Annotated in this window: 84 protein-coding genes, 15 tRNA genes, 2 pseudogenes and 1 riboswitch; of the genes and pseudogenes, 76 read left to right on the top strand and 25 right to left on the bottom strand. The window is 36.0% G+C overall.

All coding sequences use genetic code 11. The features are described from left to right. The first annotated feature begins 31 nt into the window (after positions 1-31). The 15 genes from DN408_RS27855 to DN408_RS27785 all read left to right on the top strand — a co-directional run bounded on the left by DN408_RS27855 (position 32) and on the right by DN408_RS27785 (position 1,353). Positions 32-105: transfer RNA gene (locus DN408_RS27855), tRNA-Pro, on the top strand. 14 nt (positions 106-119) lie between these two features. Next, a tRNA-Ala gene (locus DN408_RS27850) sits at positions 120-192 on the top strand. A gap of 20 nt (positions 193-212) precedes the next feature. Further along, positions 213-289 (top strand) — tRNA-Met (locus DN408_RS27845). A gap of 4 nt (positions 290-293) precedes the next feature. Continuing rightward, positions 294-370: transfer RNA gene (locus tag DN408_RS27840), tRNA-Ile, on the top strand. Between the two features lie 17 nt (positions 371-387). Beyond that, a tRNA-Ser gene (locus DN408_RS27835) sits at positions 388-480 on the top strand. Positions 481-507: 27 nt separating this feature from the next. Then, positions 508-584 (top strand) — tRNA-Met (locus DN408_RS27830). 3 nt (positions 585-587) lie between these two features. Beyond that, positions 588-663 (top strand) — tRNA-Asp (locus tag DN408_RS27825). Positions 664-677: 14 nt separating this feature from the next. Then, a tRNA-Phe gene (locus DN408_RS27820) sits at positions 678-753 on the top strand. Between the two features lie 14 nt (positions 754-767). Further along, positions 768-843, top strand: a tRNA-Thr gene (locus DN408_RS27815). Positions 844-853: 10 nt separating this feature from the next. After that, positions 854-929, top strand: a tRNA-Lys gene (locus DN408_RS27810). Between the two features lie 13 nt (positions 930-942). Continuing rightward, positions 943-1,013 (top strand) — tRNA-Gly (locus tag DN408_RS27805). Between the two features lie 6 nt (positions 1,014-1,019). Then, a tRNA-Ile gene (locus DN408_RS27800) sits at positions 1,020-1,096 on the top strand. Between the two features lie 7 nt (positions 1,097-1,103). Beyond that, positions 1,104-1,178 (top strand) — tRNA-Asn (locus tag DN408_RS27795). A 6-nt stretch (positions 1,179-1,184) separates the two neighbouring features. Then, a tRNA-Ser gene (locus DN408_RS27790) sits at positions 1,185-1,275 on the top strand. Positions 1,276-1,281: 6 nt separating this feature from the next. Further along, a tRNA-Glu gene (locus tag DN408_RS27785) sits at positions 1,282-1,353 on the top strand. 180 nt (positions 1,354-1,533) lie between these two features. Here DN408_RS27785 and DN408_RS27780 read toward each other — a convergent pair. Beyond that, positions 1,534-2,580: an FUSC family protein gene (locus DN408_RS27780; protein ID WP_078178334.1), complete on the bottom strand. Its 1,047-nt coding sequence runs from the start codon at positions 2,578-2,580 to the stop codon at positions 1,534-1,536. A 684-nt stretch (positions 2,581-3,264) separates the two neighbouring features. Here DN408_RS27780 and DN408_RS27770 point away from each other — a divergent pair. Further along, positions 3,265-4,209 (top strand): L-lactate dehydrogenase, encoded by a 945-nt coding sequence (locus DN408_RS27770; protein ID WP_002129674.1) that lies wholly within the window; start codon positions 3,265-3,267, stop codon positions 4,207-4,209. A 173-nt stretch (positions 4,210-4,382) separates the two neighbouring features. On the opposite strand, the pseudogene DN408_RS27760 reads toward DN408_RS27770, so the two are convergent. After that, positions 4,383-4,736: pseudogene (locus tag DN408_RS27760) on the bottom strand (dockerin type I domain-containing protein); the annotation flags it as partial. Next, positions 4,730-4,849: pseudogene (locus DN408_RS27755) on the bottom strand (TasA family protein); the annotation flags it as partial. The pseudogenes DN408_RS27755 and DN408_RS27760, both read right to left, overlap by 7 nt. Positions 4,850-5,319: 470 nt before the next feature. Between DN408_RS27755 and glgB the strand changes: the two are divergent. The 6 genes from glgB (at position 5,320) to DN408_RS32260 (ending at position 13,560) form a co-directional block, all read left to right on the top strand. Next, a complete protein-coding gene (glgB, locus tag DN408_RS27750; RefSeq protein ID WP_078178332.1) occupies positions 5,320-7,257 on the top strand; it encodes a 1,4-alpha-glucan branching protein GlgB in 1,938 nt (645 codons plus the stop codon). Beyond that, on the top strand, positions 7,205-8,335 hold the full coding sequence (gene glgC, locus DN408_RS27745) for a glucose-1-phosphate adenylyltransferase (protein WP_050000918.1): 1,131 nt from the start codon (positions 7,205-7,207) through the stop codon (positions 8,333-8,335). The genes glgB and glgC overlap by 53 nt, the downstream gene beginning before the upstream one ends. An 18-nt stretch (positions 8,336-8,353) precedes the next feature. Next, positions 8,354-9,388: a glucose-1-phosphate adenylyltransferase subunit GlgD gene (gene glgD, locus DN408_RS27740; protein WP_078178331.1), complete on the top strand. Its 1,035-nt coding sequence runs from the start codon at positions 8,354-8,356 to the stop codon at positions 9,386-9,388. Between the two features lie 137 nt (positions 9,389-9,525). Continuing rightward, positions 9,526-10,956, top strand: coding sequence for a glycogen synthase GlgA (glgA, locus tag DN408_RS27735; protein WP_002167471.1), 1,431 nt, complete (start codon positions 9,526-9,528; stop codon positions 10,954-10,956). Between the two features lie 18 nt (positions 10,957-10,974). Beyond that, positions 10,975-13,383 carry a glycogen phosphorylase gene (gene glgP, locus DN408_RS27730; RefSeq protein ID WP_016095894.1) on the top strand — a complete coding sequence of 803 codons (2,409 nt, stop codon included), beginning with the start codon at positions 10,975-10,977 and terminating at the stop codon, positions 13,381-13,383. Between the two features lie 54 nt (positions 13,384-13,437). Continuing rightward, a complete protein-coding gene (locus tag DN408_RS32260) occupies positions 13,438-13,560 on the top strand; it encodes a hypothetical protein (RefSeq protein WP_003192091.1) in 123 nt (40 codons plus the stop codon). 72 nt (positions 13,561-13,632) lie between these two features. On the opposite strand, the gene DN408_RS27725 is transcribed toward DN408_RS32260, so the two are convergent. After that, entirely contained in the window at positions 13,633-14,355 is a 723-nt protein-coding gene (locus DN408_RS27725; protein WP_002089241.1) for a lipase family protein, read from the bottom strand. A gap of 141 nt (positions 14,356-14,496) precedes the next feature. On the opposite strand from DN408_RS27725, the gene DN408_RS27720 reads away from it, so the two are divergent. Then, complete coding sequence (locus DN408_RS27720) at positions 14,497-15,267, top strand: MerR family transcriptional regulator (protein WP_078178330.1); 771 nt, start codon at positions 14,497-14,499, stop codon at positions 15,265-15,267. 23 nt (positions 15,268-15,290) lie between these two features. Here the strand turns inward: DN408_RS27720 and DN408_RS27715 are convergent, their stop codons facing one another. Beyond that, complete coding sequence (locus DN408_RS27715) at positions 15,291-16,073, bottom strand: TIGR00266 family protein (protein ID WP_002015806.1); 783 nt, start codon at positions 16,071-16,073, stop codon at positions 15,291-15,293. Positions 16,074-16,394: 321 nt separating this feature from the next. Here DN408_RS27715 and cspD point away from each other — a divergent pair, with 321 nt between their 5' ends. Further along, positions 16,395-16,595 (top strand): cold-shock protein CspD, encoded by a 201-nt coding sequence (cspD, locus tag DN408_RS27710; RefSeq protein WP_001193051.1) that lies wholly within the window; start codon positions 16,395-16,397, stop codon positions 16,593-16,595. Positions 16,596-16,638: 43 nt separating this feature from the next. Here cspD and DN408_RS27705 read toward each other — a convergent pair whose 3' ends face one another. Then, complete coding sequence (locus DN408_RS27705) at positions 16,639-17,370, bottom strand: yteA family sporulation protein (RefSeq protein ID WP_078178329.1); 732 nt, start codon at positions 17,368-17,370, stop codon at positions 16,639-16,641. A 124-nt stretch (positions 17,371-17,494) separates the two neighbouring features. Next, the gene (locus tag DN408_RS27700; protein ID WP_002015811.1) at positions 17,495-18,448 is read right to left on the bottom strand and encodes a 1,4-dihydroxy-2-naphthoate polyprenyltransferase; all 954 of its coding nucleotides are present in this window, start codon (positions 18,446-18,448) and stop codon (positions 17,495-17,497) included. Positions 18,449-18,641: 193 nt separating this feature from the next. Between DN408_RS27700 and DN408_RS27695 the strand changes: the two genes are divergently transcribed. From DN408_RS27695 to DN408_RS32585, 17 genes are all read left to right on the top strand, one after another. Next, entirely contained in the window at positions 18,642-20,036 is a 1,395-nt protein-coding gene (locus tag DN408_RS27695) for an isochorismate synthase (RefSeq protein ID WP_002015812.1), read from the top strand. Continuing rightward, positions 20,033-21,787, top strand: a complete 1,755-nt coding sequence (menD, locus tag DN408_RS27690; protein WP_002129652.1) for a 2-succinyl-5-enolpyruvyl-6-hydroxy-3-cyclohexene-1-carboxylic-acid synthase — start codon at positions 20,033-20,035, stop codon at positions 21,785-21,787. Before DN408_RS27695 ends, menD begins: the two co-directional genes overlap by 4 nt. Beyond that, positions 21,784-22,596: a 2-succinyl-6-hydroxy-2,4-cyclohexadiene-1-carboxylate synthase gene (gene menH, locus DN408_RS27685; RefSeq protein ID WP_002129651.1), complete on the top strand. Its 813-nt coding sequence runs from the start codon at positions 21,784-21,786 to the stop codon at positions 22,594-22,596. Before menD ends, menH begins: the two co-directional genes overlap by 4 nt. Positions 22,597-22,664: 68 nt before the next feature. Next, on the top strand, positions 22,665-23,483 hold the full coding sequence (gene menB, locus DN408_RS27680) for a 1,4-dihydroxy-2-naphthoyl-CoA synthase (protein ID WP_002089233.1): 819 nt from the start codon (positions 22,665-22,667) through the stop codon (positions 23,481-23,483). 121 nt (positions 23,484-23,604) lie between these two features. Then, positions 23,605-23,763, top strand: a complete 159-nt coding sequence (locus DN408_RS31660) for a hypothetical protein (RefSeq protein ID WP_179957917.1) — start codon at positions 23,605-23,607, stop codon at positions 23,761-23,763. Between the two features lie 212 nt (positions 23,764-23,975). Next, the gene (locus tag DN408_RS27675) at positions 23,976-25,421 is read left to right on the top strand and encodes an o-succinylbenzoate--CoA ligase (protein ID WP_063226033.1); all 1,446 of its coding nucleotides are present in this window, start codon (positions 23,976-23,978) and stop codon (positions 25,419-25,421) included. Further along, the gene (menC, locus tag DN408_RS27670) at positions 25,422-26,528 is read left to right on the top strand and encodes an o-succinylbenzoate synthase (protein WP_147740467.1); all 1,107 of its coding nucleotides are present in this window, start codon (positions 25,422-25,424) and stop codon (positions 26,526-26,528) included. A gap of 246 nt (positions 26,529-26,774) precedes the next feature. Continuing rightward, complete coding sequence (locus DN408_RS27660; RefSeq protein WP_002015820.1) at positions 26,775-27,473, top strand: response regulator transcription factor; 699 nt, start codon at positions 26,775-26,777, stop codon at positions 27,471-27,473. Then, on the top strand, positions 27,466-28,572 hold the full coding sequence (locus DN408_RS27655) for a HAMP domain-containing sensor histidine kinase (RefSeq protein ID WP_002164874.1): 1,107 nt from the start codon (positions 27,466-27,468) through the stop codon (positions 28,570-28,572). The genes DN408_RS27660 and DN408_RS27655 overlap by 8 nt, the downstream gene beginning before the upstream one ends. Positions 28,573-28,654: 82 nt before the next feature. Beyond that, entirely contained in the window at positions 28,655-29,515 is an 861-nt protein-coding gene (locus DN408_RS27650) for a M15 family metallopeptidase (RefSeq protein ID WP_016120966.1), read from the top strand. Between the two features lie 275 nt (positions 29,516-29,790). After that, entirely contained in the window at positions 29,791-30,891 is a 1,101-nt protein-coding gene (locus DN408_RS27645) for an amidohydrolase/deacetylase family metallohydrolase (protein ID WP_016120965.1), read from the top strand. Continuing rightward, the gene (locus tag DN408_RS27640; RefSeq protein WP_016120964.1) at positions 30,869-31,972 is read left to right on the top strand and encodes a DgaE family pyridoxal phosphate-dependent ammonia lyase; all 1,104 of its coding nucleotides are present in this window, start codon (positions 30,869-30,871) and stop codon (positions 31,970-31,972) included. The genes DN408_RS27645 and DN408_RS27640 overlap by 23 nt, the downstream gene beginning before the upstream one ends. Before the next feature lies 1 nt (position 31,973). Next, positions 31,974-32,729, top strand: a complete 756-nt coding sequence (gene dagF / locus DN408_RS27635; protein ID WP_002129639.1) for a 2-dehydro-3-deoxy-phosphogluconate aldolase — start codon at positions 31,974-31,976, stop codon at positions 32,727-32,729. After that, positions 32,722-33,738, top strand: coding sequence for a sugar kinase (locus DN408_RS27630; protein ID WP_078178325.1), 1,017 nt, complete (start codon positions 32,722-32,724; stop codon positions 33,736-33,738). The genes dagF and DN408_RS27630 overlap by 8 nt, the downstream gene beginning before the upstream one ends. Beyond that, complete coding sequence (locus tag DN408_RS27625; protein WP_002015828.1) at positions 33,738-34,463, top strand: GntR family transcriptional regulator; 726 nt, start codon at positions 33,738-33,740, stop codon at positions 34,461-34,463. The genes DN408_RS27630 and DN408_RS27625 overlap by 1 nt, the downstream gene beginning before the upstream one ends. A gap of 65 nt (positions 34,464-34,528) precedes the next feature. Continuing rightward, a complete protein-coding gene (gntP, locus tag DN408_RS27620; protein ID WP_147740466.1) occupies positions 34,529-35,854 on the top strand; it encodes a gluconate permease GntP in 1,326 nt (441 codons plus the stop codon). A gap of 167 nt (positions 35,855-36,021) precedes the next feature. After that, a complete protein-coding gene (locus tag DN408_RS32585) occupies positions 36,022-36,243 on the top strand; it encodes a YjcZ family sporulation protein (RefSeq protein WP_002164881.1) in 222 nt (73 codons plus the stop codon). 54 nt (positions 36,244-36,297) lie between these two features. Here the strand turns inward: DN408_RS32585 and DN408_RS27610 are convergent, their stop codons facing one another. From DN408_RS27610 to DN408_RS27585, 6 genes are all read right to left on the bottom strand, one after another. Continuing rightward, positions 36,298-38,286, bottom strand: a complete 1,989-nt coding sequence (locus tag DN408_RS27610; RefSeq protein ID WP_078178323.1) for an FtsX-like permease family protein — start codon at positions 38,284-38,286, stop codon at positions 36,298-36,300. Beyond that, positions 38,283-39,035 carry an ABC transporter ATP-binding protein gene (locus tag DN408_RS27605; RefSeq protein ID WP_002164884.1) on the bottom strand — a complete coding sequence of 251 codons (753 nt, stop codon included), beginning with the start codon at positions 39,033-39,035 and terminating at the stop codon, positions 38,283-38,285. Before DN408_RS27605 ends, DN408_RS27610 begins: the two co-directional genes overlap by 4 nt. 19 nt (positions 39,036-39,054) lie before the next feature. Further along, entirely contained in the window at positions 39,055-41,013 is a 1,959-nt protein-coding gene (locus DN408_RS27600; protein ID WP_098632316.1) for an FtsX-like permease family protein, read from the bottom strand. Between the two features lie 79 nt (positions 41,014-41,092). Continuing rightward, positions 41,093-43,063, bottom strand: a complete 1,971-nt coding sequence (locus DN408_RS27595; RefSeq protein WP_078178321.1) for an FtsX-like permease family protein — start codon at positions 43,061-43,063, stop codon at positions 41,093-41,095. A gap of 94 nt (positions 43,064-43,157) precedes the next feature. Continuing rightward, entirely contained in the window at positions 43,158-44,180 is a 1,023-nt protein-coding gene (locus DN408_RS27590; protein ID WP_002167488.1) for a sensor histidine kinase, read from the bottom strand. Positions 44,181-44,182: 2 nt separating this feature from the next. Beyond that, complete coding sequence (locus DN408_RS27585) at positions 44,183-44,878, bottom strand: response regulator transcription factor (protein ID WP_000276730.1); 696 nt, start codon at positions 44,876-44,878, stop codon at positions 44,183-44,185. A gap of 414 nt (positions 44,879-45,292) precedes the next feature. Here DN408_RS27585 and DN408_RS27580 point away from each other — a divergent pair, with 414 nt between their 5' ends. From DN408_RS27580 to DN408_RS27565, 4 genes are all read left to right on the top strand, one after another. Next, positions 45,293-45,565 carry an autorepressor SdpR family transcription factor gene (locus tag DN408_RS27580; RefSeq protein WP_001070538.1) on the top strand — a complete coding sequence of 91 codons (273 nt, stop codon included), beginning with the start codon at positions 45,293-45,295 and terminating at the stop codon, positions 45,563-45,565. After that, entirely contained in the window at positions 45,562-46,197 is a 636-nt protein-coding gene (locus DN408_RS27575; RefSeq protein WP_000716338.1) for an SdpI family protein, read from the top strand. The genes DN408_RS27580 and DN408_RS27575 overlap by 4 nt, the downstream gene beginning before the upstream one ends. Positions 46,198-46,357: 160 nt before the next feature. Beyond that, on the top strand, positions 46,358-47,074 hold the full coding sequence (locus DN408_RS27570) for an ABC transporter ATP-binding protein (RefSeq protein ID WP_002167491.1): 717 nt from the start codon (positions 46,358-46,360) through the stop codon (positions 47,072-47,074). Beyond that, positions 47,064-48,638: a permease gene (locus tag DN408_RS27565; protein WP_147740465.1), complete on the top strand. Its 1,575-nt coding sequence runs from the start codon at positions 47,064-47,066 to the stop codon at positions 48,636-48,638. Before DN408_RS27570 ends, DN408_RS27565 begins: the two co-directional genes overlap by 11 nt. A 65-nt stretch (positions 48,639-48,703) precedes the next feature. Here DN408_RS27565 and DN408_RS27560 read toward each other — a convergent pair whose 3' ends face one another. Continuing rightward, positions 48,704-49,576, bottom strand: a complete 873-nt coding sequence (locus tag DN408_RS27560) for an AraC family transcriptional regulator (RefSeq protein ID WP_002191023.1) — start codon at positions 49,574-49,576, stop codon at positions 48,704-48,706. Positions 49,577-49,881: 305 nt separating this feature from the next. On the opposite strand from DN408_RS27560, the gene DN408_RS27555 reads away from it, so the two are divergent. Together DN408_RS27555 and DN408_RS27550 are read left to right on the top strand one after the other, a co-directional pair. Beyond that, complete coding sequence (locus DN408_RS27555; RefSeq protein ID WP_000859658.1) at positions 49,882-50,652, top strand: ABC transporter ATP-binding protein; 771 nt, start codon at positions 49,882-49,884, stop codon at positions 50,650-50,652. Beyond that, a complete protein-coding gene (locus DN408_RS27550; protein WP_000176129.1) occupies positions 50,639-52,588 on the top strand; it encodes an ABC transporter permease in 1,950 nt (649 codons plus the stop codon). The genes DN408_RS27555 and DN408_RS27550 overlap by 14 nt, the downstream gene beginning before the upstream one ends. A gap of 65 nt (positions 52,589-52,653) precedes the next feature. Here the strand turns inward: DN408_RS27550 and DN408_RS27545 are convergent, their stop codons facing one another. After that, positions 52,654-53,112, bottom strand: a complete 459-nt coding sequence (locus DN408_RS27545; RefSeq protein ID WP_001064712.1) for a hypothetical protein — start codon at positions 53,110-53,112, stop codon at positions 52,654-52,656. Positions 53,113-53,420: 308 nt separating this feature from the next. On the opposite strand from DN408_RS27545, the gene DN408_RS27540 reads away from it, so the two are divergent. The 11 genes from DN408_RS27540 to DN408_RS27490 all read left to right on the top strand — a co-directional run bounded on the left by DN408_RS27540 (position 53,421) and on the right by DN408_RS27490 (position 65,220). After that, the gene (locus tag DN408_RS27540; protein WP_002129619.1) at positions 53,421-53,999 is read left to right on the top strand and encodes a class I SAM-dependent methyltransferase; all 579 of its coding nucleotides are present in this window, start codon (positions 53,421-53,423) and stop codon (positions 53,997-53,999) included. Further along, entirely contained in the window at positions 53,999-54,613 is a 615-nt protein-coding gene (locus DN408_RS27535; protein WP_000418950.1) for a DedA family protein, read from the top strand. The genes DN408_RS27540 and DN408_RS27535 overlap by 1 nt, the downstream gene beginning before the upstream one ends. Before the next feature lie 28 nt (positions 54,614-54,641). Further along, complete coding sequence (locus tag DN408_RS27530) at positions 54,642-55,343, top strand: response regulator transcription factor (RefSeq protein ID WP_000033680.1); 702 nt, start codon at positions 54,642-54,644, stop codon at positions 55,341-55,343. Continuing rightward, entirely contained in the window at positions 55,327-56,835 is a 1,509-nt protein-coding gene (locus DN408_RS27525) for a sensor histidine kinase (RefSeq protein WP_147740464.1), read from the top strand. Before DN408_RS27530 ends, DN408_RS27525 begins: the two co-directional genes overlap by 17 nt. Positions 56,836-56,947: 112 nt before the next feature. Continuing rightward, on the top strand, positions 56,948-57,313 hold the full coding sequence (locus DN408_RS27520; protein ID WP_003192005.1) for a YxeA family protein: 366 nt from the start codon (positions 56,948-56,950) through the stop codon (positions 57,311-57,313). Between the two features lie 200 nt (positions 57,314-57,513). Continuing rightward, positions 57,514-58,275 (top strand): rod shape-determining protein MreC, encoded by a 762-nt coding sequence (gene mreC, locus DN408_RS27515; RefSeq protein WP_003192006.1) that lies wholly within the window; start codon positions 57,514-57,516, stop codon positions 58,273-58,275. Between the two features lie 674 nt (positions 58,276-58,949). After that, positions 58,950-60,812 carry an FtsX-like permease family protein gene (locus tag DN408_RS27510; RefSeq protein WP_147740463.1) on the top strand — a complete coding sequence of 621 codons (1,863 nt, stop codon included), beginning with the start codon at positions 58,950-58,952 and terminating at the stop codon, positions 60,810-60,812. Between the two features lie 77 nt (positions 60,813-60,889). Continuing rightward, the gene (locus DN408_RS27505) at positions 60,890-61,711 is read left to right on the top strand and encodes a peptidoglycan-N-acetylglucosamine deacetylase (RefSeq protein ID WP_033731516.1); all 822 of its coding nucleotides are present in this window, start codon (positions 60,890-60,892) and stop codon (positions 61,709-61,711) included. Between the two features lie 17 nt (positions 61,712-61,728). Beyond that, a complete protein-coding gene (locus tag DN408_RS27500; protein WP_033731514.1) occupies positions 61,729-62,385 on the top strand; it encodes a YkyA family protein in 657 nt (218 codons plus the stop codon). A gap of 210 nt (positions 62,386-62,595) precedes the next feature. After that, positions 62,596-63,357, top strand: a complete 762-nt coding sequence (locus DN408_RS27495) for an ABC transporter ATP-binding protein (protein WP_098632319.1) — start codon at positions 62,596-62,598, stop codon at positions 63,355-63,357. Between the two features lie 15 nt (positions 63,358-63,372). Then, complete coding sequence (locus DN408_RS27490) at positions 63,373-65,220, top strand: FtsX-like permease family protein (RefSeq protein ID WP_147740462.1); 1,848 nt, start codon at positions 63,373-63,375, stop codon at positions 65,218-65,220. A gap of 168 nt (positions 65,221-65,388) precedes the next feature. Here DN408_RS27490 and DN408_RS27485 read toward each other — a convergent pair whose 3' ends face one another. The 3 genes from DN408_RS27485 to hpt all read right to left on the bottom strand — a co-directional run bounded on the left by DN408_RS27485 (position 65,389) and on the right by hpt (position 67,298). After that, positions 65,389-65,568, bottom strand: coding sequence for a cold-inducible protein YdjO-related protein (locus DN408_RS27485; RefSeq protein ID WP_002015777.1), 180 nt, complete (start codon positions 65,566-65,568; stop codon positions 65,389-65,391). A 149-nt stretch (positions 65,569-65,717) separates the two neighbouring features. Beyond that, positions 65,718-66,620, bottom strand: a complete 903-nt coding sequence (locus DN408_RS27480) for a diacylglycerol/lipid kinase family protein (RefSeq protein WP_078178540.1) — start codon at positions 66,618-66,620, stop codon at positions 65,718-65,720. Positions 66,621-66,770: 150 nt separating this feature from the next. Beyond that, on the bottom strand, positions 66,771-67,298 hold the full coding sequence (gene hpt / locus DN408_RS27475) for a hypoxanthine phosphoribosyltransferase (protein ID WP_000687586.1): 528 nt from the start codon (positions 67,296-67,298) through the stop codon (positions 66,771-66,773). Between the two features lie 161 nt (positions 67,299-67,459). On the opposite strand from hpt, the gene DN408_RS27470 reads away from it, so the two are divergent. The 6 genes from DN408_RS27470 (at position 67,460) to DN408_RS27445 (ending at position 72,288) form a co-directional block, all read left to right on the top strand. Continuing rightward, positions 67,460-67,675, top strand: a complete 216-nt coding sequence (locus DN408_RS27470) for a hypothetical protein (protein ID WP_002129607.1) — start codon at positions 67,460-67,462, stop codon at positions 67,673-67,675. A 185-nt stretch (positions 67,676-67,860) separates the two neighbouring features. Continuing rightward, positions 67,861-68,193 carry a hypothetical protein gene (locus DN408_RS27465; protein WP_000410949.1) on the top strand — a complete coding sequence of 111 codons (333 nt, stop codon included), beginning with the start codon at positions 67,861-67,863 and terminating at the stop codon, positions 68,191-68,193. Between the two features lie 186 nt (positions 68,194-68,379). After that, a complete protein-coding gene (locus DN408_RS27460) occupies positions 68,380-68,961 on the top strand; it encodes an LPXTG cell wall anchor domain-containing protein (RefSeq protein WP_078178541.1) in 582 nt (193 codons plus the stop codon). Positions 68,962-69,050: 89 nt separating this feature from the next. Continuing rightward, complete coding sequence (locus tag DN408_RS27455) at positions 69,051-69,671, top strand: class D sortase (RefSeq protein ID WP_002129602.1); 621 nt, start codon at positions 69,051-69,053, stop codon at positions 69,669-69,671. 53 nt (positions 69,672-69,724) lie between these two features. Next, the gene (locus DN408_RS27450) at positions 69,725-70,414 is read left to right on the top strand and encodes a response regulator transcription factor (protein WP_000041840.1); all 690 of its coding nucleotides are present in this window, start codon (positions 69,725-69,727) and stop codon (positions 70,412-70,414) included. Next, positions 70,411-72,288, top strand: coding sequence for a sensor histidine kinase (locus DN408_RS27445; RefSeq protein ID WP_147740461.1), 1,878 nt, complete (start codon positions 70,411-70,413; stop codon positions 72,286-72,288). Before DN408_RS27450 ends, DN408_RS27445 begins: the two co-directional genes overlap by 4 nt. Positions 72,289-72,496: 208 nt before the next feature. On the opposite strand, the gene thiT is transcribed toward DN408_RS27445, so the two are convergent. Beyond that, positions 72,497-73,168, bottom strand: a complete 672-nt coding sequence (gene thiT / locus DN408_RS27440) for an energy-coupled thiamine transporter ThiT (RefSeq protein WP_078178543.1) — start codon at positions 73,166-73,168, stop codon at positions 72,497-72,499. A gap of 86 nt (positions 73,169-73,254) precedes the next feature. Then, a riboswitch (TPP riboswitch) is annotated at positions 73,255-73,356 on the bottom strand. A gap of 194 nt (positions 73,357-73,550) precedes the next feature. Here thiT and DN408_RS27435 point away from each other — a divergent pair. Genes DN408_RS27435 through DN408_RS27425 form a run of 3 tightly spaced genes read left to right on the top strand, consistent with a single transcriptional unit; the run spans position 73,551 to position 75,947 of the window. Beyond that, a complete protein-coding gene (locus tag DN408_RS27435; protein ID WP_000060512.1) occupies positions 73,551-73,778 on the top strand; it encodes a FeoA family protein in 228 nt (75 codons plus the stop codon). After that, positions 73,775-75,763, top strand: coding sequence for a ferrous iron transport protein B (feoB, locus tag DN408_RS27430; protein ID WP_002167503.1), 1,989 nt, complete (start codon positions 73,775-73,777; stop codon positions 75,761-75,763). The genes DN408_RS27435 and feoB overlap by 4 nt, the downstream gene beginning before the upstream one ends. 16 nt (positions 75,764-75,779) lie before the next feature. Next, on the top strand, positions 75,780-75,947 hold the full coding sequence (locus DN408_RS27425) for a FeoB-associated Cys-rich membrane protein (protein ID WP_000989601.1): 168 nt from the start codon (positions 75,780-75,782) through the stop codon (positions 75,945-75,947). Positions 75,948-75,982: 35 nt separating this feature from the next. Here DN408_RS27425 and DN408_RS27420 read toward each other — a convergent pair whose 3' ends face one another. Beyond that, entirely contained in the window at positions 75,983-76,561 is a 579-nt protein-coding gene (locus DN408_RS27420; protein ID WP_002184778.1) for a lipoprotein BA_5634 family protein, read from the bottom strand. Positions 76,562-76,964: 403 nt separating this feature from the next. Between DN408_RS27420 and DN408_RS27415 the strand changes: the two genes are divergently transcribed. The 4 genes from DN408_RS27415 (at position 76,965) to DN408_RS27400 (ending at position 79,475) form a co-directional block, all read left to right on the top strand. After that, a complete protein-coding gene (locus tag DN408_RS27415; RefSeq protein WP_002015754.1) occupies positions 76,965-77,630 on the top strand; it encodes a PspA/IM30 family protein in 666 nt (221 codons plus the stop codon). A gap of 80 nt (positions 77,631-77,710) precedes the next feature. Further along, complete coding sequence (locus DN408_RS27410; RefSeq protein ID WP_002015753.1) at positions 77,711-78,115, top strand: DUF350 domain-containing protein; 405 nt, start codon at positions 77,711-77,713, stop codon at positions 78,113-78,115. A gap of 21 nt (positions 78,116-78,136) precedes the next feature. Further along, the gene (locus DN408_RS27405) at positions 78,137-78,643 is read left to right on the top strand and encodes a DUF4178 domain-containing protein (protein WP_002129592.1); all 507 of its coding nucleotides are present in this window, start codon (positions 78,137-78,139) and stop codon (positions 78,641-78,643) included. Positions 78,644-78,656: 13 nt separating this feature from the next. After that, entirely contained in the window at positions 78,657-79,475 is an 819-nt protein-coding gene (locus tag DN408_RS27400; protein ID WP_002129590.1) for a DUF4247 domain-containing protein, read from the top strand. 366 nt (positions 79,476-79,841) lie between these two features. Here the strand turns inward: DN408_RS27400 and DN408_RS27395 are convergent, their stop codons facing one another. Next, positions 79,842-80,714 (bottom strand): YitT family protein, encoded by an 873-nt coding sequence (locus DN408_RS27395; protein WP_000738210.1) that lies wholly within the window; start codon positions 80,712-80,714, stop codon positions 79,842-79,844. 202 nt (positions 80,715-80,916) lie between these two features. Continuing rightward, positions 80,917-81,951: a YdcF family protein gene (locus DN408_RS27390; RefSeq protein WP_002129589.1), complete on the bottom strand. Its 1,035-nt coding sequence runs from the start codon at positions 81,949-81,951 to the stop codon at positions 80,917-80,919. Between the two features lie 745 nt (positions 81,952-82,696). Between DN408_RS27390 and DN408_RS27385 the strand changes: the two genes are divergently transcribed. Together DN408_RS27385 and DN408_RS27380 are read left to right on the top strand one after the other, a co-directional pair. After that, the gene (locus tag DN408_RS27385) at positions 82,697-83,509 is read left to right on the top strand and encodes an S-layer homology domain-containing protein (RefSeq protein ID WP_002089166.1); all 813 of its coding nucleotides are present in this window, start codon (positions 82,697-82,699) and stop codon (positions 83,507-83,509) included. An 84-nt stretch (positions 83,510-83,593) separates the two neighbouring features. Then, positions 83,594-83,827, top strand: coding sequence for a spore germination protein (locus tag DN408_RS27380; RefSeq protein WP_002129587.1), 234 nt, complete (start codon positions 83,594-83,596; stop codon positions 83,825-83,827). 169 nt (positions 83,828-83,996) lie between these two features. Here DN408_RS27380 and cydB read toward each other — a convergent pair whose 3' ends face one another. Continuing rightward, the gene (gene cydB, locus DN408_RS27375) at positions 83,997-85,025 is read right to left on the bottom strand and encodes a cytochrome d ubiquinol oxidase subunit II (protein ID WP_002129586.1); all 1,029 of its coding nucleotides are present in this window, start codon (positions 85,023-85,025) and stop codon (positions 83,997-83,999) included. Next, a complete protein-coding gene (gene cydA, locus DN408_RS27370) occupies positions 85,015-86,364 on the bottom strand; it encodes a cytochrome ubiquinol oxidase subunit I (protein WP_002129584.1) in 1,350 nt (449 codons plus the stop codon). Before cydA ends, cydB begins: the two co-directional genes overlap by 11 nt. A gap of 224 nt (positions 86,365-86,588) precedes the next feature. Between cydA and DN408_RS27365 the strand changes: the two genes are divergently transcribed. Beyond that, positions 86,589-87,152: a beta-class carbonic anhydrase gene (locus tag DN408_RS27365; RefSeq protein WP_002015742.1), complete on the top strand. Its 564-nt coding sequence runs from the start codon at positions 86,589-86,591 to the stop codon at positions 87,150-87,152. On the opposite strand, the gene yidD is transcribed toward DN408_RS27365, so the two are convergent. Further along, positions 87,149-87,385: a membrane protein insertion efficiency factor YidD gene (gene yidD, locus DN408_RS27360; RefSeq protein ID WP_002112460.1), complete on the bottom strand. Its 237-nt coding sequence runs from the start codon at positions 87,383-87,385 to the stop codon at positions 87,149-87,151. The genes DN408_RS27365 and yidD overlap by 4 nt on opposite strands. 128 nt (positions 87,386-87,513) lie before the next feature. Between yidD and luxS the strand changes: the two genes are divergently transcribed. Together luxS and DN408_RS27350 are read left to right on the top strand one after the other, a co-directional pair. After that, entirely contained in the window at positions 87,514-87,987 is a 474-nt protein-coding gene (gene luxS / locus DN408_RS27355; protein ID WP_001141371.1) for an S-ribosylhomocysteine lyase LuxS, read from the top strand. Positions 87,988-88,205: 218 nt separating this feature from the next. Then, positions 88,206-88,967, top strand: a complete 762-nt coding sequence (locus DN408_RS27350) for a MerR family transcriptional regulator (protein ID WP_002034457.1) — start codon at positions 88,206-88,208, stop codon at positions 88,965-88,967. The last annotated feature ends 143 nt before the right edge of the window (positions 88,968-89,110 follow it).

Here is an 89,110-nt window from a genome sequence, read left to right as displayed (position 1 = left end):
TTCGACTCCTCTCGGGCGCGTTTTTTATTAACGGGAAGTGGCTCAGCTTGGTAGAGCACCTGGTTTGGGACCAGGGGGTCGCAGGTTCAAATCCTGTCTTCCCGATATTTTCAAAATATGGGGCCTTAGCTCAGCTGGGAGAGCGCCTGCCTTGCACGCAGGAGGTCAGCGGTTCGATCCCGCTAGGCTCCACTTATTTGAATATAATTTATGGCGGTGTAGCTCAGCTGGCTAGAGCGTACGGTTCATACCCGTGAGGTCGGGGGTTCGATCCCCTCCGCCGCTACCATAAAGGACCTTTAGCTCAGCTGGTTAGAGCAGACGGCTCATAACCGTCCGGTCGTAGGTTCGAGTCCTACAAGGTCCACCACTCAAAGTTCATTTCTCGGAGGTATACCCAAGTTCGGCTGAAGGGATCGGTCTTGAAAACCGACAGGCGGCGAGAGTCGCGCGGGGGTTCGAATCCCTCTACCTCCTCCATTTTTTCTAAATTAAATATTATATCATCGCGGGGTGGAGCAGTACGGTAGCTCGTCGGGCTCATAACCCGAAGGTCGCAGGTTCAAATCCTGTCCCCGCAACCAAATGGTCCCGTGGTGTAGTGGTTAACATGCCTGCCTGTCACGCAGGAGATCGCCGGTTCGACCCCGGTCGGGACCGCCATTTTTTTACATAAAGGCTCGGTAGCTCAGTCGGTAGAGCAGAGGACTGAAAATCCTCGTGTCGGCGGTTCGATTCCGTCCCGAGCCACCATTTTGAAATCGCAAGCCGGCTTAGCTCAATTGGTAGAGCAACTGACTTGTAATCAGTAGGTTGGGGGTTCAAGTCCTCTAGCCGGCACCACTTTCAAAATGAGCCATTAGCTCAGTTGGTAGAGCATCTGACTTTTAATCAGAGGGTCGAAGGTTCGAATCCTTCATGGCTCACCATTTTTAATTTAATGCGGGTGTAGTTTAGTGGTAAAACAAGAGCCTTCCAAGCTCTGGTCGAGAGTTCGATTCTCTTCACCCGCTTTTTATGGGCCTATAGCTCAGCTGGTTAGAGCGCACGCCTGATAAGCGTGAGGTCGATGGTTCGAGTCCATTTAGGCCCACCATAATTATTCCGCAGTAGCTCAGTGGTAGAGCTATCGGCTGTTAACCGATCGGTCGTAGGTTCGAGTCCTACCTGCGGAGCCATATTATAGAGAAGTACCCAAGTGGCTCAAGGGGCTCCCCTGCTAAGGGAGTAGATCGCGAACGCGGTGCGAGGGTTCGAATCCCTTCTTCTCTGCCAGATTTTGGCCCGTTGGTCAAGTGGTTAAGACACCGCCCTTTCACGGCGGTAACACGGGTTCGAATCCCGTACGGGTCATACTAAAAGAGATAGCATAATCTGCTATCTCTTTTTTGTTGTATATATGTTATCTAAAGCGAACTTTTAGTAGTCTGCTTTTTTTATAAAAGATGGAGTATGAAAAGGTCATTATAGGGGGGGGGGTCTACTGGAAAAGATACCTAAAATGTTAAAGCATCTTTCGCTAGATAACCACCTTTACACTGATTTCGCCATCGCTCTACTGAATATCAAGTTCACTGCAATCACGATGACTGCACCGATAAGGGTTGCAAATACACGGTCGAACAGAATGATAAACTGGAACGGCTTGCCGGCTTCCATGATCAAAATAATGAGCGGGATCATGGTTGCAGAGTATACAAGATAATTTCGAACCTTTAGAAGAGGTCGAACACCTGCGAATAGCCCGATACTTATAACTAACCCCCAAATTGGTAGACTAGTTGCGAGAAGCAAGCTCGCAACAATCACGCCGATTACTGTACCAAGCACTCGTTGTGTTGTTTTGATTGGAAAGAGTTCTATTTTCCGCTGAGTAAGGATTGCTACGGTAATTGCAATCCAATAGAAGTGGTGCTCGGGCCAAAGTATTCGCAATCCCTCAGCTATACCTAGACATAATGCGAGCCTGATTGGGAATTGCCAACTGGATAGGTGTGCAAGAGAGTTCCACCATAGAATGATTTTTTTCGATGTTGGCCCTTTCACAGCTCCATCCAGCGATGATTTAAAACAACGGTGTACCCAGATGCCTAGCACCAAGCTGATACTGACGGTCCAAATCGCCCCTGCTAAGATTGAAAAAATTAGTTCCATCCGGTACTCCGTCTGGTCGACCATATTGAGGATGATAATCAGGAATACGACAAAGCGTGTTGTTGCCACCGCCAAGGCACGACTATATCCGCCAATTAACGCAGCAAGGCTTACCAGCAGGATCAAGACTCCAAATGTCAGATAGCCATGTCCGAAAGAGAGAACAGCAGCAATCGCAGCGAGCACTACTGATATCAGCGCTGATGCCAACCTTTTCCCGTGATTTATAAAACTCGAACCGACTTTCACGCTACTGACTGCCAAACTGCCGACCGATGCAGCAAAACCAAGAGCGGGATAGCCTAGAACTGTGGCGAACAGAACGGGTCCGGCTATACCTATGCCGGCGGAAATGAGTTCTACTATTTCTACCTTGGCCTCCTTAGACCAAGAAAACACTTGAGCCCTATATGTCTTTACATTCATCTATAGCACCTCTTCCGACCCAAAGAGTAGGGTACAGTTTAATAATAGGCTCTTTCTTTAATCCATGGACATGTGGTGATACCTATGTCCATCAGGCTAATATTTTGAAGTATCCCCAAAATGAAAATTTTATCTTTCCAGAGTTATTTATAATAATTCAGCTCATTTTTTTCGATATGGGGAAATACCAATTTCTTAAGTTGATGGCAATGTATGGTGACCCCTTATAAAAACCTCTAAAAGTATTGCTGCGGATTTACAAAAGTTAAATGATGAGAATTATTTGAAGGCTAACTTCTTCGCTCCAGCCAAATTTTGAGGTGGGAGTCTTACTACCCACAAATAGCGGGATAAATAATATAGATAGAAGAAGCTATTCTTGTCGAAACGTCGATATAACCAAAGTTGTGTTCGATATAATTTCACTTACCAAGAAAACTTTAAGAAAAAACCTTTCACAATCTAAAGAAAACGCCTCCATTGAGATGGATTTCACCCGCATTCTAACAACTTTACACTCTATGTGAAAAAGTTCACAAATAGGTCATAATTTGTGAACTTTTTCACAATAATCCGTGCTACAATATGTATGTAAAGAAGTTAAACAACATTAAATTAGTATTTTAATTAATTACTTAAACAATAATAAAAAATAGATATAAACAATTGAAAGGGGAAATTAACATGAAAAAAGGTATCAATCGCGTAGTATTAGTAGGAACAGGAGCTGTAGGTTGTAGTTACGCTTACTCAATGATCAACCAAGGTGTAGCTGAAGAATTCGTACTAGTAGATGTTAATGAAGCAAAAGCAGAAGGAGAAGCAATGGACTTAAGCCATGCGGTACCATTCTCTCCAGCACCAACAAAAGTTTGGAGCGGTAGCTATGCAGATTGTAAAGATGCAGATTTAGTAGTTATCACTGCTGGATTACCACAAAAGCCAGGCGAAACTCGTTTAGACTTAGTTGAGAAAAATACAAAGATCTTTAAACAAATTGTTCGTGGTATTATGGATAGCGGATTCGATGGAATCTTCTTAATCGCAACTAACCCAGTTGATATTTTAACTTACGTAACTTGGAAAGAATCCGGTTTACCGAAAGAGCGCGTAATCGGTTCTGGTACTACTTTAGACTCTGCTCGTTTCCGTTACATGTTAGGTGACTACTTAGATGTAGATCCACGTAACGTTCATGCTTACATCGTTGGTGAGCACGGTGACACTGAACTTCCAGTATGGAGCCACGCTACTGTAGGTGTACAAAAACTAGAAACAATCTTAGCGAACAACGAACAGTATAACCAAGAAGATTTAGATAAAATCTTTGAAAATGTACGCGATGCAGCTTACCACATTATTGAGCGTAAAGGCGCAACTTACTACGGAATCGGTATGTCACTACTTCGTGTAACTAAAGCAATCTTAAGCAACGAGAACAGCGTATTAACTGTATCGGCATACCTTGAAGGTCAATATGGTGAGAAAGATGCTTTCGTAGGTGTTCCAGCTGTTATTAACCGCGAAGGTGTACGTGAAATCGTAGAACTTGAGCTAAATGAAGAAGAAAAAGCGAAATTCGCTCATTCTGTAAAAGTATTAAAAGAAACAATGGCACCAGTACTATAATAATTGCTAAATAATTCAGAGGCGGGAAACTGCTTCCTACCTCTGAGTTTTTATATAATTTAATATAAATTCCTTTTCCGGTTTCCCTTGTATATCCCCAATATACCCCTTTTGCTGGATAAGGGTCGTTTATAGAAAAGAGCACTCTACTTTATATAGAGTGCTCTTTATTATTATTTTTTAGGTGTTAATCCTAATTTCTTTAAAATATCTGCCAGTGTACCGCTTTTTGATTTTTCTACAGGTGTTTGTGATTTTGCTGCATCTGGTCCTTTTTTCAAGAATTTCTTTTCTACGAAGCGAATGTCTTTTTCGTCGACGATGCCGTCATTATTAAGATCGCCATCTTTTACAGATACTCCTTTTTTACCATAGTTATTAGCGATAATTTCAGCATCTTTAATATCAATTATTTTATCGCCATTTACGTCGCTTGCAAGGTTTTCATCTGGACGAGCATATTAATATTGACCGAGTAGCTTACCATCTTTTTCAGTACCTAATTTCGTTGTTAGACGGTTTGAAATGAATTACTCGATGTTTCAGAATCACTGAAATAGGCGAATACACCGCCGAATGTAAGGGATAAGCCAAGTGAAGCTGTGACAACTCCCATTCCAACCTTTTGTTTTAATGACATAAGAAAGCCCCCTAATTTAATTTTTATCAGACTTTCGCCTGGAGCATCGATAGAGTAAACATAGTGTTTCAGTATGAATTATATTTGCGAAGGTTCAATGTTCTTTATTGAGAATGAGTATATGCTTATGAATTTTCCATTTCAATAAAATTGTGACAAAAAATATTGAGAAACATTTTTTTATGACAGATTATTTTGTTACGATTTTAAGTGATAAATAGCGAGTAAAATAGGATAAATCTTATGAAATAAAGGTTGAGAAATAAATAATAGGATGAAAGGATAGTAGGAAATGAAGCGTTTGCAATGAATATTCGTCAAAATTCGATAATTTACACGGAAAATGTGAAAATTTTAAGTGAAATTTAAGAAAAAAACGAATATTTTTTAAAAAATAACAAGGATATTTCAGTTTTTCGCAGAAATGATAAAGAGTAAAAAATTTCTGTCATCTTAGTGAGGTGAACATATTGGATGTAATAAATTGTGAAGAAGTGAAACGAGATGAGTTTCATACAGAAAAGTACTATGACAGTTATAACATCTTTGGCGCACATATTGTGACGGAAGATGGGATGCGAGGTGTACGATTCACAGTATGGGCTCCTCATGCGAAAGCAATGAGTGTTGTTGGGGATTTTAATGAATGGGATTATGAGCAACATAAGATGCTACAAGTGACAGAAGAGGGGATTTGGTCCTTGTTTGTACCGCATATTGAAGAGAATGATATATATAAGTATGCGATTGAAACGATGGATGGTGACGTTATTTTAAAAGCGGATCCTTATGCAGTATATGCAGAAGTAAGACCAAATACGGCATCTGTAGTTTTTGATATAGAGGGATATGAATGGAATGATAAAAACTGGATTCGTAAGAGAAAGAAAAAATCGATTTATAAAGAAGCGATGACAGTTTATGAATTACATTTCGGTTCTTGGAAAAAGAAAGAAGATGGCGCTCTGTATTCTTACAGAGAAATGGCCGAGGAGCTCATTCCGTATGTGGTGGAACATCAATTTACACATATTGAAATTATGCCGCTTGTTGAGCATCCATATGATCGTTCTTGGGGATATCAAGGAACAGGATATTATGCAGCGACAAGTAGATTCGGCACGCCACATGATTTGATGTATTTTGTCGATGAATGTCATAAATATGGAATCGGTGTCATTTTAGATTGGGTACCGGGGCATTTTTGTAAAGATGCTCACGGTTTATATTTGTTTGATGGGACACCGACTTATGAATATAAAGATAGAGACGTACAAGAAAACCTTGTATGGGGAACTGTTAATTTTGATTTAGGGAAGAGAGAAGTACGTAATTTCTTAATTTCAAATGCGTTATTTTGGATGAAGTATTTCCATATTGATGGTTTCAGGGTAGATGCAGTTGCGAATATGCTGTACTGGAATAAAGAAGGAAAAGAGCAAAGCAATGAACACGCCGTTTCTTTCTTACGAGAGTTAAATGAAGCCGTGTTTGCAGAAGATGAAGAGTTTCTTATGACAGCGGAAGATTCAACAGCTTGGCCACTTGTAACAGCTCCAACATACGAGGGTGGACTTGGATTCAATTATAAATGGAATATGGGTTGGATGAATGATGTGCTGAAATATATGGAATGTGCGCCAGAGTACCGGAAATACATTCATGAGAAAATGACATTCTCTTTAATATATGCTCACTCTGAAAACTTCATATTGCCGCTTTCTCATGATGAAGTCGTTCATGGGAAAAAGTCGTTATTAAATAAAATGCCGGGAGATTACTGGGATAAGTTTGCTCAGCTTCGTTTATTATATGGATATTTCTTTACTCATCCAGGTAAGAAATTACTCTTTATGGGTGGAGAATTCGGGCAATTTGATGAGTGGAAAGACCTTGAAGATTTAGATTGGAATTTACATGATTTTGAAATGCATCGTAATATGCATGATTACTTTAAAGAGCTCATAGCATTGTATAAGCGCTCAAAACCACTTTGGCAGTTAGATCACTCGCCTGAAGGATTTCAGTGGATTGATGCTAATAATAATGAGCAAAGTATTTTCTCGTTTATCCGCCAAGGGGATAAGCAGGAAGATGCGTTAGTTGTCGTATGTAATTTTACGAAAGCTACATATGAAAACTATAAAGTAGGTGTAACAGATTTCGAGTACTATAACGAAATTTTAAACAGTGACTCGGCGCAATATGGCGGATCGGGGCAAGTTAATAAGAAACGTCTCAAGACGATTCTAGAGCCATATCATAATCAAGCGGCACATGTAGAAATTACAATTCCACCATTTGGCGTATCCATATTACGACCAGTGAAGACGAGAAAGGGGAGCAAAAAACAAGATGGCTCAAAAACAAAAGTGCGTAGCAATGTTACTAGCAGGGGGAAAAGGTAGTCGTTTAAGTGCATTAACAAAAAATTTAGCCAAGCCAGCTGTTCCATTTGGTGGTAAATATCGCATTATTGATTTTACGTTAAGTAATTGTGCAAACTCCGGTATTGAAACGGTTGGGATTTTGACGCAATATCAACCACTCGAACTTCATAATTATATCGGAATCGGCAATGCTTGGGATTTAGACCGAGTAAACGGTGGAGTCACAGTATTACCTCCTTATGCGGAGTCTTCAGGTGTGAAGTGGTATACAGGTACGGCAAGTGCCATTTATCAAAACTTAAACTATTTAAGTCAGTATGAACCAGAGTATGTCCTTATTTTATCAGGAGATCATATTTATAAAATGGATTACAGTAAAATGCTAGATTACCATGTTGAGAAAGAAGCGGACGTTTCGATTTCTGTTATTGAAGTGCCTTGGGATGAAGCGAGTCGCTTTGGCATTATGAATACAAATGAAGAGATGGAGATTGTTGAGTTTGAAGAGAAACCGCAATTTCCAAGAAGTAATCTTGCATCAATGGGAATTTATATTTTTAACTGGGCAATTTTGAAAGAGTATTTAGAAATGGATGCAAGAAATCCTGAATCTAGTAATGATTTCGGAAAAGATGTACTTCCGCTTTTATTAGATGAAGGGAAGAAGCTAATGGCGTATCCGTTTGAAGGGTATTGGAAAGATGTTGGAACAGTGAAAAGCTTATGGGAGGCGAATATGGATTTACTTCGCGATGAAACATCGTTGAATTTAAACGACCGTAACTGGCGTATTTATTCTGTCAATCCAAATGAGCCACCTCAATATATTGCGGAACAGGCGAAAGTAGAAGAATCGCTTATTAATGAAGGATGCATCATTGAAGGGGACGTGAAGCATTCTGTGTTATTCCAAGGGGTAACGGTGGAAGAAGGTAGTATGGTTATTGATTCCGTTGTTATGCCAGGGGCAAAGATTGGAAAAAATGTTGTGATTGAAAGAGCGATCGTTGGATCGGAAATGGTTATTGAAGATGGAACAATCATTCGTCCAGAAAAAAATGTTGACGATGTAGTATTAATTGCTGAAGGGAAATAGAAAAGGGGGATGAAATGAATGGGAGAAAAAATGTTAGGAATTATTAATGCAACGGGAAGTTTTCCTTCCTTAAAGAAAGTAACAGGGCATCGTTCATTAGCGGCGTTACCGTTTGGGGGCCGTTACCGACTCATTGATTTCATGCTTTCAAATATGGTGAATTCTAATATTCATAGCGTAGCGGTTTTTACAAGTCATAAAAATCGTTCTTTAATGGATCATGTAGGTTCAGGGAAACAGTGGGATTTAGATAGAAAACGAGACGGACTGTTTTTATTCCCACCAAATTGCCAATGTGACCAAGATGAGTTTGGGTCTTTTGCACATTTTAGAAGGCATATTGATTATTTTCTAAGAAGCAGAGAAGAATACGTTGTTATTACGAATAGCCATCTCGTAACGGCATTAGATTTTCAAGCAGTGTTAGAGCGACATATACATACGTCAGCTGATATTACCGAGGTTTGTCATGAAGGCATTTCGCTTCAAACATACGTGTTAAAGAAACAATTGTTGTTAGATTTATTTGAGACATATAAAGATGTGGAGCAATACAGTTTATTTGATGTAGTGAGAGAAAAGCGCGGAAAATCACTACATATTGCTACGTACGAGCATACAGGATATGTAGCTATTATTGATTCGATTGAAAATTACTATAAACATAGCTTAGAAATTTTGCAACCTTCTATTTGGAAGCAATTATTTAAGAAAGAAGCACCAATCTTTACGAAAGTAAAAGATGAGCCACCAACTCGTTATATGAAGGGTGCAGTCGTGAAAAATACGATGATTGCAAACGGCAGTATTATTGAGGGTGAAGTAGAAAATAGTGTTGTCTCCCGTTCTGTTAAAATTGGAAAAGGTTCAATTGTTCGTAATAGTATTATTATGCAAAAGAGCCAAATTGGAGATAATTGCATAATAGACGGTGTTATTATCGATAAAGATGTGAAAATTGGCGACGGCGTAGTGTTAAAAGGAAATGCCGATGAGCCATATGTTGTAGAAAAAGGTAGTGTACAAAATAGTACAATCAACAGTTATTCGTAAATAGCAGGTGCATAATTAGTGGGGGATTTAGAAAACCCCCACTAATTAAGGTTTTACTCTATATGAAAACTTGAAGGGAGGAAGCTGTAAGAAGAGCGATTTATGATGTATACGCTTTTCGTGCAGTGGAACAACAGGTGAATATTTTATTTGCAGTATCAGAATGTGTACCGTTTATTAAATCCGGAGGTCTAGCTGATGTAGCAGGAGCGCTTCCAAAAGAATTAAAAAAATTAGGAGTGAATGTTCGCATTATACTTCCAAACTACAGTCTTATCCCGAAAGAGTTAAGAGAAGGATGTACGCTTCATAAAGTAATTAGCGTTCCCCTTGGATGGAGAAATCAATATTGCGGGATTTTAAAAGGTGAGCAGGACGGGATTACGTATTACTTAATAGATAATGAATATTATTTTAAGAGAGATTCTCTATATGGCCATTATGATGATGGGGAGCGTTTTTCTTATTTTTCAAAAGCAGTTTTAGAGTGTATTCCGCATCTTGATTTCGAAGTAGATGTTCTTCATAGCCATGATTGGCATACAGCTATGGTTAATTTCTTACTTCGTGAAAAGTATCAAGATAACCCGTTATATGAGCATATTAAAACGGTATATACGATTCATAACTTGCAGTTCCAAGGTGTATTTCCTCCTGAAGTGATGTACGACTTACTGGAGCTTGGTCATGAATATTTTCATAGTGAACAGCTTGAGTTTTATGGAAACGTGAACTTTATGAAAGGCGGTATTATCGCATCTGACCAAATTACAGCGGTTAGCCCGACATATAAAGAAGAGATTCAATATGAGTTTTTCGGTGAGAAGTTAGATGGATTGCTACGAAAATATAATGATAAGCTTAGTGGCATTGTAAATGGAATTGATACGAGCGTATATAATCCAGAAACAGATCCATATATTACGGCTCAGTATAGTGCAGAATCGCTAGATGAAAAGAATGAAAATAAACGCGCATTGCAGCGTTATTTTGGTTTACCAGAAAAAGAAGATACACCAGTTATTTCGATGGTAACACGATTAACGAAACAAAAGGGGCTTGATCTAGTACGTACTGTATTCCGTGAAATAATGGAAGAAGATGTACAATGTATTATTTTGGGGTCAGGCGATTCTGAATACGAGCAGTTCTTTGAATGGATGGCATACGAGTATCCAGAAAAGGTAAAAGTATATATTGGGTTTAATGAAGCGTTAGCGCACCAAGTGTACGCGGGAAGCGATTTGTTTTTAATGCCATCGCTGTTTGAACCGTGTGGACTTGGACAACTTATTGCGTTAGCATATGGCACGATTCCAATTGTAAGAGAAACAGGCGGATTAAATGATACTGTACATTCTTACGATGAGGACACTGGAATTGGGAATGGCTTTAGCTTTACGAATTTTAATGCGCATGACATGTTACATACGATTCTTCGTGCAATTGAGTTTTATCAAGATAAACCGGTATGGGATAAGCTTGTAAAGCAAGCGATGACTGAAGATTATAGCTGGGGGAAATCTGCTCTTGCATACAAGAAATTGTATAAAAGTCTCATGGAATAACATTGAGGTGGTGAAAAAATGTTTACTCATGTTGAAAGCTTCAAATCCGCTTTTCTAGAAAAATTAGAAACGATGTATGGGAAAAGTTTCAAAGATTCTACAACTCGTGATCAGTATAATACGCTCGGTCATATGGTACGTGAGTATATGAATAGTCAATGGATTGCAACGAATGAAAGTTATCGTTCTGGAGATCAAAAACAAATGTATTATTTATCCATTGAATTTTTACTTGGGCGTTTACTAGGCAGTAACATATTGAATTTAGGCATTCGAGATGTATGTGAAAAAGGACTTTTTGAACTTGGAATTTCTTTGCACGAGTTAGAAGAGATTGAAGCAGATGCTGGCCTTGGTAACGGCGGACTTGGACGTTTAGCAGCCTGTTTCCTCGATTCACTCGCTTCTTTAAACTTACCAGGACATGGCTGTGGTATTCGTTATAAGCATGGTCTGTTTGATCAAAAAATTGTTGATGGCTATCAAGTAGAATTTCCAGAACAGTGGCTTCTTCATGAAAACGTTTGGGAAGTAAGAAGGTATGACCAAGCTGTAGAAGTAAGTTATTTTGGAAACGTTGAACCACTAGAAATTGATGGACGTTTAGAGTTCAGGCATACAAATGCAGAAGTTATTATGGCAGTACCATATGACGTTCCAGTTGTAGGGTATGAAACGAGTACTGTAAATACGCTTCGGCTTTGGAATGCGGAGCCAGTTCCTTTCCCGCAAAATTGTAAAGATATTTTGAAATATAAGCGTGAAACAGAGGCCGTATCGGAGTTTTTATATCCAGATGATACGCATGATGAGGGGAAAATACTTCGTTTAAAACAACAGTATTTCCTCGTATCAGCAAGTTTGCAAAATATCGTTCGTATGCATAGGGAGAGACACGGTAGTCTTCGTCAGTTACATGAAAAAATCGCGATTCATATAAACGATACACATCCGGTTCTAGCAATTCCAGAACTTATGCGTATTTTATTAGACGAAGAAAAATTGACATGGGAAGAAGCTTGGCACATAACAACGCAGACGATTTCCTATACGAATCATACGACGTTATCAGAAGCGCTTGAGAAATGGCCAATTCGCATTTTTAAACCGTTATTACCGAGAATTTATATGATTATTGAAGAAATTAATGAACGTTTCTGTCATGAGCTTTGGGACCGTTATTCGTACGATTGGAAGCGTATTGAGGACATGGCCATTATTGCGCATGACCTTGTGAAAATGGCTCATTTAGCGATTGTTGGTAGCCATAGCGTTAACGGTGTGGCTAAAATTCATACAGAAATTTTAAAGCAGCGTGAAATGCGATTGTTCTATGAATTTTATCCAGATAAGTTTAATAATAAAACGAATGGAATTGCTCATAGGCGCTGGTTAATGAAGGCGAATCCACAGCTGACGAATCTTATTTCGGAAGCGATTGGAGAAGAATGGAAGAAAGAGCCAATTAAGCTGCAAGCACTGCAAAACTTCATACATGATACTAGTTTTCAAGAAAAGCTTGCAGGGGTAAAACAAGAGCGTAAGATTATTTTAGCGGAGAGCATTCATAATAAAATGGGGATCACTATTGATCCAAATTCTATTTTTGATGTGCAAGTGAAAAGGTTACATGCCTATAAACGACAGTTATTAAATGTTCTTCATATTTTGTACTTGTATAACCGTTTAAAAGAGGATACTAGTTTTTCATTTTACCCGCGTACTTTTATTTTTGGAGCGAAAGCATCACCTGGCTATTATTATGCGAAGAAAATTATTAAATTAATAAATGAGCTTGCAAGAAAAGTGAATACCGATCCGTACGTAAGTCAATTTATGAAAGTTATCTTTCTAGAAAACTACCGAGTTTCTTTAGCTGAAGATATATTCCCGGCGGCAGATGTAAGTGAACAAATTTCAACTGCGAGTAAAGAAGCATCGGGAACAGGTAACATGAAATTCATGATGAATGGTGCAATTACACTCGGAACGTTAGATGGAGCTAATATTGAAATAAAAGACCGGGTCGGTGATGATGCCTGCTTCATTTTCGGCTTAACAGCGGATGAGGTTCTTCATTACTACCAAAACGGTGGATATCGTGCAAGTGACTATTATCACCACAATATGCACATTAAAAAAGTAGTAGATCAGTTAACGAATGGTTTCTTTGCACAGTCGGGAGCTGAATTTGAAGCGATTTATGATTCTCTCGTTATTCAAAATGATGAATACTTCGTTCTTCGAGATTTTAGCCCATATGCTGAAAGACAAGAAGCTGTCGGAAGGGCCTACGAAAATAGGGAGAAATGGCTGGAAATGTCGATTTTGAACATTGCACAATCGGGGCATTTTGCGAGTGATCGAACAATTTTGCAGTACAGTAATGAAATTTGGGGTATTGGTAATACTGTTAAACTTTTTTAGATGAAGGCCCCTTTTGAAGGGGCTTTTATTTATTTTGCTTAAGAAAGGTAAGGCATGAACGTATATATTATACCTGTTCCGCCATATTCGCCTGTCGCAAAGTATGAAAATGTAAAGAAACCTGTAAACGAAAAAATTATTATAAGAAAAAGTGCAAAGAAAAATTTTAGCATGTAAGGTCCCCTCATCCGAAAGTAATTTCATAGATTATTATAGTATACAAATATTAAATTTCCAATTGTTTACTGGTTAAAAATGAGAGGTCAGACATGTTTTGTATGTTGTAATGGAATGGTTATTCGTAATGGATTTTGTATTTTTCGTAAATGTCATGTTGTGATGGACGTGTGCATATTCCCAGTCTTTATCATTAAAATGGACATTTCTTGGAGGGAGAAGAGGAACGACATCGAATAAATTGACAAAACGAAAGCTACTAGCTACTTGCAGTTTATAATAATTTCGAAAGGCGATATCTCCAACTTTTGGAGAGGCAAAGGTATAAAGACCGTACTGTGCGAAGGCAGTATTTATACGTGCATCTAGTATGTGTAGTGTAGCGAGTGCACCGCCTAAGCTATGGCCTGTTGCAAGAAGTTTCTTATGGGCTGGTAATGACACGAGCATATCCATAATGGAATCCCGGCAAGATTCATAAATTGAAAGAAAGCCATTATGGACATTTCCACTATTTAAAGCATATGGGTATGGCTTTTGGTTAACGAGTGAATCGATAATCCAATCTGTATCTGTTTGTGTGCCCCTAAAAGCTACAATAATTGTATCCTCAGATTCTAATATGAATCCGAACCATTCTGTCTTTTGAATGGCCTTTCCTTGAAACCCTTGTACATATTGGAACCCATCGGGTATTTCGAAAATGCCATTTTGTTTATATTGTTCATACGTTAGATCGCAGCAAGATGCTAACAATATGGCAGTGTCTTTATCAAAGGATAAAGGAGTACGCATCAAGAAAGCCCTCCTTAAGAAAAGGTATAGTTCAATATATGCAGTGAGGGACTTGATTCATTCTTTTTGAAAAAAGGCTTGAACCTACAGTTACGTGAGGGAGTATGATTTTTGTAAACATATTGTTAGGAGGAGTGTAGGATGAGCAAAAAGGAAGGCTATTCAATTGGTGAGTTTTCAAAGAGAACAGGTATATCAATACGAACACTACAGTATTACGATGAACTTGGCCTGCTTAAACCTGAAAAAAATATAAATTCAGGACACCGTGTATATAAAGATAGAGATATATTAGCGCTCCAAAAAATAGTGAGTCTTAAAGTATTAGGATATAGTTTAGAAGAAATTCGTGTCATGCTCAATGTGAAAAGTTTGAATATAAGCTTAAAAGAAACATTACAAAATCAAAGAGTAGCCTTTGAAGAAAAGAAAAAACAACTTGAAGTTTCGATAAAGGCGATTGAACGAACAATGGTATACCTTGAGGAAGATGAAGAGGTAGATAGTAACATATTAATGAGCTTAATTAATAGTATCCAAAAAGAAAACGAACAACGTTTATGGCTTGAAGAATATGTATCAAAAGAAGTGGCTGATGGATTATATAATAAGCCGGAAGAAGAGGACATAGCACTTGATAAAGAGTTTATGCGTTTAGCAAAAGAAGTGAAAAGGTTATTTGGAAGACAAATTGAGGATTCAGAAGTGCAAAAATTGGTTGATGAACATATGAAAGTGACTCTTAAGTATGTCGGTGAAGAGACAATGTATTCTCTAGGTAAATTAGAGAATGTAGAAGAACAATATAATAATATGATGCCTTTTCCTTATACGGAAGATGAAGGGGCGTGGCTTAATGAAGCGATGAAATACTTTATGATCCAAAATGGTTTGTATAGTCCACCTAAATAAAAAGTGCCCTATAAGGGCACTTCTTACTCTTTTCCATCTAATAAACGACCAAGTCCGCCTAAAACGCTACCTTCACCGCTGTTTTGAGCTGCTGGGCTTGTAAGGCGTGCTGCTAAGCGGCTAAGTGTTAAGGACTGAATCCAAACCGTTCCAGGACCTTCTAGCGTTGCGAAGAATAAACCTTCACCGCCAAATAGAGCTGTTTTTACTTTTCCAACGAATTGAACATCGTAGTTAACGTCTTTTGTCATTGCAACGAGACAACCTGTATCAATGCGAAGTTTCTCACCAGGTTTTAATTCACGCTTATATACAGTTCCGCCTGCATGCATGAAAGCTAGACCATCACCTTCAAGTTTCTGCATGATGAAACCTTCACCACCGAAGAAGCCAGTTCCTATTTTTTTAGTAAACTCAATTCCGATAGAAACACCTTTTGCGGCACAAAGAAATGCATCTTTTTGGCAGACTACTTTTCCTTGATATTCTGTTAAATCAACAGGAATAATTTTTCCAGGATAAGGAGCGGCGAATGATACGTGTCGTTTGCCATGACCTGTATTTGTAAATACAGTCATAAACATACTTTCACCTGTAACGAGACGTTTACCTGCGCCCATTAATTTACCGAATAGACCATTAGATGGTCCAGAACCATCACCGAAAATCGTTTCCATTTCGATATGATCTTCCATCATCATCATTGCGCCAGCCTCTGCGACAACGCTTTCTTCTGGATCCAATTCAATTTCAACAAACTGCATATCATCGCCATATAATTTATACTCGATTTCATGTGCTTGCATTTTTTCACCTCATCATATGTAGTAATTATATTGTACAGAAATCAAAGGAATTAGAATACTGTAGTTTTATTAATTTTTGAATAAAAATAGAATGAAAATTTAAGGTTATACTAGAATTATAAAAAACGATGGGACGAAAGTGTTCTCATTTGACGTTTTTGATATAGCATGATATAGTGAAAACACTATTGAGCTACATAATGTGGTACGGAAATAAAGCACGTTGTATTAAAGGCTGTAAGCTTGTTATACATTCATGTCCTTTATATCCACCTTTTCATGTGGATTCATAGTTTCATTTTTATTTAGGAGGTACATGACATGCAAACAGGTAAAGTTAAATGGTTTAACGGCGAAAAAGGTTTTGGCTTCATCGAAGTTGAAGGCGGAGAAGACGTATTCGTACATTTCTCAGCTATTCAAGGCGACGGCTTCAAAACTTTAGAAGAAGGTCAAGAAGTTTCTTTCGAAATCGTTGATGGAAACCGCGGACCACAAGCAGCTAACGTTACAAAAAACTAATTAGCTAGCGAAAAGAAGCATTCCGAATTTCGGAATGCTTTTTTTATGCTTTAGAACCAGACTCATCTGAAGATAATTCACCTTTAAAGGTGCGTTCTTCAAAGTCATCAAGCAATTGTTCATATTCTTCATGTTCTTCTGTTGCGAAAACTTGTGGGTTTTTTCCATACATATCTGTTCCAATAAAGTTTTCGAAATCCTCTACATACCCAACATTTTCTTCACTATTTACGTACATGCCATTATAGTTTTTTGAATCCTGTCTTTCTAAATCGGATGGTGTTTCTGATGTTCCGTAATTTGCGACGTCTTGCCAAGCATCTTCAGCATCGTACTCTACAGAATGATCTTCGTCGTGCTTATGAAACGAAGGATCTAGCACCTCTTCTTCAACTGGGCGCGTCTGCATATCTAATTTATTTGTAGTGTGCTGAATACACGTTGTAGCAGTTGGCATTGCTTCTAATCTTTCAAATGGAATTTCCTCACCAGACACTTCGCAAATTCCGTACGTACCAGCTTCAATTTTTTGCAGAGCATGTTTCGTATCTTCTAACTGTTTATGCCAAAATTCGATGAGTCCGAAATCTTTCTCACGTTCGTACAATTCTGTAGCCATATCACCTGGATGGTTGTCATAGCTAGACAATTCTCCTACTGAATCACGTTCAGATGCACGGTTTTTATCTTCATGAGTTTGTATCGTTTGTTCAACTTCTTGCTGTTGTTTTTCTAGAATAGATTTAAATTGATTTATTTGTTGTGGAGTTAACATAGTCGTCCACCTTCCTACAATTCAGTTTCTTTACATAGTATGAGCGTTGAGAGTAGGAATTATGAGATGAATTTCAGCCGGGAAGTCGGTATATGAAAAAAGGAGCCGCATAAGCAGCTCCTTTCTATAGGAAATATCCAAGCAATAATCCGATTCCCATTAGGAGACCGAAAATTGTATTTGTTTTTGCTGTTGAAATCATCGCAGGTACCATTTCCATTGGAATGCTTTTGCCGATAAAGCCTTTCGTCGCTTTAAATGCTTTCGGTACACTTAAGAATACGATAAGCATCCATGGTGATACGATGTTAACGATGATTAAAGCGATTGTCCAAATGTAGGCAACGATAAACATAGAAGCAAGTACACCAACGGCTCTTTCGCGTCCAACGAGAATTGCTAACGTTTTACGACCATTTTCTTTATCACCATCTAAATCACGAATATTGTTAGATAGTAAAATTGCACCAATTAAAATGGAGCTTGGAATAGATAATAAAATCACTTCTGATGTTACTGCGCCTGTTTGGATAAAGAATGAAATACCAATAATAATGACACCCATAAATAATCCTGCTGTTAGCTCTCCAAATGGTGTGTACGCAATTGGAATAGGGCCACCAGTGTAAAGGTAAGCAACGGCCATACAAACAAGACCGATTGCAGCAAGCCACCAGCTAGAGTTCATACAAATATAAACACCTAATAGCGTTGCGATGCCTAAAAATCCGAATGCTAAGTTAAGAACGGTTTTTGGTTTAATGCCATCGCGGACGATAGCACCGCCTATTCCAACTGAACCTTCATGATCGAGTCCTCTTTTATAATCAAAGTATTCATTAAACATGTTCGTTGCTGCTTGAATGAGAAGGCAAGCAAGAAGCATCATAAAGAAAAGAGGAAGATGTATTTGATTTATACCTCCGACCTGCATTGCAAAAGCTGTTCCGATGAAAACAGGAACGAAAGCTGCTGTTAATGTATGGGGACGTAATAAACTCCACCAAATTCGCCAGCCTGTTTGTTTACTTGGCTTTGGCGCCGTAGGAGAGGAATTCGTTTCGACGTTCATTTCCATGTTGAATCCTCCTTGGTCACATATTGTACACAATTAAGTGTAGAAAAAGCATCATTTAGTGTCAACGTTTATTTTCTAGGAAGAGAAGGTGAATTTCTCAGAAATGCTAAACGTTGACAGGCCTTTCCTTTGAGGTGTATCTTAAAATCAAGCGTAATTATGACTATTTTTCGCCCATAGGGGGGAGACAATTGTGATTCAAACGAAACGAAAAGGCTTACAAGAAGTTCTTGTTACAGCTATTAAGCGTGCGACTGATGAAAAAACATTAGTTAGTTTTGTAAAACAAATAGATTGGGTGGATCCACTTCTGTTTTATGCAGCAGGAAAAAGGATCGCATTCGAAAATAGATGTTATTTTGCAGACCCAGCTCAGCATGTAATATTTGCTGGAATTGGCTCTGTTTTCACTATAGCAAATTCTTCTCACAAACGCTTTCAAACTGCTCGTGACGAGTGGGATAAAGTAAAAGAGAAAGCATTCGTACAAAGAGAAGGATACGAATTTGGAACAGGTCCTCTTTTATTTGGTGGATTTTCATTTGACCAAGAAAAAGAAAAAACGAATCTTTGGAAAGAATTTGATGATACCACATTTTCACTACCAGCATTTTTATTAACTGTAAAAAATGAAAAGGCGTGGTTAACGATTAATCAGTTCGTTTCAGCTGAAGATTGTGCAGAAACTCTTTATAACGAAATTATTTCTGTAGAAGAGAGAATTTTACAAGAGAGTAAATGTGCACTAGTAGGATCAAAATTAACAGTTACTTCTAAAGTAGAAGTTGATCCGAGTGGCTGGATGAACGCGATTGGAAAAGTGCAAGATGAAATGAAGCAAGGGAACGTGCAGAAGGTTGTATTAGCAAGGGAGCTAAAATTAACGATGGATCAGCATATTGATTCCGTTCTTGTTTTAGAAGCGCTTCGCATTGGGCAACCGGATTGTTACGTATTTTCTTTTGATTATAAAGGAGCATGCTTCTTAGGGGCGACACCTGAGCGATTGATTCGAAAAGAAGGCGAGAAGTTCACATCGATGTGCCTTGCTGGTTCAATTGGTCATGGCAATTCTATAGAAGAAAGTAAACAAAATGGTGAGACGCTTCTTCATGATGAAAAGAATTTGGCTGAACACGGTTATGTAGTTAACATGATTCGAGGTGTGCTAAGTGAGCATTGCGAATCTGTTAATATTCCGGAGAGCCCAGGCTTATTAACGACGAAAAATTTAATCCATTTATATACGCCAGTAGAAGCAAAAGGTGATGCAAGTCTTTTAACGATGGTAGAAGAATTACATCCAACACCAGCTCTTGGTGGTACACCTCGTCATGAGGCGTTGAAATTAATTCGTGATGTAGAGCTTTTAGATAGAGGATTATATGGTGCACCAATTGGCTTTATAGATGATGAAGGAAATGGTGAATTTGCGGTTGCACTTCGCTGCGGATTATTAAATGGCGAGAAGGCATCCTTGTTTGCCGGCTGTGGTATCGTAATTGATTCAGTAGCGCAGCTTGAATATGAAGAAACAAGTTTGAAGTTTAGACCGATGCTTGGTGCTTTGGAGGAATTAATGAAATGAACAATCATATAGAAGCATTATCATATTATTTAGGCGCGTTCGTGGACGAACTGACGCGTCTAAATGTATGTGATGTTGTCATTAGTCCTGGCTCACGGTCAACGCCGATTGCCTTACTAATGGAACAACATGAAGGAATGAAAACATATTTACATGTAGACGAAAGATCAGCAGGATTTTTTGCGCTCGGTATTGCGAAAGCAAAAAAACGTCCTGTTGCGCTATTATGTACGTCAGGGACGGCAGCAGCGAACTATTATCCAGCTGTATGTGAAGCGTTTCATTCACGAGTGCCGCTTATCGTATTAACAGCGGATAGACCGCATGAATTAAGAGATGTGGGTGCACCACAGGCGATGAATCAATTTAATTTATACGGTACTTTTGTGAAGCAATTTACAGAGATGGCACTTCCTGAAGCGAGTGAAGCAATGTATCATTACGCTCGAATGACAACGCAGCGTACGATAGCAAGTGCACTTCTAGCCCCGCAAGGACCTGTTCATCTTAATTTTCCAGTTCGCGAGCCGCTTATACCGGATTTCTCATTAGAAAGTTTATGGGATAAAGGGCGTGGTGAATATACAGGAGTAGTTCAGCAAGGGAACGTGACGATGCCGAGTGAATATGTAGATTCTCTTGTAGGGCGCCTTTCACATATGGAAAAGGGGCTTATTATTTGTGGAGACGGCAGTCATCCAGAAATAACAGAAGTTGTTATGAAAGTAGCTGAGAAAACAGGGTATCCAATTTTAGCAGATCCACTTTCTAACCTCCGTAGTGGTAATCATGATAAAACGATGGTTATAGATTGTTACGATACATTTTTACGAAATGAATTGTTAAAAGAAACGTGGAAGCCGAATGTTTTAATTCGTTTCGGAGGAATGCCTGTCTCTAAAGCATTAACGCAGTTCATCAAAAAACAAACGAAAGCTGTTCATATCGTTGTCGATGAATCTGGACAATGGAGAGATCCAGCTCTAGTTGCGACAGAAGTTGTACAAGCTAGTGACAGTGAATTTTGCAGAGCATTACTAGAGAAAATGCCAGTTATGAAAAAGAATGATTGGTTCGGAATGTGGAAACAAATAAACGAGAAAACGAGAGAAACGCTTCGTGAGATGGAAACATATGAAACGGCATTTGAAGGAAAAGTAATTACGGATATTGTAAGTGTATTACCAGAAGGGGCAACGTTATTTGCGAGTAATAGTATGCCAATTCGTGATACCGATTCATTTTTCTTCACATCGGATAAAAACATTCAAGTAATGGCGAACCGCGGTGTAAATGGTATTGATGGAATCATTTCAACAGCTTTAGGAGCGAGTATTATTTGTGATCCGCTCGTATTAGTAATCGGTGATTTATCATTTTATCACGATTTAAACGGACTATTAGCCGCGAAACTACATGAGTTAAATATAACGATTGTTGTTGTAAATAATGATGGTGGAGGTATTTTCTCATTCTTACCACAATACGAGAAAAAGGAACATTTCGAATCATTATTTGGAACACCAATTGGGCTTGATTATGAACATGTTGTCAAAATGTATGGTGGTTCATTTAGCCGTGTAAATGGTTGGGAAAACTTCCGAGAAGAAGTACAAACTGGAACGAAAACGAATGGATTACACGTCGTGGAAATTTGTACGAATCGCGAAGAAAACTTGAAATTACATCGTGAACTATGGGCAAAAACAATGGACGTTATTACTACATCTTTGCAAGGTGAATCAAAATGAAAGTAACATTGCAAGGTGTATCGTATGAATATGAAGTAGCCGGAAGCGGGGAACCACTTCTACTTCTTCATGGTTTTACGGGAAGCATGGAAACGTGGGGTTCCTTTATTCCTTCTTGGAGCGAGCAGTTTCAAGTCATTCTAGTAGACATTGTTGGACACGGGAAAACGGAAAGTCCTGAAGATGTGATGCATTATGATATTCAAAATGTGGCGCTGCAAATGAAAGAACTACTGGATCATCTTCATATTGAAAATGCGCACATACTTGGCTATTCAATGGGTGGTAGACTTGCGATTACGATGGCATGCTTATATCCAGAATATGTGCGTTCGCTTCTTTTAGAAAACTGTACAGCTGGACTTGAGAGTGCAAAGGAGCGAAAAGAACGCAAGGAAAAAGATGAACGACTTGCCGATAAAATTGAGCAAGAAGGCATCCGAAGTTTTGTATCGATGTGGGAAAATATTCCGCTATTTGAAACGCAAAAACGTTTAGTGCAAAACGTAAAAGAAGCGGTGCGAAAAGAACGACTTGCTAATAATCCAAAAGGACTTGCAAATAGTCTTCGTGGCATGGGAACAGGGGCTCAACCTTCATGGTGGAACGAATTGCAAAACCTAAAAATGCCTGTCCTTTTACTGAATGGAGAAAGCGATGAAAAGTTCTTTCGCCTATTAAAAAACATCGAAAAATGCATCCCTCATGCGAAATTTGTCAAAATTGATGGGGCTGGCCATGCAATTCATGTGGAACAACCGGAAAAGTTTGATACAATAGTAAAGGGATTTCTAAAAACTATGCAGTGATACTTTTTTCAGCAAGAAGGAAGTTGCACTTATAGCGGAGATCAGAAATATAAAAGGAGGTAATAGTAATGACTATTGAATGGGTAAAAGAAGGCAATTACGAAGATATTATTTATTCAACATACAATGGCATCGCAAAGATTTCGATTAACCGCCCTGAAGTACATAATGCATTCCGTCCTAAAACGGTAATGGAGTTAATCAATGCTTTTGCACACGCTCGTGATGATGCAAATGTTGGCGTTATCATTTTAACAGGTGAAGGTGGACGTGCATTCTGTTCTGGCGGCGACCAAAAAGTTCGCGGTCATGGTGGCTATGTAGGTGACGACCAAATCCCACGTTTAAACGTATTAGACTTACAACGTCTAATTCGCGCAATCCCTAAACCGGTTATCGCAATGGTAGCAGGTTATGCAATCGGTGGTGGACACGTACTTCATATCGTATGTGACTTAACAATCGCTGCAGACAACGCTGTATTCGGACAAACAGGTCCTAAAGTAGGAAGCTTTGACGGTGGATACGGAGCTGGTTATTTAGCTCGTATGGTAGGCCATAAGAAAGCTCGTGAAATTTGGTACCTATGCCGTCAATATAGTGCACAAGAAGCACTTGATATGGGCTTAGTAAACACAGTAGTACCATTAGAAGAACTTGAAGCAGAAACAGTACAATGGTCACAAGAAATTTTAGCAAACAGCCCAATGGCACTTCGTTTCCTAAAAGCTGCATTCAACGCAGACACAGACGGTTTAGCTGGTATTCAACAACTAGCTGGAGACGCAACGTTATTGTACTACACAACTGACGAAGCAAAAGAAGGCCGCGACGCGTTCAAAGAAAAACGCACTCCGGACTTCGGTCAATTCCCTCGTTTCCCGTGATCAAACCAAAAGCGGAAGCGGCTCGCTTAGAATGTGAGGTGGATGGAGCTTCTGACAGAGAGGCGCTTTTTGCCTCGTAGGAAGAAGTGAAGCCACCGAACATTCTAGCCGCTGTAGCTGGATGAAACCAAAAGCGGAAGCAGCTCGTTCAGAACAAGAGGGCGTTGGAACTCCTGAAAAAAAGGCGCTTTTTGCCTCGCAGGAAGGCGTGAAACGACCGACTGTTCTAGCTGTTGTAGCTGGATGTTTTAAAAGCGGAGCCGACTGTTTAGCCCCGTAGGCTAAGGTTCTTTCGCACAGAAAGTGTTTTTTACTTTCTCGTGCGGAAGGTTCTTAGACGGAAGGGGCTAGGAGGCGCAGCTGGATGTGATGAAAAGCGGAAGCAGCTCGCACACAATGTGAGACGCAACCAAAAGATCACACCGGAAACAAAACAACTAAGAGACTTGATGTCATATCAGGTCTCTTTCTTTCATGAAAGGAGAATGAGTGATGGAGACGATGCCGAATTGGTTAATGCAACGTGCATTTTTAACACCTGATCGCACTGCAATTGAAATTGAAGAGGAGAAGGTTACTTTCGTGCAGCTGCATGAAAAAGTAGTATCTGTTTGTGAACACCTCACGCATGTAGGAGTGAAGCGGGCGCAAAAGGTGGCTGTTCTGATGAAAAATGGTATGGAGATGATTACAGTTATTCACGCCCTATCTTACATAGGTGCAGTAGCTGTGCTTTTAAATACGCGTCTTTCAAGAGAAGAGCTACTTTGGCAAATGGATGATGCGGAAGTTGTTTGTTTAGTAACGGATCAAGAGTTTGAGACGGAAAATGTTCCAGTATGTTCATTTGCTGAAGTGATGCAAGGACCGAAGGCGGAAGCATTTATACAAGAAGAATTCTCTTTAGAAGAAGCGATGACAATTATTTATACGTCAGGGACGACAGGGAAACCGAAAGGCGTTGTTTTAACGTACGGTAACCACTGGGCAAGTGCAGTCGGTTCTTCGCTTAATTTAGGGCTTCGTGATGATGATTGTTGGTTAGCTTGTATGCCAATGTTCCACGTTGGCGGGTTATCTCTTTTAATGAAAAATATTATGTACGGTATGCGCATTTTACTCGTTCCAAAATATGATGCTAATTTTATTCATAAAGCACTTCAAACGAGAGGCGTTACGATTATTTCTGTCGTTTCTAAAATGCTAACAGATTTATTAGAACGACTTGGCGAAGGTACATATCCATCTTCTTTACGATGCATGTTACTTGGGGGAGGACCAGCACCGAAGCCGTTATTAGAAACATGTGTGGAAAAAGGAATTCCTGTGTATCAAACGTACGGTATGACAGAAACATCATCGCAAATTTGTACGTTAACAGCAGATTACATGTTAACGAAAGTAGGATCAGCCGGAAAACCACTATTTCAGTGTCAGCTTCGTATTGAAAAAGACGGCGTAGTTGTGCCGCCCCGTGCTGAAGGAGAAATTGTAGTAAAAGGACCGAACGTAACAGGTGGCTACTTTAACCGTGAAGATGCGACGCATGAGGCGATCAGAAATGGATGGCTTCATACTGGTGACCTCGGTTATTTAGATGAGGAAGGATTTTTATACGTATTAGATCGACGCAGTGATTTAATTATTTCTGGCGGAGAAAATATATATCCAGCTCAAATTGAAGAAGTATTGCTCTCTCATCCGGCGGTAGCAGAAGCGGGTGTTGTCGGTATGGCTGACGAAAGTTGGGGACAAGTACCAGCTGCTTTTGTTGTAAAAAGTGGAGAGGTAACAGAAGAAGAAATTCTTCGTTTTTGCGAAGAGAAATTAGCGAAATATAAAGTGCCGAAGAAAGCATGTTTCTTAGAGGAATTACCACGAAATGCTTCGAAGAAATTGTTAAGACGAGAGTTAAGACAATTAGTGGAGGAGATGTAGGTGGAAATAAAAAAAGCGACACTTTATATAACGGAAATGCCGCTCATTATCCCGTTTGCGGCAAGTTACGGGACTTATGAAAAGCGTGAAAGTATCGTCATTGAATTAGAAGATACAGATGGATACATTGGTTTTGGTGAAGTCGTTGCATTTTCTGAACCGTGGTATACGGAAGAAACGGTGAAGACAGCGCTGCATGTACTTCAGGATTTTTTATTACCAGATTTATTGAAAGCTGAAATTTCTCATCCGAATGAAGTACCGTCTTTGTTCAAACATATAAAGAGAAACCGAATGGCAAAGGCCGGAATTGAAGGTGCTGTCTGGGATTTATATGCGAAGCGTCAAAAGCAGTCGTTAGCGATATTGCTTGGCGGAAATAGGTCTGAAATTGAAGTCGGCGTTGTGATTGGGATCAATACAATTCCAGTTATGCTAAAACAAATCGAGAAGTACGCGGAAGAAGGATACGAGCGCTTTAAAGTGAAAATAAAGCCAGAACATGATTACGAATTACTGAAAGAAATTCGTAAAGAGTTTCCGAATATCCCGTTAATGGCTGATGCAAATTCAGCTTATACATTAGCGGATACGGAGAAGTTGAAACGACTAGATGAATTCCAACTTATGATGATTGAACAACCGTTAGCGGATTATGATTTTCTTGATCATGCACAGTTGCAAAAGAAAATTGAAACACCGATTTGTTTAGATGAAAGCATCCATAGTTTAGAAGACTCACGTGTTGCGATTACGCTTGGCAGTTGCCGCGTCGTTAATATTAAACCAGGGCGAGTGGGCGGATTAACAGAGTCCGTTCAAATCCATAATTATTGTATGGAGCATAACATACCAGTTTGGTGCGGTGGCATGGTAGAAATGGGGATTTCACGAGCTCAAAATGTTGCACTTGCCTCTTTGCCAAACTTTACGATTCCTGGAGATATATCTGCTTCTAGTAGACATTGGGAGAAGGATATCATTTCACCAGAAGTGATGCTTGAAGGCGGAAAAGTAAGGGTACCGCAAAGTATTGAACGTGAGTATGAAGTAGATCGAGGCAGGTTGGAAGAAATAACAAAGCAGCGGATTATTTTTGAGCGATGAATGGGAGCTTTTATTAGTACTGACTACCTGCAAATAGCTGGATGATTTTGTCGTGAATTGTCGGTAAGTCGATATATTTAAAAAATCGCTGATATAATTTAAATTACAGTTGATATATTTTGAAAATCGCCGATATAATTTCATTTATCAAGGTTACTCTTACGGGTAGCCTTTTCTTATTGTACAAATTGGATAGACTAGTTTAAAATCGAGCGTATGAAAACAGAATAAAGTAGGGGGACTAAAATGAAGCGCATTTCAATTTTAATAGCTGATGATGAAGCGGAAATTGCTGATTTAATTGAGATACATTTAGAAAAAGAGGGTTACCACGTCGTTAAAGCAGCTGATGGAGAAGAAGCCATGCATATTATTCAAACGCAGCCAATTGACTTAGTGGTTTTAGATATTATGATGCCGAAAATGGATGGATATGAAGTGACGAGGCAGATTCGCGGCAAGCACCACATGCCAATCATTTTCTTAAGTGCGAAAACATCTGATTTTGATAAAGTGACAGGTCTTGTATTAGGCGCAGATGATTATATGACGAAACCTTTTACACCGATTGAATTAGTTGCACGTGTAAATGCACAACTGCGTAGATTTCTTACGTTAAATCAGCCGAAAGTAGCGGAGAATAAATCTGCTTTAGAAATAGGCGGAGTCGCTATTGATCCTGAGCGAAGAACAGTAAATGTGTACGGAGAGCCAATTGAATTAACACCAAAAGAATTTGATATTTTATATGTATTAGCAAGTCATCCGAAGAAAGTGTACAGTGTGGAAAATATTTTTCAGCAAGTATGGGCTGAAGGGTATTACGAAAGTGGAAATACAGTTATGGTACATATCCGTACTTTACGAAAAAAGCTTGGGGAAGATAAAAGAAAGGATAAGTTAATAAAAACAGTGTGGGGGGTAGGTTATACTTTCAATGGCTAAAACGATGAGAAGCTTTCGCTCGAAGATGATTATGCTATTTGCGTTAAGTATGATATTAGCTGGTGGCGTAACGTATTTGATTTATGAGGGGCTACGTCTCTATTATAAATTAGCAGTTCGTTATGAGGATCCTTTAGCCCAATTTCGTTCAATGGTAAGACAAATTGGGGACATTAATTTCTTTTTAATTGTATTTATTCCTCTGTCCATTATGTTTTTCTTCTTTCTTACTAGACCGTATTTAAAATATTTTGATGAGATTTCGAACGGGATTCATCATCTTGCGAACGGAGATTTTTCAAATCAAGTTCGTGTTTCATCAAATGATGAGTTTGGATATATCGCACGCGAAATTAATGTAGCGAGTGAAAAATTAAAAGAAGCGGTTGAACGAGGAGACTTTGCGGAAAGTAGTAAAGATCAGCTCATTGTCAACTTAGCTCATGATTTAAGAACGCCGCTAACATCTGTTTTAGGGTATTTAGATTTAATTCTTAAAGATGAGAATTTGACGAAGGAACAAATTAAACATTTTTCCACAATTGCTTTTACGAAATCCGAAAGGCTTGAAATCTTAATTGATGAATTATTTGAAATAACGAGAATGAATTATGGCATGCTGCAAATTGAAAAAAGACCAATTGATATAAGTGAATTACTTATACAGTTAGATGAAGAATTATATCCGTTATTAGAAAAAAAAGGTTTAGAAGCGAGATTGAATATGGATTCGCATTTACCTATTAACGGTGACGGGAAATTGTTAGCTCGAGTATTTGAAAATCTTTTAACGAATGCGATTCGCTATGGATACGATGGAAAGTTTGTTGATGTGAACGGATATATTGATCATGAAGAGGTAGTTGTACAAATTATTAATTACGGAGATAGCATTCCAGAAGAGGATTTACCATATTTATTTGATATGTTTTATACAGGTGATAAGGCGAGGTCAGAGCAACAGGGCGGAACAGGCCTTGGGCTATTTATCGCAAAAAATATTATCGAACAGCATGATGGGACAATCTCTGCTGAAAGTAACGTAATTAGAACGATATTTGAAGTGAGATTACCAAAAGAAGAGAGCAAAGCAATTTAATAAAAATTTAAACTTTACCCCACTTTTTATTTTAATAGTTTTTTCTATTCTATACGTAAGTTACGTTAAGGAGGAACTAGAAATGAAAAAGTGGGTATTTATTTCTCTTTTTATAGTATGTACAGCATGTGTAGGCTTTTATATATTACCAGTATTTCAAAAGGAGATCGATGTTAAAATTGCAGAAAAAGATAATAAAGTAAAAGCCGCGAACACTGAAAAGATAGAGGTCACAAAGGAACAAATTTATAAAGGGGATCTACTATTAGTTAATAAAGATTACCCGGTTAAAAAAGATAGTGTTAGGTCCGATATTATAAATGTAAATCACAATAGTGAATTAGTAAGGGGCTATGTAATATTTGATAGAAATCTTCGCTTATCAAAGGGTGTTGTAAAAAAGTTTTTGAACGTTGTCGATGCAGCTGGGAAAGATGGAATACAGCATTTCTTAATGAGTAGCGGTTACCGAGATTTTCAAGAACAAAGTAAATTATATAAAGAAATGGGATCTGATTATGCACTTCCAGCAGGATATAGTGAACATAATTTAGGGTTATCACTCGACGTTGGGTCTACTCAAAAGAAAATGGAGAAAGCTCCTGAAGGAAAATGGATTGAAGAGAACGTATGGAAGCACGGATTTGTTTTACGTTATCCGAAAAATAAAAGTGATATTACGGGCATTCAATATGAGCCGTGGCACATACGTTATGTCGGCTTACCACATAGCGCAATTATGCAAAAAAAGAAGATTACGTTAGAGGAATATTTGGACTTTTTAAAAGAGGAAAAAGAAGTTTCAACTGAGGTTGAAGGTAAGAAATATACGGTTTCTTATTATAAAGTTTCAGATCGTATGAACGTGAATGTTCCAGTAAATAAGCAATATGAAATTTCGGGGAACAATATGGACGGGGTTATTGTGACGGTTCAAGAATAGAGAAAAAGGCTGGTCCGTTTTGGGTCAGTCTTTTGGCATATAAGAAATAGATTGCCGTTTTTTGTCGGTAAATCGATATTCCTTGTCGAATCATTGATATAATTTCCTGTACTATCAACATTTTGTGGATTGTTTTTTATTTACCATTAAACATTATAACGTTATATTTACTTTTCTTTTTTTTCGTGATACTCTAAATATGTGAAAGAGATATAAAATGAAATTTTAATGTAAGCGTATTCTTATGGCTTCTTATAGAAAAGGGTGGAAATACAATGACAGAACGATTCGTGCTACGTAATGTGAAGCGTGTGAACGGGGAAGAGATTGACATTGTAGTTGAAAATAATAAAATCGCACAGGTGACGAAAGCTGGTGCTGGCGAGGGTGGAAAGGTTCTTGATTACTCAGGTACTTACGTATCGAGTGGATGGATTGATTTGCACGTTCATGCTTTTCCAGAGTTTGATCCGTATGGCGATGAGGTAGATGAAATTGGCGTTAAGCAAGGGGTAACGACAATTGTTGATGCGGGAAGCTGCGGAGCTGATCGTATCGCAGATTTAGTACAAAGTAGAGAACAGGCAAAAACGAATTTATTTGCCTTTTTAAATATTTCTCGCATCGGTTTGAAACGAATTGATGAATTATCCAATATGGAATGGATAGATAAAGAGAAAGTAATAGATGCAGTAGAAAAGTATAAAGATGTAATCGTTGGATTAAAAGCGAGAATGAGTAAAAGTGTCGTTTGTGATAGCGGAATTGAACCGCTGCACGTAGCGCGTTCTTTATCTCGTGAAACATCATTACCGATTATGGTACATATCGGTTCAGCTCCTCCGCGTATAGAGGAAGTTGTACCTCTTTTAGAAAAAGATGATGTCATTACACATTACTTAAACGGGAAAGAAAATAATTTATTTGATGAAGAAGGAAAACCGATATCTGTGTTATTAGATGCAGTGAAACGCGGTGTTCATTTAGATGTTGGGCATGGTAATGCTAGTTTTTCTTTTAAAGTAGCAGAGGCAGCGAAGCGTTACGGCATTGCCCTTAATACAATTAGTACAGATATTTACCGGAAGAATCGTATACACGGTCCAGTTTACAGTATGGCTAACGTTCTTTCGAAATTCCTTTACCTAGGTTATCCGCTAGAAGAAGTAATTGATGCAGTTACGAAAAATGCGGCAGAGTGGCTGAAAAAACCAGAGCTTGGTCGTATTCAAGAAGGCGATATTGCAAACTTAACTTTATTTACGGTGAAAGATGAACCGATTACGTTAATTGATTCAGAAGGGGATCAGCGCATTGCTGAAATAAGAATTGATACGAAAGGGGTTGTAATCAATGGGTCATTCATTGAATGCTAAGTACGGATTAAAAAGAGTTATTAATGCGAGCGGTAGAATGAGTATTTTAGGTGTATCCGCTCCTACAGATACAGTTATGGATGCGATGAAACATGGTGGACAAAATTATGTAGAAATTGCTGATTTAGTAGATAAAGCGGGAGACCATATTGCGAGAATTCTAGATTCAGAGGCAGCAGTTGTTGTAAATTCAGCATCAAGCGGAATTGCGCTTTCTATCGCTGGTATCGTTACAGAAGGAAATCGTCGTAAGAGTGAACGACTTCATCAGGAGGTAATCCTGAAAAACGAAGTGATTATGTTAAAAGGTCATAACGTTCAATACGGTGCTCCTGTTGAAACGATGATTTATTTAGGCGGCGGTAAGCTCGTTGAAGTGGGTTACGCAAATGAAGGGAAAGCAGAGCATATTGAAGATGCAATTGGCGAAAATACAGCAGCTATTCTTTATGTGAAATCGCATCATGCAGTGCAAAAAAATATGATTTCTGTTGAAGAAGCGTGGGAAGTAGCACAGCGAAATAATGTACCACTTATCGTTGATGCGGCAGCTGAAGAAGACATTCAAAAATACGTGAAGTATTCAGACCTAGCCATTTATAGCGGTTCAAAGGCGATTGAAGGACCTACTTCTGGTATTGTCGGCGGTAAACGAAAATATATTGAATGGCTAAAAGTGCAATTACATTGCATCGGAAGAAGTATGAAAGTTGGGAAAGAGACGACTTTCGGTTTACTTCAAGCGCTTGATGAGTACGGAGTAAAAGAAGATAAGAGCGAACAAGAAAAAGAGTTGTTACAAGTACTTATGCCGCTGAAAGAGTTAAACGGTGTAAATGTAACGATCGTTCAAGATGAAGCTGGAAGAGCAATTTTTAGAGCGCGTATTCATATTAACGAGAACGAATTAAATAAAACTGCAAAAGATGTTGTGACCGCGTTACGCGAAGGGGAAATCGCAATTTACACACGTGATTACGGAGTAAGACAAGGATTCTTTGATATCGATCCACGTCCACTTCAAGGTGATGACATACATGTAATTGAAGAAAAAATGAGAGAAATTGTAGGGGGAAACTAAAATGACAAACATTCAAAAACGTTTTTATAAAGGCCGCGTAGCATTAAATGTATTAGCGAACAATACCCGAAATGCGAAAGATATTTTTGAAGCCGCAGAAGGTTATGTAGTAGTCGGAGTGTTATCAAAAGATTATCCAACAGTAGAAGAAGCAGTTACAGCGATGAAAGCATACGGAAAAGAAATTGATGACGCTGTATCAATCGGACTAGGAGCAGGGGATAATCGCCAAGCGGCAGTTGTAGCTGAAATTGCGAAGCATTATCCTGGTAGTCATATTAACCAAGTGTTCCCTTCAGTAGGAGCGACGCGCGCAAATCTTGGCGGCAAAGATAGCTGGATTAATAGTTTAGTATCACCAACAGGAAAAGTAGGTTACGTAAATATTTCTACTGGCCCAGTTAGTGCGGCTGGGGAAGAAAAAGCAATCGTTCCAATTAAAACAGCAATCGCACTTGTACGTGATATGGGCGGGAATTCATTGAAATACTTCCCAATGAAAGGTTTAGCGCATGAAGAAGAATATCGCGCTGTTGCGAAAGCATGTGCGGAAGAAGGATTTGCATTAGAGCCAACAGGCGGAATTGATAAAGAAAACTTTGAAACAATTGTACGTATTGCATTAGAAGCAAACGTAGAGCAAGTTATCCCGCACGTGTACTCTTCTATTATTGATAAAGAAACTGGCAATACGAAAACAGAAGATGTTCGTGAATTACTAGCGGTCGTGAAGAAGTTAGTTGATCAATATGCGTAAGAAAATTGCAGCATTCGGTGAAGTTATGATGCGCCTGCAAGTGCCAGGGTATGAATTGCTATCGCAAGCAAACACATTAAATTACTCATTTTCAGGTACAGGTGTGAACGTTGCAGCAGCACTTTCTCATCTAGGGCATGAAGGTTTTCTTATTTCAACTTTACCGGAAAACTCTGTTGGGGATGCTGCGGTATCACATATTCAAAAGTTAGGCATTCAGGCACCGCTTGTTTCAAGAGGCGGTAAATATGTGGGCATGTACTTTTTGGAAAATGGATTTGGCGCACGCGCAAGCCGCGTTACGTATTCTAACCGATTAGAAAGTAGTTTCAATACGGCATGTGAAGAGATGTACCAATTTGAAGAAATCGCAAAAGAAATTGATATCGTTCATTTTTGCGGGATTACCCTTGCTATGAATGATACTGTGCGCCATCATATGAAATCTTTGGCGAAGGCAGTTAAAGAAAATGGAGGCACTGTCGTTTTCGATTGCAACTATCGTCCATCGCTTTGGGGAGAAGATGGGTATGAACAGGCGAAACCTCATTATGAAGAAATGCTAGGCCTTGCCGATATTGTAATGATGAATGAAAAAGATGCGATGTTTGTTCTCGGAATGAAAACGGAAGAGACGGAGCGAGAAGCACAGCTTGTTGATCTTATTCCAAAAGTCGCTGAAATATATAATATCGCTACAATTGCTGGGACACATCGTTCTATTAATAGCGATAATACACACTCACTTCGCGGATTCATATGTAAAGATGGGACGTTCACTTTTGCCAAAACACTTACGTTTTCTGTATATGATAGAATAGGTGCTGGAGATGCTTATACGAGCGGAATTATTCATGGCGAGATAGAAGAGTTTGCACCAGAGAAAGCTGTTTCATTTGCGTCAGCAGCTGGAATGCTTGCACATACAATCGTCGGTGATACGCCAATGTCATCAGAGAAAGATATACTTCGGGCAATGACGGCATCAGTAGGTGATGTAGAAAGGTAGTGGGTGTAACGGTGAACGTAACGAGAAAAAGAGGTCCATTATATTTACAAATTAAAAATATTATTCGTGATCGAATATTACATGGTGTTTATGCCATTCATACAAATATTCCTTCTGAACCACAATTAGAAGAAGAGTTCAAAGTGAGTAAAATTACAGTGCGAAACGCAATTAAAGAACTCGTTCAAGAAGGGTATTTAGAAAAGAAAAGTGGTAAAGGAACGAAAGTCATTCGAAATACTTCTGCGACAAAGCTTTCAAAGGGAAAGAAATTTACAGAAGTGTTAGTGGAAGAAGGCTATAAAGTACAAAAGAAATTGCTAAAGGCAGAAGTGGTTCATAATGAAGAAGGAACAGTACCATTTCGTTTATTTGGTAAAGAGAGTTTTCGTATTGAGCGCCTATATGCTTTAAATGATACTCCGTACATTCATTATACGCACTATTTCTCAGCACAAATGGCAAGTACAGACTTAGCGGACTTTGACTTACAATCGCTTTATGATCTAGTCGAGGACCGTGGTATACATTTAGAAAACTTCAGAGATGAATTCGCTGTTGGATTTGCGCCTAATTTCGTTGCAGAAGCGTTAGGAGAAAAAGAGGGAACAGCGTTATTAAAACGTATGCGCTATTCTTACGATGAAGTTGGAGAAGTAATTGAATATAGTGAAGGCTACTACAATACGGAAATGCAGCATTACGTTGTAAATTATGATGTGTAAAAAGTGAAGAGGGACCAATTCCCTCTTTTTTTGTAAAAAAATTTCATATCGAAGGGGAATGGGATATGGATATATACTTATTAATCGTCACGTTAATTGCGATCGCAATTGTTATTTTAGGGGTATCATGGTGGAAATGGCATGCGTTTATTAGTCTAACAGTTGCTAGTCTATTTTTAGCTATTATGTCTGGGTTGAACTTGACCAAAATTGTTACTGCCTATGAAACTGGTGTTGGTAGTGTACTAGGGCATTTAGTTGGTATTTTGGCTCTCGGAACAATTTTAGGGAAAATGATGTCCGATTCAGGGGCTGGCATGCAAGTAGCAGATTTCTTCATTCGATTCTTCGGGGTGAAAAAATTACCTTGGGCAATGTTATTCGCCGGATTTGTTATAGGTATTCCAGTGTTTTTTGAAGTGGGAATCGTCATTTTATTACCACTTGTTATTTCAATTCGAAAAACAACGAAACAAAATATATTGTTAATTGCGTTACCTGTTATTGCCGGATTATCGATTGTACATGGGCTAGTGCCGCCGCATCCAGGTGCGATGACAGCAATCGGTATTTATAATGCGAATTTAGGAAAGGTACTATTGTATTCATTAATTATCGCGTTACCAACAGCAATTATCGCAGGACCGGTATTTGCAAAGTGGGTACATAAGAGGGTTATACCTGAAAATGAACCGGAGCTTGTTCGAGTTACGACAGTATCTACTGATTTGCCAAGTCGTAAAGCTTCATTCTTTATCATTTTATTACCAGTAGTTTTAATGATTTTATCAGTAGTCGCACCATATATTTCATTACCGAAAAAAATAACTGAATTTTTAGTATTTGTAGGAAGTCCGGTAATCGCTTTACTTATTTCATGTTTCGCAGCGTTTTATTTGCTTGGTATAAAACAAGGAATTAATAAAAAGATGATTAAAAAATTAACAGATGAAAGTTTACTACCTGTCGGTTCCATTATTTTAATAATTGGTGCAGGCGGTGGATTTAAACAAATATTAATTGAAAGCGGCGTTGGAACAGCCATCGCTCAAATGGCAGAACATATTTCATTATCACCAATCGTCTTAGCGTTCATGGTAGCGGGATTAATCCGAATTGCAACAGGTTCAGCTACTGTAGCATTAACGACAGCAGCTGGAATTGTTTCACCGGTTATTCAGCACATGTCTGGTGTAAATTTAGAATTACTCGTTATTGCAACAGGGGCAGGATCATTAATGTTTTCTCATGTAAATGATGCAGGATTTTGGCTTGTAAAAGAGTATTTAGGATTAACAGTGAAGGAAACGTTTAAAACGTGGACTGTACTTGAGACATTATTATCATTTATTGCATTTGGCTTTGCTCTTTTATTAAATATGTTTCTTTAGAAGATACCTTAACAGGTATCTTTTTTTTTGCAGCTCTTTTCACGAAACAAGCCCGTTTTTAGGAAAGCCAAGCTTCCGATTCGCCCTGAAAACATAATATAAATGGAATCCCCTCATTTAGAACAAGAAGAACTTGTTATGAATGATACTAAAGGAGGAATAGAATAATGGGCGAAAAGTGTGAACACAGACATGATGATTGCGACCGCAGATGTGATGATTTCGATCGCAGACGTGGCTGCGGAGGCGGTTTTGCGCTTCTAATCGTATTGTTTATTTTATTAATCATTATCGGTGCTAGCTGCTTCGGCGGAGGCGGAGGCGGTTATGGTGGCGGTTATGGTGGTTACGGCGGTTATGGCGGCGGCTATGGTGGATATTGCTGCTAATTATTTAAAAACTATTGAAAATGGCCTTGTGCAATATGCACAAGGCCATTTTATTCATATTTTTATATGCTGTGATAATTTACTAATGTACAGAGAACGGATTAAGAAGAAGAAAATGATCTCGATAATCCCGAACAACGTAAGTATAATGATTAATTCTTTTAATAAAGAGAAAGAAAACATGCTTTGTAAAAACTTAATCGCAAATATTGTATGAATACCAGCAACTATATAAGGAATGAAAAATAAAATTCCTAACTGAATCGTTGCAGAACGAAACATTTCCGATTCTGTTAAGCCGAGTTTTGTAATCGTAATGTACTTTTGTTTTTCAGTCGTTAAGTCGTTATACATACGGAAGTATAAAACGCTAGCTGCTCCGATAAAGAAAATAAAGCCGAGAAATGCCCAAATAAAGAAATTAGCAATTGCATCTTCTTTACCGTGAACTAGTTCATCAGTAGCCGTATATATGTAGAAAGGAACTTGCGCTTTCTTTTCTTTATGTTTTTCGTAGAACTCACGTGCATCATCACCAATAGCACGTAACATATTTTTTGTTGGAACCATTGCATTTTCCCAGTTTTCTACGAAGTAGTTATAGATTACGGTCGTTTCAATATGAGGAATCATATTGTCAAAAACATAATCTTGTACAACAATTAAATGGGGGAATGCAAAGGATGGTTCTATCCCTTTATTAATAAATCCTTTAATATGAAATTCTTTTTTATTAGATCCGATTGCAATTGTATCTTGTTTTGCAAATGGATTTGATACAAGATTTAAGAGCGCTGGTGAATGACGAGAAATAATATAAACTTGTGTAGAATCAAGAGCTATTTCTGGTCTCTGTAATTGCTTAGCAATCGAGTTATAATCACTCATTTTCATAAGCGCAATCTCTTCTTTTAAAGCTGTATCTTTTAAAGCTGTATCTTTTAAAACTGTAAACTTATACTTATTGTATTGAAAATTAGCATTTGTAAGCTCAGTTTCAATTGTAGTAATGTGCTTTTGTTCTAGGGAATTTTCACCTTCTGATGTATACGTAAAGGGGACAGGATATCGCTCTAATACCGATGCCTTTGTATTGTTATTAGCAGCAAACAGCCCAATAATAATTGTAAATGCAAGTGCAGACAACATAGAAACGATAAAAAGTACATTAATATTACTACGAGTACGAGCAACTAAATCTGAAATCCATAACATATTTATTTGTTTCATATAAAACTTTCTTCTTTTTTTTAAAATGAAGATGAAGAGAAGAAATGTTTGTGAAAAGAAAAAATATGTCCCGATTACTACGAGTGGCAAAATAGATAATATGATAAAGAATACAGATCCATTTTGTACATTTTTTTCCGTTACATAGCCTTGCGGATAACCAGCAATATAATAGCATAGTCCTAAACAAGTTAAGGCAAACAACGAGATTATTATTGATGGTCTTTTTTCTTCCGTTTCTTTTTTAGTAACTTTAATTAGTCGAATTGTTTTACGAGTACGAATGAACATCGGTGTAAATGTAGAAACGATGAAAAATAAAATAATAAAAGTTAATGTTGTAACGATAATTGCCTTTGTAGGCCAATATAAGTAGAGGCCTTTCGCACCTGTTAATTTAGAAGTAACTAGTAAGAAAAAGTTAGAAAACACAAGCCCGCCTTGTATACCAACAAAAATAGCCAGTATTCCAATTATCATATTTTCAGTAAATAAAAGTCGCTTTAATTGTTTTTTTGATATACCAAGAACGGTTAATACCCCGAATTGTTGCTTCCTTACATTTAAAAATGTTCCAAGTGAATAAAGCAGGAAGAAGAATGAGAACAAGACAATGACAAACTGTGCTGAACCAGCTAAGTTCATCAGGGTATCTCGTTCTTGATAGCTCTGAACATTTTGTAGGCGCGGATGATACGTATAAACAGCAAATGAAAAGAAAACCATGATAGAAAAAGCGCTACTTACAAAGTAGGCGAAATATGCTTTAGAATTACGAGAGACATTTTTAAATGCGAATTGCCAAAATGTCATCCACGTCTTCCTCCTAGTAATGCTAGGACATCTAATATTTCTTGATAAAATTTCTCGCGATATAATCCGCGGTGTAGTTCATTGTAAAGCCCACCATCTTTAATGAAAATAACACGGTTACAATAACTAGCTGCAAAAGGATCGTGCGTAACCATTAAAATTGTTGCATCTTCTTCTTTATTTAACTTCGTAAATAGTTCCATTACATCGATAGCTGCTTTTGAGTCCAAGTTTCCTGTCGGTTCATCAGCTAGTAAAAGAGAAGGGTTATGAATAACGGCACGTGCTACTGCAGTACGCTGTGCTTGTCCTCCAGAAACTTCAAAAATACGTTTGTCCAAAATATGATCAATTCCAAGCTTTTTTGAAATGTTATCGAGTTTTTCGTCCATTTCTTTTAAAGGAACATTGTCTAGCGTTAAAGGTAATACGATATTTTCACCAATTGTTAGTGTATCTAATAAGTTAAAGTTCTGGAAAACAAAACCTAACTCTTGGCGGCGGAAAATAGCTAACTTTTCTCTACGGAATGTATGCGGTTGTTTTCCGTTAATAACGACTTCTCCAGAAGTAGGTGAATCGATAGTCGAAATAACGTTTAAAAATGTGGATTTCCCACTTCCGGATGGTCCCATAATCGCAACGAATTCACCTTTATCTACGTGTAAATTTATATTTTTTAAAGCAGTATGAGGGACTTTTCCTTCATACACTTTTGAGACGTTTTTTATGTGTAATACCTCTTCCATAATAATCACCTTTCTATTTTTAAAACTTAATATGTTGTGATAACTTTTGCATATAAAAGGAACGAATTAAAAGGAAAAAGAGAATTTCAACCGTTCCAAAAATCATAAGCACGACTGTAATTTCAGCGAAGAACGAGAGATTTAATACATCTTGTAGCATCTTTGTCGCAAACATCGTATGGATGGATGCCATAATGTAAGGGACGAAGAATAAAATAGCAAGTTGGATTGTAGCAGATTGCTTCATCTCAGTTTCTGTTAAACCAATTTTTGTAATCGTTATATACTTTTCTTGCTCATTTGTTAAATCTGTATACATTCGGAAGTAAAGAACACTGCCAGCACCAATAAAGAAAATAACGCCAAGGAAAGTTCCGATTAAGAAAAAGGAAGCAACATTTAGTTTCTTGTTGTATAAAGAGTCACTTGCTTCACTTGCGTGGAACGGTGGATGTTCTGCTTGAATCGCCGCATTGTCGTTAGCGATTTTTGTTATAAATGCTGAACCAATATTATATGCTTTTTCCCAATCCATAACTTTGAAGCTATATACACTCATTTGTTTCGAAATAGATGATAATGCTTCTACATTTTCATCAGATAGTACGATTAATTGAGGTACTAAACCAATTGGGAACGGGCTATAACTTGTATAGTCTTTAACCTGCAATGGTAAAGAGTTTTGAGTAAGTGTAAGAGTGTTTTTCTTTTCCTTATTATGAAGCGTTCCAATGACTTGAGCATCTAAATCTTTAATTAATATATAAGACTCGTCTTTATTCACTGTGAGAGTTTCCCAATTTAACGCCTTAGCCAGTATATTATAGTCACTTTGTTTAATTGCATAATAGAGCTGCGGGCTTTCTTCCGCCGAAGATACTTCATATATATCGGTTTTAAATTTCTTATAAGTAAACTGCTCTTCGTTAAATTTTTGTTCTAACCAATTTAAATGTTCATCAGCTAACGTATTTTCAGTATGTGATAAATAAGTAAACGGGAAAGGGTTTTGCCTTATTTCATCAAACTTTGTGAATTTCCCAAACCCATATAAGAATGTAATCATTGTGAAAGCGAGTGTCGATAACATCGTCACAATAAAGAGCATGTTAATATTCGTCCGAATACGGGTTGCTAAATCAGAAATCCAAAGCATATTAATACGTTTCATATAAAATTTTCTTCTCGTCTTTAATATGCGAATGAGTAAGAAGCTAATTTGTGAGAAGAAAAAATATGTCCCAGCTGCAGCAAGTGATGGGATGACAAATATACAGGAGGCAGCGTACAAAAGCCCAGCGATATCTCCTAGTGAAATAAAATATAGCGGGTTTGCTGCTAAAACATATCCAGATATTAAACATATCGCACCAAATAGAGAGATGAGTACGGATGCTTTTCTTTCTTTTTGTTTTGTTCCTTCTTTTAAAAGACGTACAGCTTTTCTCGTACGGATTAGCATCGGTGTAAAAGATGATACGAGAATGAAGAGTCCAAGAAAGATAATTATAGTTAAAATGATAGCACCTGTAGGCCACCAATATAAATATAAACCAGGCACATGCGTAATTTTGGCGGTAACTAATAAAAAGAACTGTGAAAAGACAAGGCCAAATTGAATGCCGAAAAATATGGATAGGCCACCAATTAACATGTTTTCTAGAAATACAAGCCTCTTTAACTGCTTTGGAGATATGCCAAGTACTGTTAAAATCCCGAACTGTTTTTTTCGTACTTTTAAGAAAGTACCGATTGAATATAGTAAAAAGAAAAATGAAAAGAATACAATGACAACTTCTGAGATTGTCATTAATATGTTCAGAGCAGCATTCACGCCTGTCATATGCAATTTAGGATGAAATAAATAAACTGCAAACGAGAAGAAAATTGCAATGGAAAACGCACTGCTTACAAAATAGGCGAAATAAGCTCTGGCGTTCCTTGTTACGTTTTTAAAGGCAAACTGCCAAAATGTCATTCACCTAAACCTCCTAATAGAGTGAAGAAGAAAAGGATATAAGAGATACCCTTTTCCTGTACTAATATATTCATAAAACTTAACCATTCGTATACTCTGATAACTTTTGCATGTAAAAGGAACGAATGAATAAGAAAAAGACGATTTCAACTATGCCAAAAATAATAAGAACGGCTGAAATTTCTTTGAATAGTGATAAATCAATTACATCTTGAAGCATTTTTGTTGCGAACATTGTATGAATGGATGCCATAACATATGGAACGAAAAATAAAATGCTAAGTTGAATGGTTGCAGATCGTTTCATCTCTGCATTTGTTACACCAATTTTTGAAATTGCTACATATTTTTCTTGTTCGTTTGTTAAATCTGTATACATTCTGAAGTAAAGAACGCTACCTGCTCCAATAAAGAAAATGACACCTAAGAATGTCCCGATTAGGAAGTATGCAGCACTTCCTGATGTGATTCTATATAATGAGTCTGCTGATTCATAGGGGCGGATAAGGGGGCCTTCGTATTGGAATTCCTGTCGATCTTTTTGTATTTTTTTCATAAAATCATTAGCAATTTTATACGTCTTTTCCCAATTTTGTACGTTATAATTGTACGCTGATATATGCTTTGTTGTACTTGGTAAGTTGTTTACAACAACATCAGGTAAAATTAAAGTTTGATATGAAAAGTTAGATGGAATGGCCCCTACTTGTTCATAGCCCTTTACTTGTAATATCGTATTTGTGCTAGAAAGTGTAATGGATTTTCTATTGAAGCTTGGCTCAAATTGGCTAAATAAGGTGAAATAAGCGCTATCGCTTAAGACATATGCTTCGTTATCGCTCATGAATAGTTGTTTCATTCGTAGGGAAGCTGCAAGTTTATTATAGTCACTTTGTTTCATTGCATAGACGTCATTGTAAGCCGTTATACCTTCATCTTCTTTCAGTGGTGTTTCATATAAATCAGCTTCTATCTTTTTATAAGAGAAATTTTCTTTTTGTAACTGCTGTTCAAGCCAAGTTAAATGCTTGTTAGCAAAAGGATTTGCGTCATATGAAAAATAAGAAAATGGAAAAGGTGAACTTCTCGTAACATCTAGCTTTGTAAACTTTCCAAATCCATATAGAAATGTAATCATTGTGAAGGCTATTGTAGATAGCATCGCTACAATAAAAAGCATATTGATATTCGTGCGAATACGACTTGCTAAATCCGAAATCCAAAGCATATTAATACGTTTCATATAAAAATTTCTTCTTTTCTTTAAAATATAAATAAGTAAGAAACTAATTTGAGAAAAGAAAAAATATGTCCCAATTGTAACAAGTGCTGGAATCACAAAAATACTTGAAACCATATATATAACGCCTACTTGCGGGTTTATTGAGAAAAAATATTTAGGGTTTACAGCTAAAATATAACCACCTAATAAACAGATAGCACCAAATAGAGAAATGGATATGGATGGTTTTCTTTCTTTTTGTTTTACATTGTTTGTTTTTAAAAGGTGCACTGCTTTTTTTGTTCGAATAAGCATTGGTGTGAATGCAGATACAGCGATAAAGAGACCAAGAAACACAATCGTTGTTAAAATGAAAGCATTCGTAGGTATATATAAATATATCCCTGGTAGGTGTGTAATTTTCGCTGTCACTAATAAGAAAAATTGTGAAAATACAAATCCAAACTGCATACCGAAAAAGATAGATAAAATACCAATTAGCATATTTTCAGTGAAAACGAGTCGATGTAATTGCTTTTTTGATATACCTAAAACAGTTAAAATCCCAAATTGCTTTTTACGAACCTTTAAAAACGATCCGATTGAATAGAGTAAAAAAAAGAACGAGAACAAAACAATAACAACTTCTGAAAAAATCATTAATCCTGAAATTTCAGAGATCATAGTGGAATTTTGTAATTTTGGATGAAACAAATAAACAGCGAATGAAAAGAAAACAGCAATGGAAAAGGAACTGCTTATAAAGTAAGCAAAATAAGCTCTTGAGTTGCGCGTTACATTTTTGAATGCGAATTGCCAAAATGTCATAATAAGTACCTCCCGATAGAAGGCTGATATGTAGTTTTATTGCAAAAAATGTATGAGAGTAAATTCTCATACATTTTGCTAGCATATGTTACGATCATGCTTCGGTCACCTTCTCCGTATTTTCTGCTTGATTATTTGCAGCGTTGTGGAAGATGATTTTAATCGTCGTTCCTTTACCAACTTCAGAGTCTAGTTTCACAGAGTGACCTAAATAATCACAAATTTTACTTACAATATAAAGCCCCATACCAGTAGATTCTCCAAATGCACGACCGTTTTTTCCAGTGTAAAAAGGTTCAAATACTCTTCGAATATCTTCTTGCGGAATACCAACGCCTTCGTCACGAACTTCCAAAATAATATCTTTACCATTGCGATAAGCTGATAAGAAAACTTTCTTTCCGCGCTCACCAGAGTAGCGAACTGCATTTGTCATTAACTGATAAATAATGAACTTTAGCCATTTCGCATCAGAAGCAACTTTTAAATCTGAATGAACTTCTAAAACGGGGAAGACTCCGTTTCGAATGAATAGTTCTTTTAATCCGTTAATATTTTTTGTTACAGCATCTTTTAATGAAATCGTCTCAACATGGAAGTCCTCATGGAAGTTATTTAATCTTGCCATGTATAAAGCCATATCGAGCCCTTGATTTAATCGCTCTAGCTCTTTTTTGAATTTAGGGATTAAATGCTCATCTTCCATTTCAAGCACCATAAGCTGCATAACAGAAACAGGCGTTTTCATTTGATGTACCCAATGGTTAATAAATAATTGGTGTTCTTGCTGTTTTACTTCGAATGTTTGTAGGTCTTTTTGGAATAGGCGATATTGCGTACGAACGAGCTCGTTTACACTGTGGGGCATAGGAGCAGTCGCTCTTTCAATAAACGCATCTTCCATTTTCTCTGGTGGTTCACTTAATCTGTGGTACATTCTACGGTTACGAACGTAACGATAAGCGAGGAAACAGATGAATAAGTATAAGCTTAAAACGATGAAGTAAAACTTATTATTTTGAAATCCGTCTACTGCATCATAAAGAACGAAAATGATTCCGAAGTTTAATACATATAGTAGGAAAAATGCAAAATGATCACGTAAAAATAGCTTCATGTTTATTCACTCCAAGTTGCGTTAAAACGATACCCAAGTCCACGTACTGTTTCAATAGCATTTTCAATACCAAGCTCATTGAACTTTTTACGAAGACGCGTGATGTTTACGTTTAATGTATTTTCCTCAACGAAGCTTTCGTCGTCCCAAAGAGCGGCTAGTAAATCTTCACGACTCGCTGTACGCGGGAATTTAGATAATAGCATTTCTGCTAAAATTGCTTCTTTCTTCGTTAAAAGAACTTGCTCAGCTCCAAAATGAATTTCTGGACGCTCAGGGAATAGTTTTAGTCCTTCAACCTCAACGATACGTTCAGAAATATTTGGTGCATAATCACCGTAAATACGGCGTAATTGACCTTTGATTTTCGCCATTACAACGTCGTAGTGGAACGGCTTCGTAATATAATCATCCGCACCGCTTTCAATCGCCATAATTTGTTCCATTTCACCAGCACGAGCTGAAATGAAAATAATTGGACAAGTAGATTCATGACGAATTTGACGGCACCAGTAGAAACCATCGAATTTCGGTAAGTTTACATCAAGTAAAACAAGATGTGGTTTCACGGCGTTAAACGATTCCATAATATCATCGAAGTTCTCCGCAACAACAGCATCATAGCCATATTTTTGAATGTGAGATTGTAATAATGATGAAATATTTGGATCGTCTTCAACGATTAAAATTTTATACATATGTATATTCCTCCTAAAAAAACAATTGTAGCTATAGTGTATCATGTGTTTCAAGTCTTTTCATTATGTTGAAATGAGAGCTATATAAATATAAAAGTTTAAAAGACGACATAGAACTTGTCTTTTTAGGGGAGAGAGAGGATCCAGCCATGCATAGAAGCGGTCAGAGCCTTTTTTGCCCCGTACGAAGTAAAAACAAAGAAATCAAATGAATAGGCTTTCCTTTTTTGTTATACATAGCATAGTTGTGGCGTATTTATATGATGAAAGATTAAACAGGATTTATATAGTAAACAGTATGGGTCAAAAGTGGAAAAAGTAAAAAGGGCCTTATATATAATTGACAATTGACTGAAATCATTTTAACATTTAGATAAATATCTAAACGTCTAATTAGTGAAAGGAAGAAAGACATTGAATCAAGCATTCAAAGCATTAGCAGACCCAACAAGGCGAAAAATTTTAGATTTATTAAAAGAAGGCGATTTAACAGCTGGGGAAATTGCTGAACAGTTCAACATGACAAAGCCAAGTATTTCACACCACTTAAATGCACTTAAAAATGCTGAACTTATTCAAGATGAAAAAAGAGGGCAATTCGTTGTGTACTCTTTGAACACAACTGTCTTTCAAGATTTATTGACTTGGGTGTTTACATTTACAAATAAGGGGGAAGAGGGGAAATGAAAAAGCATCTTTTTGCAATTATATTAATTCTTATAACTTGTATAGCTTGGGCGTTTGCTTGGCCACATTTGCCGGATACAATCGCGACACATTGGAGTGGTGGTAAGGTAGATGGTTATTCTTCTAAATTATATGGAATGATTTCTATGGTTGGAATTATGATTGCGTTATATGTATTTCTAAATGTGATACCAAAGATTGATCCAAGGAAAGCAAATTACGAGAAATTTTCTAAAGCTTTTATGATGATGAATAACGGGATACTATTGCTACTATTTGTAGGAAATATAGATATTATTACAAGTGGACTAGGATATAATTTATTCATTAATCGAGTTCCAGAATTATTAGTTGGTGTTTTATTTTTAGTGATGGGTAATTATTTACCGCAGTGTAAGCCTAACTTTTTCGTTGGGATGCGTAATCCTTGGACGTTAAGTAATGAAGAAGTATGGCGGAAAACACATCGATTTAGTGGAAAAGTATTTGTAGCTTTAGGACTCATTATGATTATAAGTGTTTTCGCTCCAGCTGATTGGAGATCTTATATGATGCTAGGGATTATAGTAGTTGCTGTCCTCATAACAAATTTATATTCTTACGTTTTATATAAAAAAGAAATGCAATTGTGAGCAATAAGGGATTGAACTGTACTAGTCAAATTTTATATTTATAGTTTCTATGTGTTAAGAAATTTTAATACTCAGTGGGGATAACGAAAAAGCTCGCTGAGTAAATTTTTTGCTTTTGGGTCTGAAAATTCAGTTAAAAAGATAGTTTGGGGGAAATCACATGTTAGAAATTATAAATTTTAGTAAGACATACAAAGGTGGCAAAAAAGCAGTAGATCAGTTAAATATTACTGTTCAAGCAGGAGATATCTTTGGATTTATTGGGCATAACGGTGCGGGGAAAAGTACAACAATTAAGTCGTTAGTTGGAGTTATAGATTTTGAAGAGGGTGAAATTTTTGTTGATGGATATTCAGTAAAAAAGGATCCGATTGCATGTAAGAGAGTAGTGGCGTATATTCCCGATAATCCAGATTTATATGAGCAATTAACAGGAATTCAATATTTAAACTTTGTTGCGGATGTGTTTAAAGTGTCTGCAAAAGATCGGGAAAAGGAGATACAAAAGTATGGAGATGCTTTTGAGATTACACCGTACCTAGGTGATTTAATATCTTCTTATTCACATGGTATGAAACAAAAAGTGGCGATTATATCAGCGGTTTTGCATAAACCGAAATTATTAGTTTTAGATGAACCCTTCGTCGGTCTTGATCCAAAGGCTGCTGTAGTATTGAAAGGTATTATGAAGGAGCTTTGTGAAAAGGGAAGTGCGATTTTCTTTTCTACGCATGTTTTAGATGTGGCGGAGAAGTTATGTAATAAAATAGCGATGATTAATAGAGGGAAATTAGCACTTTCAGGGGAAGTGAATTCTTTAATAAAGGAAGGATCATTGGAAGAGCTCTTTATGAAGGAGCTTGCTAATGAATATTAGTAGTCTAGGTCTTTTAAAAATCCGCTTGATAACGCAGCTTGGTTTAAATACTTTTAAATACGAAAAAGATAAAAAGAAGAAGCAGAATAAGATTTTACTGTCAGCATCTATTGCCTTAGTTGGTGTCATGTTAATGCTATATTGTGGGGCCTCGGCATATGGATTGGTGAGACTAGGAATAAGTGAAATTATCCCAGTTTATGCACTAGTTATTAGCAGTGTATTGACGTTGTTTTTCACTATATTTAAGGCAAATGGAGAGATTTTTGCTTTTAAGGATTACGATCTTTTAATGTCATTACCGATTCGTGTAAGTACGGTTATTACAAGTAGGTTTTTGTATTTATATTTGCTGAATACGATCTTTTCAATCATAATCATGCTACCAATGGGAGTTGTTTATGGCATACATGAGAGGCCATCAGTTTCTTTTTACTTTATGTGGTTCATCAGTATGTTTATAGCATCTTTAATTCCAACAACAATAGCAGCGATTTTTGGAGCTGCGATTACGGCAATCGCTTCTAAATTTAAAAATACGAATAAAATAACTACGACTTTAAGTTTTATAGTAATTATTACATTCGGTTTCTTTATGCTAAAAAGCGGAAATGCTCAATATAGTCTTAATGATATGAACGGAATAGGTGCAATTATTTCAGAGCAACTAACTAAAGTGTATCCACTAGCTAACATGTTTCAACAAGCAATTGTTCATGCTGATATTGTAGCTTTCATCCTATTCGTTGGGATATCAGTTATTTGGTATTATCTTTTTGTAAAAATACTTTCGTTAAAATATAAGCAAATAAATACAGAGATTACCACTTATCATATGCTTTCAAATTATGAGATTCATGGCATGAGAAAAGAAAGTGTATTGGCCGCATTGTATAAAAAAGAACTGAAGCGTTTCTTCTCTTCTACAGTGTATGTCATAAATAGCGGAATGGGAGTCGTGATGGCGCTAGCTTTCGCACTAGCTATAGTTGTAGTAGGACCAAGTCAATTAATAGCGTACCCTGGAATTGAGACCCTGTTGCAAAAGGTTGCGCCATTTGCTATTGCAGCAGCGATTTCGATGACGTGTACAACATGTGTATCATTGTCATTAGAAGGAAAAAATGTATGGATTATTAAGTCGTTGCCTATAGCGCCAAAGATGATTTATGACAGTAAAATTCTTATGAATCTTTCATTAAGTATACCTGCATCACTTAGTAGTGCTGTATTACTGATAATAGGGTTAAAACTAGATGTTTGGAGTTCTCTTTTCATCGTAATAACACCGATAACATATTCATTCTTTTCGGCAGTATGGGGGATTTTTATTAATAATCGATTTGGTTATTATGATTGGGTATCAGAAACTCAAATAGTAAAACAAAGTGTAGGATCGTTTGTCGGTATGTTTGGTGGCTTAATTACGGCTGTTATACCTGCCTTGTTAATCGGTACTGCTACGATCTCGAACTATAGAGTATTTACTTTGGTAGTTATTATAGTGCTTGCGATTATTACTATTTTCTTGTATAAGAACGAGTCGAGAAGAAGTATAAAATAAAAAGCTGCTTTTCCTTTAAAGAGGAAGAGCAGCTTCTTTATTTTGAAAAATTTTAGACCTTTATATTACTTTTTTAAAACAGGTACCCATATCTCGCTTCTGAAATTCGGCGATGATACGTCTTTACTTTCATTCCACAATATTTCCGGTCCTTCCGCTAGTTCATAGTTCGAAGAAGGGAACCATTCGGAATAAATACGTCCCCACACATTTTGTAATGCATCAGGAAATGGCCCGACAGCTTCAAATATAGCCCATGTTGAAGCTGCGACTTCAAGTTGTTTGAATTGCTTTGGACAATCTTTCGTTGTGGCTACTCCAATATAGTGATCGAGTTCGCCTTTTTCCTCCATTCTTCCTTCAGAAAAATTCGTAGAAGCACTAATAATTCCGGTAGGTTCAATATTTGAAAGGGACTTTAATGTTTCGATTGATTGGCTGTCTAAACTTTTCCACATAGAAGCAATTTCTTCGTTTACACCGTTAAAAACAATCGGTACTCGTTTTTGTATACCAATGATTTGAAATGGCCCTTTTTCTTCAATTCGATAGTTCATTTCATTTCCTCCTTGAATGGATAGTTGGAAGGTCATTGGTGAATAAGCTTTCAAAGAACGACTAGTACTTCGAGCTTCTGAAGGCGTTATTCCGTGCAAATTTTGAAATGCACGTGTAAATGAATCTGGTGAGTTGTAGCCATATTTTATAGCGACATCAATGACTTTTGCATTGCTATCTGTTAGTTCAAAGGCAGCAAGGGTAAGACGTCTACAGCGAATATATTCTGATAGTGATATGCCAGCTAGAAAAGAAAACATTCTTTTGAAATGATATTCGGAGCAGAAAGCTATTTTTGCGACTTCTTTAAAATCAATTTCGTGTGTAAGGTTGTCTTCAATATACTGCATTGCCGCATTCATATTTTTAAGTGAATCCATTATATGACCTCCTTTGTATATAGAATATCAGGAACGAAATAGCTCCATCCGACATTTCATGCACAACTTTGTGGGGGCATTTTTAACCTTACAAAATTGTAATCTTCCTGTAAGGAGAATGAATGGATGGCATGATATCCCAATGTTATAGTAACAAAGTACTTTAGTACATTAGGTTAAATTCTGATGTCTTTACTTATGTGCCTTACATAACTGTCATGTTTGTGTAAGAAACATCGATAGTGGCAAGAGTAGAGAGTGTATATAGTTGAAAATAGAGAATAGAAGAAATGAGGGATGTCGAGATGAAAACAGTGTTAGAAGCAAAAAATATTGAAAAAGTATATGACACAGGTGGGAATAAATTTGCAGCTTTAAAAGGTATTAACTTACAAGTAAAAGAAGGTGAGTTCGTTGGAATTATGGGACCTTCTGGTTCGGGTAAGACGACTCTATTAAATGTTCTTTCTACAATTGATAATGCGACGAACGGTGAGATTTTAATTGATGGAAAAGACATCGTGAAGATGAACGATGATAAGCTAGCGTTATTCCGCCGTGATCATTTAGGGTTCATTTTCCAAGATTATAACTTATTAGATACGTTAACGGTGAAAGAGAATATTGCGTTACCTCTTGCGTTATCAAAGGTGAAAGCGAGTGAGATTGATCGCCGCGTTCTTGAAATCTCAAAGAAATTCGGTATTGATCATATTTTAAGTCAGTTCCCATATCAAGTATCCGGTGGACAGAAGCAGCGCTGCGCAGCATCGCGTGCGATCGTTACAAGTCCTAGTATGATATTTGGGGACGAGCCGACTGGAGCACTTGATTCTAAATCAGCGACAGATTTATTAGAAAGTATGAAGTCGTTAAATGAATATGATAATTCTACAATTTTAATGGTAACGCATGATGCGTTTGCGGCTAGTTATTGTAAACGAGTTATTTTCATTAAAGATGGTGAGTTATATAAAGAATTACACCGTGGTGAATTAACACGTAAACAGTTCTTCCAAAAAGTCGTTGACGTAATGTCTTCCATTTCTGGAGGTATGGCTGATGACCTTATCTAGCATTGCCCTCCGCAACATACAGCGGAACTTTAAAGACTACTTTGTATATTTTGCATCTATGATATTTAGTATCGTAATTTACTTTACATTTAAAGCACTGCAATATAATTCACAAATGGAAAAAGCAGCGGAAGCATCAAAAAAGATTAGCGGTGCATTCCAAGTTTCCAGTGTAATGCTAATCATTTTCGTAGCAGTGTTTATTATATATTCGAACGGTTTCTTTACAAGAAAACGTAAAAAAGAAGTTGGGCTATATTCGTTACTTGGTATCCGAAAAAGACAGATCGGTAAAATGCTCTTTTATGAAAATATGTTAATGGGATTAATGTCTTTAATTATCGGGATTGCGATCGGTAGCGTCCTTTCGAAACTATTCCTTGAACTACTAGTAAGTATGATGGGATTAAACTTAAATGTTCATTTTGAAGTACCGATGGCTGCGATTATTGATACAGCAATTATTTTCTTTGTGATTATTTTATATACATCACTTCAAGGGTATCGTTTAATTTATCGCTTTAAGTTAATTGAACTTTTCCGCGCAGAGCGTGAAGGAGAAGCAATGCCAAAAGGATCCGTAATTATGGCGTTAATTTCAGTTTTCTTAATCGGCTCAGGTTATTTCTTAGCGTTAATGTTTATGAAGGCAGTTATGTATGCAAACTTTATGGCAGTCGCACTTTATATATTACTTGCGACAGTATTAGGTACGTATTTACTATTTATGTTCTTTACAGTATTCGTATTGAAACGTGCAAGAAATAATAAATCATCGTTTTATAACGGTATGAATATGATAACGACGTCACAGTTACTATATCGTATTAAAGGAAATGCAAAGTCACTTGCGACAATTTCTATTTTAAGTGCAGTAACATTAACGGCGGTTGGTACGTCAGTTACGATGTATTACAACACATTTACACAATCAAAAGCAGTTGCACCATACAGCTACTCTTATGAGAAGAAAGATGCAGAACTAGATAAGAAAGTAAATGCGATTTTTGCTGAAGAGAAAGAGAATCACCCTGTAAAAGATCAATTTGAAGTTGAGATGGTTCCTGTAAAAGGAAAGTTTGAAGGAGCTAAAGTCGATTTCATCTTTAATATGAACTACAGTATCTCAGAGAAATATCAATTTATATCTCAATCTGAATTCAACAAACTTGCGAAAAAAATCGATGCGGAAACAGTGAATATAGCTACTGGCGAAGCATTTATATATGATAGTTCTTATATTGAAGGGTATGAGTTTAGCCCTGAATATAAAGGAAATAAAGCGGTATTCCAAATTGGAAATGAAACGAAGACATTGACGATCCAAGGTGCAAATAATAATGCAATTACGAACTTAGGTGAATTAGTTGTTGTCGTTTCAGATGAAATGTATGAACAGGCGAAGCAAGCATTTGGAACACGTGTTGTAAAAAATATTGATGTAAAAGATGAAAGAAACAGTAAAGTATTAACAGAAAAATTAACAAAAGTGATGCCAGCTAGTGAATCAGAAATGGCACCACCATTTAGAGACTTCTATACTGGTTTCCATATGGGACTTGAAGCAACTGGACTAATGATGTTCATCGGAATGTTCTTAGGACTTGTATTCTTACTAGCAACAGGTTCTATTATTTACTTCAAACAGCTAACAGAAGCAAGTGCAGATCGTGAGCGTTACGTTGTCCTTCATAAAGTCGGTGTAACGAAACAAGAAATGAAAAAAGCTATTGCAAAACAAGTGAGCTTTATCTTTGCAATTCCACTAGTAATCGGAATTCTACACAGTTTGTTTGCATTAAAAGGTTTAGGGAACATACTACCATTTGAAATTATGATTCCGCTTCTAATTAGTATCGGAGTATACAGCGTTATTTATATCGGATATTACTTCTTAACAGTTCGCTCTTATTATAAGATTGTGAGCGCGAAGTAATGAAAGAGTTGTTTTATCTTAGTAAAAAAGCATCCGACTAACATGTTAGTCGAATGCTTTTTTGTCTATACGTGAGCTTTATTTTCGTCCGAACTATCAAACATGTCCATTACTTTAAAAATACCTTCCAATAGCAAGGTACATAGAATAGCGAAAATTAATACGGCATGAGGTGATAATTCAACTGATGTGAAGTTAAGGTCTGCCAACCAAAAGTAACCTACATAAAAACTTAGAAATGTGCTAACAGCCGAAAGTGTAAATCCTAAAAATCCTAATTCCTTTAATTTTTCCTCAGATAATTTACATAAACGTAAAACAATAGAGAAGAGAATTCCTACTATGAAAAATCCCATACATAATGCGAACAATGATATTATGCTTGGATACTTAACTTCATCGGGCATCCACTTTTTCATTCCCACTATTAAAAATGTAGGGACAAGAATAGGTAATAAAAGTGGTAGCACTATTTGTATAGCTGCAAATAATGCATTTGATTTATTATCGTTTTGATTATTCATAAAGCCTCCAAAAATGATTTCTATACTAATTTCAAATATCTTAGAGGATTCTAACATAAAAATAGTAACTTCGCTATACAAAATCGGAGTAGGAACATGATCATTCATGGTAAATAAACAAGCTGACTTATTTGTATATGTTTGATTCGCTTATCTTTGGAATTCAATTTTTTATGTTTGTTTATAGTAAAGATGAAGATTTCCTTCATCTTCATAAAATCTTAAGAAATCTCCTCAATATTTGTTAAGAAACGATAGTTATACTTAAACACAAGTTAAAAACTATTGAACGAATGGAGAGAGAGTATATGCAGCTCATAACATTCTTAAATGAATTTATTAAACATCCGAAACATACTGGTGCGATTGCGCCAAGTTCAAAGATATTAGCAAAGAAAATGGTAGATGTAATTGATTTTAATAGAGCGAAATGCATTGTAGAGCTAGGGCCTGGTACAGGAGCCTTTACGAAAGAAATTATAAAGAGAAAGAAGAAGGAGACAATATTTCTTCTTATTGAAATTAATGAAGTATTTTTCAAAGAGTTAAAGAGAAAATTTAAAGATGAGCAGAACGTGATTGTTATACACGGCTCAGCGGAAAATATAAAGAAGTATATGGAACAATTGAATATAGAATGTATTGATTACGTCTTATCGGGATTGCCTTTCACTTCTTTACCAGAAGAGGTTTCAAAGCGCATTTTAAACAGTGTAATGGAAACGATACATGAGAATGGAGAATTTATTACATTCCAATATTCACTTGTGAAAAAAGGATTTATACAGCATTTCTTCCCTGAAATTACACTAGAAAAAGTGTGGTTCAATTTCCCACCAGCTTACGTCTTTAGCTGTAAAAAAGAGCTAAGGGGAGCATATGCATAATGGAGCTACATGAATTAATGTCATACATTGAGCAGTATGGTTATTGGGCACTATTTTTTTGTTTATGGCTTGGTATTATCGGTATGCCGATTCCAGATGAAATGATTGTAATGAGTGGTGGATTTGTATCATCGATGGGTATATTGAATTTGATTCCCGCCTTTTTATTAACGTATTTAGGCGTTGTATCCGGCCTTTCTTTAGGGTATATACTCGGGAAAATCTTTGGCATAAAAGTGCTTAATAAATTGATGAAAAAGAAAAAGATGAAGTATCTTCTAAAATCGCAAGAGATGATAGGGAAATATGGTCATTATGCATTAGTTATAAGTTATTTTATACCTGTTGTGAGGCATATCGTACCGTATTTAGTAGGAATGAATAACATGTCTTTTAAGACATATGCGATTTATTCATATGTAACAGGATTTGTCTGGACGTTAGTTTATTTTGTACTAGGTTCTATATTTGGAAAGCATATAGAAGTGATAGTAACCCTTGCGACCGAGTACGGTATATATTTTGGTGGCATCGTTATTGTAGTTTGTAGTATTTCTTATGTGTATATGCATAAGAAGAATGCAGTAGTGAGTGAAATAAAGCAACATTCTTAGTTTGGTAAATGATGCTGGAGGAGATTTTGTGAGTAAAGGAACGATACTAATCGTGGACGATGAGAAGGAAATTAGAAAACTTATCGCTATCTATTTAAAGAATGAAGGATACGAAGTATTACAAGCTGTAGATGGTGAAGAGGGGTTAGAAATAGTAAAGAAAAGAGACGTGCATCTAATTGTACTTGATATTATGATGCCGAAAATAGATGGCATTCATATGTGTATGAAAGTGAGAGAAATAGCGGAAATGCCTATTATTATGCTGTCGGCAAAAACGCAAGATATGGACAAGATTTTAGGGTTAACAACTGGGGCAGATGATTACGTAGCAAAACCATTTAATCCGCTGGAACTCATTGCTCGGATTAAATCACAACTTCGGAGATATATGAAAATGAGCGGGACAAGCGTAAAAGATGAAAGTGTATTTGAAGTTGGAGATATAAAGATAAATATAGTAACGCGTCAGGTCATTATTGCAAATGAAGAAGTGAAATTGACACCGAGAGAGTTTGAGGTATTAGAATTGCTCGCACGAAATCAAGGAATGGTATTAAATGCAGCGCAAATTTATGAAAGAGTATGGAAAGAACAAGCTTTCCAATCCGATAATACCGTGATGGTACATATTCGGAAAATACGCGAAAAGATAGAGGCGATTCCAAGAAAGCCTCGTTATATTAAAACAGTATGGGGAGTTGGCTACAAGATTGAGAAAGATATTTGAACCGATAATATGGATGAATCAAATTTTTAAAAAAATGATAGGTAAAACAGTGAGTTATTTGGAAAAAAGTATACGGATACAGCTAATTGCTACATTTACTTTCTGTACGTTACTCGGTGTATTAGTAGGATGGTCTTCATCTTCCTTTTTCGAGGATGCGAATAAAATTTCTATCATTGATTATGCATCAGGTATGGAAGCCATTGATGGACAGACACAATGGCTTGTTGGAAGTATAACAGAGGAAGGTAAGGAAATTAATATACAAGAACTGCTTGATCAATCGAATCATCAAAATCAACTGAAAATTTTAATAATAGATGAGAATGGGAAAGTCGTTTATAAAACAAAGGGAGCGCCGGAAGAACAAATCAATCTTCATGAGACGATGCGTAATGTGATGGATTTTAAAATGGATCAAGTACGATATGTAGAGGCGCAAAATTTAATTCAAGATGGAACTGAACAAAAGCGTAAGGAGTTTACAACCTTTTATCCGGTTACTGTTAATACGAAAAATATGTATATCATTGCAAGTGGTATACCACAAGGAAATGTGAAGTATATAGTGAATGAGAGTAGCCCATTTCCATCTTTACTAGGTTTTATCACTTTTATACTGTCTTTCTTTTATATAACGAAAAGGAAGATGAATCAGATTGAAGCGATGGCAGAAGGAGTAAGGGAATTTTCGAAAGGTAATTTACAATATAAAATCAAACAGGCAGGTCAAGATGAAATAGGTTTATTAACTTCTAATATTAATCAAATGGCAGAAAAGCTTTTGGCTAATATAGAAAAGGAAAAACAAATAGAGAAGCAAAAAAGTGAATTGATTACAAATGTATCACATGATTTAAGAACACCACTTACTTCTATTATGGGGTATTTACGTTTACTAGGTGATGCGAAATATGAAAATAAAGACCAGCATGATGAGTATATAAAAATTGCTTTCTCAAAATCAGAGCAGTTGAAGATGTTAATAGAGGATTTGTTTGAGTATACAAAACTAACAGATGAAAATATGGCGTTAGATTCGCAAGAAGTGTGTATGAATGAACTACTTGATCAGTTAATAGAAGAGCTAGTACCACAAGCGGAGGAGCATAATCTTTCTTTTGTGAAAGAATTTCAGGAAGATCGTATATATGCTGTTGTGGACTCAGAAAAAATGGTACGTGTGTTTGAAAATCTTTTAATAAATGCAATTAAATACAGTATAGATAAAGCAGAAATTCGAGTTTTACTTCAAAGAGAAGAACAGCATATCAAAATTTCTATAGCGAATCATAGTGAAGAATTTACAAAAAAAGAATTAGAGAATTTGTTTGAGCGTTTTTATAAAAAAGATCAATCAAGAAGTAGAGCTGTAGAAGGTTCAGGTTTGGGGCTTGCAATTGCAAAAAGCATTGTTGAATTGCACAAAGGAGAAATTCGAGCAGAATATGAAAATGGGGTTATTCAATTTATTATCTTATTGCCAATTTAATTAGAAGAGCATTAGGAAATTTGGTTACATTTTAATAAGTAATAGCGCTGCGATTGATTTAGAGGAAGTCCTTTAAGGGGAAGTATCTGAGAAGAGGAGAATAGAAAGTTTCATGAAAAAAATAAGTGTGTTTATCGTATTGATTATAGTTGGAGTTACATTACTTATCGGGAAAGGTGGACCGATTGTAGATCAACTCAATCCATTTATTAAAGAAGATGTTTATTATGCTGTTGTAGACAATGATGGTAAATTTGAGGCTAAGAAAGATGGTTTTGGTAGATGGCAATATAAATTCAAAGGATATAATGAATCCGGTCAAGAGCAAAAGATCGCGATGACTGCTTCAAAACATTTAAGAATAGGGTCATATTTAAAGATTAGATCTAAAGGAAGTTATGGTATGAAATGGGAGGAAGTACAAGTAGATGAAATACCTAATAAAGTAAAAGAGAAAGTACAAATAAAACATAATTAGTTATAGAAATTATAAGTTGCATTCCATGGATAAAGTAACGATCAAGCTTCGAATATAGTGGCAGTATATGATAATTTCTAAATTTTTTATAAAGAAGATAAAGTTTATCTGAACTTTATCCAAACTGCATTTCTTCTGTGTACAATGACTAGTATTCTATAGTATGTAGATAAAAAATAGTAAGGAGTAGCAGGATAATTATGCAGGTTTCTAAGAAGAAAATATTATTATTTCTTTCAATTATTCTTTTGGCTTTATTGATGGTGTATGTATGTACAAATAATAAGCATGTCCAAAATATTGTTCATAATATAGAAGACATCTATAAAGTATATAAAGAGAATCAGGTATTGAAAGGGAAAATTGAACATCAAGAATCGTTAAAGAGTAAAGTGCAAATGTTAAGTGAGGAGAAAGAAAGCCTTACTAAAATTATCAACAAAACGAAAGAATTAAAGGAACAGGGAAAATATAATTTCATTCAAGCTACAGTAGTAACCCGTGTAGCAGAAGAGTGGTATAGAGAAATTACTCTCGATAGAGGTTCACAACATGGTGTAAAGGCTGATATGGCTGTTATTACAGTGAACGGTTTTATCGGAAAGGTAGAGAGTGTAGATCAATATACATCTGTTGTGAAATTAATTACGAAAGATGAACGAACAAATCGTTTAGCAATCACCTTCCAAAATGATTCATCTATTTTAGGATTTGTTACAGGGTACGATAAGAAAAAACAAGCCCTTCGAATTGATAATATTCCATCAGATAAAGCGAAAGAAATAAAAATAGGTGATAGCGTTATTACCTCTGAATTAAGTCAGAAAATACCACCCGGTCTTGAAGTAGCAGAGGTGATAGAGCAAGAACCAGATCAATATGGTCTTGCTTATATTATTTATGCAAAACCAAAGGCAAATCTATATGATTTAGAAGATGTAATTTTAATAGAACCTAAATAATAGTTTTATATAGTGTCTATGAGAGGTGAATTAGAAACGAAGAGAATTAATGTAAAGTAAAGAGTAAGAGGGATAAGGGAAAATAAAATGGTACTAAATTTAATAATATGTAGTTATATCTTTATATCGTTTTTATTTTATCTTTATCTTATCTTTATCTCGGACAATTATAATGAAGAGGTAAACTGATGATAAGTGCAAAGTTATTAAGTATTACAGTGGGTCTTTTTTTGTCCATTTTTAATATTAATTATTTATATAACCTCTCCAGTAGGCTAGAAAACCTATACAATATCCTTCGAATTTATATTTGTAAATGCATTATTTGAGCGCGAGAATAATGGCTCTTCGAAAACGTTATTGACGCCATCTTCGTGAGAACAAAGTAATGGTATATGAATTGGGTTATAAAACATTTAATTCGTATATTATAATTTTATTAGAAATATACATTACAAAAATGTAAGGATAATGTAAGGGGAATCAATATTGCTGTTTGTAAAGAAAAGATAAAATGATAGTTAGTGTCTATAAAAATAGCATAATCGCAACACTGGCCATATGACAGGAGGCAATATGAAAACTTTAATATTTGATGAGAACGTTGTGCAAAAAGTGCATAGTAAAAAGGTGAATGTAGTACACCATACTGTAGAGAAGCGTGGGCATAGAGTATGTTATTAAAACTTTCTATTTCCAGTATGAAAAAAATGATAAAGGATTACATCGTTTTACTAATAGGTCTTGTAATCTCAATTTCTATATTTTATATGTTTCAAACGCTTGCGTTAAATAAAGAATTTACAATGAATAACAGCATTATTGGTTCAATTGTATTTGTATTTCAAATAGGATCTATTTTGGTGGCGTTTATTACCTTCTTTTATATTTTTTATGCAAACTCATTTCTCCTCTCACTCCGGCGGAAAGAACTTGGCATGTATCTTGTATTAGGAGCAAAAAAGAGTAAAATCAGCCAACTCTTATTTTTTGAGACGTTAGCCATGGGAATGATTTCACTAGTATTAGGTAGTGTATTCGGAGCTATTCTTTCTAATTTCATAAGTGGGTTTTTAACAAAACAATTGGAAATATCAGCTGAAGGTTATCAAGCTTTTTATGGTCCTGCATTCAAAATAACATTTATATTCTTCAGTGTATTGTTTCTGCTTACATCTGTTGTGAATGCAATTCGAATAACACTTAAAACAGAATTAGATTTAATTCGTACAGAGCAAAAGGCGGAGCAGATACGAAAAAAGGGTCCTGTCACAATGGCGTTAACTTTATGTAGTTTATTAGGACTAAGTGTAGGATATTATTTCGTAATCTTTGTAGGAATAAAAGGTGCTGGTGCCATTTTACTCCCATTATTCACAATTACATTGGGAACATATCTTATATTTATTTCTCTTTTACCCACGTTTGTTAATAGATTAAAAAAAACGCGCTATTTAAACGAAAAGAAATTAAGTGCATTTACATTTGCACAATTGCAGTTCCGTGTAAGTAGTTTGGCGAAAATATTAGGAACGGTAACGATGCTAATTGGACTAGGCGTGGGGGCAATGGCCGGTGGCATGTCTTTACAGAAAAATGTAATCCTTACAGCAGAAAAAATGCCAGGGTATGATATTACAATTCATGATCCAGAAGCAACGGATTATAAAGCTATGGAAAAAATGAAAATTATAGATAAAAAACAGTATAAATATAAAGTTGATAATGAGGCTGTTTACTATTTAAAAGAGGAATTATTAGAGAATCCTCCACTTCTATTCAGAAAGAAAGAGACAACACATATTTCTGAACAACTTCCATCTTCGAGCTATAGGATGTTTAAGGGAGAGGAAGTTGATCCATCTAGTTCTACGTTACCGATGAACTGGGACAAGATTGTGGATAGTGATTTTAGGTCGAATATTACTGTATATGATCGTAAGCCTGTCTATATTGTCGATAAAAACCGTTATGAAACAATTCAAGGGAATGAGCATACGTTTTTTATTGCTAAAGTAGATAATATTTTACAGTATAAAACAGAGTTAAAAGAGATGGATAATCGTCAAATTGAAAAAATAGCTGCTGCCACTAATAGGCCTAAAGCAGATGTATATTTACCAACGAACTATGGTGATTATGAATCTATGCTCGCCTTTTCAAAAGGAACTTCCTTTATGGGATTCTTTTTAGGTCTTGCTTTTTTAGCTATGATGGCAAGTTGTTTAATGTTTAAAATCCTTTCTGGGGCTACGAAAGATATAGGGCGGTATGAGATGCTTCGAAAAATTGGGGTGCGTAAAGAATTACTTATAAAATCTATGTATAAAGAATTAGGTATCGTATTTCTATTTCCAGCAATATTGGGTCTCATTCATGTTTTTGTAGGAATGAACATATTTACATTTGTTAAATTTTTTGTGAATCCATATGTGAACATATGGATGCCGATTTGTATATTCCTAGGAATTTATATAGTCTACTATTTAATCACTGTACAATTATATAAGAGGATTGTTCTTCCGAAGGAAAGATAAATATATAACGAGGAAGACTTGAAAAGCTAGATTAATATTTCATTAATAAGTAAGGGATGTAGAAAGGAATTAATAAAATGGGGAAATTGTTAAAGGTAAAAAACATAGTTGTAATGACAGTAGCTACAGTTGTAGTGGGAGGAGCTTTTTTCGTATTTCAATCGATAACCTCACCTGCAAAAGCGATAGCAAATCAAGAAAATTCAGTTCAGTATGCAAATGAACAAATAAAAGTGGAAATGAATAAGGTAGCACCAACGCAATTTAATGGTCAAACTAGGAAAATTGCCTATCTTACTTTTGATGATGGTCCAGGAAAGTATACGGCACAGTTACTAGATATATTAAAGGAAAATAATGCGAAAGCAACATTTTTTCTAATCGGTCAAAATGTAAAATCATATCCTGATTTAGTAAAACGAGAAGAAGTAGAAGGACACTATGTGGGAATGCATAGTATGACGCATAATAACAAGAAATTATATGCCCAGGGTGGCTATGTTGATGAAATGAAAGAGGATCAAAGTTTAATTGCTAGTATTCTTGGACATGCACCAAAACTCACACGTCCGCCATATGGTTCGAAGCCTGGGTTACACGAAGAGCTTCGTAATAAAGTTGTAGAAAATGGTCTTAAAGTATGGGATTGGACAATTGATTCATTAGATTGGGAATACAGTGGGATGCCGATAAATACGGCAACAGTAAAAATTGTTCAAAATGTACTGGCTGGTGCGACAGATCAAAAAGAAGTGATTTTGATGCATGACATTCATCCGCAGTCCGTTGCAGCAGTACCTGCTATTATTAAAGGTTTAAAAGAAAAAGGGTATGAATTTGAAGCATATCATGAAGATGATCATTTCCCATTGAACTTTATGCATGATAAACGTATGTAACATAGGGGGAATTGACATTGACTTATAAAGCGTTAGCGATTACGGGAATTATATCTATAAGCTTATTGACAGGGTGTTTTGGCGCAAAGCCAGAAGCAGAATTGTACGTCGCATTTGAAAACGCGATGAAGCAAGAAAAGATGGTTTCTGAAGATGCGAAAAAACTAGAGGTCTTAGAAAAAGAAGGTCAAGAGTTATACAATCAAATTATAAATGAGGGTAAAGATAGTAACCAAGCAATTATGCCGAAGTTAGAGCAAGCTACAAAAAGTATTGATGAACGTGAAAAAGTATGGAACAAAGAAAAAGAAGCTTTTGGAAAAGCACAAGAAGAAGTAAAATTAGTTCATAAAACTATAGATAAAATGGAAGATGCAGCTCTTCAGAAACAAGCGAAAAACATACAGGATATTTATAAAAAGCGTTATGCATCTTTTAGTAAGATAAATGATTCGTATCAAAAGTTAATGAAATCTGAAAGAGAATTATATAAAAGCTTAGGTGAAAAAGAAACGAACTTAAAAAAGGTTAGTGAAAAGATTAAAGGTGTAAATCAAATGAATGAGGACATTCAACGAGAAAAAGAGAAATTTAATAGATATACACAAGAATATAACAAAGAGAAATTAGATTTTTATAAACAAGCGAAAATTAAGATGAAAGAGGAGAAATAAATACTTTATTTCTTACTCCAAAATAGAATAGAGAAATCAAAAGTCCCAAGCTACTAGCCTTGGGGCTTTTTCATATTCTTAAAGAAATGTTAAGAATATCCGCTGCTATTTATTAAGAAATGCTATCTATACTTAGAAATGGGTTAAGAAGTGCTCGGAAAATATGTAGGGAAAATAAAAGATAGGAAAAAGAAGTGTAGGAGGATATATATGAAAGCATCAGTTGTAGAGGTAAAGAATGTACAAAAGGTATACGGTAAAAAAGATGAGAGTCAATCACATGCGCTAAAGAATGTATCGTTCTCAATTCAAGAGGGTGAATTCGTTGGAATTATGGGACCATCTGGTTCAGGAAAAACAACATTATTGAATGTAATTTCTACATTAGATAAGGCAACAGGTGGAATTGTTGAAATTGCTGGAATAGATATTACGAAAATGAAGCAGGGGGAATTATCTGATTTTCGCTCAGAGAAACTAGGGTTTATCTTTCAAGATTTTAACTTACTTGAAAATTTATCAATCTATGAAAACATTGCATTACCGCTTTCTCTGCAAGGTGTTCATTCGAAAAGAATTGAATCAAAGGTGAAAAAGGTAGCAGAAATGTTAGGAATTTCAGAGATTCTTCAAAAATATCCGTCCGAAGTATCTGGTGGACAAAAACAACGTTCGGCAGCGGCCCGTGCACTTGTACATGAGCCAGCCATTATTTTAGGAGATGAGCCAACAGGAGCGCTTGATTCTAAAAATGCGAAAAGTTTATTAGAGTCGATGACCAACTTAAATGAAGAACAGGATGTTTCGATTATGATGGTTACACATGATCCATTTAGTGCGAGTTACTGCCGACGTATTTTATTCATCCAAGACGGAGAACTGTATAAAGAAATTCATCGCAGAGGTACGCGTGATGAGTTTTATAAAGAAATTTTAGATGTGCTTGCGGGTTTAGGCACACAAAAAGCATAAGAAAGAAGGTTCAACATGTTATTCAAACTTTCCATGTCGGGACTAAAAAGTAAACGAAAAGACTATATGGTCTTATTAGTTGGGCTTATTATGTCTATTTCAATTTTTTATATGTTTCAAACGTTAGCGTTAAATAAAACGTTTATTGAAGGGAATTCTATGGATGGGATTTTTTCCGTCTTTCAAACGGGCTCATTTTTATTAGGATTTATTACATTATTTTATATTTTATACGCCAATTCATTTTTATTATCACTTCGGCAAAAAGAATTTGGTATGTATATGGTATTAGGGGCAAAAAAGCATAAAATTACATTGCTCATGTTTATTGAAACAATTGTATTAGGAATAGTATCTCTTATAGTAGGTGTGATAGTCGGTATAATCTTGGCACAAGGTGTTGGACATTTACTGATGAAGGAGCTGGAATTTACTGGTGTTGGTTATCATGCATTTTATGTACCATCAATCGTTGTTACTTTCATCTTTTTCATTGCATTATTTATGTTGTCCGCAATTATGAATGGTATGAAACTAGTGCGTAATTCGCCATTACAACTCGTTCACTCCAATAGTCAAACAGAGCGTACGTTTACTAAAGGGAAACTAACGAATATAGTAGCACTTTTATCAATTATTTTATTAGTAGTTGGTTATGTTTCGATGATATATATGAAGGAGCTAAAGGAATCAGGATTTATCATTGCTACAATTACAGTAACATTAGGAACTTACATGCTATTTGCATCATTCCTTCCCATTATTATTAATAAACTAAAAGCGAATAAAAATCATAGTGAAAAAGGAATCAATGCGTTTACGTTTGCACAGTTAAGTTTCTCTATTAATAGCTTAACGAAAGTATTAGCGACAGTTGCTATGTTAGTGGCTCTTGGTGCGGGTGCAATCTCCAGTGGTATGGCGTTAAAAAATAATGTTACAAATATAGTGGAGAGTGCAGAATACTATGATGTCGAAATTAAAAATCCCACAGCAGAAGAAAAGAAAATACTAGATAGTATTACATTTAAAGAAAAGAATGAATATCGATACAAAGTAGATGAGCAGTTTATTTATCAGTTGAAAGAAGATTTGGAAAGAAATCGTCCGCTAACACGTACTGGAAAGGACGAGAATAGTAGCCGATTCGTTCCTGTTTCGAGGGAACTAATTGCGGGATCCGTTTTAAGTCATAGCCAAGAAAAAAATGAGAATAATACCAATGTAATTCCAGAAGAATGGGGAAATATTTTACGGTCTCTTCAAAAGACATATATGAATCCTAGTCAAAAGATAAAAATTGTAGATCAAAAGATGTATGATGGGATACAAGGTAAAGAAGAAATTATAATACTGGGGAAAACGGACAATTTTATAACGTATAAAGAAGAATGGAAAAAAATTGATGAATTAGAGCTAGCTAAATATAAAGATATGAAAGAAGTACATCTTTTGAGTAAATATATGCTGTATGAAGGATATTACAGTACTTACAGTGGAACAGTATTTATGGGATTTTTCTTAGGCATAGCTTTCTTAGCAATGTTGGCAAGTTGTTTAATGTTTAAAATTCTTTCTGGTGCTTCAAAAGATATTATTCGCTATCAAATGCTTCGTAAAATTGGTGTACGTTATGAGCTATTAACGAAATCAATTTATAAAGAGTTATTTTTCATTTTCTTGTTCCCAGCGATCGTAGGTATAACGCACGTATTAGTCGGAATGAACATGTTCTCGTTCTTAATAGATAATCCATATTTCCGGATTTGGCTGCCGATTATTATTTTCTTAGTCATTTATGTGTTTTATTATTTCATTACAGTTCAATTGTATAAAAAAATTGTTCTTCCGAAAGAAGTGTAGTATGTAGTGAATAAGGGGGATGATGAATCGAGCTAAATTTAGGGGAATATTATATGGAATTTATAGCGATGAAGAAGTTAAATAATGAAAGAAGCAACTTGTACTGTAGATAAGGAGAAACAAAATCCTCTATTTTTTTAGTATATAAAAGATAAAGAGGGAAAGGTATTATAACTTCTGTAGTAATCGTTCGCCGCTTTTCATGTCGCCTTTACACAACGGGCATTGTGGCTTATCTTCTAAAGAAAAGTTTTTACGCATCCATCCAAGGCAGTCGTCTGCTTCGCATTCCCACACAGCAATTGCTTCTGGTTCTTCTACAGGTTTATCATTTTTTCTCCAATACATGTGATCGCTTCTTTAATTTGAAAAGTTTTTCGGAAAAAACAAAAAAGGTTGTTAACGTTTTTTGTTAACAACCTTTTATTTATTCATTATACTGTATTTTTTGAAAAATGCGAAGTTTAGTAATTATTAAAGTTATATTGAAATAGTGATTATAAAAGCTTAGGATTATAAATCATCGTAAAGTGTCCTTGTAATAGTTCAATATGACACGGTGTATGAAGCGAGCATTCTCCGTCTGTATCTACTTCTTTTTCTTCTTCTGTTTCAATATGAATTGATTTTGCTTTTACATGGAAGATGTCATTTTCATTTGAGTCTTCAAATAGTTTCTTTCCGATATAATCTTTAAACGCTTGAATGCCTGTTGATTTGACTACGAAAATATCAAGTGTTCCGTCATCACATTTTACGTTCGGAATAAAGGATGGGATACCCCCGAGATATTCACCGTTTCCAACCATAACAAGGACAGCTTCATCTTCATACACTTGTCCGTCGTAAGTAATTTTTACTGGGAATGGTTCAGCATTTTTTACAGTTCGAATGGTGCTTAAATAGTAACCAATTTTACCAAGCTTTGCTTTCTCTTCTGCATCAATATTGTTTGATACTTCAGATACGAGTCCAATGCCCCAGAAGTTTAAGAAGTGTTGTCCGTTTGCTTTTGCGACATCAATTGGTTTTACATGTCCTTTTGTAATGAGTTTCGCTGCTTCTGCAATATTTTGCGGAACACCAAGTGTGCGAGAGAAGTCGTTGCAAGTTCCGCCTGGAATGATTGCAAGTGTAGGTCTAGTTTCAAGAGGGGCTAAGCCATTAGTGCATTCAAATACAGTTCCGTCACCACCAAAGACTATAATTAAATCTACTTTACTAGCAAACTCTTGGCAATATTTTGTTGCATCACCTTGTTTTTTCGTATGAAGGATATGTAGGTCAGGAAAAGCTGTGGCAAGTGGTGGTACGATTTTTGTTAAGTTCGTATGTAAATCGCCTTGTCCTGCTTTCGGATTTAAGATGAGGAGTACTTTTTCAAATTTTGTTTTTGTCATTCTTCATCTCTCCCTTTGTTTTTATAAATTACGGTAGAAATAAAACTTCCACCAATAATGCATGGAAGCTTATTTGATCCCGCTATTTGCGGGCCAATAATCATTGGGAATGGACAAAAATCCCACTGATTAAGGTTTCACTTTATTATATTATTCCGTTACAACTGAAGCGATAAATGGTAAGTTACGATATTTTTCTGCGCAGTCGATACCGTAGCCAACGATAAATTCGTCTGGAATTTGGAAGCCAACATATTCAGCTTTTAAGTCCACTTTACGGCGTTCAGGTTTATCAAGTAACGTACAGAATTTCAATGCTTTTGGTTTATGCATGAAGAAGTGATCTTTTAAGAAGTGAAGTGTTAAACCAGAATCGATAATGTCTTCTACGACAATTACGTTTTTTCCAGTAATGTTTACATCGATATCTTTTAATAGTTTTACTTTTCCAGTTGTTTCTGTTTGATTTCCGTAGCTAGATGCAGAGATAAAATCGATAGTTACTTCGTTTTTAATATGACGAATTAAATCAGCAGCGAATACGAAAGATCCTTTTAATACAGCGATTACAACGATTTCTTCTCCTTCAAAATCACGTTCGATTTGAAGTGCTAGTTCTTTTACTTTTTCTTGTAATTGTTCTTCAGAAATTAAAGTGTCTTTTATTTCAATTTTCATTTGAATCCTCCTACAGTGTAAAACTTGTGAACATTTCGACTGTAAAGGATAGAAAGAAAAAAGTCAAAGAAGATATAAGGTTTTTACAGAAATGCCCACAAAATAGTCAGATGATATGATATACTGATCATATTAAGAAAACGCTTCCGTGAAGGGTGATTATGATGAAAAAGAAACAGTATACAAGTGTAACATTTATAAAAGCATTGCTTTTAACAATCGTTCTTGGTATGTTGGCTTACATAATTGATGTACCTGCAATTCGGATTTCATTAATTGGAATGACTTTAGTATTAGGCGCAATTTCCCACGGTATGATGTCACAGCTGCAAGAAGTTGGACTTGATGATATGAAAGATCATATAGATAAGAAATGAGAAACCTTCACGTATATAGAGTGAAGGTTTTTTCGTTTCTTACAAAAATGTAAGGTGATTTGTAAGACAAATCGATAGTTGCATAGTAGTGTTTTGGATAAACTATAAGTGTAAGGTAAAAGGCAAGCATATTTTAGGTAAATTAAGTTTTAGGCACTCTATATGTGAAAAAGGAGTAGGAGGGCATGGAGAAACATTGGACGACCTTTTCTTTTTTAGCAACTAGTAACACCGTAATGCTAGCTGGAGAAATGGATTTTTTGCATACGTTTGATCGAGAAGACGATCATTCTTCTTCTAAATTTACAATGAAATGGAGTAAGTGGAGCGATAGTTGTAAATTGGAAGAAGAGGCCCCTAACGAAAGGCAAAAAATTATTTTAACAAATCCTATTAAAGCATGGGTCGTTCAATGTCGTAAGTGTAACGTCAAAAATCACTTCAAGAAAACTGAGCCGAGACAATTAGTTATCACTCCGGCCCTTTCTACTTCTCAATCACGCGAAAGTAACAAATAAATATCGAGACACACACCCGAAAAAACATCGTATATATTACGGTGTTTTTTTATTTTTCTAAAATGAAATCTTTAACAGAATTCCATTTCATCTGCATCTTATATTTACATCTCTTGTTTATTCTAGTAATACATCCGGTGCGACGTGATGTGTTACTAGAATAAAGTATAAAAGGAGAGAAATAAAATGAAAAAAAAACTATTACCAATTTGTGCAATGGCACTCTTAACAGTAGGATATTCTTCAGTAGCGAGCGCTTCTACTGGAACATTAACAAAAGAAGAATCAGCGCAAATGCAGCAAGATAAAGCTAAAAAAGAAGAAGCAATTAAGGAACAGCAAAAGAGCGAAGTAGAGAAAAAAGAAGCAGCACAAGTACAAGAAAAAAGTGATATGGCTAAAAAAGAAGAAGCAATTAAGGAACAGCAAAAGAGCGAAGTAGAGAAAAAAGAAGCAGCACAAGTACAAGAAAAAAGTGATATGGCTAAAAAAGAGGAAGCAATAAAAGCAGGGCAAAAGAATGATACAGCGAAACAAGAAGTAACACCACAAGTGCAAGAAAAGGAAGCTCTTGCAAAAAAAGAAGCAGCAATTAAGGCAGGGCAAAAGAATGATGCAGCGAAACAAGAAGTAGCGAAACAAGCTGTACAAGGTGAAAAATTACCAAACACAGCATCAAATAATGTAGCAATGATGGCATTAAGCGCATGTCTTGTAGCGATAGGGACATTATTTGGTTTGAACCGTCGTAATAAGATTAAGGCATAAATAAAATATTGTTCTATAAAGAATGGGATAATTTCATATATTAAAAATGGTAGGTTACTCCTACCATTTTTTGCATGGAGGGATTCACAGTGACAGTTCTAAATCGTATTGGATTTACGTTAATGATAGTAGGCTTATTAATGGGAGCCTATTACGCTTTTGAATGGTATAAAGGAAAAAGTTCTGCACAAGATTTAACGACAGAAGAAATTAAAAATTTTGAACAACAAACATCCAAGCAGCATTCTAGCGAAGTACCAGTAAATGCACAAGTACCTTCTTCTCAAATACAACATAAAGAAGGAGAAAAGATAGCTATGTTAAATATACCGAAAATAAAGAAGAAATTTTCTGTTTATTGGGGAGCGAATGATGCAACTTTGAAAAAAGGAGTGGGTATGTTTGTTAGTGATTTAACGACAACTCCATCTGGAGGAGGACATACTGTACTCAGTGGGCATCGAGATACTGTATTTACAGATTTAGGAGAGTTAAAAGAAAAGGATAACCTTATTTTGGAGTATGATAATAAAACTTACACATACGAAATTCAAAAGACATGGATTACACATGCGGATGATCGTACCGTTATTGTTAAAAAAGAAGAACCTACATTAACATTGACGACTTGTTATCCATTTGATTATATAGGGGATGCACCGGATCGATATATTATCGAAGCAAAGTTAATTACGAGTAATTCAAAATAAATTATAGAGCTTTGAATAGTAATTTCTTAAAGCGAGAGGGGGAGACATAGATTATGTCAAAAAACATTTTGATTGTTGAAGATGAAGATATTTTACGCGAAATATTAAAGGATTACTTTTTGAGTGAACAATATAAAGTGCTTGAAGCGAGAGATGGAAAAGAAGCTTTAGTCTTATTTGAAGAAGAAGAGGTCGATTTAGTTATACTTGATATTATGTTGCCGGAACTTGATGGATGGTCTGTTTGCCGAAGGATTCGTAAGACGTCCGGGGTTCCAATTATTATGCTGACGGCACGTGTAGATGAAGATGATACATTACTTGGGTTTGAGCTTGGGGCAGATGATTATGTTGCGAAACCATATAGTCCGCCTATTTTATTAGCGAGAGCGAAACGATTATTAGAAAGCAGACAAGCATCAAAAAAACCTTTGGAAAATGAAGATGATACGTTATCAATTCATGGCATTCACGTCCATTTTCCGTCACGTACTGTTACTGTTGATGAGGCAGACATTACTTTAACACATACAGAATTTGAAATATTAGCTTATTTCATGAAAAATCAAGGGATTGTACTAACAAGAGAACAGTTAATTTCAAGAATTTGGGGGTACGAATTTGCTGGCGATGATCGAACGGTTAATAGTCATATTCGTAATTTGCGAAATAAATTAGGAGAGAAAGCAAAGTACATTACAACTGTAGTGCGAACCGGTTATAAATTCGAGGGGAACATATGAGAACTGGGATTGTACTTAAATTATTTACACTTACAACAGCTCTATGTATGTTGATTTTAGCGACGATATTTATTGGGCAAACAATATTTTTCAAACAATATTATGCGAATCGAAAAGTGGAAGATATTAAAGTGAACTTAAATTCCTTTGCAAAGAACTATTTAAATTATGCAGGAAGTGCAGAAGAAGTTCAGAAACTGGAGCAAGATTTTTTAAGAGAAAATAATACGTGGATTACGACTTTAGACCAGTATGGGAATTTAAAACATGCGGATGATTTTTATTTTGAAGTAACGATAGACCGTAGGCAACAAAAGAGCTTTGGACAACAAATATTCAAGATTCCCTTAGGTAATCTCGTCAATATAGAGGAGATTGATAATAAATTATCAGAGAATTTTTCAGGACAAGAAATTTATTTTTCTGGAGTGAGAAAAGAAGAAAGTTTTATTCCATTCTCTTTCTCGTTAGGTAAGCAAAATTTAAGTGGATCTAATAAACCGTTAGAAAAAGCATTTAATGAGAAAATGATTAAATTAGATCAGGAGAAAAAGATTAAATTAGATCAGGAGAAAAAGAAAGAAGCTGAGGAACAAGTTGTTAAGGAAAAGAAGCCGGCCGTTCAGGAGCAAGCTGCTCAGGAATTAGATGCTCCCATAGTAGGACGTGTTACGAAAGTACAGTTCCCCGATGTAAAAGGTCCTGTGAATCCAATTTATAAAAATAGTTTATTCTTAGATAGCATAAAGGAATTTCAAACTGATTTATTATTAAAAGAGAATAATCATATACAGTATTCAACACAAATAATGGACTATGAAAAAAATGATATAAAATATAAATTATTAATTAAACCCAAAAAAGAAAAAGACGGATCGGTAACATATATATATGCGATGGCTTCTTTACAGCCTGTAGATGAGGCTGTACAAATGGTGCAAGATTATTACATCTATATTGTTGCATTTGTAGTCGTTCTAATTTTTCTAGCTTCGTTTTATTACTCAAAACAAATTGCAAAACCGCTACTAAAAATAAATGATACAACGAAGAAAATAGCTCATTTGGATTTCACAGAAAAAATTCCGATTACTTCAAAAGATGAAATTGGTGATTTATCGCAAAATATTAATACATTATCTAATAAACTACATTCACATATTGGACAGTTAGAACAAGATATTGAAAAAGAAAGAAAGTTAGAAAACACAAGGAAAGAATTTATTGCGGGTGTATCGCATGAACTAAAAACGCCGCTGAGTATTATGAAAAGCTGTATTTCCATTTTAAAAGATGGGGTAGCTGAACATAAGAAAGACTACTATTTTCAGGCGATGGAAAAAGAAGTAGACAAGATGGATATACTAATTTTGGATATGCTTGAATTAGCTAAATTTGAGTCTGGCACATATAACATGAAGATGGATTCTTTCTATATCGATGGAGTGATTGAAGAAATATGTGAACAGCTTTCATCGGAGATAGTGAAAAAAGAACTGAGTGTGCACAAACATATATGTCCAGCTGAAGTGGTTGGGAATCAAAATAGAATTGAACAAGTAATTGTGAACTTCATTACGAATGCAATACGTTATACACCAGATAAAGAGGATATTATTATTTCCACAATAGACGAGAAGAATTATATAAAAGTGTGTATTGAAAATAAGGGTGCCCACATTGAAGAAGAACAATTAGATAAAATTTGGGATCGTTTTTATCGAGTAGATGCGGCACGGAAACGTTCACAAGGTGGAACCGGGCTTGGCCTTGCGATTTCAAAAAACATTTTAGAGCTGCACAATGCTGAATATGGGGTCAAGAATACAAAAGATGGTGTGTTATTTTACTTCTATTTACCGAAAAAAGCGTAGACAATACTATCTACGCTTTTTTAATTTATTTTCATATTATCTTTACCTAATCTTTACTTCTAAACAGTATACTTTGAATAGAAAATGAGGTTATGTAAGGAGTCGATGAACCGTGCATAGCAATTGGCTAAGTATAATGGTATTTATTTTCTTTTGTGCATTTATTGTATTTTTAATTGATATTACGATGTGAAAAAAGAGCGCTAAGTTAAGCGCCCTTTTTTTGTGAATTTATTTGATAAGCACTCATGCTTTTGAATAATCTTGGTGAAGTGATAAATAAAAATATAAGTAAAACGGTACATAGAATATAGGAACCAATCATTGTGCTACCGTTAAATATTAAAGAATATAGAATAGCTGATTGACCTTTCGGTGCATATTGTCCCCAGAAAATAATACCGGCAATAAAGTGACAGAAGTAACGAGCTAGACTACCGATAAAAGTAGCAATGATAATGTATCCAATTACTTTCTTTCCTTGGTTTTGTTTTGATGAAGGCTTATCTTTACGGCTACTTAAGTTTGATTGTTCGTTTTCATTCTTATTAGATGCTAGAAGTGCTTTTTGAATTGGACGATAGAATAAACCAGCAAATCCAATGAATGCGAAAGCAACGAAGTATTCAATGATTACTTGAATTGGTGTGACGATAATGGCATCGCCTACGACAATTTGTAATAATCCCCAAATTAAGCCTCCTAAGAAAGCCATTTTGAAGCCCCAGCGGTATGCGATAATAAAGATAGGAATCATAGCGAATGAGATGGAACCGCCTGTTGCTGATATTTTGATTGAAAGTGGTAAAATATCGATGACCAAGGCGAAGGCTGCAAGAATAGCAGATTCGATCATCGCTTGTAAATTGGTGTTACGCATGTTGTCTCCCCCTAAATCCAAGTTGCAAAAAAAGAATAGATATCATAGGAGGATACGAAATACGTAAATAAAAAAAGAGGTGTGTATTTCGGACGTTTGCACAATTCCTGCGTTAGCATTAACTAACAGGTTCAAAGGGTCGGAACGAATTGTTCCCTCTCAGCGGTAAGGCTCCCCCTGTGATAACGAGATTCTTTATTTGCTATTGTTCATTGTAAGCGAAATGGATGAGAATGGCAAATGAATACCGTATGACAATTATTGAAATAGAATTGTAGCGAAATGTTAATAAATATGAAGCAAAAGGGTATAGTCCAATTGAAATAGAGTATGATATAATTTTCCTGAAAATAATTATCATTCTCTTCTGAGGGGGAAGGTTATGAGCTTAGTAGATATTAAAATTGGCGAGAAAGTGTTAGTAAAAAGTATTCAGTCTTTAGATCAGTTATTAAAGCGTAGACTAGCTGCTTTCGGTCTCGCGGAAGGAAGCGAACTTCGCTTGAAACAGAAAGCGATGTTTAAAGGTCCTTGTACATTGGAGTGTCGTGGACAGTTAATTAGTATTCGTCATTGTGACGCGAAAATGATAAAGGTGGAATTAGCGTGAATAAGGTTGCTTTGCTAGGGAATCCGAATACAGGGAAAACATCATTATTTAATGCACTTACTGGTTCTTATGAATATGTAGGAAACTGGAGCGGTGTAACAGTAGAAAAGAAGGTTGGTAAATTAAAAGATAAGCAAGGAACATTAATTGATTTACCAGGCGTTTATGATTTGAATCCAGTTTCACGTGATGAAGGTGTCGTTACGAATTTTCTACTAACAGATGAATTTCATCATATGTTAAATATAGTGGATTCTTCTCAATTTGAGCGAAATATGCATTTAACATTGCAATTACTTGAATTTGGTAAGCCCGTTTCAATTGGTTTAAATATGATTGATGTGGCAAAGCAAAGAGGAATTGTGATTAATGTAAAACGGCTATCAGAAATATTAGGTGTAACAGTCGTTCCTGTCATCGCAAGAACCGGAAAAGGCTGTGAAGAATTACTTACTACTCTTCATGAAGAGAAACAAAAAGAGAAAAAGCCATTCATTATTTCATATGGTGTACAAATGGATGAAGGAATTGGAGAGGTAATCGCTCTTTTAGAGACAGCGAATTATGAGCATCCGAGATGGTTAGCCCTTCAATTTTTAAGCAATAACGAAGTAGTAGAAAAAGAAATGAAAGCATTACCAATTTATAAGGAACTTATAGCCATTCGATCTCGTTTAGATGGAAAACTTGATTGTACGTTGGAAGAGCACATTTACAAGACTCGTGAAGCGTATATTGAAAAGTTAAAAACAAATGTTATGCAACATGAGAAAGAAGGAAAAATTCCTTTTTCAGAAAAAATTGATAGGTTAATTACACATAAAATTTTAGGACTTCCAATCTTTTTAGCAGTTATGTTTTTTATTTTTCAGGTTACGTTTACGTGGATTGGTACACCTTTATCTGATATGCTTGATGGATTTTTTGGCGGACAACTTACTGATTGGGTTACAGCTGGGCTCACAAGTGTTGGGGCTTCTGACTTTATTCAAGCACTCGTTACAGAAGGTATTATTGCTGGTGTTGGTGCGGTATTAGTATTCGTTCCACAAATCTTTGCACTATTCTTCTTCATTTCATTATTAGAAGACTCAGGATATATGGCACGAATTGCAGTTGTTATGGATAGAATTATGGAGTTTTTCGGTTTAAACGGAAAAGCATTTATTCCGATGATTATCGGCTTTGGATGTAACGTTCCAGGTATTATGGCAGCGAGAACGATTGAACAAGAAAAAGAAAGATTACTTACCGTTCTTGTAACACCATTTATGTCTTGTTCAGCACGTTTACCTGTATATGCATTATTTGCGGGAGTATTCTTCCCTAATAGTCAAGCGACTGTTGTGTTCTCTTTATACATTGCAGGTATTGTTCTTGCATTACTCGTTACAAAAATTATGTCTCTTACTATTTTAAAAGCAGAAAAATCTATTTTTGTAATTGAACTACCACCTTACCGTGTGCCGCAAGCGAAAACGTTATGGCTGAGCACGTGGGAGAAAGGTAAAGGATTTGTTCGTAAAGCGGGTACATTCATCTTCGGTGGTTCTGTTGTCATTTGGTTATTAAACTATGCAGGTCCATCAGGATTTGGTGTTGATATGGGAGACAGTTTCTTAGCGATGATTGGTGGATTTATTGCACCACTTTTTGCACCGCTCGGCTTTGGAACGTGGCAAGCTGCAGCATCCCTTTTAACAGGATTTTTAGCGAAAGAAGTTGTCGTTTCTACGATGGCAATTATTTATGCGGTTAAAGAAGATGTGCTAGGAAATGTAATGGGAGCACATTATACTGCGCTATCAGCCTATGCATTTATGTTCTTTATTTTATTATATGTTCCGTGCTTAGCGACAGTAGCTGTTATTAAACGTGAAACAGGATCGATGAAATGGACAGTTTTCTCTGTCGTTTATCCGCTCGTTGTTGCTTATGTATTAACGCTCATTATATACCAAGTTGGGTCCTTACTCGGATTCTAGAAGGAGATGTATCGCGGTGATGGTCAATATTATAATTGGAGCTATCATTTTTGGTTATGCAGCATATACGTTAGTTAATTTTGTAAAGAGAAGTAAAAAGGGAAAATGCGCAGCATGCTCTTTAAGTAAGTCATGTCAGTCGCAAACTTGTAGTCCAGATATGGAGCAAATTGCTCATAAATAGAAAAAAGCTTTGCGAATTTCGCAAAGCTTTTTTGTTTACTTTTTAATTTTTACAAGCTGAGAAGCTTCTACTCCGTTGTAACCAGGGAATTCTTTACTAGGGTCTTTATCGAATTTTAATACACCAACAGATTTTTCATCACCTTTTACATTTCCATAAGTTGCATCGTCAACAATTGCGAACATGTCTGCATATGCACGGCCACTTCCGATAATTGTGTTGCCTTCGTATTTTAATTTTGTCCCATCAAGTGTAGCATTTTCTACTTTCTCTTTTGCAAATAACACGCCTTCTTCTGTTGTTACAGCTGGTAATTTATCAAGTGGTTTTGTATCATCGTTTTTATCAACTTTGCTAAGTAATTCTTTTTTCACCAGTTCTTCACCAGTTTTCTTATCCATTACAAGAACTTTTTTACCCTCTAATGTTGTCATTTTCATTTTATAGAAGTCTTTTTCTTTCACTTCTTTTTTATTTTTATCTGTAACTTGTTGAATTTGCTCATCTGTTCCGTATAGTACAAAGCCGTTCGCTTTTTCTCCTAATAAAGAACAACCTGATAATGCTCCGAATGAAATTGCTGCTGCTAATCCGATTCCTACTAATTTTTTCATGATGATTGCTCCTTTTATATGTTTTATAGTAAATACATTTTTTGTATTAGTCCTGAAATTATGAGAAGCTTGTTTGTTGCTTCTGGTATTAGTGTATAAGAAATATTGAAACGTAACTATCGAGTTAGCTTACAGTAACATTACAATAATGTAATTTAGTGAAAGTGCATAAAAATATGTCAATTCTGAAGAGGATTAATGAGAATATATTAGGAATACAATGTTTTATCTAGAATGTCATATTATATTGGCTGTATTTTGGAAATAACATGTAAGGACATATTAGTTTTGTTATAATAAACACATAGGCTGTAAAAATGAATATTCTTTACTGTTAAGGGAGATTTTTCAGTTTTCCAAGTAGTGAATTTGAAATATGAGGTAAGTCATAGGAGGAATTAGAATGTCTGTATTTAAACGATTACGAGATTTAACAATGTCGAATGTATATTCATTAATTGAAAAAGCGGAAGATCCAGTTAAGATGACGGATCAATATTTACGCGATATGCAAGCGGATGTACAAGAAGCTGAGAAAAGTGTAGCAGCTCAAATTGCACTTGAGAAGAAATTCAAAATATTATTTGAAGAGCAAGAAGCACTTGTGAAAAAACGTGAAGAGCAAGCTCATATGGCTGTTCAAGCAAGCAATCTTGACCTTGCGCGTCGTGCTCTTGAAGAAAAACAAAATGCAGAGCAAAAGATGAATGAGTATAAAGCGAGCTATGAGCAAAACAAAGCAGCTGCTGATAACCTTCGTCTTAAGCTAGAAGAAATGCGTAAGCAATTAACAGAGCTGAAAAATAAACGTGAAACACTTGTTGCACGTGTAAATGCAGCGAAAGCACAAAAGAATATTAATCAGGCGATGTCTGGATTTGATTCAAATTCAGCAAAAGCTGGTTTAAGCCGTATGGAAGAGAAAGCACTTCAATTAGAGGCTGAAGCAGAAGCAAGCGGTGAAATTTACAAGAAAGAAAAGTCGTTAGATGATGAATTCGCAAGCTTAAACAAAAATTCTGTTGTTGACGATGAATTAGCTCGTATTATGAAGCAGTACGAGAAATAATATAGAATAGACAAAGAAACCGACATGTCTGAAGAGAATTCATGTCGGTTTTCTATTACTTTTTTAGAGGAGGTTTTGTAATGACGTGGATGAATGTTTTAGCTATGCTTGTATGGACTGGAGCGAGTGCGGTACTTTTATTTGCAATTATGTGGGTTGATTCGATTTTTACAAAATACAATGATTTAAAAGAAATGAAAAATGGAAATACAGCAGTGACAACGCGTTTCGTTATGAAATTATTTGCGCAAGGGTACATTTTATCTCAATCTATAACGAAAGCGAATGACTTATGGCAAGCGCTTCTTGCCTCAGCAGTTTCATTCGTTATTTTATTAATTGTAGAAATGTTCATTGAGTTTGTGTTAAAGAAAATGTCTGGTTTAGATTTAGAAGAAGGAACGAAAGAAGGCAGCTTAGCACATGCGTTGTTAGCTGGTTCATTACATATCGTTGGTGCACTTATTTTAGGTGCTTGTTTATAAAGAGAAAAGGAGGGGTAGATTGTGAGTTTATTTAAACGTATTAAAAATATAATGAAGAGTCCGGAGCCGCCGAAGCCAGAAAAGAGTCTTTTAACGTTGGCTCCTGGCGATATGATTGAAGTCTCGTTAGTCATGTACGAATTAACTGGGAAAATGAGCATGCATTCTCGCAAGGAGATTATTTTAACTTTGCAGGATGGGAAAGATATTCGTTATTTGAAAATTGAAGACCGTGAAAATACGTATTACAAATTGTATACACCGATTGATGGTCGTTTAGATTCAATCGATGAAATTCCGACGACGATTGAAATGGATGATATAGAGTATCATATGGAAGAACAATATAATGGACGTGTTGTTGTTATGGGGAAAACACCATTCGCTGCTTCAGAAGAACAGTACGTATGGGAATTCCAATCTGATAACCGCAAATTATTACGTGTTGAATGGCAAAATGGTCGCACAATGATGTATGAGGGAGAAGTAATTATTCCTGCTGATGTACAAATCATAAGAGCAACATAAGGGGGGCGTAATCATGTCAAACCGATTGTTTACCATGATTAAATCGTTCGTGATCCCTATACTTGCTATCGTTACATTACTTGTTATTGCCGGTTATGCTTTATCGGGCTGTCAAAGTGGTCAGGCGAAGTCAATTCAGGACCGTTACCCACTAGAGTCTGTCGCAAAGGATGGTAAACAAGAATCTTACGTGTATAGGGCCGCCAATCGGTCAGTTCCTGAAGTTGCAAAGGAACTTATAGCCGAAAGGAAACCGAAGCAAGCATCTAAAGAAGACGAAAATCAAATGTTCCTCGTTTATTCTGATAAAATGTATAATTTACAAAAGGATAAAGAGAAACCATCTGATACGTTAATTGAAATAAGCAATGAAGAATTTGTCCGTCAAAATTACCAACCATCCTTCTTACAAGGATATATCATGGGGAGTATATTAAACGATATATTCGGTTCACGCAAATCATCATACGGTGATTATCGCGGATATAATGACAGACAAAATCATAAACCGGTGATCCCGGAAAGACCACCTACGAAAGAGGAAAAGAAAACCCCGCCTCCAATTACGAAGGAAGGGAAAGGATCTATTATTAAGCGAGGCGATAATGTAGATCCGAAATCATCTGTAGGTGATAAAGGAAGTATTACGGAAAAAGGAAGTAAAACGACGCCACCGCCTTCTACCGGAAGCAAAGGGAAAATTACGAAAAACCCGGGTGGCTCGAGTGGATCTGATGTGAAGCCGAAATCATCCATTAAAACCCCACCAAAGAATACGTCGCCCCCGAAAACAAGGGTTGGCGGTTCAGGGAAAATTATGAAGAGAAGATAGTATAGAGACCGAAAAGTGGAATTTGCTTTTCGGTCTTTTTATTATGGGGATTAATTCCTCAGTTTGTTTATTAGCACAACGATGAAATTTCACTTTATAGTAGGTATTCTATGGATACTGTGTACATGTACTCTCTTTCTATATGTTCCGCTTCGCTTTCAGCATGAAGTGCCCGCCTTTCAAAAGTCCGTCGATTGGATTAAAAGCGGGGGAAGATGGGGGGAGTAAAATATATCAACGGTTTTTCGATTATATCTATCGTAGCTCAAAATATATCAACGATTCGAAAAGGAATATCGATTTACCAACTTCATAATAAAAAGAGGCTGCACCAATATTTTGGCACACCCTCTTTTTTCATAATGATTAATGAATATCACGTTTCTTAAAGTTACCGCCTTTTACTTCAGCTACGTCATAAACTGTAATAAAGGCATTAGGATCGATTTCATTAATCAGGTCCTTCATTTTACTTTCTTCTAAACGGTTAATTACACAAGAAATTTCTTTGAATTTCTCTCTTGAATAACCACCATATACTTCGTTATACGTTGCGCTTCGGCCTAAACGATCGCGAATTGTTTCTACCATTAATTCAGGCTCTTTCGTGATGATTTTAAATGTTTTCGAACCACTTAAACCAACTTCAACGATATGAATCACTTTCGAAGCGATAAAGTAAGCAATTGCCGAAAGGATAGCCCCTTGAAGACCAAATACTGTTGAAACAAAAATAAAGACAAACATATTTAAGAATAAAATAAGGTCACTTGTTCCAAAAGGTAACTTACGAGAAAGTAATACAGCTAGCATATCGATTCCATCTAATGCGCCGCCGTTACGTAAGGCTAGTCCCATACCGAAACCGATAATAATACCACCAACAACTGTAACGAGTAGTGTATCGCCTTCAATAATAGTTGGTATTCCGTGCATGACAACGGTACCTATTGCTAATGAAGCAATCCCGATGATGGAATAAATTGCAAAGCTTTTACCGATTTGTTTATATCCTAACCAAACGAAAGGAATGTTAATAACTGCGATTAGAGCTCCTAATGGCAATCCAAATAATCTTGAACTAACGATACTTAAACCAGTCACACCACCGTCGGATACGTTATTTGGAATTAAGACAGCTTCTAATCCGTACGCTGTGATAAATGCCCCAATAATAATCATCAAAGCTTTTGAAGCAATTTTCAGCTTATTGGGCTTACTCTTGATCATTTTTTTCATATAATTTCCTCGTTTCAAACTAGTTTCTTTTTCTTACATGTTTGCTAATCAGTTCGATTCATGCCTAACAACCATTTTAACATTATATTTGAAAAAATTCTCCTTTAATGGATGTATGCAGGGAATATTATCACCATAGTACCATTAAAATATTTTTGAAATTCGTATAAGAAATCCCATCCTTTTAAAGGATGGGATGTTGTTAAGAAAGTATAAAACTAACGACTGTTAGGAATAAAGCGAAACCTAAAATAGTTCCACATATTTTCATATGGCGCTTACGCCCCATAACGACAATTGCGACATATTCGCGAATCATTGCATTAGGCCAGTAATAAAAGGCTGTTTTTGATCCGATTCCTTGGCTATTAAGGCCAGCTTGTCTTGCATATATGCCAGCACGGAAAAGATGGAAATTATTCGTTGTAAAAATACTTTTATACTTACCTTCTGGCTTTAAAGAATCCATAATTTCTTTAGAGAACGACATGTTTTGATATGTGTTTACAGAACGATTTTCTTGTACCGTATGTTCAAGCGGAATGCCTTTTTCAACAGCATAATTTTGCATCGCTTCTGCTTCCGGAAGACCTTCATCAGGCCCTTGCCCACCAGAGAAAATGATTGTTGGTGGTGTATTCACAGCGGCTTGCTTCCAATAAAAGTCGATTGCTTTATTAATGCGACTTGCAAGTAAGGGTGGCACTTTGTCATTAATTAAGCCGCTACCAAGAACGATGATGAAATCTTGATTACGTCTCGGTCTATTGAATTGGTATAGAAAATAAGCGCTTAAGAAGTTAGATAAATGTATAAAGAAATACATAGTTACAAGAGAAATAGCAGCAAAAATAAATTGAAAATGCTCTGAGAATAAACTTGCTGGATTTATGATAGGGATTAGTATACAGAATAAAATCCCTAAAGCAGCAATTAAAGTTAAAGAGTTTGTAAAGCGTCTTCCTTCACGCCTCATCAAGATTCTCGCATTAAGAAATAGTCCAAACATTAGAGCAACGATGCCAAAAGGTATCATGAAAAGTAGAGCTAACATGGGTAGAATAACGATGAAATGTAAAGTGTTACTACCAGATGCAAACGAGGCGATTGCACAAAATAATAGAAATGAACAGAAAAAGGCATTAAATAAAAAGCCATTTATTATTTTTCGTGGATCTTTTAAGTAAGAGATAAGAAAAATAATAAACAATATAAGAGGAATGATTCCGAAAAACATAAATATAGTACACCTCAATTTGTATAATGTTTTATTGCATCCTTAATATTACATGATTTTGAAGATGTTGATAAAAAAATAACGATTTAGAATTTTCTCAACAATTGATATAGTTAAATATGGTAAAATGTATTCAAAGTGATATATTAAAAGTAAAATGGTTGAAGAGGCACTCTGTGGAGTGTCTTTTTCTTTTTGGTATGTAATTATGCATATTATGTTTATTTTCAAGGGAAGAGGATTAAAATATAAGTTGTGGATACACGCTATAAAGCAGAATTTTATATTAATATTTACCTCTACTCTTTTTGTACCTAACACTCTTGTAACAATTCATGATTCTGTTTTCTAGTGTGTGTTTACAAAAAGCGGGATGGGGTATATATAAACAGGGGAAAGGACGTCTTCTTGAAAGGCGTCTTTTTGTTTCTTAGTATAGATAATTTCCACTATTAACGTAGTGCAAACTATCTATACTAAACATTAGCAATCTTCCGTATAAAGATTATCAATTTACTATATATTCCAGTGGTGTTAAGCTACATATGAAAGGCTTTCTTTTTCAAAATATTACCCCTAATAAATTTTGAAAGAGTCAACTGTCTCCAAAATTGCCATTTGTGCTTAGCAAAAAAAGAATCCTTCGGGGTTCTTTTTTTGTATTCGACAGAATATGACAAAATGGATTTATATAATTTGTTATATTGTTAAATGGTTATTATGGAAAAGAGAAGGAGACTTAAGTATGGGATTTAAAAAATTACTTTTAACAGGTGCAATTGTTGCAACTACAGCATTTACTTCAATCGGGACAGCGCAGGCAAGTACTCAGTTTAAAGATGTTCCAAACAATCATTGGGCTTATAAGGCAATTATGGATTTAGCAAATAAAAACATTGTTGCTGGATATGGAAATGGGATTTTTGGATTTGGTGATGATGTAACTCGTGAGCAAGTTGCAGCCCTTATGTTCCGTCAATTAAAGCCAGCAGTAAAAGAACAGTATAATAATCCGTATAAAGATGTTACTGATCGTTCGACTCAGTTTAAAAAAGAGATTCTTGCTTTAACAGAGATCGGTGTATTCGCTGGAGATGACACAGGGAACTTTAGGCCGAAAGATTCGTTAACTCGCGATGAAATGGCACAAATTTTAACAAAAGGGTTTCAATTGCAAATTAGAGGGGATCATAATTTCCCGGATGTAGATAGAAATGGATGGGCGAATCCTGCGATTACTGCAGTTAAATCAAATTATATTACAGCTGGAACTGGTGATGGTAAATTCGCACCTAGAATGCATGTAAGTCGTGAGCAATATGTTCAGTTCTTATATAACGCGACATTACCACTTGAAGAAAGACCAGGAGCAAGACAAGAACAACCACAACCAGAGGTGAAGCCGGAACAAAAGCCAGAACCAAAACGCTTTGCTAACTGTAAAGAAGCAAATGATGCTGGAGTTTACGATATTACAAGAGATAGTCCGTATTACGGTAAGCATTTAGATCGTGATGGCGATGGAATTGCTTGTGAGAGAAAGAAGAGCGGTAAATAAGAAAAAAGCACTCAGCCTGAGTGCTTTTTTCTTATTCACACATGCTATTTTTTTAGGCGATTCTCATAGAATGGGAGTAACGAAATGAAAGTAGGTGATAAAATGCCAGCTATTGTGGAAGGGGTTATTATTGAGAACTGTAATGGGACAATTAACTTAGGTGATAAATATAACGTACATCCAATTGAAAAAACGAAAGCTTATAATGGATCGGGATCTTCAAATACCGGATTAAATGTGAGGACATTCAGTGGTATTAGTACGGCAGATGTAACGGATGACGATGTGTATGACCAAGTAATTCAATCTACGTTATAATTTTTATATGTAAAATTGCATAAAATGATGTGCTTGCCCTGTGATACAATTTAGTTGTGAGCTGTTAGTGATTCTTCTTTATCATAGTTGTTAGATTAGAAATGTAACATCTTATCGAAAATCATACGTAAAATAAAAAAGACACTTCGCTCGAAGTGTCTTTTTTATTTTAGTGATATCCTTTAGCAGAGTCTTTATGAATTTTATTTTTAAATATGCTGTAGCTCCAAAGCTGATATCCAATAACGATTGGTACCATGACGATTGCAACGAAGAACATAATTTTTAAATTTAATTGACTACCAGCTGCGTTGTATAACGTTGTACTATAAGCGTCGTTAATACGAGATGGTAACATTCTTGGGAACATACCTGCAAAACCAGTTGTCATAAACATTGCGATTGTTAAGCAAACGAATGTGAATGCAAGGCCGATTTTATGTTTGTACACCATAATAAGTGTGAGTACACTCATTAACATTGCAAGTACTGGAAGAATGAATAGTACAGGATATTCCGTGAAGTTTTGGAATAAATTTGTACGATTTGCAGTTGCGACATAGAAGATAGCTAAAATGATAGCAGCTGCCATTGAAAATGGTCTTGCGATTTTATAAGCACGATCAGATACTTCGCCAGTTGTTTTAATCATAATCCAAAGGGCACCAGATACGACGAATATAGCAGTGAAGAAAAGACCGCCTAAAATACCATAATGGTTTAGTAAGCTAAGTAAAGTTCCTTCATAACCATCTTTTCCGATTTGCAGCCCGTAATACAGGTTAGCGAATGTAACACCGAATAAGAAGGCGATTAGGAAACTACCAATTGTAAATGCCCATTTACAAGTTTTTTGCCAAATTGGTGAATCGTCTTTATGCATAAATTCAAGTCCAGCGGCACGAGCAAATAGTGCAAGTAATACTAAAAATAGTGGTGTATATAGGTAGCTAAACATATTTGCATATGTGACTGGAAAGGCAGCAAATGTTGCACCACCAGCTGTAATTAACCATACTTCATTACCACCCCAGAACGGGCCGATAGCTTCTTGTAATTGATTTCGTTCTTGTCGGTCTTTCGCAACGAATGGGAAAATCATTCCGTTACCGAGTGCGTAGCCATCAAGAATGAAGTACACTGTCCAAATTACGCCCCATAAACCGAACCAGATAATTGCAAGCATATCATGAGACATGAGCCGCACCTCCTTCAGTAGCAGGTTCTTCTAATGCAGCGGGTCCTTTTTTCGCGAACTTCAGCATTAAGTATACGTCTGCAATTAAGAGTAAAGTGTAGAACAATATTAAACTAATTAATGAGAACCAAATTTGTGGAACTGATATAGGTGACACGGATTCTGCTGTACGCATTAGTTTATAAACTGTCCACGGTTGACGACCTACTTCAGCGACAATCCAGCCAGCATTAATTGCAATATATGGAAGTAAAACAGACCACATTGTAATTTTTAAATAACGTTTTGAGTTTTCTAGTTTTCCTTTTCGGTTTAAATAGAAACCGTACCAAGTTAATGCCATAAAGAACATGCCAAGTGCAACCATTAAGCGGAAGCTATAGTACACGAGGTTAACATTTGGACGATCTTCTTTTGGAATATCTTTTAAACCAACAATTTCTCCATCAAATGAGTTTGTATAGAAGAAACTTCCGAGCTTTGGAATAGTAAGTAGTTCAAAGTTTTTTTCATTTTTCACATCCGGAATTTGAATGATTGAGAAGCCTTGTCCTTTTCCGGTTTCCCAAACAGCTTCCATCGCAGCTCCTTTTGCTGGTTGATATTTAGCAGCTGATACACCGGATTGATGGCCCATAAATGGTGTAATTGTTGCGGCGAATAAACCTAACATTAAACCAAATTTAAATGATTTTTTGAAGAATTCCACTTCGTTTTTACGTAGTAAGTGATATGCACTAATTGCCATAACGAAGAAAGCACCGACAATATAACAACCAATTACAGTGTGGAAGAACATATTCCATGCATATGGATTTGTAACAAGTGCCCAGAAGTCATTTAATTCAGCGCGGCCGTTACGTACTACGTACCCAACAGGATTTTGCATGAATCCGTTTGCAGTAATAATCCAAAGGGCAGAAATATTTGTTCCAAGTGCAACCATCCACATACAGAAAGCACGGAATTTTGGTGAGATTTTGTCTTTACCGAATAACCATATTCCCATGAAAGTAGATTCTAAGAAGAAGGCAACGAGTGCTTCGATTGCGAGAGGTGATCCGAAAATATCCCCCATATATTTGGAGTACTCAGACCAGTTTGTTCCAAATTGGAATTCCATCGTAATCCCAGTTATAATCCCCATTACGAAGTTAATTGTAAAAAGTTTTCCCCAGAAATTTGCCATTTTGCGGTATGTTGGATTCAATGTGCGGGCGTATTGAGTTTCCATACATGCTACTAAAATAACAAGTCCGATTGTCAAAGGTACAAATAAAAAGTGATAAAAAATAGTAATTGCAAATTGAAAACGACTTAGTAACAGAACGTCGGACATAATAAATATTCACTCCTTTTTTACATTATCTACAATCAGTTTATAGTGAAAAAATGTTTAAAGTATGTGAGACTTGTTACAAAGGTGTGTGTATATTTTGAAAGAATTATGTCGATTATCTGAAAATATCCTATTTTTACTATAAAGCAATATCCTTTTTGAGTTTTTCAAATTTTGGTACACTACATATGTAATGTAAATGAGAGAAAAGAGGGTTCTTTACTATGAAGTCATTAGAAGAGATTTTACAATACAATGAAAAATTCGTTGAAGAGAAAAAATACGAAGAGTATGAAACAGGAAAATTTCCAAATAAAAAAATGGTAATTATCTCTTGTATGGATACTCGTCTTGTTGAATTATTACCGAAAGCAATGAATATGCGTAACGGTGATGTGAAAATTATTAAAGTAGCAGGCGCTGTTATTTCACATCCATTCGGAAGTATTATGCGTAGTATTTTAGTCGCTGTATATGAGCTTGGAGCTGATGAAGTATGTGTTGTCGGTCATCATGATTGTGGTATGGCAAAAATTCAAGCAAGCAGCACAATTGAAAAAATGAAAGAGCGCGGCGTAACAGAAGAGAAATTAGATACACTTCGTTATTCTGGAATCGATTTAGAAAGATTCTTACAAGGGTTCTCTAGTGTAGAAGAAAGTGTAGAACATAGTGTGTCAATACTCCGCAACCATCCGTTACTTCCGGAAGAAGTACCTGTTCACGGTCTTGTTATAGATCCTGACACAGGAAAATTAGATTTAGTTGTAAATGGTTACGACAATTAAGAATTTACTTTGTCATCCTTTTTATCTGGGACAGGATCAAATCCTCCTGGATGGAAAGGGTGACATTTTAATATACGCTTACATGTAAGCCAAAATCCTTTGAAGGCACCGTGTTTTTGAAACGCTTCTAATCCATAATGAGAGCAAGTCGGATGAAAGCGGCACGTTGGCGGTGTCATCGGAGAAATGAACTTTTGATAAAAGCGTATAATACCGATAAAAATCTGTTTCATAATGGTCTCCTTTTCAGCATAGTCTTAAAGTATTATAGCACGACAGTACATAATACTTTACTAATGTGCATTTCCGTTATATCATATTGGATATAACGGAATTAAATTAAAAGCGGGAGAGATGTTGTATGCCATCAGTAGAAAGCTTTGAATTAGATCATACGATTGTAAAGGCACCTTATGTAAGACATTGCGGAGTTCACAACGTAGGTAGCGACGGTATTGTAAATAAATTCGATATTCGTTTTTGCCAACCGAATAAACAAGCAATGAAACCAGATGTTATTCATACGTTAGAACATTTATTAGCATTTAATTTACGTAAATATATTGATCGTTATCCGCATTTTGATATTATCGATATTTCACCAATGGGTTGCCAAACAGGATATTATCTTGTAGTAAGCGGAACACCGACGGTTCGAGAAATCATTGATTTATTAGAACTAACATTAAAAGATGCGGTTCAAATTACAGAAATTCCAGCTGCAAATGAAACACAATGTGGCCAAGCGAAGCTTCACGACTTAGAAGGAGCACAACGCTTAATGAACTTCTGGCTAAGCCAAGATAAAGATGAACTTGAAAAAGTATTTGGATAAAGAAAAACTGCCTGTGAAAGGGCAGTTTTTTTATTTGTAAAAGAGAAAGGTACAGATTTTATATAAAAACAATGAGTTTCACTTATGAGCATTTTTAAGAAATGAAAGGCAGTAGGTGAATATATTAATGAAAGCTCCTGTTTAAAAAACAGGAGTATTGACTTTAACGTATACGTCAAAGTTTATAGTGAAGATAAATAAGGCGTGAGGAGGAAACGATGGATAAGTATAGCATTGGTGAAATTTCAAAAGAAACGAATGTAACGACGAGAACACTTAGATATTATGAGGAAATTGGATTATTAAAACCGTCGTACGTTGCCGAGTCAGGATATCGTTACTATTCAAAAGATGATGTAATTACATTGCAACAAATAACAACGTTTAAAAAGCTTGGTTTTAAGCTTTCGGAAATAAAAAAAGTGTTAAAAGAGGAAAAGGGAAATTCAGAAGAAAGATGGAAAAGTGCAATTCAAAATGAGATTCGAACAATACAAGCAGAAGTAAAAAGATTACAGGACTTAGAAAAACTATTATATACAACATTTCATTCCATTGAATTAACAGGGGAGCTTAAAACAGAGGATTTAATGTTATTTATAAAATCCGTACAGGGAATTGATCAGAGGGAGAAATTTTGGAAAAGGTATTTTAATGAGGAAGAGCAGCAGATTATTCAGGGCTTACCAACATTTGAAGAAAACGATAAAAGAACGAAAGAGTGGTTGCAAGTATTAAGAGAAATTCGTGAGCGTATAAATGAACCAGTAGATTCACCAGAAGTTCAACAATTGGCGGAAAAAGTAGTGGATTTTTCCATGCACGTATTTCAAGAGGATGAACAATTAATAAATAAGTATTGGGAATTAATTAGACCTGAAGAGGGGGAGATTGCAAAAGTATATGGACTTGATTCGGAAACAATGGAGTATATAGATGAAATGGTAGAGTATTATTTGAAAAAGGAGGAAGATAAATGACAGCTATGCAAAAAGAGAAGCTATATGGAAAGGAGCACGCACGATTAGAGCGGCAATACTTTTATAAACATGTGAGCATTTTCATTCTTGCACAGCTTTTATTTATTTTTGTAATAGGGCTTGTACCACATCGCTATCAAGCT

Source organism: Bacillus sp. AR13-1 (assembly GCF_008042285.1).
GTDB classification, from domain to species: domain Bacteria; phylum Bacillota; class Bacilli; order Bacillales; family Bacillaceae_G; genus Bacillus_A; species Bacillus_A mycoides.
The sequence above is the reverse complement of the archived record's forward strand: the minus strand, read 5'-3'. Positions and strand labels throughout refer to the sequence as shown.

Coding starts and splice junctions, on each gene's coding strand:
- DN408_RS27780 (WP_078178334.1), bottom strand. CDS start 2,580: ATGAATGTAAAGACATATAGGGCTCAAGTGTTTTCTTGGTCTAAGGAG.
- DN408_RS27770 (WP_002129674.1), top strand. CDS start 3,265: ATGAAAAAAGGTATCAATCGCGTAGTATTAGTAGGAACAGGAGCTGTA.
- glgC (WP_050000918.1), top strand. CDS start 7,205: ATGGCTCAAAAACAAAAGTGCGTAGCAATGTTACTAGCAGGGGGAAAA.
- glgD (WP_078178331.1), top strand. CDS start 8,354: ATGGGAGAAAAAATGTTAGGAATTATTAATGCAACGGGAAGTTTTCCT.
- glgP (WP_016095894.1), top strand. CDS start 10,975: ATGTTTACTCATGTTGAAAGCTTCAAATCCGCTTTTCTAGAAAAATTA.
- DN408_RS32260 (WP_003192091.1), top strand. CDS start 13,438: ATGAACGTATATATTATACCTGTTCCGCCATATTCGCCTGTCGCAAAG.
- DN408_RS27725 (WP_002089241.1), bottom strand. CDS start 14,355: ATGCGTACTCCTTTATCCTTTGATAAAGACACTGCCATATTGTTAGCA.
- DN408_RS27720 (WP_078178330.1), top strand. CDS start 14,497: ATGAGCAAAAAGGAAGGCTATTCAATTGGTGAGTTTTCAAAGAGAACA.
- DN408_RS27715 (WP_002015806.1), bottom strand. CDS start 16,073: ATGCAAGCACATGAAATCGAGTATAAATTATATGGCGATGATATGCAG.
- cspD (WP_001193051.1), top strand. CDS start 16,395: ATGCAAACAGGTAAAGTTAAATGGTTTAACGGCGAAAAAGGTTTTGGC.
- DN408_RS27705 (WP_078178329.1), bottom strand. CDS start 17,370: ATGTTAACTCCACAACAAATAAATCAATTTAAATCTATTCTAGAAAAA.
- DN408_RS27700 (WP_002015811.1), bottom strand. CDS start 18,448: ATGGAAATGAACGTCGAAACGAATTCCTCTCCTACGGCGCCAAAGCCA.
- menD (WP_002129652.1), top strand. CDS start 20,033: ATGAACAATCATATAGAAGCATTATCATATTATTTAGGCGCGTTCGTG.
- menH (WP_002129651.1), top strand. CDS start 21,784: ATGAAAGTAACATTGCAAGGTGTATCGTATGAATATGAAGTAGCCGGA.
- menB (WP_002089233.1), top strand. CDS start 22,665: ATGACTATTGAATGGGTAAAAGAAGGCAATTACGAAGATATTATTTAT.
- DN408_RS31660 (WP_179957917.1), top strand. CDS start 23,605: ATGAAACCAAAAGCGGAAGCAGCTCGTTCAGAACAAGAGGGCGTTGGA.
- DN408_RS27675 (WP_063226033.1), top strand. CDS start 23,976: ATGGAGACGATGCCGAATTGGTTAATGCAACGTGCATTTTTAACACCT.
- DN408_RS27660 (WP_002015820.1), top strand. CDS start 26,775: ATGAAGCGCATTTCAATTTTAATAGCTGATGATGAAGCGGAAATTGCT.
- DN408_RS27655 (WP_002164874.1), top strand. CDS start 27,466: ATGGCTAAAACGATGAGAAGCTTTCGCTCGAAGATGATTATGCTATTT.
- DN408_RS27650 (WP_016120966.1), top strand. CDS start 28,655: ATGAAAAAGTGGGTATTTATTTCTCTTTTTATAGTATGTACAGCATGT.
- DN408_RS27645 (WP_016120965.1), top strand. CDS start 29,791: ATGACAGAACGATTCGTGCTACGTAATGTGAAGCGTGTGAACGGGGAA.
- DN408_RS27640 (WP_016120964.1), top strand. CDS start 30,869: ATGGGTCATTCATTGAATGCTAAGTACGGATTAAAAAGAGTTATTAAT.
- dagF (WP_002129639.1), top strand. CDS start 31,974: ATGACAAACATTCAAAAACGTTTTTATAAAGGCCGCGTAGCATTAAAT.
- DN408_RS27630 (WP_078178325.1), top strand. CDS start 32,722: ATGCGTAAGAAAATTGCAGCATTCGGTGAAGTTATGATGCGCCTGCAA.
- gntP (WP_147740466.1), top strand. CDS start 34,529: ATGGATATATACTTATTAATCGTCACGTTAATTGCGATCGCAATTGTT.
- DN408_RS32585 (WP_002164881.1), top strand. CDS start 36,022: ATGGGCGAAAAGTGTGAACACAGACATGATGATTGCGACCGCAGATGT.
- DN408_RS27610 (WP_078178323.1), bottom strand. CDS start 38,286: ATGACATTTTGGCAATTCGCATTTAAAAATGTCTCTCGTAATTCTAAA.
- DN408_RS27605 (WP_002164884.1), bottom strand. CDS start 39,035: ATGGAAGAGGTATTACACATAAAAAACGTCTCAAAAGTGTATGAAGGA.
- DN408_RS27600 (WP_098632316.1), bottom strand. CDS start 41,013: ATGACATTTTGGCAGTTTGCCTTTAAAAACGTAACAAGGAACGCCAGA.
- DN408_RS27595 (WP_078178321.1), bottom strand. CDS start 43,063: ATGACATTTTGGCAATTCGCATTCAAAAATGTAACGCGCAACTCAAGA.
- DN408_RS27590 (WP_002167488.1), bottom strand. CDS start 44,180: ATGAAGCTATTTTTACGTGATCATTTTGCATTTTTCCTACTATATGTA.
- DN408_RS27585 (WP_000276730.1), bottom strand. CDS start 44,878: ATGTATAAAATTTTAATCGTTGAAGACGATCCAAATATTTCATCATTA.
- DN408_RS27575 (WP_000716338.1), top strand. CDS start 45,562: ATGAAAAAGCATCTTTTTGCAATTATATTAATTCTTATAACTTGTATA.
- DN408_RS27570 (WP_002167491.1), top strand. CDS start 46,358: ATGTTAGAAATTATAAATTTTAGTAAGACATACAAAGGTGGCAAAAAA.
- DN408_RS27565 (WP_147740465.1), top strand. CDS start 47,064: ATGAATATTAGTAGTCTAGGTCTTTTAAAAATCCGCTTGATAACGCAG.
- DN408_RS27560 (WP_002191023.1), bottom strand. CDS start 49,576: ATGGATTCACTTAAAAATATGAATGCGGCAATGCAGTATATTGAAGAC.
- DN408_RS27555 (WP_000859658.1), top strand. CDS start 49,882: ATGAAAACAGTGTTAGAAGCAAAAAATATTGAAAAAGTATATGACACA.
- DN408_RS27550 (WP_000176129.1), top strand. CDS start 50,639: ATGACCTTATCTAGCATTGCCCTCCGCAACATACAGCGGAACTTTAAA.
- DN408_RS27545 (WP_001064712.1), bottom strand. CDS start 53,112: ATGAATAATCAAAACGATAATAAATCAAATGCATTATTTGCAGCTATA.
- DN408_RS27540 (WP_002129619.1), top strand. CDS start 53,421: ATGCAGCTCATAACATTCTTAAATGAATTTATTAAACATCCGAAACAT.
- DN408_RS27535 (WP_000418950.1), top strand. CDS start 53,999: ATGGAGCTACATGAATTAATGTCATACATTGAGCAGTATGGTTATTGG.
- DN408_RS27520 (WP_003192005.1), top strand. CDS start 56,948: ATGAAAAAAATAAGTGTGTTTATCGTATTGATTATAGTTGGAGTTACA.
- mreC (WP_003192006.1), top strand. CDS start 57,514: ATGCAGGTTTCTAAGAAGAAAATATTATTATTTCTTTCAATTATTCTT.
- DN408_RS27510 (WP_147740463.1), top strand. CDS start 58,950: ATGTTATTAAAACTTTCTATTTCCAGTATGAAAAAAATGATAAAGGAT.
- DN408_RS27505 (WP_033731516.1), top strand. CDS start 60,890: ATGGGGAAATTGTTAAAGGTAAAAAACATAGTTGTAATGACAGTAGCT.
- DN408_RS27495 (WP_098632319.1), top strand. CDS start 62,596: ATGAAAGCATCAGTTGTAGAGGTAAAGAATGTACAAAAGGTATACGGT.
- DN408_RS27490 (WP_147740462.1), top strand. CDS start 63,373: ATGTTATTCAAACTTTCCATGTCGGGACTAAAAAGTAAACGAAAAGAC.
- DN408_RS27485 (WP_002015777.1), bottom strand. CDS start 65,568: ATGTATTGGAGAAAAAATGATAAACCTGTAGAAGAACCAGAAGCAATT.
- DN408_RS27480 (WP_078178540.1), bottom strand. CDS start 66,620: ATGACAAAAACAAAATTTGAAAAAGTACTCCTCATCTTAAATCCGAAA.
- hpt (WP_000687586.1), bottom strand. CDS start 67,298: ATGAAAATTGAAATAAAAGACACTTTAATTTCTGAAGAACAATTACAA.
- DN408_RS27470 (WP_002129607.1), top strand. CDS start 67,460: ATGATGAAAAAGAAACAGTATACAAGTGTAACATTTATAAAAGCATTG.
- DN408_RS27465 (WP_000410949.1), top strand. CDS start 67,861: ATGGAGAAACATTGGACGACCTTTTCTTTTTTAGCAACTAGTAACACC.
- DN408_RS27460 (WP_078178541.1), top strand. CDS start 68,380: ATGAAAAAAAAACTATTACCAATTTGTGCAATGGCACTCTTAACAGTA.
- DN408_RS27450 (WP_000041840.1), top strand. CDS start 69,725: ATGTCAAAAAACATTTTGATTGTTGAAGATGAAGATATTTTACGCGAA.
- DN408_RS27445 (WP_147740461.1), top strand. CDS start 70,411: ATGAGAACTGGGATTGTACTTAAATTATTTACACTTACAACAGCTCTA.
- thiT (WP_078178543.1), bottom strand. CDS start 73,168: ATGCGTAACACCAATTTACAAGCGATGATCGAATCTGCTATTCTTGCA.
- DN408_RS27435 (WP_000060512.1), top strand. CDS start 73,551: ATGAGCTTAGTAGATATTAAAATTGGCGAGAAAGTGTTAGTAAAAAGT.
- DN408_RS27420 (WP_002184778.1), bottom strand. CDS start 76,561: ATGAAAAAATTAGTAGGAATCGGATTAGCAGCAGCAATTTCATTCGGA.
- DN408_RS27415 (WP_002015754.1), top strand. CDS start 76,965: ATGTCTGTATTTAAACGATTACGAGATTTAACAATGTCGAATGTATAT.
- DN408_RS27410 (WP_002015753.1), top strand. CDS start 77,711: ATGACGTGGATGAATGTTTTAGCTATGCTTGTATGGACTGGAGCGAGT.
- DN408_RS27400 (WP_002129590.1), top strand. CDS start 78,657: ATGTCAAACCGATTGTTTACCATGATTAAATCGTTCGTGATCCCTATA.
- DN408_RS27395 (WP_000738210.1), bottom strand. CDS start 80,714: ATGAAAAAAATGATCAAGAGTAAGCCCAATAAGCTGAAAATTGCTTCA.
- DN408_RS27390 (WP_002129589.1), bottom strand. CDS start 81,951: ATGTTTTTCGGAATCATTCCTCTTATATTGTTTATTATTTTTCTTATC.
- DN408_RS27385 (WP_002089166.1), top strand. CDS start 82,697: ATGGGATTTAAAAAATTACTTTTAACAGGTGCAATTGTTGCAACTACA.
- DN408_RS27380 (WP_002129587.1), top strand. CDS start 83,594: ATGAAAGTAGGTGATAAAATGCCAGCTATTGTGGAAGGGGTTATTATT.
- cydB (WP_002129586.1), bottom strand. CDS start 85,025: ATGTCTCATGATATGCTTGCAATTATCTGGTTCGGTTTATGGGGCGTA.
- cydA (WP_002129584.1), bottom strand. CDS start 86,364: ATGTCCGACGTTCTGTTACTAAGTCGTTTTCAATTTGCAATTACTATT.
- DN408_RS27365 (WP_002015742.1), top strand. CDS start 86,589: ATGAAGTCATTAGAAGAGATTTTACAATACAATGAAAAATTCGTTGAA.
- yidD (WP_002112460.1), bottom strand. CDS start 87,385: ATGAAACAGATTTTTATCGGTATTATACGCTTTTATCAAAAGTTCATT.
- luxS (WP_001141371.1), top strand. CDS start 87,514: ATGCCATCAGTAGAAAGCTTTGAATTAGATCATACGATTGTAAAGGCA.
- DN408_RS27350 (WP_002034457.1), top strand. CDS start 88,206: ATGGATAAGTATAGCATTGGTGAAATTTCAAAAGAAACGAATGTAACG.